The organism is Cupriavidus sp. GW821-FHT07C08 (genome assembly GCF_059419025.1).
Window position 1 is genome coordinate 56,851 of the sequence record NZ_JBWKQZ010000012.1, and the last position, 111,549, is coordinate 168,399.

General features: G+C 66.3%; 105 protein-coding genes, 1 tRNA gene and 1 pseudogene (1 of these 107 only partly in view). 48 read left to right on the top strand and 59 right to left on the bottom strand.

The window, feature by feature from the left end; translation table 11 throughout:
* The 7 genes from AC07UK_RS16865 to AC07UK_RS16895 all read left to right on the top strand — a co-directional run.
* Positions 1 to 21, top strand: the 3' end of a protein-coding gene (locus tag AC07UK_RS16865) for a xanthine dehydrogenase family protein molybdopterin-binding subunit (RefSeq protein ID WP_436220802.1). 2,355 nt of this gene lie to the left of the window's left edge; the window shows 21 of its 2,376 coding nt (coding positions 2,356-2,376); the start codon falls outside the window, past its left edge; the stop codon is at positions 19 to 21.
* Positions 22 to 48: 27 nt separating this feature from the next.
* A complete protein-coding gene (locus AC07UK_RS16870) occupies positions 49 to 849 on the top strand; it encodes an FAD binding domain-containing protein (protein WP_494686028.1) in 801 nt (266 codons plus the stop codon).
* A gap of 98 nt (positions 850 to 947) precedes the next feature.
* Positions 948 to 1,844 carry an AAA family ATPase gene (locus tag AC07UK_RS16875; protein WP_436220800.1) on the top strand — a complete coding sequence of 299 codons (897 nt, stop codon included), beginning with the start codon at positions 948 to 950 and terminating at the stop codon, positions 1,842 to 1,844.
* Positions 1,845 to 1,846: 2 nt separating this feature from the next.
* Complete coding sequence (locus AC07UK_RS16880; protein WP_494686029.1) at positions 1,847 to 3,103, top strand: vWA domain-containing protein; 1,257 nt, start codon at positions 1,847 to 1,849, stop codon at positions 3,101 to 3,103.
* On the top strand, positions 3,094 to 3,651 hold the full coding sequence (locus tag AC07UK_RS16885) for an SRPBCC family protein (RefSeq protein ID WP_013955523.1): 558 nt from the start codon (positions 3,094 to 3,096) through the stop codon (positions 3,649 to 3,651). Before AC07UK_RS16880 ends, AC07UK_RS16885 begins: the two co-directional genes overlap by 10 nt.
* Positions 3,624 to 4,661 (top strand): XdhC family protein, encoded by a 1,038-nt coding sequence (locus AC07UK_RS16890; protein WP_436220798.1) that lies wholly within the window; start codon positions 3,624 to 3,626, stop codon positions 4,659 to 4,661. The genes AC07UK_RS16885 and AC07UK_RS16890 overlap by 28 nt, the downstream gene beginning before the upstream one ends.
* Positions 4,662 to 4,681: 20 nt before the next feature.
* The gene (locus AC07UK_RS16895; RefSeq protein WP_013955521.1) at positions 4,682 to 5,287 is read left to right on the top strand and encodes a nucleotidyltransferase family protein; all 606 of its coding nucleotides are present in this window, start codon (positions 4,682 to 4,684) and stop codon (positions 5,285 to 5,287) included.
* Between the two features lie 13 nt (positions 5,288 to 5,300).
* Here the strand turns inward: AC07UK_RS16895 and AC07UK_RS16900 are convergent, their stop codons facing one another.
* From AC07UK_RS16900 to otsB, 4 genes are read right to left on the bottom strand one after another with little or no spacing between them, the layout of a single operon-like run.
* Positions 5,301 to 5,645: a 4a-hydroxytetrahydrobiopterin dehydratase gene (locus tag AC07UK_RS16900; protein WP_013955520.1), complete on the bottom strand. Its 345-nt coding sequence runs from the start codon at positions 5,643 to 5,645 to the stop codon at positions 5,301 to 5,303.
* Positions 5,646 to 5,680: 35 nt separating this feature from the next.
* Complete coding sequence (gene otsA, locus AC07UK_RS16905) at positions 5,681 to 7,072, bottom strand: alpha,alpha-trehalose-phosphate synthase (UDP-forming) (RefSeq protein WP_436220796.1); 1,392 nt, start codon at positions 7,070 to 7,072, stop codon at positions 5,681 to 5,683.
* A gap of 48 nt (positions 7,073 to 7,120) precedes the next feature.
* Positions 7,121 to 8,986, bottom strand: coding sequence for a glycoside hydrolase family 15 protein (locus AC07UK_RS16910; protein ID WP_436220795.1), 1,866 nt, complete (start codon positions 8,984 to 8,986; stop codon positions 7,121 to 7,123).
* Between the two features lie 13 nt (positions 8,987 to 8,999).
* Positions 9,000 to 9,800, bottom strand: a complete 801-nt coding sequence (otsB, locus tag AC07UK_RS16915) for a trehalose-phosphatase (RefSeq protein ID WP_494686030.1) — start codon at positions 9,798 to 9,800, stop codon at positions 9,000 to 9,002.
* Between the two features lie 312 nt (positions 9,801 to 10,112).
* Here otsB and ilvA point away from each other — a divergent pair, with 312 nt between their 5' ends.
* Together ilvA and queF are read left to right on the top strand one after the other, a co-directional pair.
* Entirely contained in the window at positions 10,113 to 11,651 is a 1,539-nt protein-coding gene (gene ilvA / locus AC07UK_RS16920) for a threonine ammonia-lyase, biosynthetic (RefSeq protein ID WP_436220794.1), read from the top strand.
* Positions 11,652 to 11,668: 17 nt separating this feature from the next.
* Positions 11,669 to 12,502, top strand: a complete 834-nt coding sequence (queF, locus tag AC07UK_RS16925; protein ID WP_013955514.1) for an NADPH-dependent 7-cyano-7-deazaguanine reductase QueF — start codon at positions 11,669 to 11,671, stop codon at positions 12,500 to 12,502.
* 15 nt (positions 12,503 to 12,517) lie between these two features.
* Here queF and AC07UK_RS16930 read toward each other — a convergent pair whose 3' ends face one another.
* A complete protein-coding gene (locus AC07UK_RS16930) occupies positions 12,518 to 13,894 on the bottom strand; it encodes a carbohydrate porin (RefSeq protein WP_494686031.1) in 1,377 nt (458 codons plus the stop codon).
* A 192-nt stretch (positions 13,895 to 14,086) separates the two neighbouring features.
* Here AC07UK_RS16930 and AC07UK_RS16935 point away from each other — a divergent pair, with 192 nt between their 5' ends.
* Genes AC07UK_RS16935 through AC07UK_RS16955 form a run of 5 tightly spaced genes read left to right on the top strand, consistent with a single transcriptional unit; the run spans position 14,087 to position 19,395 of the window.
* Entirely contained in the window at positions 14,087 to 14,791 is a 705-nt protein-coding gene (locus AC07UK_RS16935) for a TetR/AcrR family transcriptional regulator (RefSeq protein ID WP_494686032.1), read from the top strand.
* Positions 14,788 to 15,768: an HlyD family secretion protein gene (locus AC07UK_RS16940; protein ID WP_436220791.1), complete on the top strand. Its 981-nt coding sequence runs from the start codon at positions 14,788 to 14,790 to the stop codon at positions 15,766 to 15,768. Before AC07UK_RS16935 ends, AC07UK_RS16940 begins: the two co-directional genes overlap by 4 nt.
* The gene (locus AC07UK_RS16945) at positions 15,765 to 16,733 is read left to right on the top strand and encodes an ABC transporter ATP-binding protein (protein ID WP_494686033.1); all 969 of its coding nucleotides are present in this window, start codon (positions 15,765 to 15,767) and stop codon (positions 16,731 to 16,733) included. The genes AC07UK_RS16940 and AC07UK_RS16945 overlap by 4 nt, the downstream gene beginning before the upstream one ends.
* Entirely contained in the window at positions 16,730 to 17,893 is a 1,164-nt protein-coding gene (locus AC07UK_RS16950) for an ABC transporter permease (protein ID WP_436220789.1), read from the top strand. Before AC07UK_RS16945 ends, AC07UK_RS16950 begins: the two co-directional genes overlap by 4 nt.
* A gap of 11 nt (positions 17,894 to 17,904) precedes the next feature.
* Complete coding sequence (locus tag AC07UK_RS16955) at positions 17,905 to 19,395, top strand: efflux transporter outer membrane subunit (RefSeq protein WP_436220788.1); 1,491 nt, start codon at positions 17,905 to 17,907, stop codon at positions 19,393 to 19,395.
* Between the two features lie 13 nt (positions 19,396 to 19,408).
* Here AC07UK_RS16955 and AC07UK_RS16960 read toward each other — a convergent pair whose 3' ends face one another.
* The 6 genes from AC07UK_RS16960 to AC07UK_RS16985 are packed head-to-tail and all read right to left on the bottom strand — an operon-like array spanning position 19,409 to position 25,969.
* On the bottom strand, positions 19,409 to 22,651 hold the full coding sequence (locus AC07UK_RS16960; RefSeq protein WP_436220787.1) for a pilus assembly protein: 3,243 nt from the start codon (positions 22,649 to 22,651) through the stop codon (positions 19,409 to 19,411).
* Between the two features lie 49 nt (positions 22,652 to 22,700).
* Positions 22,701 to 23,267 (bottom strand): pilus assembly PilX family protein, encoded by a 567-nt coding sequence (locus AC07UK_RS16965; RefSeq protein ID WP_436220786.1) that lies wholly within the window; start codon positions 23,265 to 23,267, stop codon positions 22,701 to 22,703.
* A 23-nt stretch (positions 23,268 to 23,290) separates the two neighbouring features.
* Complete coding sequence (locus AC07UK_RS16970) at positions 23,291 to 24,334, bottom strand: PilW family protein (protein WP_436220785.1); 1,044 nt, start codon at positions 24,332 to 24,334, stop codon at positions 23,291 to 23,293.
* Positions 24,331 to 24,954 (bottom strand): type IV pilus modification protein PilV, encoded by a 624-nt coding sequence (pilV, locus tag AC07UK_RS16975; RefSeq protein WP_436220784.1) that lies wholly within the window; start codon positions 24,952 to 24,954, stop codon positions 24,331 to 24,333. Before pilV ends, AC07UK_RS16970 begins: the two co-directional genes overlap by 4 nt.
* Positions 24,951 to 25,445 carry a GspH/FimT family pseudopilin gene (locus AC07UK_RS16980; protein WP_436220783.1) on the bottom strand — a complete coding sequence of 165 codons (495 nt, stop codon included), beginning with the start codon at positions 25,443 to 25,445 and terminating at the stop codon, positions 24,951 to 24,953. The genes pilV and AC07UK_RS16980 overlap by 4 nt, the downstream gene beginning before the upstream one ends.
* Before the next feature lie 2 nt (positions 25,446 to 25,447).
* Positions 25,448 to 25,969, bottom strand: coding sequence for a type IV pilin protein (locus AC07UK_RS16985; protein ID WP_436220782.1), 522 nt, complete (start codon positions 25,967 to 25,969; stop codon positions 25,448 to 25,450).
* A gap of 291 nt (positions 25,970 to 26,260) precedes the next feature.
* Here AC07UK_RS16985 and AC07UK_RS16990 point away from each other — a divergent pair, with 291 nt between their 5' ends.
* Positions 26,261 to 27,169, top strand: a complete 909-nt coding sequence (locus AC07UK_RS16990) for a MurR/RpiR family transcriptional regulator (protein WP_436220781.1) — start codon at positions 26,261 to 26,263, stop codon at positions 27,167 to 27,169.
* A 24-nt stretch (positions 27,170 to 27,193) separates the two neighbouring features.
* Here AC07UK_RS16990 and AC07UK_RS16995 read toward each other — a convergent pair whose 3' ends face one another.
* From AC07UK_RS16995 to AC07UK_RS17015, 5 genes and pseudogenes are all read right to left on the bottom strand, one after another.
* Positions 27,194 to 28,132, bottom strand: a complete 939-nt coding sequence (locus AC07UK_RS16995; protein WP_436220780.1) for a glutamate/aspartate ABC transporter substrate-binding protein — start codon at positions 28,130 to 28,132, stop codon at positions 27,194 to 27,196.
* A gap of 312 nt (positions 28,133 to 28,444) precedes the next feature.
* Complete coding sequence (locus AC07UK_RS17000) at positions 28,445 to 28,795, bottom strand: hypothetical protein (RefSeq protein WP_114131546.1); 351 nt, start codon at positions 28,793 to 28,795, stop codon at positions 28,445 to 28,447.
* A gap of 48 nt (positions 28,796 to 28,843) precedes the next feature.
* Positions 28,844 to 29,101: pseudogene (locus tag AC07UK_RS17005) on the bottom strand (DUF308 domain-containing protein); the annotation flags it as partial.
* A 19-nt stretch (positions 29,102 to 29,120) separates the two neighbouring features.
* Positions 29,121 to 29,621, bottom strand: coding sequence for a two pore domain potassium channel family protein (locus tag AC07UK_RS17010; protein ID WP_436220778.1), 501 nt, complete (start codon positions 29,619 to 29,621; stop codon positions 29,121 to 29,123).
* Between the two features lie 180 nt (positions 29,622 to 29,801).
* A complete protein-coding gene (locus tag AC07UK_RS17015) occupies positions 29,802 to 30,986 on the bottom strand; it encodes a collagen-like protein (protein WP_494686034.1) in 1,185 nt (394 codons plus the stop codon).
* Positions 30,987 to 31,391: 405 nt separating this feature from the next.
* Here AC07UK_RS17015 and AC07UK_RS17020 point away from each other — a divergent pair, with 405 nt between their 5' ends.
* Positions 31,392 to 31,616 (top strand): PA2433 domain-containing protein, encoded by a 225-nt coding sequence (locus AC07UK_RS17020; RefSeq protein ID WP_492378184.1) that lies wholly within the window; start codon positions 31,392 to 31,394, stop codon positions 31,614 to 31,616.
* 85 nt (positions 31,617 to 31,701) lie between these two features.
* On the opposite strand, the gene AC07UK_RS17025 is transcribed toward AC07UK_RS17020, so the two are convergent.
* The gene (locus AC07UK_RS17025; protein WP_436220776.1) at positions 31,702 to 32,043 is read right to left on the bottom strand and encodes an RcnB family protein; all 342 of its coding nucleotides are present in this window, start codon (positions 32,041 to 32,043) and stop codon (positions 31,702 to 31,704) included.
* Between the two features lie 399 nt (positions 32,044 to 32,442).
* Between AC07UK_RS17025 and AC07UK_RS17030 the strand changes: the two genes are divergently transcribed.
* Complete coding sequence (locus tag AC07UK_RS17030; protein WP_436220775.1) at positions 32,443 to 33,681, top strand: GGDEF domain-containing protein; 1,239 nt, start codon at positions 32,443 to 32,445, stop codon at positions 33,679 to 33,681.
* Here AC07UK_RS17030 and AC07UK_RS17035 read toward each other — a convergent pair.
* The 15 genes from AC07UK_RS17035 to AC07UK_RS17105 all read right to left on the bottom strand — a co-directional run bounded on the left by AC07UK_RS17035 (position 33,633) and on the right by AC07UK_RS17105 (position 52,963).
* Entirely contained in the window at positions 33,633 to 34,568 is a 936-nt protein-coding gene (locus AC07UK_RS17035; RefSeq protein ID WP_494686035.1) for a BMP family ABC transporter substrate-binding protein, read from the bottom strand. The genes AC07UK_RS17030 and AC07UK_RS17035 overlap by 49 nt on opposite strands.
* A complete protein-coding gene (locus AC07UK_RS17040) occupies positions 34,565 to 35,551 on the bottom strand; it encodes a Bug family tripartite tricarboxylate transporter substrate binding protein (protein WP_494686036.1) in 987 nt (328 codons plus the stop codon). The genes AC07UK_RS17035 and AC07UK_RS17040 overlap by 4 nt, the downstream gene beginning before the upstream one ends.
* Before the next feature lie 15 nt (positions 35,552 to 35,566).
* The gene (locus tag AC07UK_RS17045) at positions 35,567 to 36,610 is read right to left on the bottom strand and encodes a porin (protein WP_494686037.1); all 1,044 of its coding nucleotides are present in this window, start codon (positions 36,608 to 36,610) and stop codon (positions 35,567 to 35,569) included.
* Between the two features lie 489 nt (positions 36,611 to 37,099).
* Entirely contained in the window at positions 37,100 to 37,522 is a 423-nt protein-coding gene (locus AC07UK_RS17050; protein WP_226797586.1) for a hypothetical protein, read from the bottom strand.
* A complete protein-coding gene (locus AC07UK_RS17055) occupies positions 37,512 to 39,479 on the bottom strand; it encodes an integrase (RefSeq protein ID WP_114131539.1) in 1,968 nt (655 codons plus the stop codon). The genes AC07UK_RS17050 and AC07UK_RS17055 overlap by 11 nt, the downstream gene beginning before the upstream one ends.
* Before the next feature lie 4 nt (positions 39,480 to 39,483).
* Entirely contained in the window at positions 39,484 to 41,124 is a 1,641-nt protein-coding gene (locus AC07UK_RS17060) for a tyrosine-type recombinase/integrase (protein WP_114131538.1), read from the bottom strand.
* On the bottom strand, positions 41,111 to 42,319 hold the full coding sequence (locus tag AC07UK_RS17065; RefSeq protein ID WP_114131537.1) for a tyrosine-type recombinase/integrase: 1,209 nt from the start codon (positions 42,317 to 42,319) through the stop codon (positions 41,111 to 41,113). Before AC07UK_RS17065 ends, AC07UK_RS17060 begins: the two co-directional genes overlap by 14 nt.
* Before the next feature lie 594 nt (positions 42,320 to 42,913).
* Positions 42,914 to 45,181: an ATP-dependent DNA helicase gene (locus AC07UK_RS17070; RefSeq protein ID WP_494686038.1), complete on the bottom strand. Its 2,268-nt coding sequence runs from the start codon at positions 45,179 to 45,181 to the stop codon at positions 42,914 to 42,916.
* Complete coding sequence (locus AC07UK_RS17075) at positions 45,178 to 45,615, bottom strand: VPA1267 family protein (RefSeq protein ID WP_494686039.1); 438 nt, start codon at positions 45,613 to 45,615, stop codon at positions 45,178 to 45,180. The genes AC07UK_RS17070 and AC07UK_RS17075 overlap by 4 nt, the downstream gene beginning before the upstream one ends.
* Positions 45,615 to 46,049: a hypothetical protein gene (locus tag AC07UK_RS17080; RefSeq protein ID WP_494686040.1), complete on the bottom strand. Its 435-nt coding sequence runs from the start codon at positions 46,047 to 46,049 to the stop codon at positions 45,615 to 45,617. The genes AC07UK_RS17075 and AC07UK_RS17080 overlap by 1 nt, the downstream gene beginning before the upstream one ends.
* Positions 46,046 to 48,058, bottom strand: coding sequence for an integrase (locus AC07UK_RS17085; RefSeq protein WP_494686041.1), 2,013 nt, complete (start codon positions 48,056 to 48,058; stop codon positions 46,046 to 46,048). The genes AC07UK_RS17080 and AC07UK_RS17085 overlap by 4 nt, the downstream gene beginning before the upstream one ends.
* Complete coding sequence (locus AC07UK_RS17090; protein WP_494686042.1) at positions 48,055 to 49,605, bottom strand: site-specific integrase; 1,551 nt, start codon at positions 49,603 to 49,605, stop codon at positions 48,055 to 48,057. Before AC07UK_RS17090 ends, AC07UK_RS17085 begins: the two co-directional genes overlap by 4 nt.
* Entirely contained in the window at positions 49,577 to 50,842 is a 1,266-nt protein-coding gene (locus AC07UK_RS17095; RefSeq protein WP_494686043.1) for a tyrosine-type recombinase/integrase, read from the bottom strand. Before AC07UK_RS17095 ends, AC07UK_RS17090 begins: the two co-directional genes overlap by 29 nt.
* 132 nt (positions 50,843 to 50,974) lie before the next feature.
* Complete coding sequence (locus AC07UK_RS17100) at positions 50,975 to 51,529, bottom strand: single-stranded DNA-binding protein (protein ID WP_035822664.1); 555 nt, start codon at positions 51,527 to 51,529, stop codon at positions 50,975 to 50,977.
* A gap of 183 nt (positions 51,530 to 51,712) precedes the next feature.
* The gene (locus AC07UK_RS17105; protein ID WP_436220772.1) at positions 51,713 to 52,963 is read right to left on the bottom strand and encodes an MFS transporter; all 1,251 of its coding nucleotides are present in this window, start codon (positions 52,961 to 52,963) and stop codon (positions 51,713 to 51,715) included.
* A gap of 366 nt (positions 52,964 to 53,329) precedes the next feature.
* Between AC07UK_RS17105 and uvrA the strand changes: the two genes are divergently transcribed.
* Positions 53,330 to 56,194, top strand: coding sequence for an excinuclease ABC subunit UvrA (uvrA, locus tag AC07UK_RS17110; protein WP_436220771.1), 2,865 nt, complete (start codon positions 53,330 to 53,332; stop codon positions 56,192 to 56,194).
* A 120-nt stretch (positions 56,195 to 56,314) separates the two neighbouring features.
* Entirely contained in the window at positions 56,315 to 56,800 is a 486-nt protein-coding gene (locus AC07UK_RS17115; protein ID WP_436220770.1) for an adenosine-specific kinase, read from the top strand.
* Between the two features lie 7 nt (positions 56,801 to 56,807).
* Here AC07UK_RS17115 and AC07UK_RS17120 read toward each other — a convergent pair whose 3' ends face one another.
* From AC07UK_RS17120 to AC07UK_RS17130, 3 genes are all read right to left on the bottom strand, one after another.
* Positions 56,808 to 58,487 (bottom strand): Na/Pi cotransporter family protein, encoded by a 1,680-nt coding sequence (locus tag AC07UK_RS17120; RefSeq protein ID WP_436220769.1) that lies wholly within the window; start codon positions 58,485 to 58,487, stop codon positions 56,808 to 56,810.
* Between the two features lie 177 nt (positions 58,488 to 58,664).
* Positions 58,665 to 59,276 carry a LysE family translocator gene (locus tag AC07UK_RS17125; RefSeq protein WP_013955480.1) on the bottom strand — a complete coding sequence of 204 codons (612 nt, stop codon included), beginning with the start codon at positions 59,274 to 59,276 and terminating at the stop codon, positions 58,665 to 58,667.
* Positions 59,277 to 59,319: 43 nt separating this feature from the next.
* Positions 59,320 to 59,892, bottom strand: coding sequence for an adenine phosphoribosyltransferase (locus tag AC07UK_RS17130; RefSeq protein ID WP_013955479.1), 573 nt, complete (start codon positions 59,890 to 59,892; stop codon positions 59,320 to 59,322).
* 216 nt (positions 59,893 to 60,108) lie between these two features.
* Here AC07UK_RS17130 and AC07UK_RS17135 point away from each other — a divergent pair, with 216 nt between their 5' ends.
* Positions 60,109 to 60,687: a DJ-1/PfpI family protein gene (locus tag AC07UK_RS17135; RefSeq protein ID WP_436220768.1), complete on the top strand. Its 579-nt coding sequence runs from the start codon at positions 60,109 to 60,111 to the stop codon at positions 60,685 to 60,687.
* Between the two features lie 101 nt (positions 60,688 to 60,788).
* Positions 60,789 to 61,163, top strand: coding sequence for a ribbon-helix-helix domain-containing protein (locus AC07UK_RS17140; protein WP_035822648.1), 375 nt, complete (start codon positions 60,789 to 60,791; stop codon positions 61,161 to 61,163).
* 18 nt (positions 61,164 to 61,181) lie between these two features.
* Here the strand turns inward: AC07UK_RS17140 and AC07UK_RS17145 are convergent, their stop codons facing one another.
* Positions 61,182 to 63,161, bottom strand: coding sequence for a monovalent cation:proton antiporter family protein (locus AC07UK_RS17145; protein ID WP_436220767.1), 1,980 nt, complete (start codon positions 63,159 to 63,161; stop codon positions 61,182 to 61,184).
* A gap of 141 nt (positions 63,162 to 63,302) precedes the next feature.
* On the opposite strand from AC07UK_RS17145, the gene AC07UK_RS17150 reads away from it, so the two are divergent.
* The 11 genes from AC07UK_RS17150 to AC07UK_RS17200 all read left to right on the top strand — a co-directional run bounded on the left by AC07UK_RS17150 (position 63,303) and on the right by AC07UK_RS17200 (position 72,820).
* Complete coding sequence (locus tag AC07UK_RS17150; protein WP_035822810.1) at positions 63,303 to 64,286, top strand: KpsF/GutQ family sugar-phosphate isomerase; 984 nt, start codon at positions 63,303 to 63,305, stop codon at positions 64,284 to 64,286.
* A 43-nt stretch (positions 64,287 to 64,329) separates the two neighbouring features.
* A complete protein-coding gene (lptC, locus tag AC07UK_RS17155) occupies positions 64,330 to 64,959 on the top strand; it encodes an LPS export ABC transporter periplasmic protein LptC (RefSeq protein WP_436220766.1) in 630 nt (209 codons plus the stop codon).
* 68 nt (positions 64,960 to 65,027) lie between these two features.
* Positions 65,028 to 65,678, top strand: coding sequence for a lipopolysaccharide transport periplasmic protein LptA (gene lptA / locus AC07UK_RS17160; RefSeq protein ID WP_494686044.1), 651 nt, complete (start codon positions 65,028 to 65,030; stop codon positions 65,676 to 65,678).
* A 57-nt stretch (positions 65,679 to 65,735) separates the two neighbouring features.
* On the top strand, positions 65,736 to 66,536 hold the full coding sequence (gene lptB / locus AC07UK_RS17165) for an LPS export ABC transporter ATP-binding protein (protein ID WP_013955473.1): 801 nt from the start codon (positions 65,736 to 65,738) through the stop codon (positions 66,534 to 66,536).
* 132 nt (positions 66,537 to 66,668) lie between these two features.
* On the top strand, positions 66,669 to 68,150 hold the full coding sequence (locus AC07UK_RS17170) for an RNA polymerase factor sigma-54 (RefSeq protein WP_494686045.1): 1,482 nt from the start codon (positions 66,669 to 66,671) through the stop codon (positions 68,148 to 68,150).
* A 48-nt stretch (positions 68,151 to 68,198) separates the two neighbouring features.
* Complete coding sequence (hpf, locus tag AC07UK_RS17175) at positions 68,199 to 68,549, top strand: ribosome hibernation-promoting factor, HPF/YfiA family (protein WP_010814386.1); 351 nt, start codon at positions 68,199 to 68,201, stop codon at positions 68,547 to 68,549.
* A gap of 455 nt (positions 68,550 to 69,004) precedes the next feature.
* The gene (ptsN, locus tag AC07UK_RS17180) at positions 69,005 to 69,460 is read left to right on the top strand and encodes a PTS IIA-like nitrogen regulatory protein PtsN (RefSeq protein WP_010814385.1); all 456 of its coding nucleotides are present in this window, start codon (positions 69,005 to 69,007) and stop codon (positions 69,458 to 69,460) included.
* Positions 69,461 to 69,540: 80 nt separating this feature from the next.
* Complete coding sequence (gene hprK, locus AC07UK_RS17185; protein ID WP_010814384.1) at positions 69,541 to 70,512, top strand: HPr(Ser) kinase/phosphatase; 972 nt, start codon at positions 69,541 to 69,543, stop codon at positions 70,510 to 70,512.
* 162 nt (positions 70,513 to 70,674) lie between these two features.
* Positions 70,675 to 71,067, top strand: a complete 393-nt coding sequence (locus AC07UK_RS17190; RefSeq protein ID WP_436220763.1) for a PsiF family protein — start codon at positions 70,675 to 70,677, stop codon at positions 71,065 to 71,067.
* A 117-nt stretch (positions 71,068 to 71,184) separates the two neighbouring features.
* Entirely contained in the window at positions 71,185 to 72,069 is an 885-nt protein-coding gene (gene rapZ / locus AC07UK_RS17195) for an RNase adapter RapZ (RefSeq protein WP_436220762.1), read from the top strand.
* A 91-nt stretch (positions 72,070 to 72,160) separates the two neighbouring features.
* Positions 72,161 to 72,820 carry an LON peptidase substrate-binding domain-containing protein gene (locus AC07UK_RS17200; protein ID WP_114132157.1) on the top strand — a complete coding sequence of 220 codons (660 nt, stop codon included), beginning with the start codon at positions 72,161 to 72,163 and terminating at the stop codon, positions 72,818 to 72,820.
* A gap of 28 nt (positions 72,821 to 72,848) precedes the next feature.
* On the opposite strand, the gene mutY is transcribed toward AC07UK_RS17200, so the two are convergent.
* The 3 genes from mutY to mutM form a co-directional block, all read right to left on the bottom strand.
* Positions 72,849 to 74,027 carry an A/G-specific adenine glycosylase gene (gene mutY, locus AC07UK_RS17205; RefSeq protein WP_436220761.1) on the bottom strand — a complete coding sequence of 393 codons (1,179 nt, stop codon included), beginning with the start codon at positions 74,025 to 74,027 and terminating at the stop codon, positions 72,849 to 72,851.
* Between the two features lie 93 nt (positions 74,028 to 74,120).
* Complete coding sequence (locus AC07UK_RS17210) at positions 74,121 to 76,073, bottom strand: dynamin family protein (RefSeq protein ID WP_494686046.1); 1,953 nt, start codon at positions 76,071 to 76,073, stop codon at positions 74,121 to 74,123.
* Between the two features lie 282 nt (positions 76,074 to 76,355).
* Positions 76,356 to 77,234: a bifunctional DNA-formamidopyrimidine glycosylase/DNA-(apurinic or apyrimidinic site) lyase gene (mutM, locus tag AC07UK_RS17215; RefSeq protein ID WP_114132160.1), complete on the bottom strand. Its 879-nt coding sequence runs from the start codon at positions 77,232 to 77,234 to the stop codon at positions 76,356 to 76,358.
* Between the two features lie 153 nt (positions 77,235 to 77,387).
* Here mutM and AC07UK_RS17220 point away from each other — a divergent pair, with 153 nt between their 5' ends.
* The 8 genes from AC07UK_RS17220 to AC07UK_RS17255 all read left to right on the top strand — a co-directional run bounded on the left by AC07UK_RS17220 (position 77,388) and on the right by AC07UK_RS17255 (position 85,657).
* Complete coding sequence (locus AC07UK_RS17220; protein WP_494686047.1) at positions 77,388 to 79,346, top strand: tetratricopeptide repeat protein; 1,959 nt, start codon at positions 77,388 to 77,390, stop codon at positions 79,344 to 79,346.
* A gap of 93 nt (positions 79,347 to 79,439) precedes the next feature.
* Positions 79,440 to 80,033, top strand: a complete 594-nt coding sequence (lolB, locus tag AC07UK_RS17225) for a lipoprotein insertase outer membrane protein LolB (RefSeq protein ID WP_013955465.1) — start codon at positions 79,440 to 79,442, stop codon at positions 80,031 to 80,033.
* 8 nt (positions 80,034 to 80,041) lie between these two features.
* Positions 80,042 to 80,920 (top strand): 4-(cytidine 5'-diphospho)-2-C-methyl-D-erythritol kinase, encoded by an 879-nt coding sequence (gene ispE, locus AC07UK_RS17230; RefSeq protein ID WP_494686057.1) that lies wholly within the window; start codon positions 80,042 to 80,044, stop codon positions 80,918 to 80,920.
* Between the two features lie 59 nt (positions 80,921 to 80,979).
* Positions 80,980 to 81,056: transfer RNA gene (locus AC07UK_RS17235), tRNA-Gln, on the top strand.
* Between the two features lie 94 nt (positions 81,057 to 81,150).
* Positions 81,151 to 82,104, top strand: coding sequence for a ribose-phosphate pyrophosphokinase (locus AC07UK_RS17240; RefSeq protein WP_010814374.1), 954 nt, complete (start codon positions 81,151 to 81,153; stop codon positions 82,102 to 82,104).
* Positions 82,105 to 82,236: 132 nt separating this feature from the next.
* On the top strand, positions 82,237 to 82,854 hold the full coding sequence (locus AC07UK_RS17245; protein WP_436220757.1) for a 50S ribosomal protein L25/general stress protein Ctc: 618 nt from the start codon (positions 82,237 to 82,239) through the stop codon (positions 82,852 to 82,854).
* Positions 82,855 to 83,005: 151 nt separating this feature from the next.
* Positions 83,006 to 83,602 carry an aminoacyl-tRNA hydrolase gene (gene pth, locus AC07UK_RS17250; protein ID WP_494686048.1) on the top strand — a complete coding sequence of 199 codons (597 nt, stop codon included), beginning with the start codon at positions 83,006 to 83,008 and terminating at the stop codon, positions 83,600 to 83,602.
* Between the two features lie 195 nt (positions 83,603 to 83,797).
* Positions 83,798 to 85,657: a PhoX family protein gene (locus AC07UK_RS17255; RefSeq protein ID WP_494686049.1), complete on the top strand. Its 1,860-nt coding sequence runs from the start codon at positions 83,798 to 83,800 to the stop codon at positions 85,655 to 85,657.
* 101 nt (positions 85,658 to 85,758) lie between these two features.
* On the opposite strand, the gene AC07UK_RS17260 is transcribed toward AC07UK_RS17255, so the two are convergent.
* The 5 genes from AC07UK_RS17260 to AC07UK_RS17280 all read right to left on the bottom strand — a co-directional run bounded on the left by AC07UK_RS17260 (position 85,759) and on the right by AC07UK_RS17280 (position 90,540).
* The gene (locus tag AC07UK_RS17260; protein WP_010814370.1) at positions 85,759 to 86,019 is read right to left on the bottom strand and encodes a YfhL family 4Fe-4S dicluster ferredoxin; all 261 of its coding nucleotides are present in this window, start codon (positions 86,017 to 86,019) and stop codon (positions 85,759 to 85,761) included.
* A 68-nt stretch (positions 86,020 to 86,087) separates the two neighbouring features.
* Positions 86,088 to 86,573: a pantetheine-phosphate adenylyltransferase gene (coaD, locus tag AC07UK_RS17265; RefSeq protein ID WP_010814369.1), complete on the bottom strand. Its 486-nt coding sequence runs from the start codon at positions 86,571 to 86,573 to the stop codon at positions 86,088 to 86,090.
* Positions 86,574 to 86,813: 240 nt separating this feature from the next.
* A complete protein-coding gene (rsmD, locus tag AC07UK_RS17270) occupies positions 86,814 to 87,518 on the bottom strand; it encodes a 16S rRNA (guanine(966)-N(2))-methyltransferase RsmD (RefSeq protein WP_436220755.1) in 705 nt (234 codons plus the stop codon).
* An 82-nt stretch (positions 87,519 to 87,600) separates the two neighbouring features.
* Positions 87,601 to 88,983, bottom strand: coding sequence for a M16 family metallopeptidase (locus tag AC07UK_RS17275; RefSeq protein WP_436220754.1), 1,383 nt, complete (start codon positions 88,981 to 88,983; stop codon positions 87,601 to 87,603).
* A 9-nt stretch (positions 88,984 to 88,992) separates the two neighbouring features.
* Complete coding sequence (locus tag AC07UK_RS17280; protein WP_013955458.1) at positions 88,993 to 90,540, bottom strand: M16 family metallopeptidase; 1,548 nt, start codon at positions 90,538 to 90,540, stop codon at positions 88,993 to 88,995.
* A 217-nt stretch (positions 90,541 to 90,757) separates the two neighbouring features.
* Between AC07UK_RS17280 and ftsY the strand changes: the two genes are divergently transcribed.
* A complete protein-coding gene (ftsY, locus tag AC07UK_RS17285; RefSeq protein WP_494686050.1) occupies positions 90,758 to 91,918 on the top strand; it encodes a signal recognition particle-docking protein FtsY in 1,161 nt (386 codons plus the stop codon).
* Positions 91,919 to 91,990: 72 nt separating this feature from the next.
* On the opposite strand, the gene maiA is transcribed toward ftsY, so the two are convergent.
* Positions 91,991 to 92,638 carry a maleylacetoacetate isomerase gene (maiA, locus tag AC07UK_RS17290; protein ID WP_436220752.1) on the bottom strand — a complete coding sequence of 216 codons (648 nt, stop codon included), beginning with the start codon at positions 92,636 to 92,638 and terminating at the stop codon, positions 91,991 to 91,993.
* 4 nt (positions 92,639 to 92,642) lie between these two features.
* Complete coding sequence (locus AC07UK_RS17295; protein ID WP_013955455.1) at positions 92,643 to 93,344, bottom strand: fumarylacetoacetate hydrolase family protein; 702 nt, start codon at positions 93,342 to 93,344, stop codon at positions 92,643 to 92,645.
* A 256-nt stretch (positions 93,345 to 93,600) separates the two neighbouring features.
* On the opposite strand from AC07UK_RS17295, the gene AC07UK_RS17300 reads away from it, so the two are divergent.
* From AC07UK_RS17300 to ybiB, 5 genes are all read left to right on the top strand, one after another.
* Entirely contained in the window at positions 93,601 to 94,248 is a 648-nt protein-coding gene (locus tag AC07UK_RS17300) for an ANTAR domain-containing response regulator (RefSeq protein ID WP_494686051.1), read from the top strand.
* A gap of 365 nt (positions 94,249 to 94,613) precedes the next feature.
* Positions 94,614 to 95,924 carry a CmpA/NrtA family ABC transporter substrate-binding protein gene (locus AC07UK_RS17305; protein WP_436220750.1) on the top strand — a complete coding sequence of 437 codons (1,311 nt, stop codon included), beginning with the start codon at positions 94,614 to 94,616 and terminating at the stop codon, positions 95,922 to 95,924.
* A 61-nt stretch (positions 95,925 to 95,985) separates the two neighbouring features.
* The gene (gene ntrB, locus AC07UK_RS17310; RefSeq protein WP_494686052.1) at positions 95,986 to 96,891 is read left to right on the top strand and encodes a nitrate ABC transporter permease; all 906 of its coding nucleotides are present in this window, start codon (positions 95,986 to 95,988) and stop codon (positions 96,889 to 96,891) included.
* Positions 96,892 to 96,909: 18 nt separating this feature from the next.
* Positions 96,910 to 97,713: an ABC transporter ATP-binding protein gene (locus AC07UK_RS17315; RefSeq protein ID WP_436220748.1), complete on the top strand. Its 804-nt coding sequence runs from the start codon at positions 96,910 to 96,912 to the stop codon at positions 97,711 to 97,713.
* Positions 97,714 to 97,808: 95 nt separating this feature from the next.
* Positions 97,809 to 98,801, top strand: coding sequence for a DNA-binding protein YbiB (ybiB, locus tag AC07UK_RS17320; RefSeq protein WP_436220747.1), 993 nt, complete (start codon positions 97,809 to 97,811; stop codon positions 98,799 to 98,801).
* A 19-nt stretch (positions 98,802 to 98,820) separates the two neighbouring features.
* Here ybiB and AC07UK_RS17325 read toward each other — a convergent pair whose 3' ends face one another.
* Positions 98,821 to 99,696: a pirin family protein gene (locus AC07UK_RS17325; RefSeq protein WP_436220746.1), complete on the bottom strand. Its 876-nt coding sequence runs from the start codon at positions 99,694 to 99,696 to the stop codon at positions 98,821 to 98,823.
* A gap of 339 nt (positions 99,697 to 100,035) precedes the next feature.
* On the opposite strand from AC07UK_RS17325, the gene rpoH reads away from it, so the two are divergent.
* Positions 100,036 to 100,962 carry an RNA polymerase sigma factor RpoH gene (gene rpoH, locus AC07UK_RS17330; RefSeq protein ID WP_436220745.1) on the top strand — a complete coding sequence of 309 codons (927 nt, stop codon included), beginning with the start codon at positions 100,036 to 100,038 and terminating at the stop codon, positions 100,960 to 100,962.
* Positions 100,963 to 101,070: 108 nt separating this feature from the next.
* Here the strand turns inward: rpoH and AC07UK_RS17335 are convergent, their stop codons facing one another.
* From AC07UK_RS17335 to AC07UK_RS17355, 5 genes are all read right to left on the bottom strand, one after another.
* Positions 101,071 to 101,691, bottom strand: coding sequence for an SCO family protein (locus tag AC07UK_RS17335; protein ID WP_436220744.1), 621 nt, complete (start codon positions 101,689 to 101,691; stop codon positions 101,071 to 101,073).
* Between the two features lie 127 nt (positions 101,692 to 101,818).
* On the bottom strand, positions 101,819 to 102,763 hold the full coding sequence (gene cyoE, locus AC07UK_RS17340) for a heme o synthase (protein ID WP_037025354.1): 945 nt from the start codon (positions 102,761 to 102,763) through the stop codon (positions 101,819 to 101,821).
* Complete coding sequence (locus AC07UK_RS17345) at positions 102,760 to 103,872, bottom strand: COX15/CtaA family protein (protein WP_013955445.1); 1,113 nt, start codon at positions 103,870 to 103,872, stop codon at positions 102,760 to 102,762. Before AC07UK_RS17345 ends, cyoE begins: the two co-directional genes overlap by 4 nt.
* Before the next feature lie 9 nt (positions 103,873 to 103,881).
* Positions 103,882 to 104,532 (bottom strand): SCO family protein, encoded by a 651-nt coding sequence (locus AC07UK_RS17350; protein ID WP_436220742.1) that lies wholly within the window; start codon positions 104,530 to 104,532, stop codon positions 103,882 to 103,884.
* A 53-nt stretch (positions 104,533 to 104,585) separates the two neighbouring features.
* Positions 104,586 to 105,353 carry an SURF1 family protein gene (locus AC07UK_RS17355; RefSeq protein ID WP_436220741.1) on the bottom strand — a complete coding sequence of 256 codons (768 nt, stop codon included), beginning with the start codon at positions 105,351 to 105,353 and terminating at the stop codon, positions 104,586 to 104,588.
* A 75-nt stretch (positions 105,354 to 105,428) separates the two neighbouring features.
* On the opposite strand from AC07UK_RS17355, the gene AC07UK_RS17360 reads away from it, so the two are divergent.
* Positions 105,429 to 105,638 carry a twin transmembrane helix small protein gene (locus AC07UK_RS17360; RefSeq protein WP_013955442.1) on the top strand — a complete coding sequence of 70 codons (210 nt, stop codon included), beginning with the start codon at positions 105,429 to 105,431 and terminating at the stop codon, positions 105,636 to 105,638.
* A 129-nt stretch (positions 105,639 to 105,767) separates the two neighbouring features.
* Here AC07UK_RS17360 and AC07UK_RS17365 read toward each other — a convergent pair whose 3' ends face one another.
* The 7 genes from AC07UK_RS17365 to AC07UK_RS17395 form a co-directional block, all read right to left on the bottom strand.
* Positions 105,768 to 106,628: a cytochrome c oxidase subunit 3 gene (locus AC07UK_RS17365; protein WP_013955441.1), complete on the bottom strand. Its 861-nt coding sequence runs from the start codon at positions 106,626 to 106,628 to the stop codon at positions 105,768 to 105,770.
* A gap of 144 nt (positions 106,629 to 106,772) precedes the next feature.
* Complete coding sequence (locus AC07UK_RS17370) at positions 106,773 to 106,997, bottom strand: DUF2970 domain-containing protein (protein ID WP_013955440.1); 225 nt, start codon at positions 106,995 to 106,997, stop codon at positions 106,773 to 106,775.
* A gap of 39 nt (positions 106,998 to 107,036) precedes the next feature.
* On the bottom strand, positions 107,037 to 107,648 hold the full coding sequence (locus AC07UK_RS17375; protein ID WP_013955439.1) for a cytochrome c oxidase assembly protein: 612 nt from the start codon (positions 107,646 to 107,648) through the stop codon (positions 107,037 to 107,039).
* A gap of 17 nt (positions 107,649 to 107,665) precedes the next feature.
* Positions 107,666 to 107,797, bottom strand: coding sequence for a cytochrome oxidase small assembly protein (locus AC07UK_RS17380; protein WP_010814819.1), 132 nt, complete (start codon positions 107,795 to 107,797; stop codon positions 107,666 to 107,668).
* A gap of 74 nt (positions 107,798 to 107,871) precedes the next feature.
* The gene (ctaD, locus tag AC07UK_RS17385; RefSeq protein ID WP_010814820.1) at positions 107,872 to 109,479 is read right to left on the bottom strand and encodes a cytochrome c oxidase subunit I; all 1,608 of its coding nucleotides are present in this window, start codon (positions 109,477 to 109,479) and stop codon (positions 107,872 to 107,874) included.
* A 38-nt stretch (positions 109,480 to 109,517) separates the two neighbouring features.
* Positions 109,518 to 110,780 (bottom strand): cytochrome c oxidase subunit II, encoded by a 1,263-nt coding sequence (gene coxB, locus AC07UK_RS17390; RefSeq protein WP_153953194.1) that lies wholly within the window; start codon positions 110,778 to 110,780, stop codon positions 109,518 to 109,520.
* A 58-nt stretch (positions 110,781 to 110,838) separates the two neighbouring features.
* Positions 110,839 to 111,348, bottom strand: coding sequence for a DUF2244 domain-containing protein (locus AC07UK_RS17395; protein WP_013955437.1), 510 nt, complete (start codon positions 111,346 to 111,348; stop codon positions 110,839 to 110,841).
* Between the last annotated feature and the right edge of the window lie 201 nt (positions 111,349 to 111,549).

Consider the following 111,549-nt stretch of genomic DNA (forward strand, 5'->3'; position numbering starts at 1 on the left):
ATCCAGGCCGCCCGGCCGTGACCCACGCACACCGCAAAGGAAACCGACATGTACGCATTCAATTTTGAACGCGCCGCGGATGCCAAGGCGGCCGTGGCCACGCTCAAGGCCGATCCCGACGCCAAGTTCCTCGGCGGCGGCCAGAGCCTGCTGGCCGCGATGAAACTGCGGCTGGCCGCACCCTCCGTGCTGGTGGACGTGGCGCGCATTCCCGGCATGGCCGACATCCGCGTCGAAGGCAATGAAATCGTGGTCGGCGCCGCCGCGCGCCATGCCGATGTGGCCGAGCATGCCGAGGTGCGCCAGCGCATCCCGGCGCTGGCGGCACTGGCCGGCGGCATCGGCGACCGCCAGGTGCGCGCCATGGGCACCATCGGCGGCGCGCTCGCCAATGACGATCCCGCTGCCGACTACCCCGCGGCTGTGCTGGGGCTGGGAGCGACCGTGGTCACCGACCGCCGCACCATCGCCGCCGACGACTTCTTCAAGGGCCTCTATGAAACCGCGCTGGAACCGGACGAGCTGATCACCGCGGTGCGCTTCCCGATCCCGGAGCAGGCTGCCTACGCCAAGTTCCGCAACCCGGCCTCGCGCTTCGCGCTGGTGGGCGTGATGGTGGCGCGCACCGGCAATACGGTGCGCGTGGCGGTGACAGGCGCGGCCGACAGCGTGTTCCGCTGCCAGCCGCTGGAGCAGGCGCTGTCGGCCAGCTTCAGCGCGCAGGCGGCGCGTGGGGTGAAGGTCGATGCGTCGACGCTGAACGCCGACCTGCATGCGTCGGCGGAATACCGGGCGCATCTGATCCCGGTGCTGGCGGCGCGGGCGGTGGAGGCGGCGGCGAAGGGATAGCGCTTCCCCGCTGCCGCATGTTGTCGCCCCTCTCCTGCACGGCAGGAGAGGGGCGCAAACCGCCGGCGTATTTTCCGCATCGGCACACAAGATTGCTCATGCTTCCCACCTCCATCGACGACACCATCGCCCAGCTGGAACGCCAGCAATACTTCGCCGACCGCGAGACCGCCACGGTGCTCTATCTCGCCATGCGCATGCAGCGGCCGCTGTTCCTGGAAGGCGAGCCCGGCGTCGGAAAGACCGCCATGGCGCATGCGATGGCGGGCGTGCTCGGCACGCGGCTGCTGCGGCTGCAATGCTATGAAGGGCTGGACGCCGCCAGCGCGCTGTACGAATGGGACTACCCGCGCCAAATCATGGCGCTGCGCCTGGCCGAGGCACGCGGCGAACGTCCAGAGGCGCAGTCGCTGTACCACGACGACTATCTGCTCAAGCGCCCGCTGCTGGAATCACTGCTGCCCGACCCTGCCGCACCGGACGTCCCGCGCGTGCTGCTGATCGACGAGATCGACCGCGCCGACGAGCCCTTCGAAGCCTTCCTGCTGGAGGTGCTGTCCGAATTCCAGGTGTCGATCCCCGAGATCGGCGTGATCCGCGCCGAGCGTCCGCCGCTGATCGTGATCACCTCCAACCGCACCCGCGAAGTCCACGATGCCCTCAAGCGCCGCTGCCTGTACCAGTGGATGGGCTACCCGGAGCGCGACCGCGAACTGCAGATCGTGGCCGCGCGCGCCCCCGAGGCCGCCGCGGCACTGCAGGCCCAGGCCATCGACTTTATCCACCGGCTGCGCGGCATCGACCTGTTCAAGGCACCGGGCATCGCCGAGGCCATCGACTGGTGCCGCGCGCTGTCCGCGCTGGGCGCGACCGAGCTCGATCCGCAGTCCGTGCGCGACACGCTGGGCGTGCTGCTCAAGTACCAGGACGACCTGGCGCGCGTGGATGGCCCCACCGTGGCCGAGCTGCTGGCGGGTGCCACGCCGGGAGGCTGACCGTGGCCACGCTGCACGCCGCTGTACGGCCTGCCGCACTGGCCCTGCCGGTGCTGGCGCGCAACGTCACGCACTTCATGCGGCTGTTGCGCGACGGCGGCTTCGCGCTGTCGCCGGCCCATGCGGTCGATGCGCTGCAGGCGCTGCGCCATGTCGATATCGGCCAGCGCGACGAGGTGCGCGCCGCGCTGGCGGCGCTGGTGCTGTCCGGCCCCGACCAGCGCCCGCTGTTCGATGCCGCCTTCGACCTGTTCTGGCGCGATCCCGACTGGGAAGGCAAGCTGCGCGCACTGCTGCTGCCGCGCGTCGACAGCGGCGCGCCGCCGCCGAAGCGCAGCAACCGGCTGGCCGATGCCCTGGCCGCGCGCCAGCCCGAAACGCAGTCACGCCTGGCACAAACCGAAGCCGAGCGCATCCACGTGCCGCTGACCTTCTCCGACCAGGAACGCCTGGCGCAGCGCGACTTCGAGACCCTGACCGCGCAGGAATGGCGCGCGCTGCAGCACCTGGTGCGCACGCGCCGCGCCCACCTGGCCTTGCAGCGCACCCGCCGCCTGCGCGCCGCCACCTGCGGCACCCATGCCGACCTGCGCGCCAGCGCGCGCCTGGCGGTGCGCCAGCATGGCGAGTGGCTGCGCTGGAAATTCCGCAAGCACGCCGAGCGCAAGCCGCCGGTGGTGCTGCTGCTCGACATCTCCGGCTCGATGAGCCAGTACTCGCGCGCGGTGCTGTACTTCTGCCATGCGCTGATGCAGTCGCGCGAGCGGCTGTCGGTGTTCCTGTTCGGCACGCGGCTGACCAACATCACGCGCTCGCTGCGCGAACGCGACCCGGACGAGGCCGTCGCGCTGATCACCGGCCAGGTGCGCGACTGGGCCGGCGGCACCCGCATCGGCGCGGCGCTGGCCACCTTCAACCGCCACTGGGCGCGACGCACGCTGTCCGGGCGCGCTACCGTGCTGCTGGTCACCGACGGCCTGGACCACGAGCACATCGACCTGCTCGGCGAAGAAATGGCACGGCTGCGCCGCTTTGCGCACCGCATCGTCTGGCTCAACCCGCTGCTGCGCTACCCCGGCTTCACCCCGCAGGCGCGTGGCGTGCAAGCCATCCTGCCGCATGTGGACGCACTGCGCCCGGCCCATAACCTGGACAGCCTGCTGGCGCTCGAGACGCTGCTGTCCGACCATGGCGGCCCGCCCCGGGCCGCCACCCCTGCCCTCGCCAGGCACAACAAGGAAGCCCCGCCATGGAAATGAACCAGAGCCAGCGCCTGCCGGTCCCGCAGCAGGTGGCATGGGAAGCGCTCAATGACACCGAGCTGCTCAAGCAATGCATCCCGGGATGTGAGAGTATCGAGCCCGACGGCGACAACGCCTACCAGCTGGCCCTGACGGCCGCGGTGGGCCCGGTCAAGGCGCGCTTCAAGGGCCGCATGGCGCTGGAAGACATCCAGGCCCCCGACAGCTACACCATCCGTTTCGATGGCCAGGGCGGCGCGGCGGGCTTCGGCAAGGGCAGCGCCCAGGTCCGGCTGGAACCAGACGGTGACGAGACCGTGCTGACCTACACCGTCAACGCCCACGTGGGGGGCAAGATCGCACAGATCGGCTCGCGGCTGGTGGACGCCGCGGCACGCAAGATGGCAGATACCTTCTTTGCGCGCTTCACCGAGGCCGTCACCCCTGACGCCACCGACGACACGCCAGCGGCCGAGGGCGCCCCCGCCGCAGCCGCCGGCGACAATGAACCAACAGAGGAACCGAAGCGGAAACGATCATGGACAGCGTGGATCTCGAAGTCCTGAAGAACAGCGTGCAGTGGCAGCAGCAAGGCCATCGCGTGCTGCTGGTCACGGTAGTGCGGACCTGGGGCTCGTCGCCCCGGCCCGAAGGCGCGATGCTGGCCGTGCGCGACGACGGCCTGGTGGTGGGCTCGGTCTCGGGCGGCTGCATCGAGGATGACATCATCGACCGCGTGCGCCGGCAAGGCATCACCGCCGACCACCCGGAAGCGATCAAGTACGGCATCAGCGCCGAGGAAGCCCACCGCTTCGGGCTGCCATGCGGCGGCACCATCGAGCTGGTCACCGAACCGCTGACCCCGGGCAGCGGCATCGCCGAGCTGCTCGACGCCGTGGAGAACGGCCGCCTGGTCGCGCGCACGCTCGACATGGCCACCGGCACCGCCACGCTGGGCCCGGCCAACGCCACCGACGGCCTGGTGTTCGACGGCAAGACCCTGCTGACCATCCACGGCCCGCGCTACCGCATGCTGGTGATCGGCGCCGGGCAGCTGTCCAAGTACCTGTGCCAGATCGCCGTGGGCCTGGGCTTCCAGGTCACCGTGTGCGACCCGCGCGAGGAATACACCGAGACCTGGGACATCCCCGGCGTCACCATGGTGCGCACCATGCCGGACGACACCGTCACCGACATGAAGCTGGATGAGCGCTGCGCCGTGATCGCGCTCACGCACGACCCCAAGCTGGACGACCTGGCGCTGATGGAAGCGCTCCGCACCAAGGCCTTCTATGTGGGCGCGCTGGGTTCGCGCCGCAACAACCAGGCGCGCCGCGAACGCCTCAAGGAATTCGACCTGACCGAGCTGCAGCTGGCGCGGCTGCATGGCCCCGTGGGCATCTACATCGGCAGCCGCACGCCGCCCGAGATCGCCATCTCGATCCTGGCCGAGGTGATCGCGGCGAGGAACCACGTATCGCTGCCCGACATCCTGCAGGTGGAAGGCGCCAAGGCCGCGCGCGAGATGGCTGCCAGCACCGGCAGCAGCTGCGACGTCGCGCCTGACCCCACCTGACGACTTCGCGAGTGCCCGCCATGACTGCCGCCCCCAACGCTCCCCTGCTCCGCACCGACCTGCCCACCGGCATCCTGCTGGCCGCAGGCTTCGGCCGCCGCTTCGACGCCGCCGGCAAACGCAACAAGCTGCTGGAGGTGCTGCCCGGCGGCCGCTCCGTGGCCTGGCGCAGCGCCCGCACGCTGGCCGCGGCGCTGCCGGAATCGATCGCCGTCATTCGCCCCGGCAACCCGGCACTGGCGGAGGAACTGCGCCGCGGCGGCTGCCGCGTGGTGGAGTCGGCCGACGCCGAAGCCGGCATGGGCGCAGCCCTGCGTGCCGCCGTGGCCGCCACGCCCGAAGCGCGCGGCTGGGTGGTGGCGCTGGCGGACATGCCCTGGCTGCCGATGGAACTGATCCGGGCGGTGGCGTTGACGATCACCACGCCGGATACCATCGCCGCGCCTTGGCGCAACGGGCAACGCGGGCATCCGGTGGGTTTTGGCGCAGCCTGGCGTGAGGAATTGCTGAAGCTGGACGGAGATGAGGGCGCGCGGGCGTTGCTGAAAGACAAACCGGTAACGCGGATCCTGACCGAGGATGAAGGAGCGTTTCGCGATATTGATACGCCCGGGGATTTGAAGTAACGCCCCACCAACCTCAGCCGATCCCCTCCGCCAACTCGCTCGTCTTCACCGCCATGATGAAATCATTCCGGTGCAACCCCTTGATCTTCTTGGTCCGCCACGACACCGTGGCATGCCCCCAGCCAAAGCTGATCTCCGGATGATGCCCCTGCGCCTCGGCCAGCTGCCCGACGCCGTTCACGAACGCCAGCGCCTGCGCGAAATTGCCGAAGGTGAAACGCCGTTCGAGCCGCGTCGCGCTATCGACCAGCTCCCACCCCGGCGCCTGCTGCAATAAATCCTCGGCCTCAGCCGGCGTCAACGGCGGCACGCCGCCACGGCAAGGCGTGCACGATTGCGCTGCCAGGTCTTCGCTCATGGTCATGCTCCCCGACCGGAAGAACAGCCCGCGCCTCAGGCCCCTTCGGTCTCAGTCAGTGCGCGCAGGAACTCGCTGCTCCACCAGTGCACATCCTGCGCGCGGATGCGCTCCAGCAGTTTCTGGTGCCGCTGCTGGCGCTCGGCCAGCGGCATGTGCAGCGCCTGCTGGATCGCCTGCGCGGTGGCGCGGGTGTCGTACGGATTGACCAGCAGCGCCTCGCGCAGCTGCTCGGCGGCGCCGGCAAAGCGCGACAGCACCAGCACCCCCGGGTCCTCCGGGTCCTGCGCGGCGATGAACTCCTTGGCCACCAGGTTCATGCCGTCGCGCAGCGGCGTCACCAGCGCCACGCGGCTGGCGCGGCACAGGCCGGGCAGCCGCTTGCGCGCGGTGGTGCGGTGGATATAGCGCACCGGCATCCAGTCCAGCTCACCGAACTCGCCGTTGATGGAGCCGCTTAGCTGCTCCATCTCGCGGCGCAGGTCGACGTAGGCATCCACCGACTCGCGCGAGGGCGCGGCGATCTGCACCAGCGTCGCGCTCGAGCGGTTCTCGGGATACTCGGCCAGCAGCCGGTAGAACGCCTTGAGCCGCTGCGGCAGGCCCTTGGAATAGTCGAGCCGGTCGATGCCCAGCAGCAGCCGGCGGCGCGCGTACTGCGCGCACATCATCTCGTAGGTTTCCTGCGCATCCGCGCCGCGGCCCAGCTCCATGAACTCGTCGACGTCGATGCCGATCGGGAAGGCCTGCGCCCGCACCGTGCGGTGGAAGGCGCGGTAGCGGTGCTCGCCCATCGGCTCGGCCTGCGCTTCGGCCTGCACGTAACGCGAGAAGTGCTCGACATCCGCATGGCTCTGGAAGCCGAGCAGGTCGTAGGCAAACAGTGCGCGCATCAGCCACTCGTGCTGCGGGATGGCGGCCAGGATCAGCGGCGGCGGCAGCGGTACATGCAGGAAGAAGCCGATCTTCTGCCCGCAGCCAATCGCGCGCAACTCTGACGCCAGCGGGATCAGGTGGTAGTCATGGATCCAGATGATGTCGTCGGGCTCCAGCAGCGGCGCCAGCTTGCGCGCGAACAGCTGGTTCACGCGCCGGTATCCGTTCAGGAAGTTGGAGTCGAAATCCGCCAGGTCCAGCCGGTAGTGGAATACCGGCCACAGCACGCCGTTGCTGTAGCCCAGGTAATAGGCGTCGTGGTCCTCGCGGCTCAGGTCGACGGTGGCCAGCGTCACGTTGCCGGCCTGCTGCAGGTGCAGGTCGCCTTCACCGGGCGTGCCGCCCTGGGCGGTTTCCAGCGCCTTGCCGCTCCAGCCGAACCACATGCCGCCGGTCTGGCGCAGGGCTTCGGATAGCGCCACGGCGAGGCCGCCCGCCGCCACGTTGCGGGGATCGGCGACCCGGTTGGATACCGCTACAAGTCTTGGCATATGTTGTTCTTGGAGTCCTCTGTTCTGGTTGCCGTGCGCGCAGGCAGTTCAGATCACCGTGTCCCACGGCGCCGACAGCCGCATCGCGCCATTGATCAGCCCGACCATCGAATACGTCTGCGGGAAATTGCCCCACATCTCGCCGGTCACCGGATGGGTATCCTCGGACAGCAGCCCCAGCGGATTGCGCGAGGCCAGCATCGATTCGAAGATCTCGCGCGCTTCTTCGCGCCGGCCGATGCGCGCGAGGGCATCGATGCGCCAGAACGTGCAGATGTTGAACGCGGTCTCGGGCTTGCCGAAATCGTCGGGCGCCTCGTAGCGGCGCATATAGGGGCCGTCGCACAGCGATGCCTCCAGCGCCTTGACGGTGGCGATGAAGCGCGGATCGCGCGGCTCGATGAAATTGACTTCGGCCATCAGCAGCACGCTGGCATCCAGCTCGCGCCCGCCGAAGCTCTCGGCGAAGGCCTGGCGCTCCTCGCTCCAGGATTCGGCCAGGATGCGCTCCTTCATGCGCTCGGCATGGTCGTGCCAGTAGGCGGCACGCGCCTGTAGCTGCAGCTTGTCGGCAATCTTGGCGAGGCGGTCGCAGGCGGCCCAGCTCATCAGCGCCGATGAGGTATGCACGCGCGCCCGCGTGCGCAGCTCCCACATGCCGGCGTCGGGGGTGCCGAACACCTTCACCGCCTGTTCGCCCACCTCTTCCAGCCGGCGGAATTCAGCGGGGCCGCCGCGGTGCAGCAGGCGGTGGTCATGGAAGGCCTGGGCCGCGCCCAGCACCACGTTGCCGTAGACGTCATGCTGGAAGTGCTCCTGCGCCTGGTTGCCCACGCGCACCGGGCCCATGCCGCGGTAGCCGGGCAGATGGTCGAGCATGCTTTCAGGCAGCTCGCGCTCCAGGCCGATGCCGTACAACGGCTGGATATGCCCGTCCTGCGACTGCATCACCACGTTGGACAGCCAGCGCAGGTAGTCCTCCATGGTGCCGACCTCGGACAGGCTGTTGAGCGCGCGCACCACGAAGAAGGCGTCGCGCAGCCAGCAGAAGCGGTAGTCCCAGTTGCGGCCGCTCCCCGGCGCCTCGGGGATGCTGGTGGTCATCGCCGCGACGATGGCGCCGGTCTCTTCGAACAGCGACATCTTCAGCGTGATGGCCGCGCGGATCACCGCGTCCTGCCATTCGCGCGGCACCGCCAGGCGGCGGCTCCACAGGCGCCAGTAGGCGGTGGTCTCCTGCTCGAAGTCGCGCGCGGTTTCTTCCACGCCGTGCGCGAGGGTCTCGTCGGGGCCGAGGATGAAGTTGTACCCGCGCGTGACCAGGAACGGCGTATGCGACAGCACATAGGCCATCGGCGCGTCGGTGGTCATGCGCAGGGTCATGTCGTCGCCGATATAGCGCACATGGCTGCTGCCGCGCGTCATCTGCGGCGCCTTGCGGCCCCATTCGAAGCGCGGCGCCACCACCACGCGCACGCGCGGCGCGCCGCGTACCGGGCGCAGGCGCCGGACCAGCGTGGTCGGGCGGAAATAGCGCCCCAGCCGGAAGAAGCGCGGCGCAAAGTCGGTGATCTCCAGGCAGTTGCCGTGGATGTCCGTCAGCCGCGTGCGCAGCACCGCGGTATTGGGCTCGTACCATTGCCGCGACGACTGGAAGTCCTCGATTTCGATCGAGAAATGGCCGGCGTTCTCGCTCGGATCGAGCAGGGCGTTGAATACCGGGTCGCCGTCAAAGCGCGGCAGGCACGACCAGACAATGCGCGCGCGGCAGTCCACCAGCGCAGAGATGGCGCAGTTGCCGATCATGCCAAGCGACAACGACGGATTGGCAAAGCGGCTGCCGCCGTCCACGGTCTTGTGCACGCCTTCGGTCGGCGGCTGGCCCGGTTCGCTCGGGCTGCTCGGATTGGTCACAGCGATACCTCCCTCAGGATGTCGTTGTGCGCCGGGCCGGGCCTGGCTCGGCCTCATTCGGCACGGCGCGCGGCTGGCCGCCGGCGCCTTCCAGCGCGCGGGCCGAGCGGTGCAGCCAGCTGCGCAGCGCGGCCGGCCCGGACACGCTGACGCTGGCCACGGTCTCGCGCTGGCCCACCAGCACGCCCAGCCCGCCAAGCTTGCGCACGGCGGCAAAACCCGGTTCGTCGGTCAGGTCGTCGCCGGCAAAGAGCGGCACGCGCTCGGCGAAGGGCGCAGATTTCATGAATGCGGCAATGGCGTCGCCCTTGTCGACGCCGGCCGGCTTGATCTCGACCACCATCTTGCCGGGCAGCGCCTCCAGTCCGACAGCATGGCGCAGCACTTCGGTGACCGCGGCATCGACCACGCCGGCCAGTTCGGGCGCCTGGCGGTAGTGGATGGCGACGGCAACGGACTTGCGCTCCAGCCGCAGGGCGGGATAGGCGCGCACCAGCGCTTCCAGGTGGGGGATCAGCGGTTCCAGGCCGGGGGCGGAAGTCCTGGATACCATGCCGCCGTCGGTGCGGAATTCAGCACCGTGCACGCCCGCGGCCGGCAACCGCAGGGGCTGCAGGAAGTGGTCGAGTTCAGAGATCGGCCGCCCGGAGATGACAGCCAGCGCGCCGTTCAGACGCTCGAATAGCGTGTGCAGCGTGCCGACCAGTTCGGGTTCGACCTGCACCAGTTCCGGGCGCGGGGCCAGATCGGCCAGGGTGCCGTCGAAGTCGAGAAACAGCGCGGTATTGGGTTCGATTAGCGGTAGCTGTGGCATCGCGTTACACCGTAACACGTCGTTTTGACCGGCGTCCACCGGGCGCCGTCCTACATGGCGCGCACGCAACCTGGCCTCGACGCAAGTCCAGGGCCAAGCGTCTGCGGCCCCGCTGCGCCCTGGCTCGCCCCGCCCACACAAGTGCATCGTCATTCACACGAAGAGCACCCTCCACCCGGCCCGGGCCGCATGCCGCGGGCGGCGGGAGCGTCGCCCGGGCCGGGTGGATGTCGCCGCCATCCTTTATCATTGACGGTTTCCGCCAGAATTTCCGCCTTTTTTTGCGCCGCCCCCACGGCCCGCCCTGAGACCATGACCCGCATGTCCGCCGCCCGACCCGACTACCTGAAGAAGATCCTGACCGCCAAGGTCTACGACGTGGCGCAGGAGACCGAACTGACCTACGCGCATCAATTGTCGGCGCGCACCGGCAATGCGGTCTGGTTCAAGCGCGAGGACACCCAGCCTGTCTTCTCCTTCAAGCTGCGCGGCGCATACAACAAGATGGCCTCGCTGACGCCGGAAGAGCTCAGGCGCGGCGTGATCGCCGCCTCGGCCGGCAACCACGCGCAGGGCGTGGCGCTGTCCGCGGCGCGCCTGCAGTGCAAGGCCATCATCGCCATGCCGGTGACCACGCCGCAGGTGAAGATCGACGCCGTGCGCGAACGCGGCGGCCAGTGGGTGGAAATCGTGCTGCACGGCGAGTCCTACAGCGACGCCTACAACCATGCCGCGGAGCTGGAGAAAAAGCACAAGCTGACCTTCATCCACCCTTTCGACGATCCCGAGGTCATCGCCGGCCAGGGCACCATCGCCATGGAGATCCTGCGCCAGCACCCGGGCCCGATCCATGCCGTGTTCGTCGCCATCGGCGGCGGCGGACTGATCTCTGGCATCGCCTCGTACATCAAGGCGGTGCGCCCGGAGATCAAGGTGATCGGCGTGCAGACGGTGGACTCTGACGCGATGAAGCGCTCGGTCGACGCCGGCAAGCGCGTCGAGCTGAAGGAAGTGGGGCTGTTCTCGGACGGCACCGCGGTCAAGCTGGTCGGCAAGGAGACCTTCCGCATCACGCGCGAGCTGGTCGACGACATCATCCTGGTGGATACCGACGCCATCTGCGCGGGCCTGAAGGACGTGTTCCAGGACACCCGCAGCATCCTGGAGCCGGCCGGCGCGCTGGCCGTGGCGGGCCTGAAGGCCTATGCCGAGCGCGAGAAGCTCAAGGGCCAGCACCTGGTGGCGATCGCCTGCGGCGCCAACATGAACTTCGACCGCCTGCGCTTTGTCGCCGAGCGCGCCGAGGTGGGCGAGGCGCGCGAAGCCGTGTTCGCCGTGACCATCCCGGAAGAACGCGGCAGCTTCAGGCGCTTCTGCGAGCTGGTCGGCACGCGCAGCGTGACCGAGTTCAACTACCGCATCGCCGATACCAGCATGGCGCATATCTTCGTCGGCGTGCAGATCGCCAGCCGCGCCGAGAACGACAAGATCGCCGCCAGCTTCCGCAAGCACGGCTTCGACACGCTGGACCTGTCCAACAACGAACTGGCCAAGCAGCATATCCGCTACATGGTGGGCGGGCGCTCGGCGCTGGCGCATGACGAGCTGCTGTTCCGCTTCGAGTTCCCGGAGCGGCCGGGCGCGCTGATGCGGTTCCTGTCCAGCATGAGCCCGAACTGGAATATCAGCCTGTTCCACTACCGCAACCAGGGCGCGGATACCTCCAACATCCTGGTCGGCATCCAGGTGCCGAAGAACGAGAAGCGCGCCTTCCGCGCCTTCCTTTCAACGCTGGGTTACGTACACTGGGACGAGACCGACAACCCGGTGTACAAGCTGTTCCTGTCCTGACACCTGCTGAGCGCCCCATGAGCCTCCCTGAACACTCGCCGCTGGGCAAGCCCTCGGCCTACAAGACCGAATACGACGCCTCGCTGCTGTTCCCGATCCCGCGCCAGCCCAAGCGCACCGAGATCGGCCTGCCCGAAGGCAAGCCGGTGCCGTTCTTCGGCGTCGATATCTGGAACGCGTACGAGCTGTCGTGGCTGAACCTGAAGGGCAAGCCGCAGGTGGCGCTGGCCAGCTTCATCATCCCGTCGGACACGCCCAATATCATCGAGTCCAAGTCGTTCAAGCTGTACCTGAACTCGTTCAACCAGACCAAAATTGCTTCACCCGAGGCGCTGCAGCAGCTGCTGCACCACGACCTGTCCGAAGCCACCGGCGGCACCGTGCAGGTGCGGCTGGTGACTGAAGCGGACCTGGGCAAGCAGAAGATGGGTGAGCTCGACGGCCTGCTGCTGGACCGGCTCGATATCGAGGTGGACCGCTATGAGCCCGCGCCCGAGCTGCTCAGCGCGGACCAGGAAGAAACCCCGGTGGAAGAAACGCTGGTGTCGCACCTGCTCAAGTCCAACTGCCTGGTCACCGGCCAGCCGGACTGGGGCAGCGTGCAGATCCGCTACGTGGGTGCGCCGATCAACCAGGAAGGGCTGCTCAAGTACCTGATCTCGTTCCGCAACCACAACGAGTTCCACGAACAATGCGTGGAGCGGATCTTCATGGACGTGATGCGCGAGTGCAAGCCGGTCAAGCTGGCGGTGTATGCGCGCTACACGCGCCGCGGCGGGCTCGATATCAATCCGTTCCGCACCAACTTCAATACAGCGTGGCCGGATAACAAGCGCAACGCGCGGCAGTAAGGCGTGCGGGGAGGATCAGAACTCCCCGTGAAACCGCACCCCGTAGAATTTCACCGGCCCGCGGTCGCGGTTGTACCCAGGGTTGCGCACGTACTGGAAGTCCGGGCTGATACTCAGGTACTTCACCAGCTGGAAGCTGTAGTAGATCTCCAGGATCTGCTCGGGCCCGTAGCGCAGCGCACCGTCGCCCAGGAACGCGCCCTGCCCGCCCGCGGCCAGGTAGTTGCGGTGGTTCGGGCCCAGCATGTTGATCGCCACCGCCACGCCCAGCGCATCGCGCGCCCGTCCCCACGCATCGCCCTTCAGCACGCCGCCCGCCGACACCTGGCGGCCGATCTCCGTGAAGGCGTAGGTCTCGGTCTTGTCGTCGGACAGGCTGGCGCGCGCGAACATCCCCAGTGAATCGGTGACCTGCTGCACCAGTGTCACGCCCACGCCGCTCTTGGCGTGCTCGCGCCGCACGTCGGCGACGTCCGGTGTGGTGTTATTGGCCATGCCGAAGCCGATGGCATCGCTGAACGCGCCCATGCGCGCCTTGTTGCGGAACCACAGCAGCCGGGCGGTGCCGGGCCGGCCGGCCAGCTGGTAGCGCTTCTCCACTTCGATGATGTCGCCGTAGTGCTCGAACATGCGGGTGTCGAGCCGCAGCCCGTTGGATTCCAGCGGCTGCAGGAAGCGCCCGATGCGCGCCGACCAGCCGTCCCCGATGTACTCCAGCGACAGACCCCAGTTATAGCCGCGCGCATCGGCCGGATAGTCGAACGCGCCATGCGTCAAGAACGACCAGTTCATGAACTGCGTGCGCGGGTCCGAGCCGAACTCGTTCTGGTCGAAGACATCCAGTACGCCGAAGTTGCCCGCCGTCAGCACCACGCGCTGCTGGTCGACGGTGCGCGCGAACTGGTTGAAATCCGCTTCCAGCGCTTCGCTGCCGCCGCCCAGGCCCCAGGTCTGCCGCACGAAGGCGCGCGCCCGGTAGAACACCGGGTTGGTGCTCGATACCTTGGCCAACTCGCCGTTGGACAAGCCGCCCATGCCGTGCAATTCGGAGAACGGCACGCCTTGCGTGGCTTCCGGGTTGAAGTGGAATTCCGCGCCGCGCCACAGCTTCACGCCCAGGTCCAGCGTGGCGCTGAACGAATAGCTCTTGGCCCGTTCGCTGCCAAGGCTGTTGGGGCCGGAATATGCGGCGTTAAAGGCTGGCTTGCGCTGCCAGATGTACGTGCTCTGGCCGTGGAACGCAAACGGGCTTTCAGCCGCGGCGGCCGCCTGTTCCGGCTCCGCCTGCTGCGCCAGCGCAGGCAGGCATGCGCAGCAGGCCAGCGCGGCCAGCGCACGGCGGAAACGGAACGGGCCGCGCCTTGGCGCGGCAGAAAGTGGCGAGAACAGCATCGGAAATAGGTGGATTAAGGATGTGCCGGCAACGGCGCGCTTCGGCGCCCGCAGCATAGCCAAGCCCACATGACATGTCCACCGCGCGTGTCGCGCCGGCTCGCGTGCCCTGGCGCCGACGTTGTAACCGGGCTTGAATTAATTAACTCAAAAATTAATATTGAAGCAACCCGTTCCGCATCGCGTCGTCACATGCCGCGCCAACCCGCCCAGCCCAAACCTTCAGCGCGCCGCAGCCCCGGGCGCCCTGGTCGCCCTGAGGCCGGCCAGCCCGGCCAGCGCGAACGCATCCTTGATGCGGCCACCGACCTGTTCTCGCGCCAGGGCGTGGCCGGCACCGCGGTCAAGGCGATTGCCACCCAGGCCGGCGTGACGCCAGCGCTGGTCCATTACTACTTCAGCGACCGCGAATTGCTGCTGGACGCCGTGGTCGAGGAAAAGCTGCAGCCGCTGGTGGCCAGCGTTTTCGCTGCCGCCGGGGATGCCGAGCCGATGGCCATGCTGATCGGCATTGCCGGCCAGCTGATCCGCACCGCGGCCGCCACGCCCTGGTTTCCCGGGCTGTGGATCCGTGAAGTCGCCAGCGCCGACGGCGCCCTGCGCGAGCGCGTGCTGGACCGCTTCGCGCTGCAGCGCACCGGTGCACTGAGCGCGCCGCTGGCGGCCGCGATCGCGCGCGGGCAGCTCAATAGCGGCCTGGAGCCGGCACTGGTGATGCCGTCGCTGATCGGCCTGACGCTGCTGCCGCTGGCCACCACCCATATCTGGCGCCGGCTGCCCGGCGGCGAAGCGGTCGATACCGACACGCTGGTGCGCCACGTATCCGCGCTGCTGACGCACGGGCTGGCACCGGCGCCCGATGCCGGCAAGTCCAGGCTTTCTCCGGAGGCATCATGAACCCCGCCCACCCCACCCGCCCGCAACTGCCGACAGCGGTGCTTGCCACGCTGGCGGCGGTGCTGCTGGTCGCCGCTTGCACCCGTGAGCGCGCCGACACCTGGCAAGGCTATGTCGAAGGCGAATTCGTCAGCGTGGCCTCGCCCTTCGCCGGGCGCCTCGACACGCTGTCGGTGCAGCGCGGCCAGCAGGTCGGCCAGGGCGCCGCGCTGTTTGCCCTCGAATCCGACGACGAGCGCGCCGCGCGCCAGCAGGCCGAAGACCAGTTGCGCGCGGCCGAGGCCCAGCTGCAAGACATGAAGACCGGCAAGCGCCCGGTCGAAGTCGAGGTCAGCCGTGCCCAGCTGGCGCAGGCACAGGCCCAGGCGCAGCGCAGTGCCGCGGCCTTGCGGCGCGACCAGCGCCAGTATGAGATCGGCGGCATCGCGCAGGCGCAGCTGGACGAATCGCGCGCGCAAGCCAACAGCGACGCCGCACGTGTGCGCGAACTGCAGCGCGATATCGACGTGGCCCGGCTGCCGGGCCGGGATGCGCAGCAAGCCGCGCAGGCCGCGCAGGTGGCCGCCGCGCGCGCGGCGCTGGCGCAGGCCGAGTGGAAGCTGTCGCGCAAGACCGTGGCCACGACCCAGGCGGGGCTGGTCTACGACACGCCCTACCGCCTCGGCGAGTGGGTGCCGGCGGGCAGCCCCGTGGTGCGCATGCTGCCACCGGGCAACGTCAAGGTGCGCTTCTATGTGCCGGAGACGGTGGTGGGCGCGCTGCGCAACGGCCAGGCGGTGCAGGTGCGCTGCGACGGCTGCGCCGCGCCGGTGGCCGCCACCATCAGCTACGTCGCCAACGAGGCCGAATTCACGCCGCCGGTGATCTACAGCAACGAGACGCGGCGCAAGCTGGTATTCCTGGTCGAAGCGCGCCCGGCGGCGGCCGACGCGCCCAAGCTCCGGCCGGGCCAGCCCGTCGAAGTGGTACGGCAATGAACACGAAAACCAACGGCGGCGCGGCCGGGCTCGCCATCGACGTGCGCGGCCTGAACAAGCACTTCGGCGACAAGCACGTGGTCAACGACCTGAGCATGCAGGTCGCGCGCGGAGAGATCTTCGGCTTCCTCGGCCCCAACGGCAGCGGCAAGACCACCTCGATCCGCATGATGTGCGGGCTGCTGACGCCCGATTCCGGCACGGGCACCTGCCTGGGCTACGACATCCGGAGCGAGTCCGACGAGATCAAGCGCCGCGTCGGCTATATGACGCAGAAGTTCTCTTACTGGGACGACCTGTCGATCCGCGAGAACCTGGACTTTGTCGCGCGCGTCTACGGCATGCCGAACCGGCGCGAAGCGGTCGACCGCGCGCTGGAACACCTGGGCCTGGCCACGCGCTCGGCGCAGCTGGCCGGCGCCCTGTCGGGCGGCTGGAAGCAGCGGCTGGCGCTGGCGGCCTGCCTGCTGCACGAGCCCGAGCTGCTGCTGCTCGACGAACCCACCGCGGGCGTGGACCCCAAGGCCCGGCGCGACTTCTGGGAGCAGCTGCACCAGCTGGCCGCGCGCGGCATCTCGGTGCTGGTCAGCACGCACTACATGGACGAGGCCGAGCGCTGCCACAAGCTGGCCTACATCGCCTACGGCAAGCTGCTGGCGCAGGGCACCGCCGATGAAGTGGTGGCCAGCCAGAATCTGTCGACCTGGAGCGTGGAAGGCGACGACCTCGCCGCGCTGTCGGAGCAACTGCAGGGTGCGCCGGGCGTGGAGCAGACCGTGGCCTTCGGCACCGCACTGCACGTGACCGGGCGCGATGCGCAGGCGCTGGCCGATACGCTCGCGCGGCTGGCCGGACCGGGCCGGCGCGTCGAGCAAACCCAGACCAGCCTGGAAGACGTGTTCATCCACATGATGAGCGGGGCCGAAGACAATATGGCGGCCCGCAAGGCCAGGGAGGCGTCATGACAGCCGCCGCCCGCACGCCGGCCGCGCAACAGCGCTTCTCGCTGCAGCGCTGGTGGAGCATCGTGCTCAAGGAGTTCCTGCAGCTGCGGCGCGACCGCGTCACCTTCGCCATGATCATCGGGCTGCCGATCATGCAGCTGCTGCTGTTCGGCTTTGCCATCAACACCGATCCGCGCCACCTGCCGACCGCCGTGATTGCCGCCGACCAGAGCGAATTCACGCGCTCCTTCATCGCCAGCATGGAGCAATCGACCTACTTCAAGCTGGTCGGCACGCTGCCCGACGAGCAGGCCGGGCGCGAGGCGCTGATGAAAGGCGAGGTGCAGTTCGTGCTGACCATCCCGCCCGACTTCACGCGCCGGCTGCTGCGCGGCGAACGGCCCGCCCTGCTGGTCGAGGCCGATGCCACCGATCCCTCCGCCACCGGCCAGGCCATCGCCGCGCTGCCGCAGCTGCCCTACCGCGTGGCCGCGCATGACCTGAAGGGACCACTGGCGCCGCTTGCCGGCGGCAAGCCGCCCTTCGACGTGCAGGTGCAGCGGCTCTACAACCCGGAAGGCATCACGCAGTACAACATCGTTCCCGGCCTGATGGGCGTGATCCTGACGATGACCATGGTGATGATGACCGGCCTGGCCATGACGCGCGAACGCGAGCGCGGCACCATGGAGAATCTGCTGGCCACGCCGGTGCGGCCGCTCGAGGTGATGACCGGCAAGATCGTGCCCTATATCTTCATCGGCCTGATCCAGTCCACCATCGTGCTGCTGGCCGCGCGCTGGATCTTCAGCGTGCCCTTCGTCGGCTCGGTGCTGGCGGTGTACCTGGCGGCGCTGCTGTTTATCGCGGCCAACCTGACGGTGGGCATCACGCTGTCGTCGCTGGCGCAGAACCAGTTGCAGGCGATGCAGCTGACGTTCTTCTACTTCCTGCCCAACATCCTGCTGTCCGGCTTCATGTTCCCGTTCGCGGGCATGCCGGGCTGGGCGCAGGCCATCGGCAACATCCTGCCGATGACGTATTTCCACCGCATGGTGCGCGGCATCCTGCTCAAGGGCAACGGCTGGGTCGAGCTATGGCCCAATGTGTGGCCGATGGCGCTGTTCATCGTGGTGGTGATGGCGATCGCGGTGCGCTTCTACCGCCGCACGCTGGATTGAAGGGGTTGGCCATGCAACGACTCACGCCTCTGTTTGCCGCCGCGGCACTGTTGTGCGGCTGCGCCGTCGGTCCCGACTTCCGCGCGCCCGCGCCGCCCGATGACGCCGGCTACGTGCCGGGACCGCAGCCGGTGGCAACCGTCGCGGCCGACGCCGCGGACGCAGGCGGGCAATCCCACGCGCAAACCCTGGCCGCCGGCGCCGATGTGCCCGCGCAGTGGTGGGCGCTGTTCCGCAGCCCAGCGCTGGACGCCACCATCCGCGGCGCGCTGGATGCCAGCCCCACGCTCGCGCAGGCGCGCGCCCGGCTGCGCGAGGCGCAGGAGAACCTGGCCGCGCGCACCGGCGCCACGCGCTGGCCCGCCGTCGACGCAAAGCTGAACACCACGCGCCAGCAGGTCGATTTCCAGTCCCTGGGCATCACCGCGATTCCCAGCCCCGGCCCGTTCACGCTGTACGGCGCCACGGTGCAGGTGTCGTACGTGCTCGACCTGTTCGGCGGCCAGCGGCGCGAACTGGAGGGACTGCAGGCAGCGGTGGACTACCAGCGCTATGAACTGGAAGCCGCGCGCCTGGCGCTGGCCGCCAACGTGGCCACCGCGGCCATCCGCGAAGCCGGCCTGCGCGCGCAACTGGCCGATACGGCCGCCGTCGCTGCGGCCCAGCAGCGGCAGCTTGGCATCACCGAAGAACGCCTGCGCGCGGGCGGCGTCGCCCGTGTCGACGTGCAGCGCCAGCGCGCCGAACTCGCGCAAACCCAAGCCCTGGTGCCGGCCCTGCAACGCCAGCTCGATGCCACGCGGCACCAGCTCGCGGTATACACGGGCCAGACCCCGGCCTCGGCCACGCTGCCCGAATTCCGCCTCGACGAACTGCAGCTGCCCGATACGCTGCCGGTCAGCCTGCCGGCCACGCTGGCACGCCGCCGGCCGGACATCCGCGCGGCCGAGGCCCTGCTGCACCAGGCCTCGGCCAATATCGGCGTGGCCACCGCCAATCTCTATCCGCAGATCACGCTGAGCGCCAGCGGCGGCACGCAGGCCACCGCGGCGCGCGACCTGTTCAGCAGCCTGAACGTATGGAGCCTGGCTGCAGGGCTGGTGCAGCCTGTATTCCGCGGCGGCGAGCTGCAGGCGCGCAAACGCGCGGCGGAAGCGGCTTATGAGCAGTCGCTGGCCGCGTATCGGCAAGCCGTGCTGCAGGGCCTGCAGAACGTGGCCGACTCACTGCGCGCACTCGAAGCCGATGCCGCCGCGCTGCGCGAACGCGCCGACAGCGCGCGGCAGGCGCGCGATACGCTGGCAGTGGTGTCGGAGCAGTACCGGCTCGGCGGCGTCAGCCAGCTGGCGGTGCTGGATGCCGAACGGCAATCACGGCAGGCGTCGCTGGAACTGGCACAGGCGCGCGCCGATCGGCTGGCGGATTCGGCGGCGCTGCTGCAGGCGTTGGGGGGTGGGTGGTGGGAGGAGGAAGGCGGCGCTGTGGCGGCAGCGCCGCGGTGACGGCGGCGGCCGGCTACTTCTTGTCGCTCTGGGTGTACCAGTAGGTGCGCTTGCGCTTGCCGATCCCCGGCGGCGAGATCTTCTGCGCACCGAGCGACGAGGTATTGTCGCCACCGCCCGGCCCGTTCTGGTTGCCGCCGCCGATCAGCACTGGCACGTTGCTGGTGTTGCCCTGGGCATCGCTCACCGCCACCACGCCGAACACCGGCGACGGCGGCAGGCCGCCATTGTTGAACTGGACATAGCGGTTGTCGTTAAGACCCTTGCCCGTCAGGAACGACACCGCGTAGCCCCTCGCGATGCCCAGGTCCGGATAGCAGGCCCCGGCTTTGGGCACGCTGGGGGTATTGGTGCCGAAGTAGGTGTAGCCGGCCACAGTCAGCGGCGCGTTAACCACCTTCTCGCCGGTACCCAGCGTCAGGTAGAAGCCCTTGCCGGTACCCGAGTCGGCATACACCGTGGCGGTGGCGTTGAACAGGCTGCTCTCGGTCAGCGGCGTCCATGTCGCCGGCAGCCCACCTGTGAGCGCGGTGTCCTTCAGCATGTAGAAGCGGTTGGTGACGTTATAGGCCAGGCCCGCCGCGTTGCTGGTGGTGTATAGCGGATGCTCGCGGTCGCCGCTGCCGATCATCACCGCGTCATAGGCGCCGGTGGTGATGACATCTGGTGGGTACATGAACTTGCGCGCATCGTTGCTGGTCTGCGCGCCGCCCAGCGCGGCGAACTTGCCCAGCGTCCAGGCCGCCGGGCCGGTGCCGGCAGCGGTCTCGAAATCCAGCCGCCAGACATTGCCGCCCATGTCGCCGACATAGCCCTTGTCGATCAGACCGTCGCCGTTGCGGTCCACCACCGCGACGTCTGACGGGATGGCGCGGTTCAGGCCAGCGGGTACCGAGCAGACGGTGGCGCCGAGGCCGGTGCAATCGGCCAGCCACGCCCGCACCACAGTGCCCGTGAGCGCATCGAACACGATCACGCCGCGCCCCTGCCCCGTCGCGCCCCCGCCCTGCGACGGCTCGGCGTCTTCGGCTGCGTCGTAGCCGGCGCCCATCACCACCAGGGGGTTGGTGTAGCCCTTGACCCGGATCACGCGCGGCTGCGACCAGGTCTGGCCAAGTTCGGCGATCTGGTTGCTGTCGGACTTCCACAGGAACTCGGGCGCCGCCGGGTTGGTCACGTCCAGCGCATAGACCAGCCTGCCGCCGCGCCGCGCGGTCAGGTAGATCACCACGCGCGGATTGGCCGGATCGCGCAGGTCCTGGAACACCGTGGTGGTGCCGTCGAAGAAATAGTCGCGCGGTTTGGCGCCTGAGCCGGTCGGCGAGCCGCTCAGCTGCACCTCTGGCGTGTTGGTGTAGAGGCGGCCGAGCTTGCCATAGAACTCCGGCGGCACGAAGCCCCACAGCTCACCGCCGGGGCGCACGCCGTTGATGCCGGTGGTCTGGTTGCCGTTGACCGCATGGAAGACGCCGTCATTGGCACCGTAGAAGACCACCACGCCGGTGGTGCCGCCATAGTTGATCACCACCGGGCGCGAGTGCAGCACGTCGCCGTGCACCGAGCCGCGCACCGTGACGCTACCGCCGGGGCCCTTCTGCTGCTCCGCGCCGGCCACGGTGCTCTCGCCCAGCGCCTGCACGTCGCGGCCGCGCACCCAGTTGATCAGGTTCTTCACGTCGGCAGCGCTGCTGTTCAGCGCCGTCTGCCCGGTGGTGTTGGTCAGCCAGCTGTTGGCGGTATCGAACGACGCCAGGGCCTTGGCGGTGCACGCGCCCGACGGGCAGGTGTAGAGCTTGCGCGCGGCCTGGTCGGTGACGATCTGCGCGCGCAGCATTTCGCCGGCGCCGCCCTTCTCGACGATCTCGCCGTCGCCGCCGGTGACGCCAGCGGCGCCGTCCGCAGAGTCCAGCGCCCCGGCCGCGCCCGAGGGGCTATTGACCCAGAAGCCGTTGGCGGGCCAGCCGGTGACGGCACTGCCGGAATAGCTGCTGCCGCTGAACGCCAGCGGCGGCTCCGCGGTCCAGAAGCTCTTGGCGTTGGGCGAGATAAAGCCCGTGCCGGCATTGCTGATCGCGCTCTGCTGGTTGGGCCCGCTCGGATTCGCATCCAGCACCACGATCTGCTTGCTGCTGTCGTAGCCAAGCTTGTATTGCTTCAGGTTGCCCATCCAGCGCGGCGCCGCGGTGGCGTCAGGACGGAACATGCCGATGTAGATCTGGTTCAGGTACGAGCCCTGCCCGTTCACGCTGACCGGCAGGCTCACCGACGAGAACACGTTGTTGACGGCCTGCATCTCGTTGAAGATCTGCAGCAGCGCATCGACCAGCGCCTGCACGTCGCCCAGCTTCACCACGTAGCGCTTGCCGCCGCCATTGTCGGCCATGCTGCGGGTCGACTCGACATAGTCCGGGTTGTTGTCGTCGGTGACGGCGATGGTGTAGGTGATGATGTTCTGGTTGTTCTCGACATTGCCGTTCACGTCCGTCTGGTACATGAACCGCGCCCATTCATCACCCCAGTTACTCTCGTACTTGTTGGCGGCCGGATTCAGCTTGAGCGTGGTCAGCTGCGTCGCGTTGGCCCCGGCCGCCACCAGAGCGTCCTTGGCATCCGTGCCGGTGTCCTGCGGCTTGCCGTTGTTGACCGCATTGGCGATGTAAATGACGAAATTCTTCTGGCACGGGTTGGTGATCGGCGACGTGTACTGCGTGCCCGACAAGCCCTTCTTGCCCGCGAAGAATGCCCACGCCTCCTGCATGCCGCCGCCCACCTGCGAGTTGTTCGAGTTGTCGCGCTGGCGGTCGATGCTCTTGATGTACTGAAGGAACGCGTTACCGTTGGTGGCATCCATGGTCGGCAGCGTATAGGGCGCCGCCGACGGATAGCGGAAGATCCCGCCAGCGTTGGTGCTGGTGCCGAACATCATCAACCCCATGTTGATGTTGCCGGCGAGCTGCGGATTGGTCACGAGCGTGTTGACCGCCCGGTACAGCGCGCACTGGATCGCGCCGACATCGGTGCCGGCATTGTTGGCGCTGACCACATCGGGAATGTCGCAGCCCTTGATCGTGGTGCTGGCGTTCCAGGTGGACGCGTTGTCCAGCAGCAGCAGCACGTTGGGCTTGGTGCCGGCGTTGGTCTGCAGACCGGTGAACAGGTCGATGTCCTCGGCGCGCGCGCCGTTCACGCCCGCAAAGGTAAGCAGGGCGATTGCGAAAGCCGCAAGGCGGCGCTGCCGGCAGGCGTTGGTCGTCATGCTGGTTCCCGTCCGATCGATGGTGAAGAGGTCGTAGTGTCCTGCGCGGTCACGGACAGGCCGAACCGGTCGGCATGCGCACCGCCACGCCCTGGTGCACGGTGGCAACGGTGCCGGTATTGGCGGCATCGTTGACAGTGGCCGCCACATCCCATTGCGTGGCATTGCACAGCGAATTGCCGCCGCTATTGCCTGCAGTCACGATCCCCGTGTTCTGCACGCCGCTGCCGATCAGGCAAGACACGTCGTCGGCATCGCTCAGGTCGAGCTCAACGTTCTTCATTGGCTTGCTTGTCAAGCACTCTGGCTGCGCCACCTGTGCCACGTAGTCCGCCTTGCCATCGCCGCTGACGTCCACCGGCACCGCAACCGCGGCCGGCGCCTTGGTAAAATCGTTGCTGATCACCTGCTCGATCGCCTGTTGCGCCACGTCGCGCGCCTCGGCGGTGTGCTGCTGGTTGGCGGCCACCTTCACGTTGACCAGCCCGGAATTGACCATGGCCATGGCGATCAGCAGGAACAGGACCATAAACACCAGCGTCACCACCAGCGTGACCCCGTCCTGCCCGCGGCGCAGTGGCCGGCCCTGCGGTTGGCGACCCGATTGCTTGATCATTGCTTGCTCTTTGCGGGGTGAGGTCATTGCTCGCGCAGTCCGGCCACGTTGACCAGCCGCACCACCTGGGCGTACACATGGCGCTTGAAACCGTCGTTGAACGGACCGCTGGCGACGGCGCGGCCCACGTCGTAGGTGCGGTTGTCGGACTGGCCGCCCGAGGGCTTCAGCGTGCGCGCCAGCAGGTTCACGCGCACGGTGGTGACGTTGCGCCAGTTGGCGAGCGCGTTGGTCCAGTCATAGCCCGGCACGGTGGCGCAGGCGGCGGCGTTGTTGGCGCCGGGGTCGGCCACGTAGCAGTCGGCCGAGCCGTTGCTGTCCAGGTCCACGCCGTACTGCAGGTGCATGTCCTGCACGCCCTGCGCGACCGAGCGCGACTGGAACGCGCCGCCCACCAGCTCGGCCATCTTCAGCGTGGGGATGCCGTCGCCGCCGTTGCTGCAGCGGTCGCAGCCCGCCAGGTAGAACACGCGCACCACGGCCTGTCGCAGCGCGGCCGGCTGGGCGGGATCGCAGGCCTTGGTGCGCAGGCCGAAGGCCGCCGCGGCACTGGCGTCGAAGACGAAGGAGTTGGTATCCTGCGGGCAGGCCGAGACCTGCAGATAAGGCACGCCCGGCGTGGGTGCGGCCACCGGCGTGGTCGATACGCGCCGCACCACCAGCACCTCGGAGGTGGCCGCCAGGTCAGGCAGGCATGCCGCCGCCACCCCGGGGCCGTAGCCCGTCAGCGCCAGCGGCACGGTCAAGCCCGCCGCGGAGAAGCCCAGCGCGGCCGGGTCTGCCGCGCACAGCGCTGGCTCGGCCACGGTAGCGCCGCGCGCGATGCTGCCGGCGCCGAAGAACCCCGCCAGCTCCACTTCCCGCCGGATCTGGTCCAACGCGTAGCGCCCGTTCTCCACCTGCTCGGCCGACTTGACAAACTCTGTACGCGACAGGCTGTTGGCGTAGTACAGGCTCGCCAGCGCGGTCAGCAGCACCAGGCCGATGGTCATGCCGATCATCAGCTCGATCAGCGAAATGCCGCGCTGGCGGCGCAGGCGGCGCGCGGACAGGCGCAGGGGGCTCATGACACGGTTCCGAGGGTGCCGACGCGGATCTGCGTGCTGACCGCGCGGCGATAGGCATCGTTGCCGTACTGGTCCTTGCCGCAGCCCAGCGCGGGCGCGCCGGTGGTGGCCAGGCCCTGCCAGGCCACGGTGATGCGGTAGATATTGTTGACGGCGTCCACGGTCTCGATGCAGCCGCGCGCGCCGATCATGGCGCCGACGGCCTGGGCGGGATCAGCGGCGCTGGCCCCCGGGCGCTTCTCGGCACTACCCAGCAGCGCCGTGTTCCAGGCCTGCAGGTCCGCATCGGCGGTAGCCTTCTGCGCGGCGGTGCCCTGCGTGCACGCCGCCGGCGGCGCCGCCGCGCTGCCCAGCTGCATGCCGGCCGGGCCGTTGGCATAGCACGATGCCACCTGGCGGTTGGCGTTGAGGCGCGCAACCATGTCCTGCAGCAGCGCCAGCGCCTGCACGCGCTGGTAGGACTCCATCTCGGTCTGCCCCGAGCGCGCCACCAGTCCGGCGGTGCCAAGCAGCGCGACCAGCAGGATCACCACCGCCACCAGCACCTCGATCAGCAAGAAGCCGCCCTGCGTGCGGCGGCCAGGCATGCGCGGCCGCAGCCGCGGAATTCTGTGCTTCATGAGCAGGCTCCCGTGGCGGAGGCGACGCGACCAGTCTCGCTGACCTGCACGCAGACGCGCGACGCCGCTGCCGTATCGCCGTTGGGCGCCACTTCGAAAGTCATGGCCGCGCCCGTGAGCCGGCCGTCGTTGCCAAGTGCAAGGGCACCGGCAGCACTGGGCGTGATGGTCAGGCCGCCGTAGGGCCCGAAGCTGCGCACCGTCTCGGCGCCTGCGGTGACCGCCCAGCCGGCGGTCCAGGCGGCACCGGTGGCCGCCAGCGTGACCGTGGCATTGCGCTTGACCGCCTCGCTGCGCGCCAGCAGCAGCGCCGAGGTCAGGTCAAGCGAGGCGCCGCGCACGCGCTGGTTGGCGATCAGTGAAGAGAACGACGGTGCCGCCGCGACCGCCAGGATCGCCAGCACCGACAGGGCGCACAGCAGTTCGATCAGGGTGAAGCCGCGGCGGGTGGGCCGGCCGGGCGAAGACGGCGGGAACGTGGCGCGCCGCATGGTCAGTTCCAGCAGTCGGTGCCTGAACCAGACGCGGATTTCGCGCCGGCACTGGTCAGCGTCAGCGAGCCGCAGTCGGCGTCGCCGGCAACCTGGCTGCCCTTGGGCGTGGCCACGATGCTGTAGCCGGGCGGCAGCGCCGCGTTCGGCGTCACGGCGACGTCGTAGCGCGTTGCCTGCGCGGCCGGTACCGACATGCCCAGCGCGCCCAGATTGGCGGCGTAGGCGCGGTTGTCGACCAGGTAGCGCTCCTGGGCGCCCGAGACCTCCAGCATGAAGGACTCGATCGCGGCCCGGTGCGAGCGCACGACGTGACGGCTGTAATTTGGAATGGCGACGGCGGCAAGAATGGCAATAATCGCCACGGTGATCATCACCTCGATCAGCGTGAAGCCATGCGCTGCCCTGGCGCCGCGCAGGCGCCAGCCCCGGCATGAATTGCCGGTTGCCCCAACTTCCCCAATGACCCGAAACGACGGGTTGACCCTCCCGCCGTGTCGCACTGCCGGGCTTCTATGTCCCATGCTCGCGCTCCGATACCAATTATGTTCCGGTTGACCGAATTCCGGAGGTTATGGCGCGGAGTGTAAGTCACGATCCGCCAAGTGGGTAAGGAAAATATGATGCCGGCTGGCTGGCGTTGTAGCGAACAGACAGTGGCGTTACGGGATCTGCACAGGGCATACAGCCAAGGCATGCGGCAGACGTTATCCGGCAGTGAGGGGGAACCCTGACCCGCCCTGGTTCGACTGGCCCGATGCGCGCCCGGGTGCACCTGTGCAACAATCGTTACAAACACCGAATCCGGAATGCCCATGCCGCCCGACAGCCCTACCCCATCGCCGCAAGCGCCGCCGCAGGACCTGGACGCCCTGCTGGCGCTGCTGCGCAGCAACTTCCCCACGCTCAGCACGCAGTTCCAGGGCGGAGCGCGCTACCTGCTCGACCATCCGCAGGACGTGGCGGTGCTGTCGATGCGCAAGATCGCGGCCAGTGCCGGGGTGCAGCCTGCCACCCTGGTGCGGCTGTCGCAGCATCTCGGCTTCGAGGGCTGGCAGGGGCTGCGTGAGTTGTTCGTCGATGCGCTGCGCGGCGGCAGCCAGCCGTACGCGCGCCGCGCGCGCAAGGTGGTGCGTGAAAGCAGCGCCAGCCGCATGCTGGGCGAGATGCTGGACGCGCAGCACCACAACCTCGACATGATCGCCGCCAACAATGAGAAGACGCTGCAGCAAGCGGCAGAACTGCTGTCGCATGCGGCGTGTGTGCATGTGGCGGGTTTCCGCTCGTGCTTCCCGATCGCGTTCACCTTCCACTATGTCTACCGGCTGTTCCGCAGCACCGTGCACCTGATCCGCGCCGATGCCGGCACGCTGGAGATGGAGCTGCGCGGCCTGGCGCCCAAGGATGCGGTGCTGGTGGTCAGCTTTGCCCCCTACTCGCAGGAAAGCATCCGGGTCGCCGCGGCCGCGCGCGAGTGCGGCTGCAAGGTGATCGCGCTGACCGACAGCACGGTCGCGCCGATCGCGCTGGCGGCAGACTGCACGCTGCTGTTCTCGGTGGAAAGCCCGTCGTTCTTCCCGTCCGTCACCGCCGGCGTGGCCGTGGTCGAGGCCCTGGTCGAGCAGCTGCTTGCACGCAAGGGCAAGGGCGCAATCCGCGCGCTGGAGCAGGCCGAGGGCGAGCTGCACCGCACCGGCGCCTACGTGGCGGCCGGACGCGGCTGAGCCGGCCCGCCGCGCTTAGAATCCTTAATCGAAGGCCTCGTCGTTGGGGTTGGCGTAGGCCTTCTTCAGCGGTTCGCTCATCGGCAGCTCGAAGTTCACGTGCTTGGGCGGCACCGGTGCGGCAAACCATCTGGCGTAGAGCTTGTTGATCTCGCCGCTGCGGATCAGCCCCGTGATGGCGCCGTCGACCACCTGCTTGAAGCCAGGGTCGTCCTTGCGCATCATGAACGCGTAGGCCTCGAATGACTGCGGCGTGCCCACCACCGCCCACTCCGCGGGATTGGGCGCGAGCGTGCGCGCGCCGGACAACAGCACGTCGTCCATCATGAATGCCGCCACCCGCCCGGACTGCAGGATCAGGAATGACTCGCCATAGTCCTTGGCGCTCTGGACGGTGATATTGGCCTGCTTCTCGTCGTTGAGCCGGCGCAAGATGCGCTCGGAGGTGGTGCCGGCGTTGGTCACCACCGCCTTGCCCGACAGGTCGCCGAAGTCGCGCACCGGGCTGCCCTTCTTCACCAGCAAGCGCGTACCTGCAACAAAGAAGGTGGTCGAGAACGCCACCTGCTGCTGGCGCGACTTCAGGTTGGTGGTGACGCCGCATTCCAGGTCCACGGTGCCGTTCTGCACCAGCGAGATCCGGTTCTGCGAGGTCACCGGCACCATGCGCACCTGCAGGCCGGGCGCGCCGGTCTCGCGTTTCACCGCATCGACGACGCGATCGCAGATGTCCTGCGAGAAGCCGATCACCTTCTGGTTGGCGTCGTAGTACGAAAACGGGATCGACGAGGTGCGGTGGCCGATGGCGATCGTGCCCGACGACTTGACCTTGCTGAGCGTCGGGCTGGCCGCCACGTCGGCAGCACCCGCCGTGCCCGCGAATAACGCCAGTACGGCGGCGGCAAGTGGCTCCGCCAGGGGACGCCGCGAACTGCGCGGACAGGTGACTTGTGCTGCTTTCATACCAAGCTCTCCTTGGGTAGCGTTCACGCGATGCGCCTTTGCATCGGAATGCTAGGCAAAGAGCAACAAGTGTTCCATCATGGATAACCATGAAACATATGTATTTTTCCCTGGCGTGGTGAAACAGACGCGTCCGGCGGCAGGCCGTTGCGTAGCGATGGGGCAGCCATGCGCCGCGCAGGTGCATGACGAACGATCTGTGTTGGGAAAGGACGGGCCGGAACGGCCTGGGGAAGGGAAAGGCGGAAAAGGCAGCGGGCGGCTGTGGTGCCGCCCGCGGTGTATTGCCGGCCGCAGCCGATCGCGCGCGGCTTACTGCGTGCACTTCTCCCGGTACGCCTGCTGCAGCGACTTCTTCGGCCGGTCACGCTCCAGTTCCGGGATCATGCGGCCCTGGGCGGTCTCGATGGCTGGCTGGGTGGCGCGGTATTCGCGCTTGGGCGCTTCGGCAATCTGCGCGGCCAGGGCGCGGCATTCGTCCGACTGGATGCTGCCCGGCGTTGCCGCCGGGTCGGGACGGTAGGGCGTGGTGCCCTGCTGCACCGCTTCGTTGATGGCCGCGGCGGCGGCACTGTCCCCGTCCGGCCTCTGCGCATGCGCGCTGCAGGCCATCGCCAGGGCGGCGATGGCGGCAATGCGGATCAGGGTTCGCTGGCTCGGCATGATGACTTCTCTCCTGTGGCTGGATGAATTTATGCAAAGGCTGCCAGCTTAATCGTTCGCGACCTGCCTGACACTACCGGCATTTTCAGCATTTGCGGCGTCGATGCCACCTGCGACGGCTCCGCTGCTCCCCTTGCCTGCCCGGGTGCGCGCGGCCTCGCGCCAGTCCTGGCGCTGGCGCCGCATCTGCCCCAGCGCCACCCGGGTCATGCTGGCGCAGCCGGACGGCCGCGAATCGGCCAGCATGCTGAGCGCGCGTGCGTAGTCCAGCGTCAGGCCGGGCGTCCAGGCCATGGTCTTGGCGCGCACATGAGCGATGAATCCGCTAGGGCGCGCGACGCTCGCCTCCTTCGTCGCGCTCAAGCTCCCAGTCGCGGCGCATCATCACATAGGTGAACGAGGTGGACCAGCCGATCAGGATCAGGCCGACCAGCGGCTCGATGCTGGCGATCAGGCGGCTGGCGCCCACCGGGACGATATCGCCCAGGCTCTGCGTGGTGAAGGTTTCCAGCGCAAAGTAGGCGTAGACCAGCGCGCCTGGCTGCGTGTGGACGCGGGACACGCCGGCACTGCCCATCGCGGTCAGCCCGCCCAGGCCCAGCACGTGGTCGGCGAACCAGAAGCCCAGCGCAAACACCAGTGCTTCCAGGCAATGGACCACGATGATGCAGACGATCAGCACGCCGATGTTCATGCGCCCGCTCCAGCGCCGGGGGTGTATCGCCGACAGCAGCCGCAGCGCCTCGTAGTGAATGCCGACCACGGTCACGGTCAGCACGGCGGCGCACAGCAGGGCCAGCGAATAGTGTTCGGCGGAGGTTTCCATGCGCAGCGGCAGGCCTGGTCGGTGTCCGGAAGGATCGGGAACAGCGCGGGAAAAAAAGGCGCCCTCCAAAATAGCACTGGAAGGCGTTCAGGAAAACCAGGGAGCGGAATGCGGCTGGCGCGCGGCCGTGCTCGTAGCCCTGGCAGAGGGTTGGTGGCGGCCGGGTGGCCGCCGCATGGATCAGCTGCTGCTCTTGCAGGAGAGGTTGACGTACAGCGCGCCGCCCCATTTGAAGTTGCGGTTGCCACTGACCTGCACCTGGACAATGTCGTTAGCCGCCACCGTCGTCGTGGCCGGCGCCGAGCAGGTCCGCACGGAGGCGCCGAGCGAGCAGGCGGACGCGTCGGTGATGGCAAGCGGGGCGATCGTTTCCAGCGCCGCGCCGCTGGCGACACGGTATGCCGTCAGGGTGTAGTTGACTTCGTCATCGGGCACGTTGCCCGCCAGGCTCGCGTTCAGGGTCAGGCCGCCGCTGCAGCCCACCGGCATCACCGCGCCGAAATTCGGATCGATACTTTGGCGGTCCAGCCCGGTGCCGGTCATGACATAGGTGCCATTGCCATCCGGCGAGTTGTACACAGCGAAGTTGGCCGTGTAGATCGTCGCTCCGGCACCTGTTTCTCCTTGCTGGCCCTGGGGGCCGGTGGCGCCAGTCTCGCCGGTATCGCCCTTTTCACCCTTTTCGCCCTGCGGACCTTGCGCCCCGGCCGCGCCGTCGGACCCGGCCGGACCCGCCGGCCCGACCGGACCGGTCAGGCCGACCACGGAGACCCCGGCCGGCCAGCCTTCTGCCGTCTTCGGGCCGAACAGCGTGTTGGTGGTCGTATTGAGGTAGAAGCTGCCTTCGCTACCATCGGCAGCGGTGGGATCTGCCGCGCCGTGCAGCAGCACGGCGCCGGGCGCGCCGGCTACGCCCTGCGGGCCGACCAGCGACACGCCGGCAGGCCAGGCCCCGCCAGCCTTGGGTCCGTAGAGCGTCGAAGTCGTGGCATTGAGGTAGAAGTCGCCGTCCGTGCCAGCGTCCGCCGTGGGCGCATTGGTGCCGGACAGGATGGTCTTGCCGTTCGCGCCGGCCGGGCCGGCCACACTGGCGGATGGCGCGGCGCTGGCCGGCGCGGAATCTCCGCCACCGCCACCGCAACCGGCGAGCAGGATGGCGAGGCAGGCGAGCGGGATCGCCGCAAGTTTCAGGTCAATGTGTTGCACGATGGAAGCCCCCCGGTTTCTCATTAACGGCATGCCCGGATCCGTGCCGGGTGAGCCCAATCTAGAGATCGCGGCGATTCCGATAAATCGTGCATTCGCACGGGCTGTTTCATTAATGAAGCGCGTTTCCGGAGCATCGGAAAACTGCTCCCGCTTCAATAGCGCCAACGCCCGTTTAAAATTCAGGTGACTCGGGATAATGATTATGAAAATACCCGGATTGCCGCGCCTGGCGGTAACGCGGAGGCTGCCCGGCCCAATTCAGAGCAGGCGGATTCAAGCATCACGCGACCGCATCCGTGCGTGTCGGTGCGACCAGAAAATACCGGCAATATCTCGCCCAAATGGTTGAGTTCCGGATGAGACGGCGTGACTCCGGGTTGTTCAAAAGCGAAACGAATAATCGCCATTTACCCCTTCGTGGGGGGATATGCGCAGCACCGGCAAAACCAGCCGATTCATGCCGCACCTGGCCAGGTGCGGGAAGGCGCGGCGATGGACTATGCTGGAAATCCCAACAGCGTCTTCGTGGAGGCCATCGTGCGCAAATCTGTCCTTGTCCTTATGGCACTGCTGCTGGCCGGCGCCCCCGGCCTGGCGCTGGCCCATAACTGCCCCAATGAGATGAAGGCCATCGACGCCAAACTGTCGACCAGGCCGGCGCTGTCGCCAGAGGATTCCGCCAAGGTCGCCAAGCTGCGCGCCGACGGCGAGGCCTATCACAAGGCCGGCAAGCATGACGAAGCGATGAAATCACTGCTCGAAGCGAAGAAGATCCTGGGTATCTGATACCCATCGATAAAAAAGAGCCGCCACGCCCCCCGGCGTGGCGGCTTTGTTCTTTTTCCCGCGGCCGTCGCCGCAGCAGGCCGGGTCAGGAACCCGATCCGACCTGCTGGACCACGCCGTTGGGCGCCACCAGGTAATATTCCGCGCCAATCCCGACCCAGCGCGTGCCCTTGCGCGGCGCGGGCAGGTTGTATTGCTTGTAGTCGTCGATCACATACTGGCGGTCCCTGAACTCGGTGGGCAGCCGGTCACCCTTCTTCCACTGCTGCACCTGCATATAGGGCGAGTTCTGCGCCGCCGGCTCAGAGGCGGCCATGGGATCCGTCATCGGCTTGGGCTTGGACTTGGCGCCCTGCGCCATCGCAAACGGCGCCGCCAGCACGCTTGCCACCAGCAACAGCGCCGGCATCGCTTTCTTGGTCTTCATCGTGATCTCCTTGCGTACGGGAAAACCGAACTGCCGGAGGATCCGGACAGCATCTACCAGATTAGTCACAAATACGGACAACTGCGGCATCCGCCATCCATGGCGACGATTCTCGATGTGACCGATGATGCATTCTGCTTGGCAGATTGTTCACAATTGTTTGCGGGTTGGCGCCCATTGGGGGGGAGCCGCTGACGTCACCCAAGACTAGAATGGGTCCTGACAGAAACAATTTGTTACGGGCGGCCGCTACTCAGTCTGTCAGCGGGCCGTGGCCCCGCGGCCTCGCCGCTGCGGGCGCGCACCGCCCGCTATGTTCCCTGGCTCACGCCCTGTTCACGGCGCTTCGCACGCGGGCACCCGTCCCTGCCAGAGAACCATAAAAACAGGGGACTCTCCGTGTTGCACGATGCTGGTCAATTCCTGGCCCTGGTCAATCCCGCCATTGCCATCCTGCTTTCGCTCTGCTTCCTGCTGGCCTGGAACCATGAGCGCACGCGGCACTATCTGCTGCAGCTCGGTGCCTGCTATTTGCTGTACGCGCTTGCCATCGCCCTGCAGATCGTCTGGGTGCCGCGCATCGGCGGCGGCAACGCCACGGTCACCGGTGCGCTCTACCTGGGCAGTGCCGTGCTGATGCTGCGTGGCATGCTGGCGCGCATCGGCGCGCGCGTCGATACCTGCGCGCTGGTGTCGCTGCCGCTGGCCCTGTTTGCGGCGCTTGCCTGGTTTGATTTTGTGCAGCCCCAGCTGGTCGCCCGCATTTACATCCTGAATATCGGCATCGCGCTGATCCTGCTGCTGGGGATCGCGCCGCTTGCCCGCCTGCGCACGGGCAGCACCGCGGACCGGGTGCTGTTCTGGGTCTTCTTGTTGTTTGCCCTCCATTTCCTGCCGCGCACGGTGCTGACCATTGCTCCGGCCACCGGACAGGACGCTGCCGCCTTCACCCGCTCGGCCTACTGGCTGTGGCTGCAGGTCACGCTGGCATTGCTGCTGCTCACGCTGGCGCTGGCGCTGCTGGCGGCGACCACGCTGGACGTGATCGACGGCCTGCGGCATGAACGCGACACCGATCCGCTGACGCAGCTGCACACGCGCCGCAGCCTGGAGGCGCTGGCCGCGCGGGAAATCCCGCCACCTCAGGGCAAGCCGCTGAGTGTGCTGCTGTGCGACCTCGACTTCTTCAAGTTCATCAACGACAACTACGGCCACAGCGCCGGCGACGCGGTGCTGGCGCAAACCGGCCGGATCATCGCCGCCGGCGTCCGTCGGCGCGATATCGCCGCGCGCCTGGGCGGCGAGGAGTTCGTCGTGCTGTTGCCCGATACCCCGCCCGATGCCGCCTTGCATCTGGCCGAACGGTTGCGCCAGACGCTGGAGAGCTCGGAAATGGACGTGCTGCCGGGCATGCACACCGTGACCGCCAGCTTCGGCGTGGCCACGCTGCGGCCCGGCGAAGACCTGGAAGCACTACTGATGCGCGTGGACAACGTGCTGTACGCGGCCAAGAACAAGGGCAGGAATTGCGTGGAGTGGGAGCGGGAGGCCGGCTTGCCGGTGCTGCCGTGCCTCCCGTCCGGCGGCGGCTATGCAACCGCAGGCGCATCGCCCACAGCAAACTCCGGCCCGTCATAGCCCTCCGCCACCGCCACGCCGCCATCGAGCAAGCGCTGGCTCCAGTGGTCGATCGCCGCGCGCGCGGCAGTGCTGACATCGCGGCCCAGGACGAGCCGGACGGCCGCCGGCGCTTCCAGCCCGAAGCTGTGGATGGTTCCCCATGCGATCCGGTCGCGCTTGAAATCCCCGATCGCCTGCTCGACGCACAGGCCGCTGTCTGCCACCGCGGACGCCAGGAAGACATCGGGATGCCTGCGGGTCCAGTCGAGCACGTTGCCGATCTGGCGGATGCTCGCGGCACGGCAGGCGGCGATGGCGCCGTCACGGCCACCGTCGATCATCGCAAAGACGATATCGGCACCGGCGCGGGCCTGCGCGGCAACCGCGCCACCGGCCAACGCCGGATCGTGCTGGTTGCCACAGAAGGTCGTGAGTGCCGGCAGGCCAGGCACCACACTGCGCACGCCATGGAGAAACGCGGCGCGCCCCTTCAGCCCGGGACGCACCTTCTCGCCCGACAAATGGGCAACCACGCCGGTGCGCGAATCCGTCGCCGCCAGCACGCCTGCAAGGAAGGCGGACTGTTCCTGCAGCACCTCATAGCTCGCGGTATTGGCGCACAGCACGCTGCCCTGTGTGACCACGAAGCGCCGGGCGGGACGGCGAGCCGCTGCAACAGAAACGGGATAGTCCCCCTGTCCGCCATGCGCAACGATCAGGTCCGGGCCGGTCTCGCACAGCGCCAGCAGCGCTTCGGCGCGCACCTGCGGATCCGGATCGGCAATCCACGTCACCGCCACGTCGTGGCCGGCATTGCGTGCGCGCATGGCGCCGGCATACCCGGCTTCGTTGAAGCTGCCGCGTCCTTCGGGTCCGAACAGGACTACCTGGATGCGCGCGCTCATGACAGCGTCGCCCCGGTTGCCGCGACCACAGGACCCCAGGCCTGCGCCTGCTGGCGTACGTAGGCGGCGAACTCATCGGGCCGGCGCTCGGCCAGCACAAAGCCCTGGGCTTCCAGGCGGCCGCGCAGGCCCGGTTGTTGCAGGATGACCTGCAGTTGTTGATGCAAGCGTTGCACGATGTCCTCGGGCAGGTTGGCCGGCGCGGAGACGCCGACGAAGTTTTCGGCCACCAGGCCGGGATAGCCGGCTTGCGCCACGGTGGGCAGCTGGGGCGCCTGCGGCACGCGTTGTGCCGAGGTCACCGCCAGCAGGCGCAAGGCGCCGGACTGCAGCAACGGCAGGTTCTGCGGCAGGGCATCCACCGCAAACGGGATCTGTCCGCCGAGCAGGTCGGCGCGCATCGGGCCCGCGCCCTTGTATGGCACGTGCGTCAGCCGCAACCCTGCCTGCTGGCCAAACAGCTCGCCGACGATATGCGCCACCGACACCGCGCCGCCACTGCCGAACGGCACCGGGTCGCGCTGCGCGCGGATCCACGCCGCCAGCTCCGCCAGGTTGCGCGCCGGCACCGACGGATGCACGGCAAAGATCGTCGGCACCGCGCCGATGTAATGCACGTGCGTGAAGCTGCGTACCGGGTCGTAGGCGGGCCGCCTGAGCAGGAACGGCGAGATGCTCAGCGCCGCCGAGTTCGACATCAGCAGCGTGTAGCCGTCATTGGGTGCCGCGGCGACCGCTGCCGCGCCAATTGTCGATCCCGCCCCCGGGCGGTTGTCGGTCACGAACGGCTGTCCCAGCTTTTCCTGCAGCACCGGTGCCAGCAGCCGCGCCACGATGTCGCTGGACCCGCCCGGCGGGAAGGTCACCACCAGCCGCACCGGATGGCGCGGCCATGCCGCGGCGCCGCTGTCCGCGCGCGCCCGCATCCCCGGCAATGCCGGCACGGCCAGCGCCGCGGCAAGGAACTGTCTTCTCGAAATCACGACGGCGCTCCGGCTTTACAAGCGATGGCGCAGGCCGACGCCGCCGCCGAACTTGTTGCCACGCACGCCCATGAAGGCGGGCAGCGCATAGCTGCCGCTGATGCGGTTGAAATCGGCTTCCGCGTAGACGCTGGTGCGTCTGGACAAGCTGTACTCAGCCACGCTCGTCAGCATCAGCCGGTGGCCGCTGGCGGCGGTCTGCCGGTCATAGCCGACCCCCAGCGACAGCGCCAGCGCGGGCGTTGCCTGCACCGTGGCGCCGCCGGTCAGCACATGGTTGCGGGTCGGGCTCAGGTGGTAGCGGTTGTCCAGGTAGCCGAGCGCCAGCTTGACGCGCCCCAGCTGGCTGCTGCCGCCGATGCCCCAGATCGTGCGCTTCTCTTCGGTCGCCAGGGCATTGGTGCTCTGGAACAAGGCACCCACGTCGATCCGTGCCGTGGTCCAGGCCAGCGCCAGCCCCCGGCTGCTGCTGGCCGCCGCATCGCCCGGCACTTCGCCGAAGGTGTAGTGCGCCGCTGCCGAGAACGCGCCCCACTTGCCCGCGTACTTCGCCATGTTGTCTTGCCGCGGACCGGTATAGCCGTTGAGGATGGCCACCGCATCGAGATTGGGATGGCCATAGGGCTGGAAGCGGAAGCTCCCGTCATAGGCCGTGGTGAACTGGCGGCCGAACGTGAGCCTCCCCCACGCCTGGTGCTCGATCCCCAGGTAAGACTGCCGGCCGAACAGCCGGCCCGTACCCTGCGTGCCAACCTGTCTGTAGTTCGACGCCGCGGTGCCTTGCAGCGAAGTGCCCGTAGCCAGGTCGAAGCCGCTTTCCAGATTGAACAGCGCCGACCATCCCGCACCCAGCGCCTCATTGCCGCGCACGCCCCAGCGCGAGCCGCTGAAATAGCCCTCGCTCAGTTCAGCCAGGCGCTGATCCCCGCGGTTGTTGTCCGAGTATCGGACCATGGTGTCGATCAGGCCGTAGACCGATATGGAAGTCGATACTGATTGCGCCTGCGCCTGCTGCGCAACGCCGCAGCTCGCCCCCGCCAGCACGCCCGCAAGCGCCATGGCGTGACTGCGCCTTGTGTTCCCCACCTTCACGCACCACCCTCCGTTTTGCATACAAATTAAGAATGCAAAATATAGGGTGTGGCCGCACATCCGCATACGAATGTGTGCGCATGAGGAAATGCGGTTTGCGCGCAGAATGCGGGCGCAAAAAAGCCCGCGTAGCGGGCTTTCGGGGTGATGCTAAAGCGAGGTGTAAGTCAGAACGGTTCTATTGCGGAACGGCGTAAACATTCGCCGGTAACGCTGTCCACGAGCCACAGTCAGGTCTTCGTGGTCGATGAAGCGTCAAGATTGTCGGGCAGAGCTTGCCGCCGGGGTCGATGCGCTATGCGCTTGGGTATGGATAGTGTGCCGCAGCTTTGGGGACGCGTGCGCATCGAATACTCACTGTTTTCATATCTCTTTCGAGATCAAGCTGCCCGATGCTTTGGCTCGGTAGGCGCCGGATGGCGCCACGAACCCTCTTCATCACCATCTCAATTTTTTCTACCCCTTTCGGTTCAAGGGGTCGAGCGGAACATCCAGATCTTCGATGCTTAAGCCTCGCTGGAGGCAATGGAAGGCAATGCGCTGCCACCGCTGTAACCACTGCGTCTCGAGCTCTTCGTACCAGCAGATCCTTGCCCGCAGGCTCGCAACCGTTCGATCCAGGTAGGCGAGTTCATCGCTGTGCGTCCGGGACCGCGATGGGCGGGCGCCATCGGCCAGAGCGCGCTTCGCTTCTCGATAGGCATGCACGATTTCCGGATGGCGACTCAGCGCCTGCCGCGTATATCCGGAGTACGCTTCAATACGCTCCCAGGTCAGCGTGGTGCCAAGCTCCCGGTTCTGCCAGCGCTCAAGCTCAGCGATGATTCCCGCTTTCTTGCGCTCACTAATCTTCGCGTTCGCGCGGATGCTAGTCGGCATTTCGATGCTCCTGCTTCAGGTATCGCACAAGGTCGGCTTCATGGAAGCCCTGCGTCGCCAGCTGCTTCATCAGCTGCTGGTATCTGGTCATCAAGTGCCGATACCAATCGGCCTGCGTCAGGGATTGCGACCGGGCGCGAACCTTCACTGCATGAAGGCTGAGATACGCAACTGCAGCCTGCCTTTTTAGCTCTTGCGCTTTCGCCTCATCCGCCTGGATCCAGACGTAGTCGTTGCAGTTCGCCGTGCATTGGAGATGACGCTCGCACGGCGACATCTGGAAGTCGTGGATACATAGCCCTGGCCCAACGTCGTGAACTGCCTGGATGCGTGCAGTAAGGAAGGTGCGCGCGACTTCACGAGGCAGCGCCTTTGCGATCTCACCAATCTGCCCGCCAACCCGGCCATCAAGCACATCTTGCACGACCTGCGCAGCCCGTTGAGCAGAGGTGAGGTGCTGGTAACTCTTGGTGTCCGCGGCGTGATGGCGGCCAAACCATTTGGTTTGCACAAGGTCCGGGGCCCCACCTTCATCTAGCAGATGATTCAGGAAGTGGCGGAACCCGTGGGATCGAGCCCGCAATGCCAGACCATCCTCTCCGCGGAATTCATAGCGGTCGAATACGGATCGGGAACCGGCTCGTCCAGTCAAGAAGTCGTGAACATTCTGATCGGTCACGGGCCTGGCCGCATACGTCAGCGTGGTGTGCGTCCCTCGGTGTATCTGGTTTGCATAGACCACGCACAACGACTCGTGGAGCTCGAGCCCTTTGCCTGCGGGCCCAGGTATCAACGGCCCGAACCAGTGGTCTTTCGCGATGCCTTTGCACAGCGCATCTCGGCCAATGAGAAGTCCCCGATTCACGATCTCGAAGGGAATCTCGCGCGACTTCAGGAACTGAGCAATGTTCCGGCTTTTCAGCCCCAGCACGGCCCGTATGTCGTGGCCATTTAGCATCTCAGGTATGGATTTCCCCCGCAGAAGCAAACCATGGCGATTGGCCAGAAGTGCTACCCGGCGCGCCCCGGCTGTGACCTCTCGCAGTTCCGCAACCGCGGCCTCCACCAGCTCCACTGTCTCTGAGAGCAACGGCTTAAGATGCCACAGCACCGCCACGTCGTCGGCACGCCCCTTCAACCTGGCATAGCGCAGGTTCCTACTTCCATCCCTAGAGATGGTGATCGGCTTGACCGGTAGCGTGAGCATCTCCCCGATCCGAAGGCCAGTACAAACCATGATCGTGGCAATCAGAATCAGTATCCGATCAGCACGGGTTGAGTCATCGGCAGATTCCCCTTTCGGAATCGTCTGATAGAGCTTCCCGAGGGCACGGATGGCTTCCTCACTCGGGAGCCGGTCCGAGACCTCAGTGGGCCGATCGCCGATCCTGTCCGGTGTCAGCGACTGGGGCCGCGACTTCCGTCGGCATCGCCAATCCAGCCTTACCCGGCAGAGTCGGTGCCGATCCAAGGCATCGGCCAACTCTTCCATATGACCAATAACCTTGTATGCCGACGTCTCCCGCTCACGGCGGAACACCATGGCCGCTGCCCGGTCCAGATCGTCCTTTCGCAATTCACCGACGTCATGCCCCGCTTTTCGCGTGGCCTCGAACACGTAACGCGCAGCGCGAATGAACACGCTATGACTGCCTGCCGACTGCCCTCGCTTCTGGTGACGCACGCAAACGAGCGCCTTGATCACGTCGGAGAAGGGGGCGGGTATAGGATCTCCCACACCCCAGCCTCTACGCCTGTGTTGGGTGAACGGAAGACGCAGCGCGCGTGCTTTGTACCCGCGGGTGCGATGTTGATAGGCGACTGAGACGTCCCAGACCGCGGCATCCCATTCGACGTCGCCGAAGGGCGAGGACGCCTTTGCCGCAGCGATTAGTCTTTCGCGGCTCTCAAGCCAGTTCTCTCCTGCGCGATCGCCAATGCGGCCAACGGCCGCCATGGTCTTACGTCTGCTTGCCGTTCCGCTTTCCATAGCCAGCAACGAGTTGCACAACTTCCGCCACGGCGTAGATCACGTCATCCATCTGGACCGATAGGCGCATGCCGAGCCGGCTGCGACGGGCCTCTCGCCCACGAATCAACTCGACCAGTACGGCCTGATGGTCTGCCTCCACATAGGGCTGGAACTTTGGGCACAGGTAGCAGGAGAACGGAGGATCCAGCGAGCAACTCCGTGGCTGCCCACATGCCCCAATTTCCACCGGTGGCACCGCGTTCATGTCGCCCACGAAGCGGATCTTCTTGTCCGGGCTCACCTTTCCGGTTTCCGCCTGGCTTGTTCCAATGGGCGTCCCCTTGAACAGCTTCATGAGGGGGCCAAGCCGTATCGCAGCCGCTTGATCCAGGATGCGTGTCAGCCGCCTCCCCTTCAATGCGTAGTAGACACGCACATGCTGCGTATCAGAGTGATCAAGCATCGTGGCGAGAACCGTCTTGGAGACGCCAAGCTCCACCATCGTCGTCGCAAACGTGTACCTCAACCGGCGCGAACTAAGGCGAAGCTCAGCTGCTGTCCTAGGAGAGACGATGGCCATCCGGGTTGCAAACTTCCGTATGAGCCACAAGAACTCCTTGACCGTCATGTGGTACGCGTACTCGTCCACACCTGTCCCTGCTCTCCAGGCATCGGCGTCGGCTCGCATAAAGAGCGGCCGCGGGTATCCACCACAGTCAATCCCTTGATTCATGGCAAGGAGATCCTGCAGCATGACGAGAAGTTCATCACTCACCCGCTCTTCAACAAACTGCTGACGGACCCTCTGCCCCCGCTTCTTGATTCTGGGAATGGACAGCACCCATTGTGGCGGCACATTGAAGCCGGCAAGCCGATTCGACAGATCCGTCTCTCTCAAGAGACAGAAGTTCGACGGATTGCGACCGTAGGCCAAGCTTAGCGCTACAGCAGCGCGCTGCATCACGTGTGACCGCGCCGGCGAACGATCTTCTGCCAATGCACGCCGCAGAACTGTCACCTCTGTATCCCATAGCGGACCGCACTCTTCGTCTTCCAGCTCCACGGCCAGGCGTGAGTACCGCGCCGCAACCGGCGTGTCGTCCAGATCCAGTGCGAACTCCTCATCGAAGCCTAGGCACTCCAGCATTTCCGCCGACCAGAGATACCAGCTTCGCAGCAAGTAAAAGCCATCCATCGCCTTACGGGCACGTAGAACTTGAATCGACTTCATCAGGTGCCGACGCAGCGCATCCTGCAGATCGTCAGCGTGCTCAATGGACGACAGCAATTCCCAATGTTGCCGCAGCGCGCCATCCCCAGTGTCCGCGTCACAAGTTCTACCTCGCAGCGCGCCAACGACTGTCTTCAGAGCGTTTACAACGCTCGTCCCAGATTGCTGGGTCAGCAGCATTGCTGCCCACCTTCGCACGGCGTAGCCCACGATGACATTGCCATCAGAATGCTTCGCCCAATCGAATGTCGCATGCGCGGTCGGTACATTGAACTTCCATCGCGCGCTAGTCATGTCCATGCGACGGCCGTCTCGATCAATGACATGGTTTGGCAACAGCGCGAGCCGGTGTCTGCTCAGCAATGTCTCAATCGCACAATTGATCTCACCATTGGTCATTGCCAGTCTCCGCGGTCTGACACGCAAAGAGCAAAGACTGATAGCCAAGGCTGAGCTCGCATGACTCCCTGCGGATGGCCTCCGCCACGTAGGGTCTGAGCGAATCCGACGACCGCCAACCGAAGAAGTACATCATGTGTTTCTCGATTCTGTCCTCGTCCAGACCGTTTCGCAGACCTTGTGCCCGGAAGCTGGTGGCACACGTGCTGCGCAGAGAGTGGGGATGCAGATCGCGGAATTCCGGATCCATCGCCCCGACCTGGCCCAGTACGCCGTTGACGCGTGCCAGACTCATGGGCTTTCCATCTCGGCTCAGGAACAGGAAGGGCGTTTTGTCCGCGCCTGCAATTTCGCGGCGGGTCTGGCAGATGTAGGCATTGAGAAGCCGGGCAAGGGAGGCGTCACAAGGTAGCTGTCGCGAATCTGTCTTGACCTGGGGCTCGCTGCGCCTGGGGTCTCTTGCGTCATCTGGAGATCGCTCGATTCGTACCTCTGGAATCCTGCGCGACAGCAAGCAATCTCCCACTCTCAGCTTGAGTAACTCCCCTCGCCGCAGCCCCAGCAGCAGCAACATCAGCACGATGAGGTAGTTGCGCTCCTGATAGGGCCGCTTCCATGGATTCTTATCACTGCCGGGGCGACACACCATCAAGAGCCGAGTGACTTCTTCCTCGGACAGCGGCCTCGCGTGCTGTGGCGACGCGACGCGAGCGCGCCCTGCGTGGGCAAACGCGCGCTCGATTATCTTCAGCCTGTCCCTGATGTCGCGCAACTCCGCGCTCCCGGGTGACCAACGCGCCATGGCGCATTCAAGATGCCAGCTAATGAATCGGGCGACGACCTGCAATCGCTGCGCAACCGTGCTGGGCGAAACCACCAGCTTGTGCACCTTCGGGTGTCCCTGGAAGCTACGCCGCAGCCACGGGTAAAGCTGACTCACGATCTCGTCTGGAGAGAGGCCTTCACCGGTGTTCAGGCGCTCCTGCAGCGAGAATGGTTGTTTCGCCGCCCACGACCATAGGAAGCCCAGGATATGCAGCGACTTGGCCAGGCTGTTGGCCGCCAGCCGAGGGCGAAGGCGCTGGATCGCGTAGGCGTTGATCCAGCCAATGGGCTGCCTGCTCGCATCGAGCAGGATTGGCAATCGCTCTCCGTCTGGGTGGCGAACGATCACCACATGGAATCGGGCGTGCATGGGCTGTCTCCCGGCCAGCGCGTCCGAACCACCGTAGGCAATGTTTACGACTTTTCTGTGTCACGTACGGCTATTTCTGGTGACTTCAAAGCTTCACCCGCTTCGGGGCCGAATCAATGCCAGCAGCTTCGGGACCACGAGCCTGATGAATCAGGATCGCGCACGGTCTCGAACGCCAACTCGAAAGTTGACGGTCACGCTTCCTGACAAAGATTTATTCGCTGTGCGCAACATACCCCGGTATCTTTACACTGCCCCACCGCCCCATAAGGTACTGATAGAAAAGAAAAAACCCCGCACGAAGGCGGGGTCTTCTTTACAGATTTTCCTTACACAATCTCAGAACGGTTATGCCCACTAAAAACTGTGGGTAGACCGCTCGATGTGAGTGAGTAAAAGGCTTTGCAGGACATTGGACCTGCGGTTTTGTTGGTACAACGATGTGTGGGCGCCTCAAATCAGCGCTGAAGGGCTCGCGACACACCATTTGTGGGTAGCCAATTGCAGCCTCGAGTTGGCTTGCAAGGAGCGACCAAGCACCCCTGTTATCAACGGTCGTCAGCCGCATACCACCGCCGCCTAATGATAGCCGCCCTAAGCTTGCATGGGGGCTAAGGCGCCCCCATACCCCGCAACCCTTTGCCCATCAGCGACAAGGAAATGCCGGAGAGCAAGATCCAAAGCTACCTTGCGGCTTCTGGCTTTGGGCGGAGCCAGGACTGCGCTGCGAGCCGCCTCTACGTCCCCTACCAAGATGACCTGGGTCTGAGCGCGCGTGATGGCTGTGTAAAGCAACGTGCGATCCAACAGCCGAGACTTGGTAATAGGAATGATGACGCGCTGCCATTGAGATCCTTGTGCCTTGTGGATCGTTATGGCAAAGCCCAGCTCAATGTCTTCCAGCATGTCCGCAGTAAGCGGGCGTCGAACGCCGTCGTCCCAGTCGATCCAAGCCAAGATAGAGGCCGAATCTTCTGTCTCACCTGACTGCGCCACCAACTCCACGATCCGGCCGAGTGATCCGTTTTGTAGGCCTTTGTCCCAGAGGTTACGCGTGCAAAGCACGGCGTCGCCGACATTTAGCCCGCAATGCTCGGTCTGCTCGAATTCAGCGTTCCAACGTGTAATCGCCGGTTGGTGGCCGGTGAACCGCTGTTGGCACAGCCGATTGAGAGCCCGAGTTCCCGCATGCCCGTTGCGCAAAGGGGCCAGCACTTGGGTGTTGGCGGTGTCCAATGCGTACAACTCCACGATCAAATCAGCGATCGACGCCTCCTCACAAGGGATGAAGGCAACCGCACCAGTATCGTCGGTGGACATGGGACGCCATTGTCCGGCGCGAACAGCTTCTGCCACCGCAGCAATTTCACCCCCATAGCGCTTCACCGTCTTCAATTCGACCATGGGACTCGAAGGCAACTGCATGACGCAATGCAGGACGAGTCCGGGCCCTACCGGCATAAGTTGGTGAGGATCGCCGACCAACACCAGACGCACATGGCTCGGCAGAGCCTGGCAAATGTTGCTCATTGAGACGATATCGACCATGCTCGATTCGTCGATGACGAGGACCGTTGGGCCTTCGAAGGTCGCAACATTTATGGCCTTCAGGAAGCTCGCGATGGTGGCCCCAGGTCGAGCCGTTGCCTCTTGCATGCGTTTGGCGGCTCGGCCGGCAAGGGCGACCTGTAGGATTCTGACACCTGCTTTGTCGTAGAGCCGGTACAGCGATCTTAGGACCGTGGTCTTCCCCACACCGGCGCCGCCTGTAATGCATACGAACGGAAGCTTCGCCGCCAAATGAATTGCGCTCCGCTGTTCGACGTTGAGCTCAATAGCGTCCTCCAACTCGCCCGCCGCAATGAGCCGGTCAACGCTAAACGGTGACATCAACTGTTGGTCACTGACGATCAGCCGTTCCTGTATGGTCTTGGCAACCTGCCGTTCCATCACAAGCGCGCCGAAAGGCTGGAGACCGTGCTCTGTGCGTACAACGCTGCCGTTGGCGATACCTTCGGTGACGGCCAAGGCAAGCAAGTCTGTCCATCGCATTCCCTTCGGAGCCTGCCCTAACAATGGCCCCACCTGACGCACCAACTCCGTCTCGAGCAGCACTGTGTGACCCTTCGCGAAGGTACGATAGCAGGCCTCCTCCACGGCCCCGCGAAGCCGTCTGGGATCTTCCGCCCTCACGCCGAAACGATTCATCGCCAGACGGTCGACTTCCAACCATCCAGCCGCAAATGAAAGCAGACGATAGGGGTCCTCTTCAATGCGTTGCTGCGCCTCATCGCCAAAGAACCGTAGTATCTTTCTGCCGATTCGAACGTCAAAGCCCTGTGCTTGCAGCCACTGCAGAGTGCGAGACTTCCCCTCGACGGTCCAAGCTTCGACCAAGCGTTTGGCCGCGACATCTGTCAGCACATCGTCAAACGCCTTGGCTTCGCCGGCGTCCAACAGGTCATACAGTTCCTCACCGAACCGCTCCCACAATCGACGGGCCTTGACAGACCCAATGCCATCAAAAGCTGGACTCTCGGCAATGTAGGTAACGATATGTTCGCCCGATGGTCGGGCCAGACAAGCGCTATCCGCTTCAATCTGCTGTTCGAGCAACTCGAAGCCGTCGACGACAGACCTTCTTTCCGTGACAGGCCCCGTCACTGTCCACCATTGGCCCCGCTCTACCTGTGCGTCGCCAAGCGTCGACGCCGTTGCCTTGACTACGACATAGGTGCAGGCACTCAGAACAGAACCTGAGGCGTTTACAGGTACGCCAGTGAAGATCGCGCCCCCGAAGCCTCGGGGGTTCTGCGATCGGACCGCAGTCACGCGCAAGGTCACATCATTAGCCACGGTCACCGGGGAAGCCTCCCGGTCTCGGCCAAGGCTTCCTGTAGCACTGTGTAGCGGGCAAGCAATCGCTTGAGCTCGGCATTCTCCGCTCTCAGGCTTGCGTTTTCCTGTTCCAGGCGAGAGAGACGCTCAGCGTCCCTAGCGGAGCGGGCGGAATCACCAGCTCGGGATGGAGGCGATGACGCAACGACGTCGTCTCCACCCGCAAGTCGTGGTAGAACTCCTCGCTCACGGAGGTCTGACTCTAGCTTTTTGAGCGCCTCTCGAATCCGTGGATTCTGCGCAAGCGCCGACTTAGCGAAACCGCACTCCGCCGCGATCTCGGTCCGGGACAGAACGCCACGGACCACCATATCCCGGAAGTCAGCCTCTGTTTTTGACGCAGCCCATGTTGTGAACCGCTGGACGTTCTCCTCAGCGATTTGCTGCCCGCTCGCCATCAATTCTCTCCCTTCGAGCGGTCCCGCTTCGGCTTCGGAAGCGGTGCATTAAGCATGTCCATTGTCACACCTTTGCGTTCGGCGTTCAGCGCCCATGTCACAAACTGCTCGGTCAGGAGCTGGTTCTCCGCTTCGAGCCGCTTTGCCTTCGCCTTGTAGCGCTCTGCTTGTGCCAGCGCGGCACGAAGCCGTTCGTCTCGAGGCACACCACGCGCTCGCGGCAACGTACCGCGCAATGCGTCCTTCTTGAGCGAGAAAGCGTTGGCAATCTCCGGGTATTCGGCGAACGTGAACCGGGAGTATCGGGAACCCGTGGATTCCTTCACTGCATCCAGCAAGAGATCCCACGTGAGTTTGCCTGTCCATGCGTCCAAAGTATCAAGAACTACGGCAATACGCTCAGCGGTTAGGTTCTGCGCCCGGTCCTTTTTCATGCAATAGCCTTTTGCCGTGTAGTCTGAACAAACCTGACGGGACGAACATTGTCGTCTGTGATTAGCGAGGCACTACTCACATCCAGACGAATTCGCGTACCAATGGGCACCGCTGGATCTTCCAGAATCGACAGTAGAGAATTGGCCCGATCCAGCGTAAGTTGCTGGTGTGCGACCCACGCATCAGCGCCATACTCTTCGTCGCTTAGGGCTTCCCGGGCAACCCTCAATAGGTCCTCAGTCTCGCTCTTAAGGGCGCGGAGATTTTCTTCCTTGTGCGCTTCGCCTTTTATGCACTCTTGCTCTTCGCAGTTGAGGCAGTCGCGGTGCACATGGCATGGCTCGCTCGCGAAGTCGTGCTCACACCAGCCGTATTCCGTCGTATGTGCGGCAGTCAGCCCTAGGCTTTTGAACTCGCTGCGTGTGACCAGTCTCCGCCCCGCGCCGAACACCGGTTCCAGTTCTGATGTGAATCCGTCCTTCAAGGCCTGACTGATAGGTGCCTGCACCTCATCCGAGGTCATATGATCGTAAGCACGGTTCTGCTGCACATCTTTTCGACCAGAGAAGATGGCAATTTCGGTACTGCTCAAGCCACCGGTCTGCGCAAGCATGTTCAAGTAGTGACGCAGGCTATGGCTTTTGAGCTCAATGGGAGAGCCGTCGTCCTCGGTGTAGCTGAACCGTTCAAAAATTGACCGCCGCCCCTCACGAGCCCCGAACTGATTCGTAATAACGTTGTAATCCACGCAACTGAACATGCACAGGTACGTCGCCCTCACCGAATGCATCTCGTTTGTTCGCATCAAGGCCATGGACTCACTGCACAGTAGGCCTAAGTCACCGGGCATGTAGGGAAAGGTTTCGGGCAGCATGGCAATGACAGCCCGCTCGACGTCCTCGAAGAGATAGCCAACTCGGCGTCTGTCGAGCGACTGCTTGGCCAGCTTGGCTGTCGCTGTTGCCCATGTGTTGGCTGGCGCACTAGCCGTTTCATCGCCCCACAGGATGAGACCGATTTCCTCCAGCGTGAGGACCCTCTTGTCGCGGAGATGAACGGCCCCCTCGTGCAGGTACAGCTTCGTAGGGTTCTCCGAGTACCAGGCCGCCAACTTCTGGGCTGGCGTTGTAACCTGGGTGATGTTTGCTACCGCCTTACGTGCGATTGATACCATTTCCGTGGGGAGCCACTTCGTGGTGTTCTCCGCCCCCTTTGACCCCGACCACCGTAGTCCCAGCTTCCCACGGTATTCACCTTCGCCCTCGACAAGGCAGTTGCGCCGAAGGCGAATCACCTCATTGATGCGCTCAGGTGCGCAAAGCATCAGTCCCGTCACGCTCGAGACCAAGACATCGGAAGGTTCGATGGCATCATGAAAGATCGCTCCAAGCGCACGGAGAGTGGCGGCGGAAGGCAGTTTCTCCTGGCGCGCGGTCAATGCCTCCTTTGATATGCGCGATCCTCCTTCTTTTGGCTTTTTGACACCATGCGCCCATCGTTGGCGAAGACGAATGAACCCTTTCGACCGCATGAACTCGGCGATGTATTCAAGCTGACCTGCGGTCCGGTAGGCTACAGAGGGCGATACCTGCCGCTTGGCAAGTTCAACCGCGCTGTCCAGCACCATTTCATCGACAGCCGTCGGGCGCGAACCTTTGGTTGACTCGCGCAATGCAGCTTCCAGGCATCGAAGCGCGGCGATGCGCTGAGCTTGGGATTCAACCGGACGCTTATCATGAAGATAGACAAGGGCCGCTTTCGCAAAGTCCAGGAATGGCAGTGGCAAGGCCGGCTCGGGCTTATTTTCGCGGGCAGCCTCCAAGGTGCTGAAAACAGCGCGGTTCACCTTGTTCTGCCCCTTCAGATAGCCGATATCCCAGACGTTCTTTTCGAACTGAGCCTTGGCGTTCAGCACGTCAGAGCCCTTACAAAGGGCCACGAATGCCTCAAGGTTGGCCAAGGGCTCCAGCTCGGCCCGAGGTGTGAAGCTGAGGACTGGGGCGCTCACGTTGCAGCCTCCGAATTTTGTTCCGTCCGCTGTTGCAAAATCTGGTCGCAAAGTGCGATCACTTCCTTGACCGCTCGGATAGGCTCATCGTTCACCGCAGCCATCCTTTCGTCGGCTGCCCACCGCTCCCGGTCGGCCTCCAAGCGTACAAGCACCTTCTCGTGCGGACCGTCAAGCCAGGGCTCGAACCGGAAGCACGCGTAGCAGGCAACCGGCTTGTTGAAGGCACAGTTTTTTCCTTTGCCAGCGCAGCTACCAACCGGGTCTTTGGACACCCTGAAATCAATGATTCGGCTTCCGGGCGCACCTTGATGCGTGGAGTGCTGCTCGTCGAGTACGACCTTGCCCTTAAATGCCTGGGCGAGCGGTGCCAGCAACTCTCCCATAGTCTTGTCAATATTCTCAACAATCCTCGGCGAGGCTGCGACGTACACTTCGACCTGCTGCAGGTCTACATGCCCCATACGATTTGCGATGACCACTTTGCTCGCACCTTCCTCCGCCAGCCGAGTACCAAAGGTGTATCGAAATCTCTTCGGCGTCAGTGGCGTCGGCGCGAAGTCGAGCCGGGAAGTTGGCGGCGCGATATCCTTCAAGAGAGCCTTGAAACACCTCGAAAGGTTGGGGGGAGTGCAGTGCCCGTAGAACATGTCGCTGCTGCCACGAAGCTGTTTGCGTGGACCTTTTGGCATGACCAAGTCTTCGGGGAAAAAGGCCGAATTATCATCGTAGCCCTCGGCCAGCAAGCCATCCTTGTATTCGATTATGAGCTGCGCCGTTTGCCGGCTGATATCGAAAGAGAGGAAGCTAACTCGCGCATTTTTCTGGCCCGTTTTGGCCTGCGGAAGGTTGAGCACCAACGTACTACTGTCAAAGTCACAGAGCTTCAGCGAGGCGAATTGAGAAATGCGCCCCCCGCACGCCAAGAGCAACCTGGTAAGCAAAAGCGTCCACAACGGTAAGTCTCCGCGCCCATAGGCAGCGTTCACCGCGGAGTGCAGTGCGGTGTATTCCTCCTCGCTCAGAGGGCCTTCGACCGGATTGCGCGTCCTGACCGCGTCGCCTTTCTTGTTTCCTGGCTTCTTTCGCTCCAACAAGTAGTTAGCGCATTCCGGCTCGACACCGGACAAACCAAGTTCAACCCACTTCTGTAGTAGGCCATTGAGCGTCCCGAGGCGTCCAATTTCGTGAGTGCCCAAATTGGCTGCATAGTTGGCAATGTGCTGGACCCCAATCGCGCGATCCGGGCACGTTGGCATCGCTTCCACGAAATGGACGAATGCGCTGTGGAGGTTAATAACATGCGAAGACGAATGGCCTTTTACGAACGGAAGAAGAGCGTTCTTTAGGGACGGAACGAACACTTCGAAGCCATCGCTGTACCGACCAAAGTCGACTCGTGCATTGAACGGGCCGTCAGCCCACTCCCAGAGGTCTCCCCTCGGGTCGAAACTGCTTCCGCTTCGCGTGAATACGCGCTCGGGCAATGGAACTACAACAGCAGTGGACGAGCGAAGTTCAGCGGTCTGTGTCATCTTTTTGTTCAAGTTGTTCTTGGAGTTTCAGAGACAGCTCTCGCCCTTTTCGGCTAGTGTGACGGCGGGTATAGGTGGCAGCAGACTTCGAGTTATCGGCCCACCCTTGTTGTTCGTTCCGGGCCTTCTCTTCGACAGTCTCTGTTAGCCCCATCAATTCAGCCTGCTCGGAGAAGCGTTCGTTCCAGGTGTGACGCATCACATGACTGGTCAGACTGACGGGCAGGCCTGGGCAAGCCTGGCGCAGCTCCACGAACAACTTGTCGATGCTTTTCGAAGATAATGGGAAACCCTCATCCCCGACGATAAGCTGCGGATACTTGCGTGCAGCCTTGATCTTCCTTCTCTCGTTTTGGATGTAGCTCCAAACGGCCCGCATAATTGCCGGCCGCAGTTCTAGCTCTCTGTCGTTGGTCTTGGTGTTTGGCTGATCGCGACGGGGATCTTCTTTCGCATCCGCTCGGCGAATGATGCGCAGCTTGGGCAAGCGTTGGTCGAGATCACGAATCTGTATGCCGAGCAGTTCGCTGCGACGCATGCCAGTCGCAAGCAAGAGCACAACAATCAGCCAGTTCCTCCGACGGACGAAGTCATCCGTCCACGGGTTGTCCGGAGAATCGGGATGAATCACTTTGAGGAGCCGGTCCTGGTCCTCCTTTGAAAGCCCCTCTCTGGCACCAAGCTTCGCTCGCTTGGGAACTCGGGGCACCTGAGCACGAAACGCTTTGAGCGCGTCGGCACTTTCGCGCACGAGCTTTTCTCGCAAGGCCGTAGCCAGCGCTGCGCTCACATAAGTGACCAGGAACTCCAGATAGTCGGCCATGTACCGGAGTCGGGAGGCCTGGGTCGCTACATCGACCGCCTTACGCTCTTCGACAGCCGCTTTGCGGCGCATTCGGATTCGCTTGATGTCAACGACGGTCGCGCCGCGCCGCTCGTCCGCGTCTTCATCCGAGAGGTCGTCCGCCCAATACTGAGCAGCATCGGCCAATCGGTTGAGCTCGGGGATCGTCAAGAATTGCCCCTCCCGCAACCGCTGTAGCAAATCGATGCCCGCCGCGGTCAGCTCGCGATACAGCAACGCCAAGACACCGCAGACGCCATGAATCGTATTGGCAGCTCGGCCGCGTTTGCGGTATCCCGCGAGGTACAGGGTTACTTCGTGGACAGGCAGAGCGCCTGGCCTGCTAAGAACAGAGTGGCGCTCTCCGTTCCGGAACATGACCCGCTTCGCAACGAATCTCGTCATTTACCCACCGTTTTGATCAAGTAGTAGTTGAGGCGTACCTCCACTAGACCACAAAATAATGTGTGGGTAAAGAAAAAGCCCGCAGACTCGGTGCCTGCGGGCTTTTATCAACAAAAAACAACAAAGTAGGGTCTAGAACGGAATATCGTCGTCCATATCCTCGAAACCATTCGAGGCCGGCTGCTGCGGCCGGCGTGCCGCGCCACCGCTCTGGCCGCCACCCTGGGCACCGCCCTGGCCGCCGCGGGCGCCACCGCCGTAGCCGCCGCCCGACGCTTCGCGGCTGTAGCCACCGCCGCCCCCTGCGCCGCCACCGTAGCCGCCTTCGTCACCGCCACCGCCGCCGCCACCCTGGCGCGAACCCAGCATCTGCATCTGGTCGGCAACGATTTCAGTGGAGTACTTGTCCTGGCCCGACTGGTCCTGCCACTTGCGGGTGCGGATGCGGCCTTCAATGTAGACCGACGATCCCTTGCGCAGGTACTGGCCGGCGATTTCGGCGATCTTGCCGAAGAACGAGACGCGGTGCCATTCGGTGGCCTCCTTCATCTCGCCGCTCTGCTTGTCCTTGTAGCGATCGGTGGTCGCCAGGCGGATATTGGTCACGGCGTCGCCGCTGGGCAGGTAGCGGGTTTCCGGGTCTGCGCCGAGGTTGCCGACGAGAATGACTTTGTTGACCGATGCCATGTGAATGTTCTCCAAAAGCCACGCGCTGTGTTGAAAAGCGTGGCAATACGATGACGGTAAAGCGGATGTAGTGTGACGCGATACTGCGGTGACGTAAACGAACATCGCGCCCCCGGCCAGACGTCGGGTGGCGCGATCATGCTAGGCCTTTTCCAGGCCGGATTCTTTACGATTTGATGCGGATCAGGCCGGCGTTGCCGGTGCAGCTTCCTGCCCGCGCGCCGGCGGCGCCTTCATGCTCCAGGCGATTATAAGCCAGAGCAACAGCACCACCGCGCAACCGACGAACACGGCGCTGCGCCCCTCGTGCTTGAGCAGCCAGCCACCGGCCGCGCCGCCCAGGAACAGGCCCAGCGCCTGCGTGGTGTTGTAGACGCCCAGCGCCGCCCCGCGCGCGGCCGCGGCGTAGCGCGACACCAGCGATGGCTGCATCGCCTCCAGCACGTTGAACGCGACGAAGAAGAGCAGCAGGACGCCGACGATGGCCCACAGCCCGTGCACCGCGGCAAACAGCAGCTGCACCGCGGTCATCAGCGCGACCGCGCCCAGCAGCACCGGGCGCACGCGGCCGTAGCGCTCGGCCGCCATCATCGGGCCCAGCATCAGCACGAAGGACACCAGCACCACCGGCAGGTAGACCTTCCAGTGCTGGTCCAGCGGCATGCCGGCATCGGCCAGCATGGCGGGCACCACCATGAACATGGCCACCTGGGACGCGTGCAGCGCCAGCACGCCGACGTTCAGGCGCGCCAGGTCGGGGTTGAGCAGCACCTTGCGGAACGGCAGGCGCACCGGATGCGGCGGCGGCGGGGTCGGCACCAGGAACAGCGTCACGCCGATGGCCACCACCCCCAGCACCGACATCAGTCCGAAGATGCCGGACATGCCGATGCTGTGCAGCAGCGGCGAGGCGATCACCAGCGACAGCGCGAAGGTCAGGCCGATGCTGCCGCCCACCATTGCCATCGCCTTGGTGCGATGGCGCTCGCGCGTCAGGTCGGCGATGCAGGCGGTGATGGCCGCGGAGATCGCGCCCATGCCCTGCAGCGCGCGGCCGGCGATGATGCCGCTGAGCGTGTCGGAGAAGGCGGCCACCAGCCCGCCGGCGATGAACAGCAGCAGCCCGGCCACCATCACCGGCTTGCGCCCGATGCGGTCGGACAACCAGCCCAGCGGGATGTGCAGGAATGCCTGCATCAGGCCATAGATGCCCATGGCCAGGCCCACGCGCTGGGCGTCGTGCCCGTCGGGCAGGCTGTGCGCGTATTCGGCAAAGACGGGCAGGATCAGGAACAGGCCCAGCATGCGCAGCGCGAAGATGCTGGCCAGCGACACGGCGGCGCGCAGCTCGGCGCGGGTCATGCGTTCGCGGGCGGGGGCCTGGGATGCGTCAGCGGTACCCGCACCCGGGGAAGAAGACTGGATCGACGGCATTGCGATCGTGGGATCGTGGAATCTGTCAGGCTGGCTGCCGGTGCATCGCAACGGCAGTTTCGATCGGGATCGCGGGGGGAAGTTGCCGCCCGGAACCCGGGGCCGGCGGCGGCTTCGCCGGGCGCCTGCATGGCGCGGGCCACCCCGGAAACCGAAGTTGGGTATATTAACAGGTTTGCTCCTTCGCGCTTCCCGGGTCACCTGGCCATGCCAGTTGGCCCCCGGGCGTGTGCCCGGGCGCGCATTCCGGCCGTCGCCAGCGGTCGGAAGTGCCAAATACGGTACTTGTTTCTGGGTTTTGCGATTCCTTCAGACAGTCTTGCCAACCCCGGCAGGGCGGCCTGTCTGGCGACGACTTTTCGGCATATGGAAGAAATCAAGATCCGTGGGGCGCGTACCCACAACCTGAAGAACATCAATCTCGACCTGCCGCGCAACCGGCTGATCGTGATCACCGGCCTGTCGGGCTCGGGCAAGTCCTCGCTCGCCTTCGACACGCTCTATGCCGAGGGCCAGCGCCGCTACGTGGAATCGCTGTCCGCCTATGCCCGCCAGTTCCTGCAGCTGATGGAAAAGCCGGACGTGGACCTGATCGAAGGCCTGTCGCCGGCGATCTCGATCGAGCAGAAGGCCACCAGCCACAACCCGCGCTCCACGGTCGGCACCGTCACCGAGATCCACGACTACCTGCGCCTGCTGTACGCCCGCGCCGGCACGCCCTACTGCCCCGACCACAACCTGCCGCTGCAGGCGCAGAGCGTGTCGCAGATGGTGGACGCCGCGCTGGCACTGCCGGAAGACACCAAGCTGATGATCCTGGCGCCGGTGGTGGCCGACCGCAAGGGCGAGCACTCGGACCTGTTCGACAGCATGCAGGCGCAGGGCTTCGTGCGCTTTCGCATCCGCTCGGGCGGCGGCACCGCGCATGAGGCCGAGGCCAAGGTCTATGAGGTCGATGCGCTGCCGAAACTGAAGAAGACCGAGAAGCACACCATTGAAGTGGTGGTGGACCGCGTCAAGGTGCGCGCCGACATCAAGCAGCGCCTGGCCGAGTCGTTCGAGACCGCGTTGCGCCTGGCCGATGGCCGCGCGCTTGCGCTGGAACTCGACAGCGGCAAGGAGCATATGTTCAGCTCCAAGTTTGCCTGCCCGATCTGCTCGTATTCGCTGCAGGAGCTGGAGCCGCGGCTGTTCTCGTTCAACAACCCGATGGGCGCCTGCCCGAGCTGCGACGGGCTGGGCCAGATCACCTTCTTCGACCCCAAGCGCGTGGTGGCCTTCCCCAACCTGTCGCTGGCCTCGGGCGCGATCAAGGGCTGGGACCGCCGCAACCAGTTCTATTTCCAGATGCTGCAAGGCCTGGCGGCGTACTACGACTTCGACACCGAGACGCCGTTCGAGGAGCTGCCGGAAAACGTGCAGCAGTCGGTGCTGCACGGCTCGGGCGAGCAGGAGATCCCGTTCACCTATATCAACGAGCGCGGCCGCACCACCGTGCGCGAGCATGTGTTCGAAGGGATCATCCCCAACCTGGAGCGCCGCTACCGCGAGACCGATTCGGTTGCCGTGCGCGAGGAACTGGCCAAGTACCAGAACAACCAGCCCTGCCCCGCCTGCCACGGCACCCGCCTGCGCACCGAGGCGCGCCACGTCAAGCTGGGCGAGGGCGAGCAGGCACGCGCGATCTTCGAGATCAACGGCTGGCCGCTGCGCGACGCGCTGACCTACTTCCTGACGCTGGACATGCACGGCGCCAAGCGCGAGATCGGCGACAAGATCATCAAGGAGATCTCGGCGCGGCTGAACTTCCTGAACAACGTCGGGCTGGACTACCTGTCGCTGGAGCGCAGCGCCGATACGCTGTCGGGCGGCGAGGCCCAGCGCATCCGGCTGGCGTCGCAGATCGGCTCGGGCCTGACCGGCGTGATGTATGTGCTGGACGAACCCTCGATTGGCCTGCACCAGCGCGACAACGACCGCCTGATCGGCACGCTCAAGCACCTGCGCGACATCGGCAACTCGGTGCTGGTGGTCGAGCATGACGAGGACATGATCCGCGCCTGCGACTACGTGGTCGACATCGGCCCGGGCGCCGGCGTGCACGGCGGCATGATCGTGGCCGAGGGCACGCCGCGGCAGATCGAGGAGTCGCCGGCATCGCTGACCGGGCAGTACCTGTCCGGCCAGCGCCGCATCGAGGTGCCGAAGGAACGCGCCGCGCCCGACGATGAGCGCCTGCTGCGCATCGTCAACGCCACCGGCAACAACCTGCGCAACGTCACCGCCGAGGTGCCGGTGGGCCTGCTGACCTGCATCACCGGCGTGTCCGGCTCGGGCAAGTCGACGCTGATCAACGACACGCTCTACCACGCGGTGGCGCGCCACCTGTACGGTTCAACGCCGGAGCCGGCGCCGCACGACCGCATCGAGGGACTGGAGCATTTCGACAAGGTCATCAACGTCGACCAGAGCCCGATCGGCCGCACGCCGCGTTCGAACCCGGCCACCTATACGGGCCTGTTCACGCCGATCCGCGAACTGTTCGCCGGCGTGCCGTCGGCCAAGGAGCGCGGCTACGATCCGGGCCGCTTCTCGTTCAATGTCAAGGGCGGGCGCTGCGAGTCCTGCCAGGGCGACGGCGTGCTCAAGGTCGAGATGCACTTCCTGCCCGACGTCTATGTGCCGTGCGACGTCTGCCACGGCAAGCGCTACAACCGCGAGACGCTGGAAGTCCTGTACAAGGGCAAGAACATCTCCGAGGTGCTGGACCTGACCGTCGAACAGGCGCACGAGTTCTTCAGCGCCGTGCCGGTGGTGCGGCGCAAGCTGCAGACGCTGCTGGACGTGGGCCTGGGCTATATCCGCCTGGGCCAGTCGGCGACCACGCTGTCGGGCGGCGAGGCGCAGCGCGTCAAGCTGTCGCTGGAACTGTCCAAGCGCGATACGGGGCGCACGCTCTATATCCTGGACGAGCCCACCACCGGGCTGCACTTCCACGACATCGAACTGCTGCTCAAGGTCATCCACAAGCTGCGCGACCAGGGCAATACCGTGGTCATCATCGAGCACAACCTCGATGTCATCAAGACCGCGGACTGGCTGATCGACATGGGGCCGGAAGGCGGCGCCGGTGGCGGCCAGGTGATCGCGCGCGGCACGCCGGAGGATGTCGCCAGGAGCAAGGCCAGCTTTACCGGCAAGTACCTGGCGCCGCTGCTCAAGCGCGCATAAGGGCGCATAAGCGCGTGCAGGCGGGTGCAGGCCGGCGGCGCCGCGCGGCTTGCATTCGCCACCCCGCGCCCTACCATGAACCCGATGGCGGCAAGCCCTGCGGCCATTCGGGAGCCTGCCATGGAACTGTCGGTCGTACCGGTCACCAAGCCGGAAGCCACCAACTTCATCTTCGGCCATTCGCACTTCATCAAGACCGTGGAAGACCTGCACGAGGCGCTGGTCGGCACGGTGCCCGGCATCCTCTTCGGACTGGCGTTCTGCGAGGCCTCGGGCAAGCGCCTGGTGCGCTGGTCGGGCACAGATGAAGACCTGATCGACCTGGCCTGCGAGAACGCCCGCGCCATCGGCGCCGGGCATACCTTCCTGATCTTCCTCGGCGACGGGTTCTTTCCGGTCAACGTGCTGACCGCGGTGCGGGCGGTGCCGGAGGTCTGCCGCATCTTCTGCGCGACGGCCAACCCGACCGAGGTGATCATTGCCCAGACCGATGCCGGGCGCGGCGTGGTGGGGGTGATCGATGGCGCCTCGCCGCTGGGGATCGAGACCGATGCCGATGTGGCCGAGCGCAAGGCGCTGTTGCGCAAGTTTGGCTACAAGCTCTAGCGAAGGCTTAGTGCTGCGCCGCCTGCACCCTCGGCACCGCCGGCACATCGTCTTCCTTCATCCGGCTGCGATTGAGCACGCCGGCCTGCTCCAGCACCGGATAAGCCGTCGCACAGAACAGCGAATTCAGGCGCTTCAGTTCGCTGATCACATCCAGATGCAATGAGCTGGTCTCGATGCTCTCGGCGGTCTGCACCGCCACGCGCTGCAGGTGGGTGCGCGCGTACTTGCGCTCCAGCTCGCGAAAGTTCGCTTTCTCGGCCATCAGCGCCTGCGCGCTCTTGAGGTCGCCGTTGAGAAACACCGACAGGCCCAGCCGCAGGTTGGCGACCAGGCGCGCGTGCATCTCTGCGATCTCCTGCATGCCCGCCTCGGAGAACATCAGGTTGTGGGCGATCTTCTTGTCCTTGGTATCGAGCAGGATGCGCTCGATGATGTCGCCCGCGTGTTCCAGGTTGATGGTGAGCGAGATGATCTCGGTCCAGCGCTGGCCGTCGCGCTCGTCCAGCGCCTCCAGGCTGATGCGGGTCAGGTAGAGCTTGATCGCGGTGTAGAGGTCGTCCACCTCGTTATCGATGCGGCAGGTGGCGTCTGCCAGCTTGGCGTCGTTGGTGCGCAGCACGCGCAGCATGTTGTCCAGCATCTGCTCGACGCGGTCGCCGATGCGCAGCACTTCGCGCGCGGCGTTGGCCAGCGCCAGCGTGGGCGTGGTCAGCGCGGCGGCATCGAGGTGGCGCGGCGTGACCTGGCTGTCGCCGGTGTTGCGCCCGGGCAGCACCTTCTCGCACAGGCGCGCCAGCGGCGCGGTGGCGCCCAGCAGCAGCACCGCCAGCGCGACGTTGAACAGCAGGTGGAAATTGACGATCAGCCGTTGCGGGTCATGGTCCAGCAGCGCCAGCAGCTCTTCGGCCTGGCCTAGCAGCGGCAGCGCCACCAGGCAGCCCAGCAGGCGCGACAGCAGGTTGCCCAGCGTCACGCGCTTGCCCGGCTGGTTGTTGCCCGAGGTGGTCAGCAGCGCCGAGATGCCCGAGCCCAGGTTGGCCCCCAGCACCAGCGCCAGCGCCACGTGGATCGACACCACGCCGGCCGAGGCCAGCGCGCCGCAGAACAGCACCACGGCCAGGCTGGAATAGCACAGGATGGTCAGGAAGGCGCCGACCAGCATGTCCAGCCCCGAGTCGCCGGTCAGCGAGGCGAACAGCACCTTGACGCCGGCGGCCTGCACCACGGGACGGGTGGCGATGGAGATCAATTCCAGCGCCAGCGTGATCAGCCCCAGGCCGATCAGCACGCGGCCGACGTGGCCGGGCTTGCTGCCCTTCCAGGTCAGGTGGCAGATCACACCGACAAAGATCAGCAGCGGCGACAGCCAGGACAGGTCCAGCGAGAACACCTGCACCATCAGCGCGGTGCCGACGTTGGCACCGAGCATGATGGCCAGCGCCGGGGCCACGGCGATCAGGCCCTGGCCGACGAAGGAGCTGACGATGACCGCGGTGGCGTTGCTGCTCTGGACCAGGCCGGTGACGCCGAGCCCGGCGAGGAAGGCGGTGAAGCGGTTGGAGACGCTGGTCGACAGGACATGGCGCAGGTTAGCGCCGTAGACGCGCAGGATGCCGACCTTGACGATGTTGGTGCCCCAGACGAGCAGGGCAACGCCTGATAGCAGGTGAAGGAGTACGCCCATGGTGCGCCTTTGTGTGACCAGTGCCGACAAAACCCTGGAGGCTCGGCCCGGTCATCGTGTAGTTGTCAATGGGGCATTATGCGCCCGCCACCCGACAGCGGCAACGGCACGGGTGCGGCGTGCGGGCAACGGGCAACACCGGCGGCACAGTGCCCGGGTGTGCGCCAGCGGCGGCGCTCAGGGCAGCGCGACCTTGATCCCCAGCCCGACGAAGATCGCCCCGGCGGCGCGGTCCAGCCAGCGGCCGGTGGCCGGGCGGCGGCGCAGCCAGGCGCCGAGCCAGCCGGCGCACAGCCCGAACAGCGAGAACACCACCGCCGTCTGCAGCATGAAGACCACGCCAAGCAGCAGGAACTGCAGCCCCGGGTGCGTGGCATCGGCGCGCACGAACTGCGGCAGGAACACCAGGAAGAACAGCGTCACCTTGGGATTCATGATGTTGCCAAGCACGCTCTGGCGGAACACTCGCCCCAGCGGCACCGCATCGACATCACCGCCCTGCGCCAGCCCGCCCTTTGCGCGCAGCGCCTGGATGCCGATCCAGATCAGGTAGGCCGCGCCCGCGTACTTGATCAGCTGGAACGCCAGCGGCGACGAGCGCAGCACCGCGGCCAGCCCCACCGCCGCGATCACGGTGTGGAACAGGCACCCGACCGAAAAGCCCAGTGCCGCCACCAGCCCGGCGCGCCGGCCCTGCGCCATGCCGCGCGCCAGCACCTGCAGGTTGTCGGGCCCCGGGGCCACAGTCACGGCAATCGAAGTCAGCAGGAACAGCAGCAGGTCAGGCATGGGGTCTCCTTGCGTGGAAATCTTGCGGGCCGGTCAGCGTGGCTCAGTGACCTTCAAACTTGCACACGGTAAACAGCGGCAGCCCGCCGTCCTGCAGCAGCTTCGAGCCGCCCAGCTCGGGCAGGTCGACGATGGCGGCGCCCTCCACCACCGTCGCGCCCAGGCGCTCCAGCAGCTTGCGCCCGGCCATCATGGTGCCGCCGGTGGCGATCAGGTCGTCGACCAGCAGCACGCGGTCGCCGGCCTTGCAGGCGTCGGCATGGATCTCGACGGTGGCGCTGCCGTATTCCAGCTCGTACTCCTCGGCCACGGTCTGGAACGGCAGCTTGCCCTTCTTGCGGATCGGCACGAAGCCCAGGTTCAGCTCATACGCGACGATCGCTCCCAGGATAAAGCCGCGCGCGTCGATGCCCGCCACCAGGTCGAGCTGCGCATCCATGTAGCGGTGCACGAAGACATCGATCAGCACGCGCAGCGTCTTGGGGTTCTGCAGCAGCGGGGTGATGTCGCGGAACATCACGCCCGGCATGGGCCAGTCCGGCACGGTGCGGATGCGCTCGCGCAGGTAGCCGGTGACGTCGCCGAGCTCGGGGGACTGGATGATGGAATCTGCCATAGGGGTCTGGAAACGGTAGGCGCGCAGCGTGGCGCGCCAGTCAAAAATGGGTCGCAGTGGGTCGCGGCAGGGGTTGCCGCCGGCGCGGTAACCAGTTACCACCCGCGCCACCGGGGCGGCCAGCACAATGGCCCTGCCGGCCCGGTTGGCTAGCCAAGGGGCCGGGCTGCCGAGTCCGGCACCCGCCGGACACCCGTAACCATACAGGAGACCGCGATGGCAAAAAAGATTCTGATGCTGGTGGGCGACTACGCCGAAGACTACGAAACCATGGTGCCGTTCCAGGCACTGCAGATGGTCGGCCACACCGTCCACGCCGCCTGCCCGGACAAGCAGGCGGGCGACGCCTGCGCCACCGCCATCCATGACTTCGAGGGCGACCAGACCTACACCGAGAAGCGCGGCCACAACTTCACCCTCAACGCGACCTTTGCCGAGATCGACCCCGCCAGTTACGACGCACTGGTCATCCCCGGCGGCCGCGCCCCGGAATACCTGCGCCTGAACGCGCGCGTGCTGGAGATCGTGCGCCACTTCGCCCAGGCGGACAAGCCGATCGCCGCGGTCTGCCACGGCGCCCAGCTGCTGGCCGCGGCAGGCGTGCTCGAAGGCAAGACCTGCTCCGCCTACCCGGCCTGCGCGCCCGAGGTGAAGCTGGCTGGCGGCATCTATGCCGATATTCCCGTCGACCAGGCCCATACCGACGGCAACCTCGTCACCGCCCCGGCCTGGCCCGCGCATCCGGCCTGGCTGGCGCAGTTCCTTGCCGTGCTGGGCACGCGGATCGTACATTAGAGCTTTCCGCACGCGGCGCCCCCACGCGTGAAGGCACGGCCCGCCCCCTGCGGCGAGCCGTGCACATGACCGCCGGCCGCGCCGCCCGCACGGGAGCAACCATGTGTGAAATCTTTATCCGCGCCAATCCGGCGTCGTACCAAAGCCAGTCGCGCTCGCTGCGCCTGCATGGCGTGGCCACCAGCATCCGGCTGGAGAGCCTGTTCTGGGAAGTGCTGGAAGAACTGGCGCGGCGCGACGACATGACCGTCAACCAGCTGATCACGCGCCTGCACGATGAACTGACCGAACATCGCGGCAGCGAGGCGGTGGCGGGCAATTTCTCGTCCTTCCTGCGTGTGTGCTGCCTGCGCTACCTGATGCTGCAGGGCGAGGGCCGCATCCCGGCCGATACCAGCGTGCCGATCCGCTCGCTGGACGCACGCGCCGTGCTCGACAACCTGCCGGAATCCTGGGTCGAGGCGCGTCCGCACTGACGCATCCGGCGGCCCGGCTCAGCCGTTCAGGATGCGCGTCTCTGCCGCTTCCAGCGCCTCGGGTGGGCCGCGCAGCACCACGATATCGCCCGGTTCCAGCACGGTCTCGGGCTCCGGGTCGAAGGCGCGGATGCCGCGCCGGCGCACCGCGGTCACTTCCACGCCGATGCGCTCCAGCCCCAGCACGCCAAGGCGCCGCCCCACCGCCGTGGATTGCGGCCCGAGCGACACGGAGTGCAGCCGCACCGAATCGCGCTCGACCATGTCCTCCTCATCGTCGCGGCCGTGGAAGTAGCCGCGCAGCAGGCTGTAGCGCGCGTCGCGCGCCTCCTGCACACCGCGCAGCACATGCCGCATCGGCACGCCAAGCAGCACCAGCGCGTGCGAAGCCAGCATCAGGCTGCCCTCGATGATCTCGGGCACCACCTCGGTGGCGCCGGCCTTCTGCAGCGTGTCGAGCTCTGAGTCATCCACCGTGCGCACGATCACCGGCAGCGCCGGCGCCAGTTCCTGCACGTGGTGCAGCACCTTGAGCGCCGACGGCGTGTTGGCATAGGTGACGATCAGGGCGGCAGCGCGGTGGATGCCGGCGGCGATCAGCGCCTCGCGCCGGCCCGCGTCGCCGTAGACCACGGTATCGCCGGCCGCGGCGGCCTCGCGCACGCGGTCGGGGTCCAGGTCCAGCGCCACGTAGTTGATGCCCTCGCGCTCCAGCATGTGCGCCAGGTTCTGCCCGCTGCGGCCGAAGCCGCAGATGATGGCGTGCTTCTCGGTCTGCAGGCTCTGCGCGGCGATGCGGGTCATGTTCAGCGACTGCATCAGCCATTCGTTGGCGGCAAAGCGCAGCACGATGGCGTCGCTGTACTGGATCAGGAATGGCGCGGCCAGCATCGACAGCAGCATCGACGCCAGGATCACCTGGATCAGCACCGGGTCGACCAGGTTCAGGCCGTCGATCTGGTTCAGCAGCACGAAACCGAATTCGCCGGCCTGCGCCAGCCCCAGCCCGGTGCGGATGGCCACCCCCTGGCGCGAGCCGAAGACCCGCGCCAGCACCGCGATCAGCACCAGCTTGAACAGCACCGGCACTACCAGCAGCGCCAGCACCAGCCACACGTGGTCCAGCACCACGCGGATATTGAGCAGCATGCCGATGGTGACGAAGAACAGCCCCAGCAGCACGTCGCGGAACGGCTTGATGTCCTCTTCCACCTGGTGGCGGTAGGGCGTCTCGGAGATCAGCATGCCCGCCATGAAGGCGCCCAGCGCCATCGACAGGCCCAGCCGCTCGGTCAGCGCCGCCATGCCCAGCGTCACCAGCAGCAGGTTCAGCATGAACAGTTCCTGCGAACGGCGCGCCGCCACCACGTGGAACCAGCGGCTCATCAGGCGCTGGCCAAGGAAGAAGATGGCGCCCAGGGCCACCACGATCTTGACCGTGGCCAGGCCCAGCGCCACCATCAGGTCGCCCGGATCGCGCGACAGCGCCGGGATCACGATCAGCAGCGGCACCACCGCCAGATCCTGGAACAGCAGGATGCTGATGATATTGCGGCCCTGCTCGCTTTCCAGCTCCATGCGCTCGGACAGCATCTTGGAGACGATCGCGGTGGAAGACATCGCCAGCGCCCCGCCCAGCGCCACCGACGCCTGCCAGGACAGCGGGAACAGCCAGTTGAAAGCCCAGCTGGCCGGCACCACCGCCAGCATCGACAGCACCACCTGCGAGCCGCCCAGGCCGAACACCAGCCGCTTCATCGAGCGCAGCTTGGTCAGGTTGAACTCCAGCCCGATCGAGAACATCAGGAAGACCACGCCGAATTCGGCCAGGTACTTGGTCTGCGCGGTGTCGCTGGCCAGCCCCAGCGCATGCGGGCCGATCAGGATGCCGACGGCCAGGTAGCCCAGCATCGGCGGCAGCTGCAGCATGCGGAATGCGACCACGCCGAAGACGGCGGCGGCCAGCAGCACCAGGGTCAGTTCCAGCGGAGAATGCATCAGGGGGTCTGGGTGACCGGCCAGGCGCGCGTCCGACCCGGCACGGGCACCCTGCCGGCAAAATACGGCGAGCACGGCAAGCACGACGTGCGCCATGGGTCGGGCCAGGCGCCATCGCATTCGTTGGTATACTTCGTCGCCATGATAGCTAATTTCGATGCGGATCGAGCACTCAGGCTCGCCCGCGACACTCTCCAGACCGAAGCCGATGCGGTTTCCGCACTTTCCGGACGCCTGAACGGCGACTTTGCCCGTGCCGTGCTGCTGATCCTGCAATGCACCGGGCGCGTGGTTGTCTCAGGCATCGGCAAGTCCGGCCATATCGGACGCAAGGTCGCGGCCACGCTGGCCTCTACCGGCACGCCGGCGTTCTTTGTGCACCCGGCCGAGGCCAGCCACGGCGACCTGGGCATGGTCACGCGCGACGACGTGCTGATCGCCTTCTCCAATTCTGGCGAGACCGGCGAGCTGCTGTCGATCATCCCGATCGTCAAGCGCATTGGCGCGCGGCTGATCTCGGTCACCGGCAACCCCGACTCCAACCTGGCCAAGCTGGCCGACGTCCACCTGGACGCGGCGGTCGAGAAAGAAGCCTGCCCGCTGAACCTGGCGCCGACGGCCAGCACCACCGCGGCGCTGGCGCTCGGCGATGCGCTGGCGGTGGCGGTGCTCGATGCGCGCGGCTTTGGTGAGGAAGACTTCGCCCGCTCGCACCCCGGCGGCGCGCTCGGGCGCAAGCTGCTGACCCATGTGCGCGACGTGATGCGCACCGGCAACGCCGTGCCCGAGGTGCGCGAGAACACGCCGCTGGCCCAGGCGCTGATGGAAATCACCCGCAAGGGCATGGCCATGACCGCCGTGGTGGACCCGGACGGACACGCCATCGGCGTCTTCACCGACGGCGACCTGCGCCGCCTGCTGGAAACCCCGCGCGACTGGAAGACCGTGCCCATCGGCGAGGTCATGCACCGCAACCCGCACGTGGTCAACGAGAACCAGCTCGCCGTCGAAGCGGTGCAGGTGATGGAAGCCAACCGCATCAACCAGCTGCTGGTGGTGGACGACGACGGCCGCCTGACCGGCGCGCTGCATATCCACGACCTGACCCGCGCCAAGGTCATCTGAGCGGGCGCGGGCCCGGCACAACCGGCACAACGCCAAGGACACCATGCAGGCACTCCTCGCCTCCCTCAGCGGCATCGTCATGCGGCTGCTGCCGCTGCTGCTGATGGCCTTCGTGGCGGGCAGCACGTTCTGGCTGGTCCAGATCAACTCCCCCAAGGAAGACCTGGCCGCGCAAAGCACCAAGAAGCATGAGCCTGATTACTTCATGGACCGCTTCTCGGCCACCGAGCTGGCGCAGGACGGCAGCACCAAGATCCGCTTCACCGGCGAGCGCATGGTCCATTTCGAGGACGACCAGACCTACGAAGTGACCCGGCCCGCCATGCGCGCGTACGAGCCGGACCGCCCGCCGGTCACCGCCCGCGCCGATATGGGCCGCATGAACGCCGAGGGCTCGGTGATCGACCTGTACGGCAACGGCTTTGTCATGCGCCAGCAGGGCGTGGACGTGTCCAAGGACCCGCAGCTGACCGCCGCATCCAGTTATTTCCAGCTGCTGGTCAATGACGACATCGTCAAGACCGACAAGCCGGTCAAGCTGACGCGCGGCCCGTCGGTGATGACCGCCAACGGCCTGATCTTCAACAACGTCACGCGCGAAGTACAATTGCTCGGCAATGTACGCGGCACCATCATCACCGGGCCGACCCCGGGCCGCGCGCCGGGGTCCTGAGCCCCGGCCCGGGGGCCGCGCCAACCCGCACCAACGTACCCAGACGCCCTCAAGCAACCCCTGCCAACATGACTGCTTCCCTGACGACATCGTCCCGTCAACGCACCGCCCCGGCCCTGCTCGCCCTGGCCCTGGCCTTCGGCCTGCTGGCCCAGCCCGCCCTGGCCGAGCGCGCGGACCGCGACAAGCCGATGGTGCTGGAGGCGGACAACGCCAGCTACGACGACGTCAAGCAGATCTATACGCTGACCGGCAACGTGGTGCTGACCAAGGGCACCATGATCCTGAAGTCCGACGCTGCCGAACTGCGCACCGACCCCGAGGGCTACCAGTTCGCGGTGGCCACCGCCAAGCCGGGCAAGCAGGCCTACATCCGGCAGAAGCGCGAAGGCGTCGACGAATACATCGACGGCTGGGGCGACCGCATCGAGTACGACGGCAAGCAGGAGTACTCCAAGCTGATCGGCAATGCCCGCATGGCGCGCCTGCAGGGCGCCAAGCAGGTCGACGAGATCCGCGGCGCGGTGCTGACCTACGACAGCCGCAAGGAGTTCTACACGGCCGCCGGCGGCGGCAGTGGCGACGCCGCCGCCGCCAATCCGTCCGGCCGCGTGCGCGCGGTGCTGTCGCCGCGCCAGGACCAGAAGACCGGCGCCACGGGCAACATCGGCTCGCCGCTGGACCTGAAGCCGGCGCCCGCGCCTGCCAACAAACCCTGACGCCTGGCGCCGGCTTGCCTGCCCGCGCCAGAAACGCCTGAACGCCAGACTGTGCCAATGACCGATACCGCAACCATCGCCGACAAGCCTTCCGTCGAAGCCTCCACCGTCCTTCCCGGCGGCAGCACGCTGGTCGTGCGCCACCTGAAGAAGCGCTATGGCTCGCGCACGGTGGTCAAGGACGTCTCGCTCGACGTGAAGAGCGGCGAGGTGGTCGGCCTGCTCGGGCCTAACGGCGCGGGCAAGACCACCTCGTTCTACATGATCGTGGGCCTGGTGGCGCTGGACGAAGGCGATATCGTGCTCGACGGCGACCACATCAGCGGCCTGCCGATCCACGAGCGCGCGCGCATGGGGCTGTCGTACCTGCCGCAGGAAGCCTCGGTGTTCCGCAAGCTCAACGTCGAAGAGAACATCCGCGCGGTACTGGAGCTTCAGGTGAGCAACGGCAAGCCACTGCCCAAGACCGAGATTGAGCGCCGCCTGGATTCGCTGCTCGACGACCTGCAGATCGCGCACCTGCGCAACAACCCGGCGCTGTCGCTGTCGGGCGGCGAGCGCCGCCGCGTGGAAATCGCGCGCGCGCTGGCGTCGTCACCGCGCTTCATCCTGCTGGACGAGCCCTTCGCCGGCGTGGACCCGATCGCCGTGGGCGAGATCCAGCGCATCGTCAGCTTCCTCAAGGCACGCAATATCGGCGTGCTGATCACCGACCACAACGTGCGCGAGACGCTCGGCATCTGCGACCACGCCTACATCATCAGCGAAGGCACGGTGCTGGCCGCGGGCCAGCCCGAAGAAATCATCGCCAATGACGCAGTGCGGCGCGTCTACCTGGGCGAGAACTTCCGCATGTGATTTAGCGGCCTGCCCGGGGCGGCAGGCCTCTTCGCGCGCGCGTGGGCCCTCCCACAGCCAGCGGCGATCGGACCGCAAAAGCGATAGCAATTTCCGTTCCAACAACGGAAAGATGCGCATAGAATAGCTCGCATGAAACCGTCGCTACAGCTCCGTCTTTCCCAGCATCTGGCCCTGACCCCGCAACTGCAGCAGTCGATCCGGCTGCTGCAGCTCTCCACGCTGGAACTGCAGCAAGAGGTCGAACAGGCGCTGACGGAAAACCCGCTGCTCGAGCGCGAGAACGACTGGATCGAAAGCCCGCTGCGCGTGGCGGCCGATGGCTCGGTCAACCTGCAGAGCGCACCGGCGCCCGCCCCGGCAGAGCCCCAGGGCAATGGCGAGGCCCGCGCCGACGGCGCGGGTGACGATGACAGCTATGGCGACAGCGGCAACGGCGACGACTATGGCAGCGGCGACTGGAGCCTGGACGACTTTGCCCGCCGCCCTCAGGGCGACGAGGACGAAAAAACGCCGATGCAGCTGCGCGAAGCCGAGCCCACGCTGCGCGAGTACCTGATGGAACAGCTCACGCCGCTGAAGATCTCGGCGCGCGACAAGGGCCTGGCCATCTTCCTGATCGAATCGCTCGACGACGATGGCTACCTGAGCGCGTCGCTTGAAGAGATCTGCACGGAGTTGCCGGAAGAACTCGAATTCGAGATCGACGAAGTCCACGCCATCCTCACGCTGCTGCAGAGCTTCGACCCGCCCGGCGTGGGCGCGCGCAACGCCGCCGAATGCCTGGCCCTGCAGTTGCGGCGCCTGACGCACCCGCAGCGCGAACTGGCGCTGAACATCGTTACCAACCACCTGGAGTTGCTCGCAGTACGCGACTACACGCGGCTGAAGAAAGCGCTGCAGGTCGATGAAGTGGCACTGAAGTCCGCACACGAACTGATCCGCTCGCTGGCGCCCTACCCTGGCCATGCATACAGCCGTCCGGAAGCCGACTTCGTGGTGCCGGACGTGTTCGTGCGCAAGGGTGGCGGCGGCTGGATCGCGCAACTCAATCCGGATGTGATGCCGAGGCTGCGCATCAACGATATGTATGCGCAAATCCTGCGTGGCGCGAAGGGTGAGTCCGGCACGGCCGGGCTGCAGCAGAAGCTGCAGGAGGCGCGCTGGCTGATCAAGAACATCCAGCAAAGGTTCGACACAATCCTGCGTGTCTCGCAGGCCATTGTCGAGCGTCAAAAGAACTTTTTCAGTCACGGCGAAATCGCCATGCGCCCCTTGGTTTTGCGGGAGATTGCCGATACACTGGGTTTACACGAGTCAACCATCTCCCGGGTGACGACCAATAAATATATGGCAACGCCGATGGGTACTTTCGAACTGAAGTACTTCTTCGGCAGCCACGTGTCCACCGAAACCGGTGGCGCGGCTTCATCAACGGCCATCCGCGCCTTGATCAAGCAACTGATAGGAGCCGAAGACCCTAGGAATCCCCTTTCCGACAGTCGCATTGCCGAACTGCTGGGTGAGCAAGGCTTTGTTGTTGCGCGCCGCACTGTTGCCAAGTATCGCGAAGCCCTGAAGATCCCCGCAGTCAATCTCCGCAAGTCTTTGTAGCCGAGCCCACCGCCTGCCTGGTGAGGCTCTTTCAGAAGGAGAAGCGCTATGAACTTCAAGATCAGTGGACACCACCTGGACATCACGCCCCCTCTGCGTGAGTACGTGGAAACGAAGCTGGAGCGAATCGTCAGGCATTTCGATCAGGTCATTGGCGTTAGCGTGCTGCTCTCTGTCGACAACCACAAGGAAAAGGACCGGCGTCAGTACGCGGAAATCAATCTACATCTCAAGGGCAAGGACATCTTTGTCGAGGCGCATCACGAAGACCTATATGCAGCGATCGACGCACTCGTCGACAAGCTGGACCGTCAGGTGATCCGCTACAAGGATCGCGTGCAAGGCCACGACCGCGAAGCGGTCAAGTACCAGATGGCCGCAGCGCAAATGCAGCAATGACCGTGCCCGGCAGCCCCGCAGCGGGCTGCTGAATCAGGATTGAACAGGCAAGCCGCGCCACGAAGCGCGGCTTTTTTGCGCCCTCGCGTTCCGGGTTGCCGCCGGCATGCCGCGCCCGCACTGGCGGTGCGGCCCGGCTGTGGCGCCGGAGCCAACGCTTTTCACCCGAATGGGCAAGAGTGTTCGCAAGCGCTGCGCCAAGGTGTATGCTGCGCCATACAAAGAGAGGGAATCCTGGCCGCGCCCCGCATCGGTGCGCCGGCTCCCGGCCCGGAGGCACGATTGCATCACCATGTATCGTTCTGCACCGGCTTGCCCCGCTGCGCTGCACAATACAGGGGTAGTCGCTGCTCTATAATGGGCCGGACGCCTCCGGCCAGGCCAACGGCAGCCCGGAGCCAGCCCACTGCCCGGCGGAACGATCTGCCCGCTAACTGAAATCCTGCGCATCGCCCATGAATCGTTTGGCCAAATTGCTGCCACCCGGCAACATCACCCTGGACGTCAGCGTCACCAGCAAGAAGCGTGTGTTCGAGCAGGCCGGGCTCCTCTTCGAGAACAACCATGGTGTGGCGCGCGCCATCGTGACGGACAACCTGTTCGCGCGCGAGTCGCTGGGGTCCACCGGCCTGGGCGCAGGCGTGGCGATCCCGCACGGCCGCATCAAGGGCCTGAAGCAGCCGCTGGCCGCCTTCATGCGCCTGGCCGAGCCGATTCCGTTCGAATCGCCGGATGGCAAGCCGGTATCGCTGCTGATCTTCCTGCTGGTGCCCGAACAGGCTACGCAGCAGCATCTGGAAATCCTGTCAGAAATCGCGCAACTGCTTTCCGACCGCGACATGCGCGAAGGACTGGCCACGCTGCCGACGCCCGATGCCGTCCATCAGCTGCTGATCGCATGGCATCCCTGATCCCCTGATCCCCCAGGCGGGCCGGCACCAGACCGGGCAGGCGCCAGGCGCTTCGCAAACCGCCCCACCAGTCATACCGCATGGAACTCACCGGCGTCACCTCCCAGTCCATCTTCGACGACAACGCAGCCGACATCAAACTCTCTTGGGTGGCCGGCCTGGAAGGCGCGGACCGCGCCTTCGACGTGGAGTTCGCCCGCGAAGCCACCTCCGCCGCCGACCTGGTGGGCCACCTGAACCTGATCCACCCCAACCGCATCCAGGTGCTCGGCAAACCCGAGATCACTTATTACCAGCGGCTGGACGATGAGACCCGCAAGCGCCAGATGGGCGAGCTGATCCTGCTGGAGCCGCCCTTCCTGGTGATCGCCGACGGCATGGAGCCGCCGCCCGACCTGGAACTGCGCTGCACGCGCTCGTCCACGCCGCTGTTCACCACGCCGGTGTCGTCGGCCGCGGTGATCGACCACCTGCGCCTGTATCTGTCGCGCATTTCCGCGCCGCGCGTGACCATGCACGGGGTCTTCCTCGACATCCTGGGCATGGGCGTGCTGATCATGGGCGAATCTGGCCTGGGCAAGAGCGAACTGGGCCTGGAATTGATCTCGCGCGGCCACGGGCTGGTGGCCGACGATGCCGTGGACTTCGTGCGCCTGGGGCCGGATTTCATCGAAGGCCGCTGCCCGCCGCTGCTGCAGAACCTGCTTGAAGTGCGCGGCCTGGGCCTGCTCGACATCAAGACCATCTTCGGTGAGACCGCGGTGCGCCGGAAGATGAAGATCAAACTGGTGGTGCAGTTGGTGCGCCGCAACGACGGCGAGTTCGAGCGGCTGCCGCTCGATTCGCAATACCTGGACGTGCTGGGCCTGCCGATCCACATGGTCAAGATCCAGGTGGCGGCCGGGCGCAACTTGGCCGTGCTGGTCGAGGCCGCGGTGCGCAATACCATCCTGCGCCTGCGCGGCATCGATACGCTGCGCGACTTCATGGACCGGCAGCGCGCCGCGATGCAGGCCGATGCGGTTTCGCGCGGCCAGGGCCGCCTGCTCTGAGCCCCAGCGTTTTCATTTGCTTACAACGGCGTTGACGCAGGGCGTCAACGTTCTTCAGGCATGCTCCGTTTTGTGCTGTAATGGGCATCGCGCCCGTTACGGAAGCTGCAACGCCGGCAATGGCGCGCGGCCATGAAGTTTTCCACACCCAGGAGAGCAAGCATGAAGAAACTGATCGCGATGTGCGCGCTGGTCACCCCGATGATCGCCGCCAGCGCTTTTGCACAGACCACCGCCACGCCGGCAACTCCCGCGACGCCAGCCAAGCCGGCGGCCACCGCACCGGCAACGCCGGCCATGCCTGCCACGCCCGCCACCCCGGCTACCCCGGACAAGCCCGCAGCCAACGCCCAGCAGGACAAGATGAAGGCCTGCAATACGCAAGCCGCCGGCAAGAAGGGCGACGAACGCAAGGCGTTCATGAAGGAATGCCTGTCCAAGGGCGCGTCCAAGACCCAGCAGGAGAAAATGGCCTCCTGCAGCAAGTCGGGCAAGGGCAAGAAGGGCGACGAATACAAGACCTACATGAAGGAATGCCTGTCCAAGGCAGCCTGAGCCGCAACCAGCGCCGCAAGCTGACGACAAAAGCATGGCGAACCGCGAGGTTCGCCATGCTTGCTTTGCGCGTGGTGTCATGACGCCTTCATCACGTGATGCTATGCTTCAGTTGCTATGCGCATCATCCTCATCACCGGCATATCCGGTTCCGGCAAGTCCGTCGCACTGAACGTGCTCGAAGACGCAGGCTACTACTGCGTGGACAACCTGCCGGCTCAGTTCATCCCGGAACTGACCCGCTACCTCGACAGCCAGGGCTATACGCACCTGGGCGTCGCCACTGACATCCGCAGCCGCGAGTCGCTCGACCAGTTGCCCGACACCGTGCGCGCGCTGGCCGCGGAGCACCAGGTCGAAGTGGTGTTCCTGACCGCCAGCACCGACGCACTGGTGCAGCGCTACTCCGAGACGCGCCGCCGCCACCCGCTGTCGGGGCGTACCGACGGCATGCCGGGCCCGGGCGGTGAACCGGGCTTCAACGACACCGCGCTGATGGAAGCGATCGAGATGGAGCGCGCGCTGCTGAGCCCGCTGGCCGAGGCCGCGCACCGCATCGACACCAGCAATGTGCGCACCAATACGCTGCGCAGCTGGATCAAGGAGCTGATCCGCGACGACAGCCAGCGGCTGACGCTGCTGTTCGAGTCGTTCGGCTTCAAGCATGGCGTGCCCAGCGATGCGGACATGGTGTTCGACGTGCGCTCGCTGCCCAACCCCTATTACGACCTGGCCTTGCGCCCGCTGACGGGGCGCGACACGCCGGTGATCGACTTCCTGCAGGCCCAGCCAATGGTGCTGGCAATGGCCGAGGATATCCGCGCCTATGTGGAAAAGTGGCTGCCAAGTTTCATTGCCGACAACCGCAGCTACCTGACCGTGGCGATCGGCTGCACCGGCGGCCAGCATCGCTCGGTCTATATTGCGGAAAGGCTTGCCAACTACTTCCGGGCGCATGGTAATGTGCTGGTGAGACACCGAGAGCTCGCACCGGCGGGCTGACGCAGGCGGGACTGCCCACTGGCATCACTGGCATCTGCGCGCCGCGTTGGCCGGCTGGCCCATTGCTGCGCGATACCCAAGCTGGCACTGCATGTCCTCGACCGACCTCTACCGTCCCACGGGATCAGAAGATCCGCCACGGACGCTCGACAACCTGCCGCTGTTCCCGTTGCACACCGTGCTGTTTCCCGGTGGACGGCTGCCATTGCGCGTGTTCGAGGCGCGCTATGTCGACATGGTGCGCAACTGCCTGCGCGACAACACGCCCTTTGGCGTTTGCCTGATCGAAAGCGGCGAGGAAGTGGCCCGGCCGGACCAGCCTACCGTGCCCGAGCTGGTCGGCTGCCTGGCGGAAATCGTCGACTGCAACATGGAGCAGCTGGGCGTGCTGCTGATCCGCGCGCGCGGCCGCGAGCGCTTCCATATCGTCAGCCATGACACCCGCGACGACGGCCTGCTGGTCGCCCGCGCCGAGGTGCTGCCCCCCGACATCATCGACTGCAAGCTGGAGCTGCTGGGCGAATGCCTGGATGCGCTGCGGCGCATTGTCACGCGGCTGCACGCCGAGCACCCTGACCGGCTGCCGTTCGACGAGCCCTACCTGTGGGACGACCCGAGCTGGGTCGCCAACCGGCTGTGCGAGTTGCTGCCGGTGCCGCTCAAGGCAAAGCAGATGCTGATGGCGCTACCCGATGCCGGCATGCGCATCGAGATCGTGCATCGCTACATGCGCCAGAACCACATGCTCTAGGCGCGGATCCCCGAGACTCCGCCAGGCTTCAGAACAGCCCGCCGCGCGCCTGGTCCTCCAGCAGCCTGCGCACCGGCGCGGGCGTCCCCACCGCATCGAGATCGTCAAGCGAGATCCAGCGCTGCGCGGCTTCTGCGGCGCTGTCCTGCGCCATCAGGCTTGCGCCGTCCGCACTCACATCGACCCGGATGGCACGGATCAGCAGGCGGAAGTGCGTGAACACATGGGTCAGCTCGCCGGTCAGCGCGGCGCGTGCGGGCTTGCCGAAGGCGCTGGCATAGTCGAGCGCGGCCGCCTCGGCGGCTTCGGCGTCGAAGGGCACGCTGTCGACCGGCATCTCAGGCAGGCTCCACAGCCCGCCCCAGATGCCGCTGCCGGGGCGCAGGCGCAGCAGCACTTCGCGCTGGCGCCGCACCAGCAGCATCACCGTGCTGCGCTCGGGGATGGCCGCGCGCGGCTTGGGCGTGGGCAGCACGCCGGTGAGCCCGTCGCGGCGCGCCACGCAGCCGGCCGACAGCGGGCACGCGCCGGCATCGGCCAGGCAGGCCGGCTTGCCGCGCGAGCACACCGTGGCGCCCAGGTCCATCAGCCCTTGCGTATAGGCGATCATGTCCTCGGCCTGGCGCGGGCCTGCCGCCGGCAAGGCCAGCTCGGCCAGCTGCCACATGCGCGTTTCCACCATGCGCTCGCCCGGATGGCCGTGGATGCCGAAGCAGCGCGCGAACACGCGCTTGACGTTGCCGTCCAGGATCGGCGAGCGCACGCCGGCGCTGAACGCGGCGATCGCCGCGGCGGTGGAGCGGCCGATGCCGGGCAACGTGGCCAGCACCGCGGGATCGGTCGGGAAACGGCCACCGTGCTCGCTCACCACCTGCATGGCGCAACGGTGCAGGTTGCGCGCGCGCGAGTAGTAGCCCAGCCCCGCCCATAGCGCCATGACCTGGTCGGCAGGCGCCGCCGCCAGTGCCTGCACCGTGGGCAGCTGCGAGACAAAGCGCTGGAAGTAGTCGATCACCGCGCTCACCTGGGTCTGCTGCAGCATGATCTCCGACAGCCAGATGCGGTACGGGTCGCGCGTGTTCTGCCACGGCAGGTCGTGCCGGCCATGCTGGCGCTGCCAGTCAACCACGCGGGCGCCGAAGTCGGGCGGCACGCGGATATCGTCGGGGATGGCGGGAACGGCGCGGGGGACTGGTTTGCGGGGCATCTGGGTAAAACGTTCTGAAGCGCGGGGGCGCGCGGCGCACCAAAGAAAAAGGCGCCGCTAATTGCGGCGCCACATGATATACCGGCTTCAGGATCAGGCCACCGCAAGGCTCGCGCTGTCGGCGGAGGCCGTCGGCCGCAGCAGCCGCTGCGCGTAGCCCTCGATACGGCCGCTGCGCTCGTCCAGGCCGTTGAGCACTTCCTCGAGCTCGGCGATGCGGCTTTCCAGCGTGTCGGTGGCCTCGTGGATGCGCTCGATCGAATCGACACGGCGGCGCAGCTGCTTCTGGTGCTCGCGCACCTGCGCTTCCAGCGGCGTCATCACCGACTTGAGCCAGACCTCGATATCGCGATTCAGGTCGCGGAAGTTCTCCAGCACGCGGCTGGCCATGGTGCTGAAGGCGCTCTGCACCAGCTGCGGGCGCGAGCGCGTCAGCATGCTGACCGTGCCGAAGTGCGCATGCACCAGGCGCAGCGTTTCCTCAAGCTCGGCCACGTAGCGCTCGGCAGTGAACTGCATCGGCGCGGGCAGCGTGAAGCCGTGCTCGGCGTTGAAGCGCCGGTACATGCTTTCGATCAACTGGTGCAGCTGGCCGATCTTGTTGTCGGCATCGGTCACCAGCCTGGTCAGCTGCGCGAACAGCGCGTCCATGTCTTCGCGCAGGCCGCGCGAGAAGAAGCGCTCTTTCATCTGCTCGCGCGCGGTGCGCATGGTGAGGCGCACGTCGCGCAGCTGCAGGCTCTTGATGATGTCGGCGCTGTGGCGGCCGAAGACCAGGCGCAGTGCCTGGAACTTGCTGATGCTCTGCTCGAACTCTTCCTTCTCGCCCTGCACGCGCATCAGCATGTGCTTGACCATCGCATGGTTCTTGCCGCGCAGGCCGCGCAGCTCGAACAGCTGTTCGACGATATCGCGGCGGCGGCTCTGCAGCAGCTGCTGCGCGGCGCGCGCCATGTCCTGCACCAGCCGGTGCGCCTGGTCCGAGACGATCTCGCGCCGGCGCGGGATCAGCTGGTCGGACAGCACGTGCTCGAACTCGGGCAGGCCGCTGCGCGCCAGCAGCTCGTCGTCGTGCGTGACCTTGGCCACCAGGCCCTTCTGCGCCGACACCGGATAGACGCGCGACTGCTCGATACCCAGCACCTGCCCGGTGGTGGACACCTGCCGCGCAATCTCCTGCGCGATCTCGCCCGGCTCGCGCAGCGGATCCCACAGCCCGTCGATCTTGTTGAGCACCGCCAGGCAGCCGCGCCGGTGGCCGGCGCCGACATGGCTGCGCCACAGCTCCAGGTCGCTCTTGGTGACACCCGCATCGGCGGCCAGCACGAACACCACCACATGGGCGTCGGGGATCAGCCGCAGCGTCAGCTCGGGCTCGGTGCCGATCGCATTCAGGCCCGGCGTGTCAAGGATCACCAGGCCCTGGCGCAGCAGCGGATGCGGGAAATTGATGACGGCGTGGCGCCAGCGCGAGATCTCGACCATGCCCTCGGCATCGACCGCGTAGGCGGCATCGGGATCGTTCTCGTGGTACAGGCCCAGCGCCTCGGCCTGCGCGGGCGGCACGCGCACGGTCTGCACCACGTGCTGGAACGCAGCCAGCATGCCCTCGGGCGAAGACGGATCCAGCGGCACCGAATGCCAGTGCGAAGCCGAGGTGCCGGCCTCCAGGAAGTCAGCGGTGGAGGCCTCCTGCAGGCGTGTCTCGATCGGCAGCAGCCGGATGCTCGGCGGCTCGGCCTCGTCATAGCGCAGCTCGGTCGGGCACATCGTGGTGCGCCCCGCCGACGACGGCAGGATGCGGCGCCCGTAGTCGGCAAAGAAGATGGCGTTGATCAGCTCGCTCTTGCCGCGCGAGAACTCGGCAATGAACGCGACCTTGAGGCGGTCGCTGCGCAGCACGCTCTGGATGCGCTGCACGCGGTCATCGGCCTGGGCGTCGTACAGGTCGTGCTGCTGCAGCCAGGACTGGAATTCGGCCAGTGACTGGAGGACCCCGGTTCTCCAGGCGCCGTATTGTTCGAATTGATGGGCGAGCGTTGTCATGGAGCTGTTCGGCTGACTTGGTTTTACCTCGGGGCACGCCGCTTTCGCGCTGCGCCCGTGTTCGCGCAATGCCGGCCCGACCACTGTCTACCCTGCAAGCGGTCGGGCCATTTTGTAACTTTTTATGACTGCACACACGATACAGGTTTCCACAGCGGTTTTGTGGAATTCACGTCCCTCGGTCATGGCTTGCACAAGGAGTGTTGCGCCGACCCATCGACAATGGCCGGCGGCGCGCATTGTGCGCCACACGGCGCCTGCCCGGGCGGCTGCCGCCAAGGCTCAGTGCTGACAGTTCGGGCAGTAGAAGGTGGAACGCTGGCCCTGCACGATCTGGCGCACCGGCGTGGCGCAGACGCGGCACGGCTGGCCGGCGCGGTCGTAGACCAGGCAATCAAGCTGGAAATAGCCGCTGGCGCCGTCGCTGCCGACAAAGTCGCGCAGCGTGCTGCCCCCGCGCTCGATCGCCTGCGCCAGGGTCTCGCGCACCGCCTGCGCCAGGCGGTCGCAGCGCGCGCGGCTCAGGCGCCCGGCCGGGGTGGTCGGGCGGATGCCGGCGCGGAACAGGCTCTCGGACGCATAGATATTGCCGACGCCCACCACGATGCCGCCGGCCAGCAGCACGGTCTTGATGGCGGCGCTGCGCCCGCGCGTGTGGCGGTGCAGCCAGGCGCCGTCGAAGGCAGGATCGAAGGGCTCGATGCCGAGCGTGCGCAGCAGCGGATGCGACGGCAGTTCGGCCTCGGGCAGCGTGCTCCACAGGATGGCGCCGAAGCGGCGCGGATCGCGGAAGCGCAGCACGATGGTGCCCGGTTGGGTGCCCAGCGCGGCGCCGGGCCCAGGGGCCAGCAACAGGTCCAGGTGGTCGTGCGCGCCAGGCGGCGGCGCGTCGGGCAGCACCCGCAGCGTGCCGGTCATGCCCAGGTGGACCAGCAGCCAGCCGGCCGGCTCGCCCGCCGCCTCGCTCACGCATTCCAGCAGCAGGTATTTGCCGCGGCGCTCGATCCGGCGCACCACGCGCTGGGCCAGCCGCATTTCCAGTTCCGGATCGACCGGCCAGCGCAGGCCTCGGTGGCGCACCGTGACCGCGGCGATGCGCCGCCCCACCACATGCGGCAGCAAGCCGCGCCGGGTCACTTCGACCTCGGGCAATTCTGGCATCGAACCTCTCCGTTGGTTACCGCTCAAAACTCCTGCGGCGCCTGTGGGCACCGGCCTGCGGCGCCAAGCAGCGCATTGTAGCGGCAGGCTACAATGGCCTTATCAATGCGTTTTCTCCCATCCTTCGCCAGCGCGCGCCGGAGCAATCACTACATGTCGGACCTCATGCCGGACCTGATGCCGGACTCCACGTTGCAAGCCACCGCGGGCGGCCTCCCGATCGCTTTTCCAGGCGCCGTTCCCCGCACAGCGCGCACGGCTGGCGCCCTGGCCCGGTTTTTCCAGGCGCCGCGCCGCCATGCGCGTGCGCTGGCCGCCTCGGCATTGCTGGCCCTGGCCGCCGGCGCCAGCCATGCCGCGCCGCCCGCGGGCGCCATGCCATTGCCATCGGCACTGCAGCTGGCCGCGGCCGAAAGCGAGCGCCCCGCCGCCGCCAGCAAGCCGGCACGCAGCGCGCTGCCGTCGCTGGAGCTGACCGACGACATCGTCTATATGGTGCTGGCCGCGGAGATTTCCATGCAGCGCGGCCTGGTCGGCCCGGCCTACCGGACCTACATGGAACTGGCCCGGCAGACCCGCGACCCGCGCTTCGCGCAGCGCGCCACCGAGATCGCCTTCAATGCGCGCATCCCGCAGCAGGCGCTGGACTCCGCGCGCCTGTGGAAGGAGATTTCGCCGACTTCACCCGCCGCAAATCAGGTGCTGTCGACGCTGCTGGTGCTCAACGGCCGCTGGGACGATGCCCGGCCCCTGCTGCAGCAACAGCTGGCGGCGGTGCCGGCCACCCATCGCGGCGAGGCCATCCTGCAGCTGCAGCAGCAGCTGTCGCGCACCAGCGATCCGGCCGGCGCGGCCACACTGCTGCAGGACCTGACCAAGAATGACACCAAGCTGCCTGAAACGCAGCTGGCCCTGGCGCGCGCCAGGGAAGTCGCCGGCGACGAGCCGGGCGCGCTCGTCGCGCTCGACCAGGCGCTGCGGCTGCGCCCGGACTATGAAGCGGCCGCGCTGATGGCGGCCGAGCTGCGCGCCGAGAAGCAGCCCGACGAAGCCGTCGTGATCCTGAAGCGCTTCCTGGACAAGTCGCCCGATTCGGTCAACGGCCATATCACGCTGGCGCGGCTGTACCTGCTGCGCAATGACATGCAGTCGGCCCGGCAGGAGTTCGAGACCCTGCGCAAGGTAGCTCCGGGCGACCCGCGCGTGCCGCTGGCATTGGGCCTGACCAGCCTGCAGGCCAAGAACTACGGCGAGGCCGAGCAGTACCTGAAGGAATACCTGCAGCTGGTCGAGAAACAGCCCACCGCCAACCCCGACATTGCCTACCAGTACCTGGCGCAGATCGCCGAGGAGCGCAAGGACTACGCCGGTGCAATCCAGTGGCTGGACCGCATCGAGGACATCCGGCTGGCGCCCGCGGCCACCGCCAAGCGCGCGCAGCTGCTGGCGCGCATGGGCAAGCTCGACGACGCCCAGGCGCTCTTCGGCGAGATGCTCACCGACGCCGAGGACATCCCCGATCCCGGCCAGCGCACGCAGCGCGTGACCGCCATCCGCCAGGCCGAGGTGGCCACGCTGATGGAAAGCAAGGCCTATGACCGCGCCCGCAAGCTGCTCAACGACCGCGTCACGGCCGAGCCCGACAACGCCGACTGGATCTACGAGCTGGCCATGCTCGACGAGCGCCAGAAGCGCTACGACAGCATGGAAAAGGGCCTGCGCAAGGTGATCGCGCTGCAGCCCCAGCAGAAGCAGGGCTACAACGCGCTGGGCTACTCGCTGGCCGACCGCAACGAGCGCCTGCCCGAGGCGCTCAAGCTGCTGGAGCGCGCCTCCGAACTGGGGCCGGACGATCCGTACATCATGGACAGCCTGGCCTGGGTCAAATTCCGCATGGGCGACCTGCGCCCGGCGGCTGACCTGCTGCGCAACGCCTATTCCAAGGCGCCCGAGGCCGAGATCGGCGCGCACCTGGGCGAGGTGCTGTGGCAGCTCGGCGAGCACGACGAAGCGCGCAAGACCTGGACCGAGGCCGTCCGGGTCGATCCCGAGAACGAGACCCTGGTCGACACGTTGCGCCGCTACAAGGTCAACGTGCAACTTTCCAAGTAACCCCGCCCGCCGCGGCCCGCAGCCCGGGTCCGCGGCGCCGGATTCCCGTCAGCCGGCGGCCGCCGCCGCGCCGCCGTTCTCACGACCAAGCCCATGAACCGATCCCGACGCCTGGCGCTCCTCTGCCTTGGCGCCCCGCTGCTGCTGCAGGCGTGTGCCAGCGTGGCACCGTCGCGCAGCTTTGATGGCGACCAGGCCGCCGCCAGCCAGCAATACACCGGCCGCTTCTCCGCCAACTACGTGCGCTATGGGCGCGACGAAGGCGTGCAGGGAAGCTTCCGCTGGGAAGAGCAGGGCCGCAACGTGCGGCTGGACCTGGTGTCCCCGCTTGGCCAGACCCTGGCCGTGGTGACCGCCACGCCGTCCGGCGCCACGCTCGACCTGCCCAACCAGCCGCCACGCAACGCGCCCGAGGTCGACACCCTAATGGAAGAAGCGCTTGGCTTTGCGCTGCCGGTGTCCGGCATGCGCGACTGGCTGCACGGCCGCGCCACCAAGGGCGCGCCCGCGCGCACCACGCGCGACGAGCAGGGCCGGCTGGCAACGCTGGCGCAGAACGGCTGGACCGTGCGCTACGTCGCCTGGCAGGAAGCGGCCGCCCAGGTGCCGCGCCGCATCGACCTGGCGCGCGACGCCGGCAGCAATCCGCTGTCGGTGCGCCTCGTGATCGATCCCCAGACGCCGTGAACCACGCCATGCACCGCAGCCAACCCCTGCCCCCGCCCGAACTGCGCGACTGCCCCGCGCCGGCCAAGCTCAACCTGTTCCTGCACGTGACCGGCCGCCGCGCCGACGGCTACCACACGCTGCAGACTGTGTTCCAGCTGGTCGACTGGTGCGACACGCTGCATTTCCGCAGGCGCGACGACGGCGTGGTCGCGCGCGTCACCGACGTGCCCGGCGTGCCGGCCGAGACCGACCTGGTGGTGCGCGCCGCGCGCGCGTTACAGGCGGCCACCGGTACCACGTTCGGGGCCGACATAGCCATCGACAAGGTGCTGCCGATGGGCGGCGGCATCGGTGGCGGCTCGTCCGATGCCGCCACCACGCTGCTGGCGCTGAATCACCTGTGGGGACTGGGCCTTGCGCGCGCCGAACTGATGCGCATCGGCCTGGCGCTGGGCGCCGACGTGCCGGTGTTCGTGTTGGGCCAGAACGCCTTTGCACAGGGCATCGGCGAGGACCTGACGCCAGTCGAGCTGCCCGACAGCTGGTTCGTAGTCATCCACCCGAAACAGCATGTCCCCACCGCTGAAATTTTTTCGGACGAGTGCTTGACAAGGGATACGCCGCTCTCCATAATTGCGGTCTTCGCTGCTCGCACAAACAAATTCGATTTCGGTCGCAACGATCTGGAACCGATAGCAACAGCGAAGTTCGGCGAAGTCGCCCGAGCCCTAGCATGGCTGAAGCAACACAATCAGCATGCCAGGATGACCGGTTCCGGAGCCTGCGTGTTTGCGCGTTTTCCCGACGCAGCAACAGCACAGCAGGTTTTGGAAAGGTTGCCCCCTGAATGGGATGGCAGGTGTGTGCGCAGTCTGGCACGTCATCCGCTCGCAGCGCTCGCGTAGCAAGTTTTCGTTCGGCGCGGTACGGTAGTCTGGTACCACGAAGAACGGCCCGGTTGTGTAGGGGAGTCGCCAAGTTGGTCAAGGCACCGGATTTTGATTCCGGCATTCGAAGGTTCGAATCCTTCTTCCCCTGCCATTACATTCCTATAGTGTCCTTACGGACCCTCTGTATCAGTCACCGGCCTTGCCGGTGACACCAAGCTCCCCCAGCAGCAAGACAGGTGCCCCGAATGAGCAGCGAAGGCTTGATGGTATTTACCGGCAACGCCAACCCCAAACTCGCGGAGGCTGTCGTACAGCACCTCGGCATTCCTCTGGGCAAGGCGTTGGTTGGCCGTTTCTCCGACGGCGAAGTTCAAGTTGATATCCAGGAAAACGTTCGCGGCAAGCACGTCATCGTGCTGCAGTCCACCTGCGCGCCGACCAACGACAACCTGATGGAACTGATGGTGATGGTCGACGCGCTCAAGCGCGCCTCGGCACGCAGCATCACCGCCGCCATGCCCTACTTCGGCTATGCCCGCCAGGACCGCCGCCCGCGTTCGGCGCGTGTCGCGATCTCGGCCAAGGTCGTGGCCAACATGCTGGAAGTCGCCGGTGTCGAGCGCGTGCTGACGATGGACCTGCATGCTGACCAGATCCAGGGCTTCTTCGATATTCCCGTCGACAACATCTACGCTTCGCCGGTACTGCTGGGCGACCTGCGCGAGAAGAACTACGGCGACCTGCTGGTGGTGTCGCCGGACGTCGGCGGCGTGGTCCGTGCCCGCGCACTGGCCAAGGAACTGAACTGCGACCTGGCGATCATCGACAAGCGTCGTCCCAAGGCCAATGTGGCCGAGGTGATGAACATCATCGGTGAAGTCGACGGCCGCAACTGCGTCATCATGGATGACATGATCGACACCGGCGGCACGCTGTGCAAGGCCGCCCAGGTGCTGAAGGAGCGCGGCGCGCTGAAGGTCTTCGCCTACTGCACGCACCCGGTGCTGTCGGGTGGCGCGGCCGCCCGCATCGCGGACTCGGCGCTGGACGAAGTGGTGGTGTGCGACACCATCCCGCTGTCCGAAGAAGCGGCCAAATGCACCAAGATCCGCCAGCTCTCGACTGCCCCGCTGCTGGCCGAGACCTTCACCCGCATCGTCAAGGGCGACTCGATCATGTCGCTGTTTGCGGGTTCCTGATAGAATTTTAAGCTTTACTGCGTTGATCGCCGTTTTTCGGCGATCAACGTGACCTGATCGGCGCATCATTTTCTGTTTGCGCCGCAACGAGGCTGTCTGGTCGCGGACAGCCTTCTTACATTTGGAGTCATCATGAAAGTTGTCGCTTTCGAGCGTAGCGTACAGGGAACGGGTGCGAGCCGCCGCCTGCGCAATTCGGGCAAGACCCCCGGCATCATCTACGGCGGCGCCGCCGAACCGAAGATGATCGAACTGGATCACAACGCGCTGTGGCACGCCCTGAAGAAGGAAGCGTTCCACTCGTCGATCCTGGAACTGGAAGTCGCTGGCAAGTCGGAACAGGCCCTGCTGCGCGCATTCCAGATGCACCCGTTCAAGCCGCTGGTGCTGCACGTCGATTTCCAGCGCGTGTCGGCCAACGACAAGATCCACGTCAAGGTGCCCCTGCACTTCATGAACCAGGAAACCGCTCCTGGCGTGAAGCTGGGCCACGGCATCGTCAACCACATCGTGAACGACCTGGAAGTGTCGTGCCTGCCGGCCGACCTGCCCGAGTTCATCGAAGTGGACCTGGCCGCCGTCGAGCTGAACCAGACCGTCCACCTGTCGGACATCAAGCTGCCGAAGGGCGTGACCGTGATCACCCACGGTGACGACAACCCGGCCGTCGCCAGCATCTCGCAACCGGCTGGTGCCGTGTCGGAAGCTGCCGAAGGCGGCGAAGCCGCTGGCGAAACGCCGGCTGCCTAAGCTGCAGCAGCGGTTGCGGCCTGCCGGCCGCGCCACGAAGAAACCGCCGCTTCTTGCGGCGGTTTTTTTTCGCCCGGCAGCCGTCTGCCGGTTTTTCGGTATCCTTGGCGCTTGTGGCGCAGCCTTGCGCGCCAACGACCCAGTCAAACGCATGATCAAGCTCATCGTCGGCCTCGGCAATCCCGGTACGGAGTACGAGGCCACCCGACACAACGCCGGCTTCTGGCTGGTGGACCAGCTGGCCCGCATGGGCGGCGCCACGATGCGCGTGGAGGGCCGCTTCCACGGCCTGGCCGCGCGTGCGCGGCTGTGGGACCAGGACATCTGGCTGCTCAAGCCGTCGACCTTCATGAACCGCTCCGGGCTGGCCGTGGTGTCGCTCGCGCGCTTCTACAAAGTCCTCCCCGACGAGATCGTGGTCGCGCACGACGAGATGGACCTGCCGGCGGGTGCGGCCAAGCTCAAGCGCGGCGGCGGCGCGGGCGGCCACAACGGGCTCAAGGACATCTCGGCCCACCTGTCCACGCAGGACTACTGGCGCCTGCGCCTGGGCGTGGGCCATCCGCGCAACGCGCCCGGCGGCGCCGGCGCGGGCCGCGAGGACGTGGTCAACTTTGTGCTCAAGCCGCCGCGGCGCGAGGAGCAGGAAGCCATCGATGCCGCCATCGACCGCTGCATCGACCCGCTCGGCCTGCTGGCGCGCGGCGATGCCGAACGCGCCATGGCGCAGCTGCATACCACGCGCTGACAAATACGCACATCCCTGCGACAACAGCATGAAAACGGGCCGCATCTGCGGCCCGTCGTCGTTTGGCAGCTCAAGACTGCTTTTGCAGACAATGTGTCATCAAAGTGCCATGGGCGGCACATACATTCCGTGGTTTCCAATCGCATCGGTATCGCATGGTGGCCGATGCGCATGACAACCCACAGGAGGAAGCCCATGTCGTACCTGACCGATGAAGCACGAGCCGCCAGCCGCGCTGCCAAGCCCGACGTTGACGTGCCCGGCCAGATGCTCGAAGACATCGTAGCCGCCAACCCGGCCCGCCGCCGTGTACTGCGCGGCGGCCTGGGCCTGTCGCTGGCCTCGGCGTTCGGCAGCGGCCTGCTGGCCGCCTGTGGCGGCGATGACGATCCCGCGCCGGCGCCAGCCCCCACACCAGCACCAGCACCCGCTCCGGCCCCCGCGCCCGCCGCGGCCGCCCCGAGCTACGACGTCACCTTCGAGCCGATCGCCAAGTCGACCACGGATACCGTGGTCGTGCCCAATGGCTACAGCGTCGACGTGCTGTTCTCTGCCGGCGACCCGGTCGAAGCCGGCGCCACCGGCTATGCAGGCGCCTTCCAGTCCTCGGCCGAAACCGAGCGCCAGGCCGGCGGCAACCACGACGGCATGCACTACTTCGCACTGCCGGGCGTCGATCCGCAGAAGGGCGGCCTGCTCGCGATCAACCATGAGCTGCCGGACTACAACATCCTGCTCCCGACCGCCTACAACGCCGCCACCGCAAGCGCGGAGCAAAAGCGCATCGCCCTGTCGGCGGTGGGCATCTCGGTGATCGAAGTCGAACTGGCCGCCAGCGGCAAGTGGCAGGTCAAGCGCGACTCGATCTACAACAAGCGTTACACCGGCAACACGCTGTACCGCGTGGGCGGCCCGGCCGCCTCGGTGGTGGGCTCGACCGTGGTCGGGATGCTCAACAACTGCTCGAGCGGCTACACGCCGTGGGGCACCTACCTGACCTGCGAAGAAAGCACGGACAACTACATCGACCCGACCCAGGCCGACAACGGCTACGGCTGGGTGGTCGAGATCGACCCGTACGGCACGCTGGGCGCGCCGGCCAAGCGCACGGCGATGGGCCGCTTCGACCATGAGAACGTCGCCTTCCTGACCGACGCCAGCAACAACGTCGCCTTCTATATGGGCGATGACGGCACGCCGGGCTGCATCTACAAATTCATCCCGAGCAAGGCCTTCGATCCGAACAACCGCGCCGCCAATGCCAACCTGCTGGACAGCGGCACGCTCTACGTGGCCAGGTTCAATGCCGACGGCAGCGGCCAGTGGATCGAGCTGACGCAGGGCAAGAACGGCCTGACCGTCGGCGCATCGGACCCGGGCAACTGGACCCAGTCGGCGGTCTCGCCGGCGCCGAGCACGGTCGACTTTGCCAGCCAGGCCGACGTGCTGATCAACACCAAGTCGGCCGCGCGCGTGGCCGGCGGCACGCTGATGGACCGCCCCGAGTGGATCACGGCCGCACCGGACAAGACGCTCTACTGCACGCTGACCAACAACAGCGGCCGCCAGCAGACCGACGCCGCCAACCCGCGCAAGAACAACCTGCACGGCCATATCGTCAAGTGGAACGAAGCCGGCAATTCGCCGCTGGCCACGACCTTCACGTGGAGCATCCTGCTGCAGGCAGGCGACCCGTCGCTGGCCACCGACAACCTGAAGGGCAATATCAACGGCGACACCTTCTCCAGCCCGGACGGCCTGCGCGTCGACCCCAAGGGCCGCCTGTGGGTGCAGACCGATTCCAGCACCAGCGCCACCTATACCGGTACGTTCGGCAACAACAGCATGTACTACATCTCGCCGACGGGTCAGTCCCGGCGCTTCCTGGCGGGCCCGACCGGCTGCGAGATCACCGGCATTGCCTACACGCCGGACCTGACCACCTGCTTCATTAATATCCAGCATCCCACCGGCAAGTGGCCGGACGCGGCCAAGCCGCCGCGCTCGTCCACCATCGTGGTGCGCCGTAGCGACGGCAAGCCGATGGGTGCGTGACCGCGCAGTGTTGTAGGTAGTACCAGCAGTAACTGGGGAAAAGTTAAACCCCCGTCACCTTGCGGTGCCGGGGGCTTTTTTTGCCTGGCTGAAGCTGCGGGTCAGGCCGCGTGCTTGGCGGCCGTCAGCAGCCGGTAGCGCTGCATCAGGACCTCATGCGTTTCGACGCGGTTCGGATCCTTGGGGATACAGGCGACCGGGCAGACTTGCTGGCATTGCGGCTCGTCGAAGTGCCCGACACACTCGGTGCACTTGTTGGGGTCGATTTCATAGATCTCGGGCCCCATCGAAATGGCTTCGTTCGGGCACTCGGGTTCACAAACGTCGCAGTTGATGCAGTCGTCAGTGATCATCAGCGCCATGGTGTTTCCTTCCTGCGGACACGCCCGCGCCCGACTGGCCGCGACTCGACGTATCTGAGTCTACTATTTTATTCCGGTTTGCCGATTTTCTCTTGCAGCCAGCGTTCCACCGACGGGAACACGAACTTGCTGACGTCGCCGCCCAGCACCGCGATCTCGCGCACGAAGGTGCCGGAGATGAACTGGTACTGGTCCGACGGCGTCAGGAACATGGTTTCCACGTCGGGCAGCAGGTAGCGGTTCATGCCTGCCATCTGGAATTCGTACTCGAAGTCGGACACCGCGCGCAGGCCGCGCACGATCACGCGCGCATTGTTGTTGCGCACAAAGTCCTTGAGCAGGCCGGAAAAGCCTTCGACGCGCACATTGGGATAATGCCCGAGCACTTCACGGGCAATGCCGATGCGCTCTTCGAGCGAAAAGAACGGGCGCTTGTTGGGGCTGTGCGCCACGCCCACCACCAGTTCGTCGAAGATGTTCGACGCACGGCGGACCAGATCCTCGTGTCCCCGGGTCATTGGATCGAACGTGCCGGGATAGACCGCGATGACCATACTTCCTCCTTGATCTGCCCGCTGCCGGCCGTGGGCCGCCTCTTGCGCCGGCCGGACCGGCGTGGGTGCTGCGTCGCGAGCGTTGTGACAGCGGCGTAGTGTAACCCCAAATGCGCCACTTGGAAGTCGCCCGGCGCACCGTTTTGCCGCAGCGCAGCTAAGAACCCGTTTCCCATTGAGGAAGGGGCCCTTCCTCAACGTGGAACAGGCATACCCGGACAATTGCCCCAGGCTGGTGCATCAGGCCGCGCCGTTGCCCGGCACGCGATGCTGCAGCAGGTGGAAATGCACCGCGCCGGCGCGCGCGTGGCGCACGATTTCAAGCGATGCCGGCACCGGCGCGTCGGCGCCGGTCAGCGCATGGTCGGTCTCGACATAGACTGCGCCGCCGGGCCGCGACAGCCGCGCCGCATGCTCCAGCGCCGGCCCGATCCAGTCCTCGGCGAAGGGCGGATCCAGGAAGACCACGTCGAAGCTGGCATCGGGCAGCTGCGCGGCAATGGCAAAGGCATCGCCCTGCATCACGCGCACCTGGGCCGCATCGAGCCGGTACTGGTTGTCGCGCAGTTGCTTGGCCACGCGCGCATTGGACTCGACCAGCATGACCGCGGCGGCACCGCGCGAGGCGGCCTCGAAGCCGAGCGCGCCGGAGCCGGCGAACAGGTCCAGGCATTCCAGCCCGGACAGGTCCTGGCCGAGCCAGTTGAAGAGCGTCTCGCGCACGCGGTCGGGCGTGGGGCGCAGGCCCTGAGCGTCGGGAACGGGCAGCAAGGTGCGCTTCCAGCGGCCGCCGATGATGCGGACCTGGGACGGTTCCTGGCGTGGTGCCTGGCGCGGTGCCTGGCGTGGCGCCGCGGAAACGGGGGAACGCCCGCCGCTGGCAGCGGCAGGAGAGGCGGGTCGCCCGCCGGTGGCGGGCGTCGGCAATCGGGAACGCGAATTCATCCCGTGATTGTAGAGCCTTCGGGCCGGTTCGCCGCACGCGCCGGAGCCCCGGCGCGCATGACGGGCCCAAGCGGTGCCGGCATCACTGCCTGGCGGCGGTCGCAGGCGCTGCGACCGGGCCGCCGACGATCACCGTCGCCATATTGTCCGGGCGCACATGGCGCTGGAAAGCGGCCCTGACTTGCTCGCGCGTGACCTTGCCGATCTGGGCGGTCCAGGTGTCCAGGTAATCCAGCGGCAGCCCGTACCAGCCGATATTGGCGACGTTGGTCAGCAGCTTGCGGTTGTTGTCGATGCGCAGCGGGAAACCGTTGATGAGGTTGTCCTTGGCCGCGCGCAGCTCTTTCTCGGTCGGGCCCTCGGCGACAAAGCGCGCCAGCACCTGGCGCACCAGCGCCAGCGCTTCGTCGGTCTGCGCCTTCTTGGTCTGCAGGCTGATGCCGAACGGACCCGGCTGCTTGGACGGCGCGAAGTAGCTGTCCACGCCGTAGGTCAGGCCGCGCTTCTCGCGCACCTCGTCAGTCAGGCGCGAGCTGAAGCCGCCGCCGCCCAGCACGTAGTTGCCCACCAGCAGCGCGAAGTAATCGGGGTCGCCGCGGGCAATGGCCGGCTGGCCGATGGCCACGCTGGACTGCTGTGCCGGATGCGGCATGCGCTGCTCGCTAGGGGCGATGTTCAGGCGCACCTGCGGCATGGCCGGCGCCGCGCTGCCGGGCGGCAGCCCGCGCGTGAGTTGCTCGGCAATGGCTTCGGCCTGCTTGCGGTCGACCGCGCCGATCAGCGTCACCACCGCGCGCTGCGCGCCGTAGTTGTCGCGCCAGAACCTGACGATGTCGTCGCGCGTGATCGACGCCACGCTGTCCGGGGTCGCGGCCACGCCGTAGGGGTGGTCGGGATACATGGCCTTGGCCAGCGCCTTGTCGGCGATCACGCCGGGCTTGGCGTCGGCTTCGCGGATGGCCGTGATCAGGCGCTGCTTCTCGCGTCCGACCACGGCGTCCGGGTAGGTCGGCGCCTTGATCAGCTGCGCGGCCAGCGCGACTGACTGGTCCAGCTCCGGCTGCGCGGTCAGCGTGCGCAGCCCGATGCCGCCGCGGTCGCCGCCGGCAGCGCCGCCAAAGGCGGCACCGGTATCGGCAAAGCCATCGGCGATCTTCGCTTCATCGCGCGCCGGCTGGCCCTCCAGCGCCGCGGCGCCCTTGTCCAGCAGCGCGGCGGTCAGCGTGGCCAGCCCGGCCTTGCCCGGCGGGTCATAGCGGCTGCCGGCGTCGAAGTCGATATTGACGTCGAGCATCGGGATCGATGGGCTGTGCACGAAGAACACCTTGGCGCCGGTGGACGCGGTCCAGTGCTCGATCGGGATCGCGGCCTGCGCCAGTTGCGCGGCCAGCAGGACGACGGCGCCCAATGTGGCGCCGGCCAGTTTGCGCAGCGCACGCTGCGGGGTGGTGACGTACTGAGTCATCGCCTTTCCTCAGTGGCGCAGGCCCGACGGGGCCTGGGGCTTGGGCTTGTTCGGATCGATCGGCTGCGGCACCAGCGTGGCCACGGTCAGGTTGTCGTCGTTGAAATACTTCGCGGCGACGGCCTGCACCTGCGCCGGCGTGACGGCCTTGATCTTGTCGAGCATGCGGTCGATCTGGCGCCATGAGATATCCGAGATCTCGGACACGCCGATTTCCATGCCCTGCCCGAACACCGAATCACGCTTGTAGATCTGGCCGGCCACCACCTGCGCCTTGACGCGCTTGAGCTCTTCCGGCGACACGCCTTCCTTGGCGATGCGCTGGACCTCGGCGCGCAGCGCGCGCTCGATCTCGTCGGTGTTGTGGCCTGTGGCCGGCGTGCCGTCGAGCACGAACAGCGACTCGCCGCGGTTGATGCTGTCGTAGCCGACGTTGACGTCGTCGGCCAGGCGCTGCTCGCGCACCAGTTCACGCGTCAGGCGTGCGTTGTCGTAGCCGTTGAGCACAGCCGACAGCACCTCCAGCGCGTAGGGGTCGACGTCCTTCTCGATATCGCGCAGGCGCGGCACCTTGTAGGCCATCACCATGTACTGGTTCTCGGCCGGCGCCTTGACCCAGATGCGCTTGATGCCCTTTTGCGCCGGCTCTTCCTGGTCCTTGCGCAGCGGCAGCGTGCGCGGCTTGACCTTGCCGTAGTAGCGCTCGGCCAGGGCGCGCACTTCCTCGGCCTTGACGTCGCCGGTGACAATCACCATCGCATTGTTGGGCACGTACCAGTGGCGGTACCACTCCTTGACGTCGTCCACGCGCATATTGACCAGGTCGTCCATCCAGCCGATCACCGGGTGGCGGTACGCGGCGGCGGTGTAGACCGTGGCCAGCAGCTGCTCATAGACGGTGCCGCGCGCGGAGTCGTCGGTGCGCAGGCGGCGTTCTTCCATCACCACCTTCATCTCGCGTTCGAACTCGTCCTTGGTGATGATGAGGTTGGCCATGCGGTCGGCCTCCAGCTCCATCATCCTCGGCAGGTACTGCTTGCCGATCTGCTGGTAGTACATGGTGAAGTCGCGGTTGGTCATGGCGTTCTCACGCCCGCCCAGCGCAGCGACCTGCTTTGAGAACTCGCCCACGCCGACCTTGGGCGTGCCCTTGAACATCATGTGCTCGAGCATGTGCGCCACGCCGGTGGTGCCGCTGACCTCGTCGATACCGCCCACGCGGTACCAGATCTGGTGCGCCACCGTGGGGGCGCGGTGGTCTTCCTTGACGATCAGCCGCAGCCCGTTGGACAGGCGGTATTCAGTCGTGCCCTGCGCGGTCGCGCCGGCCAGGGCGGTCTGCGTGCCGGGCCTCGGCGAGGGCACGGCTTCCTGCGCCCCCGCCGGCATCGACCAGGGCAGCAAGGCCAGCAGCAGCGTGGGAATGACACGCCGCGCAAGACGCGCGGCGCGGGCAGGAAGCGGATTGGAAGGTTGTGAGAGGCGTTGGATGCGCGTTTGGACGCAGGCTTTGGTGCCTTGTGCGCCCGCAGCGGTCAGGACAGCGCAATGGTTCATGCGACCCCGTCTGCTAGAATTTTGCCGATCGACTCACGTGCGCAAGACTGCGCGCATGAATCTGCCATGTAGCGAACTATACGCAATCGCCGGCCGGGACCACAACGGTTTCTCCCCAGCCATCGCGACACCTGCGTAACCCATTGATTTATAACCGGTTGCCTGCTGGCATTGGCTGCCGCCAGGGTATCGCCCCCGGTATTGACTCCATTCCCCAATGTTTAGTTTCTGGAAGAAGCGCAAGGCCGAGCCCGCGCCCGTCGAGGCGCCAGCCCCGGCCCCCGCTCCGGTCGAGGTCCCCGCCCCTGTGCCGGCACCGGCCCCCACGCCTGCGCCAGTCCCTGCGCCCGCACCGGCACCGGTCCCCGCGCAAGTTCCACCCCCTGCCCCAGCGCCCGTGGCGGCCCCGATCCCCGTGCCGGCGCCCGCACCGGCCGAAGCGCTCGAGCTGGTCCCGCCGCCCGCCCAGACCGCTGAAGCGAAGCAGGGCTGGATGCAGCGGCTGCGCACCGGCCTGTCCAAGACCAGCCGCAACATCGGCACGCTGTTCGTCGGCGTCAAGGTCGACGAGGCCCTGTTCGAGGAACTGGAAACCGCGCTGCTGATGGCCGATGCCGGCGTCGAAGCCACCGAGTACCTGCTGGGCGAGCTGCGCAAGCGCGTCAAGGCCGAGCGCATCGAGACCGCTGAAGGCGTCAAGGCGGCACTGCGCGAGCTGCTGACCCAGCTGCTGCGCCCGCTGGAAAAGACCATGGCGCTGGGCCGCGAGCAGCCAATGGTGATGATGATCGCGGGCGTCAACGGCGCCGGCAAGACCACCAGCATCGGCAAGCTGTGCAAGCACTTCCAGCGCTATGACCAGAAGGTGCTGCTGGCCGCCGGCGACACCTTCCGTGCCGCCGCGCGCGAGCAGCTGACGATCTGGGGCGAGCGCAACAACGTCACCGTGGTGGCGCAGGAAAGCGGCGACCCGGCGGCTGTGATCTTCGACGCCGTCAATGCGGCCAAGGCGCGCGGCATCGACATCGTCATGGCCGACACCGCCGGCCGCCTGCCGACGCAGCTGCACCTGATGGAAGAGCTCAAGAAGGTCAAGCGCGTGATCAGCAAGGCCATGCCGAGCGCGCCGCACGAGGTGCTGCTGGTGATCGACGCCAATACCGGCCAGAACGCCCTGCAGCAAACCCGCGCCTTCGACGACGCACTGGGCCTGACCGGGCTGATCGTGACCAAGCTCGACGGCACCGCCAAGGGCGGCATCCTGGCGGCGATCGCACGCCAGCGCCCGGTGCCGGTCTACTTCATCGGCGTCGGCGAGAAGGTGGAAGACCTGCAGCCGTTCAAGGCGGAAGAGTTCGCCGACGCGCTGCTGGGGTAAGGCCCGGCAACCCGCGCCAAGCAAAACGCCCCGGCAGTGCCGGGGCGTTTTGCCTTGCAGGCCTGCGAACGCTTATTCCGCGTCGGGCTGCGACTTCGGCTCCGCCTTCTGGAAGGCAGGCAGCTCCATGCAGGTTTCATAGATCCTGGCGATCGCCGGGTAGCGGGCCAGATCGATATTGAAGCGCTGCGCGTTGAATACCTGCGGCACCAGGCAGATATCAGCCAGCGTGGGCGTATCGCCAAAACAGAAGCGCCCGGCCTTGCCGCCGCGCTCCAGGTTGGTCTGCAGCGATGCAAAGCCCAGCTCGATCCAGTGGTGGTACCACGCGTCCTTGACCTCGTCGGTCACGCCCACGGTGTGCTTCAGGTACTTCAGCACGCGCAGGTTGTTCAGCGGGTGGATCTCGCACGCGATCTCCTGGGCCAGTCCGCGCACATAGGCGCGGTCCAGCGCCGTGCCGGGCAGCAGCTTCGGCTCGGGGTGGATCTCGTCCAGGTACTCGACGATGGCCAGCGATTGCTGCAGCACGTGCTCGCCGTCGACGAACGCCGGCACCAGGCCGTCAGGGTTCACGGCGCGGAATTCCGGCTTGAGCTGCTGGCCGCCTTCCTTGAGCAGGTGCACCGGCACATAGTCATAGGACAGCCCCTTGAGTTCCAGCGCAATGCGCACGCGGAACGAGGCCGAGCTGCGGAAATAGCTGTAAAGCTTGAGCATCGGATCAGACTACCTTGATGGTGAGGTCGCCCACGCCGCCGACGTGGCACTGCATGACATCGCCCTTGACCACGGGGCCCACGCCTTCGGGCGTGCCGCTGAAGATCAGGTCGCCCGGCTGCAGCTCGAACAGCTTCGACAGGTACGACACCATCTCCGGCACCGACCAGATCAGGTCGGACAGGTCGCCGCGCTGCTTTTCCACGCCGTTGACCGCCAGCGTCACCGCGCCCTTCTCCGGATGGCCGATGGCCGACACCGGCACGATCGGGCCGATCGGCGCGGATTGGTCGAAGGCCTTGCCGGTCTCCCAGGGGCGGCCGGTTTTCTTCGATTCGTTCTGCAGGTCGCGGCGGGTCATGTCCAGGCCCACGGCGTAGCCGAACACGTGGCCGGCTGCCTGGTCGACCGGGATGTCGCGGCCGCCCTTGCCGATCGCCACCACCAGCTCCACTTCATAGTGGCAGTTGCTGGTGCCCGGCGGGTACGGGAAGGCGCCTTCGGTGCCGTCGGCGACATAGCTGACCGCGTCGGACGGCTTGCAGAAGAAGAACGGCGGCTCGCGGTCGGGGTCCGAGCCCATTTCACGGGCGTGGGCAGCATAGTTGCGGCCGACGCAGTACACGCGCCGGACCGGGAAGCTAGCGTTGCTGCCGCGCACCGGCACGCCAACGGGCGCGGGCGGGGCGAACACGAATTCGGTCATGCATCTCTCCAGATTTGTTCTGATCGGTGCTGCGGCGCGCAGGATGCGGGGTTGCGGGATGCAGCCACTCGCGGCGTCGCCAGCAGACGCGCCCGGCGCAGCAGGGCAACAGGATACACCGCGAGAGTTGCCTCTGCGTACGACCGCATACAATGAATCCAGGCATCCTCGCAGCGCCACCGCACCGGACTGGCGCAGGTGACCGGATACTTGCCCGGCGCGAATCTTGCATGGCGCACTGCAACAGAGCCTAGCCATGACACGACGCCACCCGCCCCCATCGTCCACCCCCGCCGCACCTGGCCCGCCCACTGCCGGTGGCCGGGTGTTGCGGATCCTGCTCGTGCGCGACCCGCATGATGCCGACCCGCTGAACGTCGAGACCATCCGCGGCGGGCTGGTGAGCGCGGGCTTTACCGAGATCCAGATCGTCGATGCCGACCTGCGCCTGCCGGATGTGATCACGGCCACCCAGCCCGACATGCTGATCATCGCGTCGGAATCCGCCGCGCGCGACACCATCGAACATGTCTGCGTCTCGACCCAGCATGCGCCGCGCCCGATCGTGCTGTTCACCGACAACGACGACAGCCAGCGCATCAAGGCAGCGCTGACGGCGGGGATCACCGCCTATATCGTCGACGGCCTGCGCGCCGAGCGCGTCAAGACCGTGCTCGACGTGGCCTACGCGCGCTTTGAACTGGACCAGCAGCTGCGCGCCGAGCTCGATGCCACCCGGCTCAAGCTGGCCGAGCGCAAGGTGGTCGAGCGCGCCAAGGGGCTGCTGATGCAGGCGCGCGGCCTCAGCGAGGACGAGGCCTACAAGCGCCTGCGCAGCATGGCGATGGAGCGCGGCCTGAAGCTGGTGGACGCGGCCCAGCGCGTGATCGACGTGATGGGCTGAGCCGCTCGCGCCTGCCAGCCGTGGTGCGCTGCCGCACACGACTGGTGCAATGCACGCTCCTGGCGCTGCCGCGCGGCGCCACCTCCCTCCCCTGCTCCCCCGAATGCGGCGGCGGCGACCGCGCGCGCACCGCATCCGACCATTTCCTCCCGATCCGTCACAAATCCGCCCTCGAATGCTGCACTGCACAGGCTGGCATACGCCTTGCGTTATGCAGGTATCGGCCAACGGCGGCCGACCAACAATTTCGGCGGACACGGCCAACGCGGGCTGCGTCACGCCACGGACAACGGCGTCCCTGCGCCGCACCGGTCTTCTGGCGAAGCCGGTCGCGGCAGGGACGCCTTTTTTCTTGGAGCCATGCAATGCCCTCTCGCCTCAGGATTGCCAAGCCGCTGCACGCAGCCGTCCACGTTTCCGACGCGGCTGCCGACGCCGTCCCGGCCAGCAGCGGCCGCCGCCGCGTGCTGGCCACCATCGCCGGCGCCAGCGTGATGACGCTGGTCGATCCGCTGGTGCGCGCCGGTGCATGGGCTGCGGGCTCGGACGCGCCGGAGAAGACCGACGTGCGCATCGGCTTTATCCCGCTGACCGACTGCGCCTCGGTGGTGATGGCCGCCACCCTCGGGCTGGACAAGAAGTACGGCATCAAGATCACGCCGACCAAGGAAGCCTCGTGGGCCGGCGTGCGCGACAAGCTGGTCAACGGCGAGCTGGACGCGGCGCACGTGCTGTACGGCCTGATCTACGGCGTGCAGCTGGGCATCGGCGGCCCGAAAAAGGACATGGCCGTGCTGATGAACCTGAACCACAACGGCCAGGCCATCACGCTGTCGTCCAAGCTCGCCGAGAAAGGCGTGAAGGACGGCGCCAGCCTGAAGGCGCTGATGATGAAGGAGAAGCGCGACTACACCTTCGCCCAGACCTTCCCCACCGGCACGCATGCGATGTGGCTGTACTACTGGCTGGCGGCCAACGGCATCAACCCGATGCAGGACGCCAAGGCGATCACGGTGCCCCCGCCGCAGATGGTGGCCAATATGCGCGTGGGCAATATGGACGGCTTCTGCGTGGGCGAGCCCTGGGGCGCGCGCGCCATCGCCGACAAGATCGGCTTCACCGCCGAGACCACGCAGGCCATCTGGAAGAGCCACCCCGAGAAGACCCTGGGCACCACCGCCGAATTCGTGCAGAAATACCCCAACACCGCGCGCGCGATGGTGGCCGCGGTGCTGGAGGCATCAAAGTTCATCGATGCGTCGGCCTCCAACCGCCGCAAGACCGCCGAGACCATTGCCGCCAAGTCCTACGTCAACACCGACATGGACATCATCCTGGACCGCATGCTGGGCCGCTACAACAACGGCCTGGGCAAGACCTGGGACGACCCTGACGCGATGAAGTTCTACTCGGACGGCAGCGCCAACTACCCGTACCTGTCCGACGGCATGTGGTTCCTGACGCAGCACAAGCGCTGGGGCCTGCTGAAGGAGCATCCGGACTACCTCGCGGTGGCGAAACAGGTGAACCGCATTGACGTCTACAAGCAGGCCGCCAGCGCGGCGCAGGTGCCGCTGCCCAAGAGCGATTTCCGCAGCGCCAAGCTGATCGATGGCGTGGTCTGGGATGCCAAGGACCCGAAGGCCTACGCCGATGGCTTCAAGATCAAGGCCTGACGAAATTCGGGCCGCCATTTCCCCACTGATCCGCAGTGCCCCTGACGAAAAGGAGCCAGACGTGAATGCCATCGCCCATACCGCGCCCAAAGGCGCAACCGTAGCCTCTGCGGCCGATCCCGACACCAAGGAACGGGCCCGCCGGCGCGAGCAGGAACTCGCCGCGCAGGAACGGCGCACGCAGCGCCGCGAGGCAGTCGGCGCGCTGGTGCTCAAAATCGTGCCGCCGGTACTGGGCTTCGCCCTGTTCGTGCTGGCCTGGCACGGCATCGCCACGATGATCCCGGCCATCCCCACGCCGCAGGCCACATGGAACGCCGCGGTGCCGCTGTTTGCCGACCCGTTCTACCGCAACGGGCCCAATGACCAGGGCATCGGCTGGAACGTGCTGGCATCGCTGGCGCGCGTCGCGGCGGGCTTCGGCCTGGCCGCGCTGGTCGGCATCCCGGCCGGCTTCCTGATCGGGCGCTTTGCCTTCCTGAACGCGATGACCGCGCCGGTGATCAGCCTGCTGCGCCCGGTCTCGCCGCTGGCGTGGCTGCCGATCGGCCTGCTGCTGTTCAAGGCCGCCAACCCGGCCGCGATCTGGGCGATCTTCATCTGCTCGATCTGGCCGATGGTGATCAACACCGCGGTGGGCGTCACGCGCGTGCCGCAGGACTACCTGAACGTGGCGCGCGTGCTGGACCTGTCGGAATGGAAGGTGTTCACGCGGGTGCTGTTCCCCGCGGTGCTGCCCTACATGCTGACCGGCGTGCGGCTGTCGATCGGCACCGCGTGGCTGGTGATCGTCGCGGCCGAGATGCTGACCGGCGGCACCGGCATCGGCTTCTGGCTGTGGGACGAATGGAACAACCTGAAGGTCGAGCACATCGTGATCGCGATCTTCGTGATCGGCATCATCGGGCTGCTGCTCGAGCACGCGCTGCTGGCGCTGGCCCGGCGCTTCAGCTACGGCACCAACTGATACGCGGGGAGAATCGCCATGGACAAGTTCGTCAGCATCGAAAACGTCGGCCAGACCTTCAAGACCCGCAAGGGCCCGTTCGTCGCCCTGCGCGATATCAACCTGCAGATCGCCGAGGGCGAGTTCATCACGCTGATCGGCCATTCCGGCTGCGGCAAGTCCACGCTGCTGAACCTGGTCGCGGGACTGGCCACGCCCACCACCGGCGCGCTGATCTGCGCCGGGCGCGAGATCGCCGGGCCGGGGCCGGAGCGCGCGGTGGTGTTCCAGAACCATTCGCTGCTGCCGTGGCTGACGTGCTTCGAGAATGTCTACCTCGGCGTGGAGCGCGTCTTCGCCGCCAGCGAGAGCAAGCCGCAGCTCAAGGCGCGCACGCACGACACGCTGGCGCTGGTGGGCCTGACGCACGCCGAGAACAAGTACCCGCATGAAATCTCCGGCGGCATGAAGCAGCGTGTGGGCATTGCCCGCGCGCTGGCGATGGCGCCCAAGGTGCTGCTGATGGACGAGCCCTTCGGCGCGCTCGATGCGCTCACGCGCGCGCACCTGCAGGACGAGCTGATCAAGATCGTGGCGCGCACCCGCAGCACCGTGGTGATGGTGACCCACGATGTCGACGAGGCCGTGCTGCTGGCCGACCGCATCGTGATGATGACCAATGGCCCGGCCGCCACCATCGGCGAGATCCTGAAGGTGGACCTGCCGCGCCCGCGCGACCGCGTCGCGCTGGCCGACGACAAGGCCTACCACGCCTGCCGCACCGCGGTGCTGGACTTTCTCTACCGCAAGCAGCGCAACCCGGCGCTGCAGGAAGCCGCGTAGTGTCCTCAGGAGGCGATGCGCGGTGACCGGCGGCGGTGGGCGCGGCGGCCTGGCTCCGCTATCATGAACCCAGAACAGACTACCCCCACGCCGCCATGACCACGCCAGCCACGCCCTTCCCTGCTGCCCGCTATATCAAGGAGATCGGCCGCGGCGTCAACGGCGCGCGCGCGCTGCCCCGCGAAGACGCGCAGGCCCTGTTCGACGCCATGCTGGCCGGGCGCGTCTCGGACCTGGAGCTTGGCGCCATCCTGATGGCCTACCGCATCAAGGGCGAGGCCCCGCACGAGCTGGCGGGCATGCTGGAAGCCGCCCATGCGCACTGCCAGCCACTGCCGGCGCCGCCTGACCGGCAGGTGGTGGTGATCCCCAGCTACAACGGCGCGCGCAAGCAACCCAACCTGGTGCCGCTGCTGGCGCTGCTGCTGGCGCGCGAAGATGTCCCCGTGCTGGTGCACGGCACGCGCCTGTTCAATGGCCGCGTGACCAGCATGACGCTGTTCGAGGCCCTGGGCGTGCCCTTGTGCGCGACGACCGACGAGGCCTCGGCACGGCTGCGCGAGGGCAGCGACCTCGGGCCGCTGGCGGTGCTGCCGGTGGATGTGCTGTCGCCCGGGCTGTCGCAGCTGCTGGAGCGGCGCACCGTGATCGGCCTGCGCAATTCGGCGCATACGGTGGCCAAGATGCTGCAGCCGGTGGGCGAGCATTCGCCCGCGGAAGGGTTGCGCCTGTACAGCTACACCCACCCCGAATACCGCGAGACGCTGACTGACTACTTCTCGCATGAGCCCGCCAACGTGCTGCTGGCACGCGGCACCGAGGGCGAAGTGGTGGCCGATGCGCGCCGCACCAGCCGCATCGACTGGCTGCATGAGGGGCACCAGCAGACGCTGGTCGATCCGGCCGTGGGTTCACTGGCCGAAGTGCCTGAACTGCCGCCCGGCAGCGACGCCGGCCAGACCGTGGCCTGGATCCGGCGCGTGCTGGACGGCGCGGCGCCGGTGCCGGCACCGCTCGCGATCCAGGTCGATGCCATCCGCGAATGCCTGCGGCAAGGCACTCGCGTGACCTGGGCCAGCCCGGTCTGAGCCAGCCCCGGGATCGCTGTCAGGCCTTGCGCGGGGGCAGCGGGATGCGCTCGGTCTCGCCCGGCACGTGCGGGAACTGATCGTCCTCCCAGCGCTGGGCGGCAGCCTCGATCGCCACCTTGCTGCTGGCAACGAAATTCCAGTAGATAAAGCGGTGCCCGTCGGTCGGGTCGCCGCCCAGCAGCATCACGCGCGACGGCGCCGTGGCCGTCAGCGTCGCGGGCTGGCCCGGGGTGAGCACCACCATGTGCTCGGCCGGCAGCGGCTCGCCGTCGAGCGCCACCGCGCCATCCACCGGATAGATGCCCCGCTCGGCATGTTCGACCGGGATCTCCACGCTCGCGCCCGCATCCAGCTCGATCGCCACATACAGGGTGCGGCTGAAGACCTTGACCGGAGAGACCTGGCCAAAGGCATCGCCCGCAATCACCACCATGCGCACGCCCGGCCGCTCGATCTGTGGCAGCGTGGCGGCGGGATGGTGGAAGAACGACGGCTCGGCACCCTCATGCTCCTGCGGCAGTGCCACCCAGGTCTGGATGCCGTGCAGCCGGGCCCCGGCGGGGCGCACATGCTCGGGCGAGCGTTCCGAGTGCACGATGCCGCGCCCGGCGGTCATCCAGTTGACGTCGCCCGGACGGATCGCCTGGTCGCTGCCCAGGCTGTCGCGGTGGATGATCTCGCCTTCGAACAGGTAGGTGACCGTGGCCAGCCCGATATGGGGATGCGGACGCACATCAGCGCCGGCGCCCGGCGGCAGCTGCACCGGCCCCATATGGTCGAAGAAGATAAACGGCCCGACGGTCTGGGTAGCGGCGGCGGGCAACAGCCGGCGCACGGTAAAATCGCCCAGGTCGCGCACATGCGGCTTGAGCAAGTGTTCGATAGCAGACATAACTCCTCCGGTGGAATGAGAGAGGCTCGCAGGATGCCAGCGCGCCGCAGTTGGGTCGAGTGTAGCCGCTGCTGCAACAAATCATTGCAGCAGCGGGCAGAACCCCCGTGCCCCGCGCCGCTCTAACATCCTGTGCGCCGAACCGTGGGTATCGTTTCCGCCGCTCGAAGCGGTAAGTAGCTATGCTATCCGCAAGACCAATCGAGTGGAACTATCACGGCCATCGGGACTCCAATTAGCACTCACCCGGCCTGAGTGCTAATATGTGTTGCAGTGCCGCCGACCCAAGAGGCGCGGCACACCGGCAACCGAACCGCCGGATGCGAAAGGAGCCATTGAGTGAACGCAGTCTTGTCTGCCGACCAAACCCTGATTAACCGCCTGCCGACGGCACCCCGGAGCACGGGCAGCTTTGCGCTGACCTTCCCGGCCACCGTTGGCAACCTCGACAGCTATATCCAGGCTGTCCACCGGATTCCGCTGTTGACCGCGGAGGAAGAGCAGCGCCTGGCGCGCGAGCTCCGCGACCACGATTCCGTTGATGCTGCCCGCCAGATGGTGATGTCCCACCTGCGCCTGGTGGTGTCGATCGCCCGCCAGTACCTGGGCTATGGCCTGCCGCATGCCGACCTGATCCAGGAAGGCAATATCGGCCTGATGAAGGCCGTGAAGCGCTTCGACCCCGAACAAGGCGTGCGCCTGGTGTCGTATGCGATGCACTGGATCAAGGCCGAGATCCACGAATACGTGCTGAAGAACTGGCGCATGGTCAAGGTGGCCACCACCAAGGCCCAGCGCAAGCTGTTCTTCAACCTGCGCAGCCACAAGCAGGGCGCGCACACGTTCACGCCGGAGCAGGTCGAGGCCGTCGCGCGCGAGCTGAACGTCAAGCCCGAAGAAGTGATGGAGATGGAAACCCGCCTGTCGGGCGGCGACCTGGCGCTGGAAGGCCAGATCGACGACGGCGAAGAGGAATTCGCCCCCATCGCCTACCTGGCGGACAACCACAACGAGCCCACCCGCGTGCTGGAAGCCAAGCGCCACGACCGCATGCAGGTCGAGGGCCTGGAAGAGGCGCTGGCCAAGCTGGACGAACGCAGCCGCCGCATCATCGAGGCGCGCTGGCTGCACGTCGAGGATGACGGCTCGGGCGGCGCCACGCTGCATGAGCTGGCTGACGAGTTCGGCGTCTCGGCCGAGCGCATCCGCCAGATCGAGGCCGCGGCCATGAAGAAGATGAAGGGGGCGCTGCAGGCGTTCGCCTGATCCGCTCCCTCCACCATGCAAAAGGCCGGTCCACACTGGACCGGCCTTTTTGTTGCCCGCGAGAGGAAGAGTGCGACGTTATGCCGCACCCCTTCCCTCCATTTCACGTCACGACAGCAGCTGTTTCAGGTCGTGCGCTATCGGATCCGGACCCTGGCCATGGCGGATGAACAGCCGCAGCTTGCCCTCCGGGTCGAATACATAGCTGCCCGCGGAGTGGTCCACCGTGTAGTTGTTCGGGGAGCTGCCCGGCACCTTGGCGTAGAACACCTTGAAGTCCTTGGTCACCTTCTGCAGTGCGGCCTCGTCGGCCGGGCGCAGCCCCAGGAAGCGCGCATCGAAGGCCGGCACGTACTGGGCCAGCAGCGCCTGCGTGTCGCGTTCCGGGTCGACCGTGACGAACAGCACCTGCACGCGGTCGGCGTCCGGGCCCAGTTTCTCCATCACTGCCTTCAGTTCGGCCATCGTTGTCGGGCACACGTCCGGGCAGTGGGTGTAGCCGAAGAACATCACCACCGCCTTGCCCTTGAAGTCGGCGATGGTGCGCACCTTGCCGTGATGGTCGGTCAGCGAGAAGTCCTTGCCGAAGTCCGCCGCGCCGGTGATGTCGACATTGCGGAACGAGGCCTTCTGCTGCCCGCAGGCAGCCACGGCCAGCGCAAGCGCGGCCAGCAGGGAAAAGCGGCGGAAGGCGGCGAACAGGCCGGAGGCGGGGCTTAGGCGGGGCATGCGGCGGAAACCGGTCAGGGGTGGGGGGAACAGCGGCACCGGAGGGCGGCGACATCACGCAGTATCGCCGATCGTGCCGCCACGCTGCGCCGGCCGCGACAAGATGCCGCAGCCGGTGGGCCACAGGTCAGACCTGCGGCACGAACTTGAAGTAGTGGTCGACCAGCAGCGCGGCGAACAGCAGCGACAGGTACAGGATCGAGAAGCGGAAGGTGCGCTGCGCCAGCTCGTCTGAATAATTGCGGTACATCTTCCAGGCGTAGGCCAGGAAACCTGCGCCCAGCGCCAGCGCGGCCGCCAGGTAGATATAGCCGCTCATGCCGTAGACAAAGGGCAGCAGCGTCGCGGCGATCATGATCAGCGTGTACAGCAGGATATGCAGCAGCGTGTAGCGCTCGCCGTGCGTGACCGGCAGCATCGGCAGGCCGGACTTGGCGTAGTCGGCGCGGCGGTACAGCGCCAGGGCCCAGAAGTGCGGCGGGGTCCAGGTGAAGATGATCAGCACCAGGAACCAGGCTTCGGCCGGCACCTCGCCCGCCACCGCGGCCCAGCCCAGCGCCGGCGGCATTGCCCCGGACAGCCCGCCGATCACGATGTTCTGCGGCGTGGCCGGCTTGAGCAGGATGGTGTAGACCACCGCGTAGCCGAGGAAGGTGGCAAAGGTCAGCCACATCGTCAGGTCGTTGGCGTAGACGTGCAGCAGCCACATGCCGGCGCCGCCCAGGACGGCGGAGAACACCAGGGTCTGCGGCGTGGTGATCTCGCCGGTGGCCGACGGGCGCCACGCGGTGCGGCGCATCAGCGCGTCGATCTTCTGCTCGACCAGGCAATTGATGGCAAAGGCCGCACCGGCCAGCAGCCAGATGCCGGCGGCGCCGCCGATCAGCACGCGCCACGGCACCATGCCGGGCGTGGCCAGGAACATGCCGATGATGGCGCAGAACACGGCCAGCTGCGTCACGCGCGGCTTGGTCAGGGCGGCATATTGTCGGGCCAGGTGCCGTATCCGGCTCAACTTGCCCAGCGAATGGGGGTGGGTAGCGGTAACCACGGAAGGGGTCTTGTCTTTCATGTGGCGCGGGCGGCGTTCGGCACGGCAGCGGGGGCGCCGGCGGCCCGCATGGTGAGCCCTGCGAGCCCTGTATTGTAGTGGAGGCGGACAAGCAGCAGCAGGAGCAGCGCCGCGCCGCCGTTGTGCGCAACCGCGGCCACCAGCGGCCAGTCGAACACGATATTGGACATCCCGGTGGCCAGCTGCAGCACCAGCGTACCCAGCAGCCAGCCGGCCGCGCGCGCGAGCCCTTCAAGCCGGCGCGCGCGCAGGCCAAGCCACGCCAGGTAGCCCAGCACGACAAAGGCAAAGCCGCGGTGGACCCAGTGGATCGCCACCAGCGCCGCGTGCGGGATGTAGTCGCCGTCGGCGGTCATGCCCAGCTGGCGCCACAGCGTGAAGCCGTGGCGGAAATCCATCTCGGGCACCAGCTGGCCGTTGCACAGTGGGAAGTCGGTGCAGGCCAGCACCGCGTAGTTGGTGCTGACCCAGCCGCCCAGGAAGATCTGGATCACCAGCAGCAGCAGGCCGATGCGCACCGGCCAGCGCAGGCGCGCGGCCTGCGCCGCGACCGGGTGCGGCGGATCGTTGCGCGAGCCCAGCTGGATCAGCACGGCCAGCAGGGCCATGCCCAGCATCAGGTGCGTGACCACGATGACGGGCTGCAGCTTCAGGGTCACGGTGAAGGCGCCGAACGCGCCCTGCACGCACACCAGCAGCAGCACCCCGGTGGCGAACCATGGCGACTGCTTCAGCTCGCGCCGCTTGACCCACGCCAGCACCATCAGCGTGATGATCAGCACCCCGACCGCCATTGCGAAGTAGCGGTGGATCATCTCGATCCACGCCTTGGCCAGCGTCACCGGGCCGCTGGGCAGCGCGGTCTCGGCCGCGCGGATCGGCTCCATCGCGGCGTGCGGGTTGGAGTGCCCATAGCAGCCGGGCCAGTCCGGACAGCCCAGGCCGGAGTCGGTCAGGCGCGTGAAGCTGCCGAACATGATCAGGTCCAGCGTCAGAAACGCCGTGATCCAGGCGAGCTTGCGGTACTTGTTGCGGTCCCCTTTCACCAGCACGTAGGACAGCGGGAACAGCGCGATCAGGATGCCGATGATGGCCAGTTGCAGCAGCATGCCGTCCCCTTAGCCGATGCGCGAGACCTTGAGCAGCTTCTTCAGGTCGCCGCTCATCTTCTTGGGGTCCGGGTCCTGCGGGAAACGCATCATCAGGTTGCCCAGCGGGTCGACCAGGAACAGGGTGTCCTCGGCGCGCTTGCCGGATTCGGCCGGCAGCCACTGCTGGGCAGCCTGGCGGTCGATGCGCAGGAAGCGCACACCGGCGTAGGGCTCGTTGTAGGCGGCGGTCAGGCGCTCGTCGATCTTGCCGTCGTCGGTCACCAGCCACACCGGCACGATCCGTTCGCGGTCCTGGCCCTGCCCGGCGCGGATCTGGCGGATGGTGAAGAGCTTCTTCGCGCAGGCCTCGTCGCAGGCGGACGGATCGGCGGTCACCAGCAGCCATTTGCCGCGGAACTGCTCCAGCGGCACGGCACGGCCCTGCTCGTCGGTGACGCGCACCGGCGGCATCGGCCGCTGCGGGTCGACCAGCGCGCCGTAGTTGGTGGCGCCGCCGCGCGGCTTGATCACGTAGTAGGTGAAGTAAGAGGCAATCACCGGCGACGCGCACACCAGCAACAGCATCAGCATCTGCAGGCGGCCGCGGCGCGTGCGCGCATCGATGCGGGTATCCGGCGGCGAGGCCGCGGCGGCCGGGGCGGAGTCTTGCTGTGCCATGGAGTACGTCTGTCCTTTGTCTTCGGCGAGCGCATGCGCCCGGTTCATTCGAGTTACGGTGCCGCCACCCGGCGCGCGCGGCGCCAGCCCAGCACGGCCACCAGCACCGCCGTCAGCGCGGCCAGCCCGAACCACTGGAAGGCATAGCCGTAGTGCCGGTCCGCGCCCAGGTCGGCCGGGGCCCAGTCGCGCGCCAGGCCATCGCCGGTGTCGCTGCGCTGCTCCAGCACCAGCGGGTGCAGTGCCAGGCCGGTTTCGGCCGCATAGGCAGCGATGTCCAGGTTCTGGCGGATCTTGCTGCCGGCGGCGTCCTGGCCCAGGCTATAGACCCGCGGCACGGCCGCCAGTGCCGTGCCTTCGATCGTTACCTCGCCCTCGGGCGTGGGGAACGGCGCAATCCGGGTGCGGTCCTGGGCATCGCGCGGCAGCCAGCCGCGCAGCACCAGCACCGCCTGCATGGCGCCGGCGGCACCTGCTGGCGCCGGCGAGGCGGCTGAAATCCGCAGCGGCGTCAGCACCAGGAAGCCGGCGCGGCTATCCCCGGGGCTGCTGCCATTGCCGTGGGGGCGATTATCCAGCAATACGGTGCGGGCCGTGTCAAAGCGCCCGGTCACGCGGACCGTGCGGTCGGTCACAACTTGTGGCAGCGGGACCGTGCCCAGCAACACCGGCGGCTGCGCCGACAGCGCCTGCAGCCGCGCCGCGCGCGCCTCTTTGTCGTGCGCGCGGTTGAGCTGCCAGTTGCCCAGCGCGCAGGTCACGGCGATCACCACCAGCGCGGCGGCCAGCGGCAGCGGGCTGAACCAGCGGCGCACTGTCATCGCCAGGCGGGACCACAACGCGGGCCGGTGCGATAATGGATTTTTTCGCCGCTCTTTGCCCCGACCTGCCCCGCCATGCGCATTGTCATCATCGTTGCCTTCATCCTGATCATCGCCAGCCTGGCCTCCGCCCTGTTCTTCATGATGCGTGACCGCGGCACGACGCCCAACATGATGCGCTCGCTGATGCTGCGCGTCGGGTTCTCGGTGGCGCTGTTCCTGTTCATCCTGTTCTCGAACTGGATGGGCTGGATCCACAGCACGGGCATCCGCATGGCGCCCTGAACGCCAGGACGCGGGCAGCAGGCCCGCAAAAGACAAACGCCGCAGGCTGGACAACCTCCTGCGGCGTTTCTCTTTTGCGTTGGCGCCGGCGGCCCCCGAGGGGCGCGCCGGCGGGTACGGCAGCCGGATTTACAGCCAGTACACCACGACGTAGAGGAACAGCCACACCACGTCAACAAAGTGCCAGTACCAGGCAGCGCCTTCGAATGCAAAGTGGTGATCAGGCGTGAAGTGGCCCTTCAGCACACGGATCAGCACCACGGTCAGCATGATCGCGCCCATGGTCACGTGGAAGCCGTGGAAGCCGGTCAGCAGGAAGAAGGTGGAGCCGTAGATGCCCGAGGACAGCTTCAGGTTCAGTTCCGAGTAGGCGTGCATGTACTCGTACACCTGGAAGCACATGAAGACCGCGCCCAGCAGGATGGTCAGCGACAGGCCCTGGATCAGCTGGCTGCGCTTGCCGGCCAGCAGCGCGTGGTGCGCCCAGGTCAGCGTCAGGCCGGACATCAGCAGCAGCGCGGTGTTGATGGTCGGGATCGGCCACGGACCCATGGTCTGGAAGCTTTCCACCACGCCGGCCGGGCCGGTGTTGGGCCACACCGCGGCAAAGTCGGGCCACAGGATCTTGTTGTTCAGGTCGCCCAGCCACGGCATGGCGATGGTGCGGGCATAGAACAGCGCGCCGAAGAAAGCCGCGAAGAACATCACCTCCGAGAAGATGAACCAGCCCATCGACCAGCGGAACGACAGGTCGATGTTCTTGCCGTACATGCCGCCTTCGGACTCGCTGATGGCGTCGCCAAACCAGCTCTTGAGCACGAACAGGAACCACAGCAGGCCGAAGCCGCACAGGTACGGCGCCCAGGGCTGCCCGTTTACCCAACCGGCGGCTCCCGCGCCCGTCATCAGCAGGCCGAAGCTTGCCGTGATCGGGTGGCGCGACGGGCCCGGTACGAAGTAGTACGGAGCGTTTGCGCGATTCGCACTCATTCTTTTATCTCCAGCTCAGAGTCTTTGATTCAGTATTCGTGATCCGCGCTTTGGCACTGCGGGCCGCCCCCTCCTCTGGGCCGGCCCCGCCGCCGCGGTTGCTTTGTTCTGCGACTGCTTTTGTTGTCTACCCTTCCTGCCCTGCTATCCCGCTGCCTGTCCCACCACGATGCGCACGATGACCACCAGCACCGCGATGAAGATGGCCGCCGCGATCACGCCTGCGATCACCACATGCACCGGGTTCAGCCGGGCCATGTCGCGCTCGTGCTCGGCGCCTTTGCGCAGGCCGATGAACGACCACAGCACCGCGCGCATGGTCTGCGCGAATGACATCTTGCGCTTGACCGCGTCCTTCATCTCATCCATCGCCCGTTCTCCTCAGCCCCGGCATGCACCGCAGCCGCCTCAGATGCCCTTGCCGGCCGGTGCCGGCTGCGGCGCCACCTGGCCCTCGGGCGCCTGCGCCACCGGCGCACCCACCTCGAAGAAGGTGTACGACAGCGTAATATTCTTCACATCCTTGGGCAGCGCGGGATCGATCACGAACACCACCGGCATCTCGCGCGCCTCTTTCGCCTTGAGCGTCTGCTGCTTGAAGCAGAAGCACTCCAGCTTCATGAAATACTGGGTCGCCTGCTTGGGCGCGTAGCTCGGGATGGCCTGCGCCGAGATATCGCGCGGCTGCCCGTTGGCCACCTCGTAGACGATCGTCGCCATCTCGCCCGGGTGCACTTCCATGCTGTTCTTCACCGGCCGGAAGGCGAAGGGCCCGCGCGCGTTGGAGTCGAACTCCACCGTGATGGTGCGGCTCTTGTCGACCTGCGTGTTCTTCACCGCGCCGTGCAGCTCGCGCGTGGTGATCACGTTGATGCCGGTGATCTCGCAGATCTTCTTGTACAGCGGCACCAGCGCATAGCCGAAGCCGAACATCACGGCCACGATCACGACCAGGCGCAGCATCATGCCGCGGTTGAACCGCTTGTCCGCTTCCCTGCCAGCCTGCTGGTCGTTGCTCATCTCGCTACCCTGCCGCCTCAGCCAAGAAACATCATCTTGGCGAAGAACCCCAGAAAGAAAACCACCACGATCGACAGCAGGATCAGGCCAAGGCGGCGGTTGGCGGCCTTCTGGTCCGGGCGTGATGGGCTTTTGTCTGGAGACTGCATAGCTGCTTCTGTTGCCTGCCGGCGCGGGAGGCGGACGCTGCCGCCTCCCGCTGCCTGATTACGCTGGCCGCGCCTTAGCGGACCTGCGGGGGAACTTCAAAGGTGTGGAACGGCGCCGGCGACGGCACGGTCCACTCCAGGCCCTCGGCGCCATCCCAGGGCTTGTCGGCGGCCTTCTCGCCACCGCGGTACGACGGCAGCACCACGAAGAAGAAGAAGTACACCTGCATCAGGCCGAAGCCCAGCGCACCGATCGACGCGATCGCGTTGAAATCCGCGAACTGGGTCGGATAGTCGGCATAGCGACGCGGCATGCCGGCCAGACCCAGGAAGTGCATCGGGAAGAAGGTGACGTTGAAGAAGATGATCGAGCCCCAGAAGTGGATCTGGCCGCGGGTTTCGTTGTACATGAAACCGCTCCACTTCGGCCCCCAGTAGTAGAAGCCCGCAAACAGCGCGAACAGCGAGCCGGCCACCAGCACATAGTGGAAGTGCGCCACGATGAAGTAGGTGTCCTGCAGCTGGATGTCGATCGGGGCCACGGCCGGCATCAGGCCGGTGAAGCCACCGATGGTGAACACGAAGATGAAGCCGATCGAGAACAGCATCGGTGTCTCGAAGGTCATCGAGCCGCGCCACATGGTGGCGATCCAGTTGAAGATCTTCACGGCGGTGGGCACCGCGATCAGCATGGTCGCGTACATGAAGAACAGCTGGCCGGTCACCGGCATGCCGGTCGTGAACATGTGGTGGGCCCACACGATGAACGACAGGATGGCGATCGAGGCGGTGGCGTACACCATCGAGCTGTAGCCGAACAGGCGCTTGCGGGCAAACGCCGGCACCACCTGCGAGACGATCCCGAACGCCGGCAGGATCATGATGTAGACCTCGGGGTGGCCGAAGAACCAGAAGATGTGCTGGTACATCACCGGGTCACCACCGCCGGCGGCCGAAAAGAAGCTCGTGCCGAAGTGGCGGTCGGTCAGCACCATGGTGATGGCGCCAGCCAGCACGGGCATCACGGCGATCAGCAGGTAGGCCGTGATCAGCCAGGTCCAGCAGAACATCGGCATCTTCATCAGCGTCATGCCCGGGGCGCGCATGTTGAGGATGGTCACGATGATGTTGATCGAGCCCATGATCGACGACGCACCCATGATGTGCATCGCGAAGATGGCCATGTCCATGCCCGGGCCCATCTGCACCGACAGCGGCGCGTACAGGGTCCAGCCGGCGGCGGTGGCGCCGCCCGGGACCAGGAACGAGCCGGCCAGCAGCAGCGCGGCCGGCGGCATCAGCCAGAAGCTGAAGTTGTTCATGCGCGCGAACGCCATGTCGGACGCGCCGATCTGCAGCGGGATCATCCAGTTGGCGAAGCCGACGAAGGCCGGCATGATCGCGCCGAACACCATCACCAGGCCGTGCATGGTGGTGAACTGGTTGAACAGCTCGGGGCGGAAGAACTGCAGGCCCGGCTCGAACAGCTCCAGGCGGATCAGCAGTGCCAGCAAGCCGCCCGACAGCAGCATGATGAACGAGAACAGCAGGTACAGCGTACCGATGTCCTTGTGGTTGGTCGCGAACAGCCAGCGGCGCCAGCCATGCGGGTGGTCGTGCGCGTGGTCGTCATGCGCGTGATCGTGCGGATGGGCGAGCGCGTCCGGGGTAGCAGTACTCATCGCAAATGCTCCTCTAATCCTGTTCTGTCTTCAGCGGGTCAGCCCGCGACGCGGTTGCCCGCGAGGCTGGCCTGCTTGTCAGCCTTGTCGGCCGGCTTGGCTTCGGCCTTCGGCGCTTCGCCGCCGGCCGCGCCGCCGCCCTCGGGGAACTTGCCCGCGCGGGCACCCACGAAGTCGCTCGGCTGGATCACTTCACCCGTCTTGTTGCTCCAGGCGTTGCGCGTATAGGTCATGACCATGGCCAGCTCGGTATCCGAGAGCTGCTTCCACGACGGCATGCCGCCCTTGCCTTCGAGCAGGATGTGCATCTGGCCGGCCTTGGGGCCGTTCACCACCTTGGAGCCGTCCAGCGCCGGGAAGGCGCCGCCGCCCTTGCCGTTGGGCTGGTGGCAGACCGCGCAGTTGGCTGCGTAGATCTTCTCGCCGCGCACCTTGGCCTCGTCCAGCGTCCAGGTCTTGTTGGGATCGTCGGCCTTGGCCGCCAGCTCCTTCTTCTTGCCGTCGACCCACTTGGTGTAGTCGGCGTCCGAAACCACGCGCACCACGATCGGCATGAAGGCGTGTTCCTTGCCGCACAGCTCGGCGCACTGGCCGCGGTACACGCCGATCTTCTCGGCCTTGAACCAGGTGTCGCGCACAAAGCCGGGGATCGCATCCTGCTTGACGCCGAAGGCCGGGATCATCCAGGCGTGGATCACGTCGTTGGCAGTGGTGACGATGCGGATCTTCTTGTTGACCGGCACGACCAGCTCGTTGTCCACCTCCATCAGGTAGGTGTTCGACTTGGGCTGCTCGTTGTTGATCTGCTCGCGCGGGGTGGTCAGGGTCGACACGAAGGAGATGCCTTCGCCTTCGCCCTTCAGGTAGTCATAGCCCCACTTCCACTGGTAGCCGGTGGCCTTGATGGTGACGTCGGAGTTGGTGGTGTCCTTCATCGCCACCACGGTCTTGGTCGCCGGCAGGGCCATCGCGATCACGATGATGAACGGGACGATGGTCCAGATCACTTCGACCGTGATGCTCTCGTGGAAGGCAGCAGGCTTCGCACCCTTGGACTTGCGGTGCTTGAACACGGAATAGAACATCACGCTGAATACCGCGATGAAGATCACCGTGCACATGATCAGCATCATCCAGTTCAGCCAGTGAATCTGTTCGGCGATCTTGGTAACCGGCTCGGTCAGGTTGAGCTGGCGCACGGCGGGGCCGCCCGGCATGTCGCTGACCGCGGACGCCGCCTGGCTGGCAAGCAGGGACGCGCCGGCCAGACAAACTGCGGATGCCTTCTTCCACATTTTCATTTGTTATCTACCCAATTTACAGATTCAAATCTGTCCCCGCCACCGCCACCGCCGCCTCTCAGAGGCGGCGCAAGGCCGCTGCGAGCTCCTGCGCGAACTTGCGTCGCCGGTACGGGTCCACGTAACACCCCACCTGTACCTCACGCCCGCCCGAGCGCAACGTCACCAGCGCGCGGAACGATTCACCCAGTTCGACCCGCACCCAGCGCGGGTTGAATTCCCGGCGCGTCACCTTTGTGCCGCTGGCTGTCTCCACGACCAGCATGCCGTCGGTAATGCTGACGCGCTCATAGTCTGTCGCATGGCGCGCATACACCAGCAGCGCGATCCCCAGCCCGATCAGCTCGATGCTGGCAAACGGCAGCACGAGCCAGGACCCTTGCCACGCGAAAAACAACGCGATGGCAAGCGAAACCGTGAGGATCGAGAGGTAAAACCAGCCGACCTGGCGTGGAGACAGCGAGCAATTCCGCTTCATCAGCCAGTCGTGGGGCGCGGGGAGAGGTCCGTCGAGATTTCCGCCGGAGTCACCACCTGCCGTCTGGAGTGCGATACCCAAGTCTTGCATCGCCAACCACTCTGCATCGGATGCACACCCGGGACGATGGCGCCCGGGCCGCACAGTGCAAGTGCAAAACCAGGACGTTCTTGTGCCAGGGGACCACTGCGACAAACTGGCGCATTATAGGGCGCTTCCTATACACGGACAAGGGCGCGCCTTGACCGGACGGCTTGCGCGCCGCTTGATTCTGTGCATAGGGAAGAGCCC

Excerpts from the sequence above, each read along its gene's own strand:
- AC07UK_RS16870 (WP_494686028.1), top strand. The coding sequence starts at position 49 with ATGTACGCATTCAATTTTGAACGCGCCGCGGATGCCAAGGCGGCCGTG.
- AC07UK_RS16875 (WP_436220800.1), top strand. The coding sequence starts at position 948 with ATGCTTCCCACCTCCATCGACGACACCATCGCCCAGCTGGAACGCCAG.
- AC07UK_RS16885 (WP_013955523.1), top strand. The coding sequence starts at position 3,094 with ATGGAAATGAACCAGAGCCAGCGCCTGCCGGTCCCGCAGCAGGTGGCA.
- AC07UK_RS16890 (WP_436220798.1), top strand. The coding sequence starts at position 3,624 with ATGGACAGCGTGGATCTCGAAGTCCTGAAGAACAGCGTGCAGTGGCAG.
- AC07UK_RS16895 (WP_013955521.1), top strand. The coding sequence starts at position 4,682 with ATGACTGCCGCCCCCAACGCTCCCCTGCTCCGCACCGACCTGCCCACC.
- AC07UK_RS16900 (WP_013955520.1), bottom strand. The coding sequence starts at position 5,645 with ATGAGCGAAGACCTGGCAGCGCAATCGTGCACGCCTTGCCGTGGCGGC.
- otsA (WP_436220796.1), bottom strand. The coding sequence starts at position 7,072 with ATGCCAAGACTTGTAGCGGTATCCAACCGGGTCGCCGATCCCCGCAAC.
- otsB (WP_494686030.1), bottom strand. The coding sequence starts at position 9,800 with ATGCCACAGCTACCGCTAATCGAACCCAATACCGCGCTGTTTCTCGAC.
- ilvA (WP_436220794.1), top strand. The coding sequence starts at position 10,113 with ATGACCCGCATGTCCGCCGCCCGACCCGACTACCTGAAGAAGATCCTG.
- queF (WP_013955514.1), top strand. The coding sequence starts at position 11,669 with ATGAGCCTCCCTGAACACTCGCCGCTGGGCAAGCCCTCGGCCTACAAG.
- AC07UK_RS16930 (WP_494686031.1), bottom strand. The coding sequence starts at position 13,894 with ATGCTGTTCTCGCCACTTTCTGCCGCGCCAAGGCGCGGCCCGTTCCGT.
- AC07UK_RS16935 (WP_494686032.1), top strand. The coding sequence starts at position 14,087 with ATGCCGCGCCAACCCGCCCAGCCCAAACCTTCAGCGCGCCGCAGCCCC.
- AC07UK_RS16940 (WP_436220791.1), top strand. The coding sequence starts at position 14,788 with ATGAACCCCGCCCACCCCACCCGCCCGCAACTGCCGACAGCGGTGCTT.
- AC07UK_RS16945 (WP_494686033.1), top strand. The coding sequence starts at position 15,765 with ATGAACACGAAAACCAACGGCGGCGCGGCCGGGCTCGCCATCGACGTG.
- AC07UK_RS16950 (WP_436220789.1), top strand. The coding sequence starts at position 16,730 with ATGACAGCCGCCGCCCGCACGCCGGCCGCGCAACAGCGCTTCTCGCTG.
- AC07UK_RS16955 (WP_436220788.1), top strand. The coding sequence starts at position 17,905 with ATGCAACGACTCACGCCTCTGTTTGCCGCCGCGGCACTGTTGTGCGGC.
- AC07UK_RS16960 (WP_436220787.1), bottom strand. The coding sequence starts at position 22,651 with ATGACGACCAACGCCTGCCGGCAGCGCCGCCTTGCGGCTTTCGCAATC.
- AC07UK_RS16965 (WP_436220786.1), bottom strand. The coding sequence starts at position 23,267 with ATGATCAAGCAATCGGGTCGCCAACCGCAGGGCCGGCCACTGCGCCGC.
- AC07UK_RS16970 (WP_436220785.1), bottom strand. The coding sequence starts at position 24,334 with ATGAGCCCCCTGCGCCTGTCCGCGCGCCGCCTGCGCCGCCAGCGCGGC.
- pilV (WP_436220784.1), bottom strand. The coding sequence starts at position 24,954 with ATGAAGCACAGAATTCCGCGGCTGCGGCCGCGCATGCCTGGCCGCCGC.
- AC07UK_RS16980 (WP_436220783.1), bottom strand. The coding sequence starts at position 25,445 with ATGCGGCGCGCCACGTTCCCGCCGTCTTCGCCCGGCCGGCCCACCCGC.
- AC07UK_RS16985 (WP_436220782.1), bottom strand. The coding sequence starts at position 25,969 with ATGGGACATAGAAGCCCGGCAGTGCGACACGGCGGGAGGGTCAACCCG.
- AC07UK_RS16990 (WP_436220781.1), top strand. The coding sequence starts at position 26,261 with ATGCCGCCCGACAGCCCTACCCCATCGCCGCAAGCGCCGCCGCAGGAC.
- AC07UK_RS16995 (WP_436220780.1), bottom strand. The coding sequence starts at position 28,132 with ATGAAAGCAGCACAAGTCACCTGTCCGCGCAGTTCGCGGCGTCCCCTG.
- AC07UK_RS17000 (WP_114131546.1), bottom strand. The coding sequence starts at position 28,795 with ATGCCGAGCCAGCGAACCCTGATCCGCATTGCCGCCATCGCCGCCCTG.
- AC07UK_RS17010 (WP_436220778.1), bottom strand. The coding sequence starts at position 29,621 with ATGGAAACCTCCGCCGAACACTATTCGCTGGCCCTGCTGTGCGCCGCC.
- AC07UK_RS17020 (WP_492378184.1), top strand. The coding sequence starts at position 31,392 with ATGGCACTGCTGCTGGCCGGCGCCCCCGGCCTGGCGCTGGCCCATAAC.
- AC07UK_RS17025 (WP_436220776.1), bottom strand. The coding sequence starts at position 32,043 with ATGAAGACCAAGAAAGCGATGCCGGCGCTGTTGCTGGTGGCAAGCGTG.
- AC07UK_RS17035 (WP_494686035.1), bottom strand. The coding sequence starts at position 34,568 with ATGAGCGCGCGCATCCAGGTAGTCCTGTTCGGACCCGAAGGACGCGGC.
- AC07UK_RS17045 (WP_494686037.1), bottom strand. The coding sequence starts at position 36,610 with ATGGCGCTTGCGGGCGTGCTGGCGGGGGCGAGCTGCGGCGTTGCGCAG.
- AC07UK_RS17050 (WP_226797586.1), bottom strand. The coding sequence starts at position 37,522 with ATGCCGACTAGCATCCGCGCGAACGCGAAGATTAGTGAGCGCAAGAAA.
- AC07UK_RS17055 (WP_114131539.1), bottom strand. The coding sequence starts at position 39,479 with ATGGCGGCCGTTGGCCGCATTGGCGATCGCGCAGGAGAGAACTGGCTT.
- AC07UK_RS17060 (WP_114131538.1), bottom strand. The coding sequence starts at position 41,124 with ATGACCAATGGTGAGATCAATTGTGCGATTGAGACATTGCTGAGCAGA.
- AC07UK_RS17065 (WP_114131537.1), bottom strand. The coding sequence starts at position 42,319 with ATGCACGCCCGATTCCATGTGGTGATCGTTCGCCACCCAGACGGAGAG.
- AC07UK_RS17075 (WP_494686039.1), bottom strand. The coding sequence starts at position 45,615 with ATGGCGAGCGGGCAGCAAATCGCTGAGGAGAACGTCCAGCGGTTCACA.
- AC07UK_RS17080 (WP_494686040.1), bottom strand. The coding sequence starts at position 46,049 with ATGAAAAAGGACCGGGCGCAGAACCTAACCGCTGAGCGTATTGCCGTA.
- AC07UK_RS17095 (WP_494686043.1), bottom strand. The coding sequence starts at position 50,842 with ATGACGAGATTCGTTGCGAAGCGGGTCATGTTCCGGAACGGAGAGCGC.
- AC07UK_RS17100 (WP_035822664.1), bottom strand. The coding sequence starts at position 51,529 with ATGGCATCGGTCAACAAAGTCATTCTCGTCGGCAACCTCGGCGCAGAC.
- AC07UK_RS17105 (WP_436220772.1), bottom strand. The coding sequence starts at position 52,963 with ATGCCGTCGATCCAGTCTTCTTCCCCGGGTGCGGGTACCGCTGACGCA.
- uvrA (WP_436220771.1), top strand. The coding sequence starts at position 53,330 with ATGGAAGAAATCAAGATCCGTGGGGCGCGTACCCACAACCTGAAGAAC.
- AC07UK_RS17115 (WP_436220770.1), top strand. The coding sequence starts at position 56,315 with ATGGAACTGTCGGTCGTACCGGTCACCAAGCCGGAAGCCACCAACTTC.
- AC07UK_RS17120 (WP_436220769.1), bottom strand. The coding sequence starts at position 58,487 with ATGGGCGTACTCCTTCACCTGCTATCAGGCGTTGCCCTGCTCGTCTGG.
- AC07UK_RS17125 (WP_013955480.1), bottom strand. The coding sequence starts at position 59,276 with ATGCCTGACCTGCTGCTGTTCCTGCTGACTTCGATTGCCGTGACTGTG.
- AC07UK_RS17130 (WP_013955479.1), bottom strand. The coding sequence starts at position 59,892 with ATGGCAGATTCCATCATCCAGTCCCCCGAGCTCGGCGACGTCACCGGC.
- AC07UK_RS17135 (WP_436220768.1), top strand. The coding sequence starts at position 60,109 with ATGGCAAAAAAGATTCTGATGCTGGTGGGCGACTACGCCGAAGACTAC.
- AC07UK_RS17140 (WP_035822648.1), top strand. The coding sequence starts at position 60,789 with ATGTGTGAAATCTTTATCCGCGCCAATCCGGCGTCGTACCAAAGCCAG.
- AC07UK_RS17145 (WP_436220767.1), bottom strand. The coding sequence starts at position 63,161 with ATGCATTCTCCGCTGGAACTGACCCTGGTGCTGCTGGCCGCCGCCGTC.
- AC07UK_RS17150 (WP_035822810.1), top strand. The coding sequence starts at position 63,303 with ATGATAGCTAATTTCGATGCGGATCGAGCACTCAGGCTCGCCCGCGAC.
- lptC (WP_436220766.1), top strand. The coding sequence starts at position 64,330 with ATGCAGGCACTCCTCGCCTCCCTCAGCGGCATCGTCATGCGGCTGCTG.
- lptA (WP_494686044.1), top strand. The coding sequence starts at position 65,028 with ATGACTGCTTCCCTGACGACATCGTCCCGTCAACGCACCGCCCCGGCC.
- lptB (WP_013955473.1), top strand. The coding sequence starts at position 65,736 with ATGACCGATACCGCAACCATCGCCGACAAGCCTTCCGTCGAAGCCTCC.
- AC07UK_RS17170 (WP_494686045.1), top strand. The coding sequence starts at position 66,669 with ATGAAACCGTCGCTACAGCTCCGTCTTTCCCAGCATCTGGCCCTGACC.
- hpf (WP_010814386.1), top strand. The coding sequence starts at position 68,199 with ATGAACTTCAAGATCAGTGGACACCACCTGGACATCACGCCCCCTCTG.
- ptsN (WP_010814385.1), top strand. The coding sequence starts at position 69,005 with ATGAATCGTTTGGCCAAATTGCTGCCACCCGGCAACATCACCCTGGAC.
- hprK (WP_010814384.1), top strand. The coding sequence starts at position 69,541 with ATGGAACTCACCGGCGTCACCTCCCAGTCCATCTTCGACGACAACGCA.
- AC07UK_RS17190 (WP_436220763.1), top strand. The coding sequence starts at position 70,675 with ATGAAGAAACTGATCGCGATGTGCGCGCTGGTCACCCCGATGATCGCC.
- rapZ (WP_436220762.1), top strand. The coding sequence starts at position 71,185 with ATGCGCATCATCCTCATCACCGGCATATCCGGTTCCGGCAAGTCCGTC.
- AC07UK_RS17200 (WP_114132157.1), top strand. The coding sequence starts at position 72,161 with ATGTCCTCGACCGACCTCTACCGTCCCACGGGATCAGAAGATCCGCCA.
- mutY (WP_436220761.1), bottom strand. The coding sequence starts at position 74,027 with ATGCCCCGCAAACCAGTCCCCCGCGCCGTTCCCGCCATCCCCGACGAT.
- AC07UK_RS17210 (WP_494686046.1), bottom strand. The coding sequence starts at position 76,073 with ATGACAACGCTCGCCCATCAATTCGAACAATACGGCGCCTGGAGAACC.
- mutM (WP_114132160.1), bottom strand. The coding sequence starts at position 77,234 with ATGCCAGAATTGCCCGAGGTCGAAGTGACCCGGCGCGGCTTGCTGCCG.
- AC07UK_RS17220 (WP_494686047.1), top strand. The coding sequence starts at position 77,388 with ATGTCGGACCTCATGCCGGACCTGATGCCGGACTCCACGTTGCAAGCC.
- lolB (WP_013955465.1), top strand. The coding sequence starts at position 79,440 with ATGAACCGATCCCGACGCCTGGCGCTCCTCTGCCTTGGCGCCCCGCTG.
- ispE (WP_494686057.1), top strand. The coding sequence starts at position 80,042 with ATGCACCGCAGCCAACCCCTGCCCCCGCCCGAACTGCGCGACTGCCCC.
- AC07UK_RS17240 (WP_010814374.1), top strand. The coding sequence starts at position 81,151 with ATGAGCAGCGAAGGCTTGATGGTATTTACCGGCAACGCCAACCCCAAA.
- AC07UK_RS17245 (WP_436220757.1), top strand. The coding sequence starts at position 82,237 with ATGAAAGTTGTCGCTTTCGAGCGTAGCGTACAGGGAACGGGTGCGAGC.
- pth (WP_494686048.1), top strand. The coding sequence starts at position 83,006 with ATGATCAAGCTCATCGTCGGCCTCGGCAATCCCGGTACGGAGTACGAG.
- AC07UK_RS17255 (WP_494686049.1), top strand. The coding sequence starts at position 83,798 with ATGTCGTACCTGACCGATGAAGCACGAGCCGCCAGCCGCGCTGCCAAG.
- AC07UK_RS17260 (WP_010814370.1), bottom strand. The coding sequence starts at position 86,019 with ATGGCGCTGATGATCACTGACGACTGCATCAACTGCGACGTTTGTGAA.
- coaD (WP_010814369.1), bottom strand. The coding sequence starts at position 86,573 with ATGGTCATCGCGGTCTATCCCGGCACGTTCGATCCAATGACCCGGGGA.
- rsmD (WP_436220755.1), bottom strand. The coding sequence starts at position 87,518 with ATGAATTCGCGTTCCCGATTGCCGACGCCCGCCACCGGCGGGCGACCC.
- AC07UK_RS17275 (WP_436220754.1), bottom strand. The coding sequence starts at position 88,983 with ATGACTCAGTACGTCACCACCCCGCAGCGTGCGCTGCGCAAACTGGCC.
- AC07UK_RS17280 (WP_013955458.1), bottom strand. The coding sequence starts at position 90,540 with ATGAACCATTGCGCTGTCCTGACCGCTGCGGGCGCACAAGGCACCAAA.
- ftsY (WP_494686050.1), top strand. The coding sequence starts at position 90,758 with ATGTTTAGTTTCTGGAAGAAGCGCAAGGCCGAGCCCGCGCCCGTCGAG.
- maiA (WP_436220752.1), bottom strand. The coding sequence starts at position 92,638 with ATGCTCAAGCTTTACAGCTATTTCCGCAGCTCGGCCTCGTTCCGCGTG.
- AC07UK_RS17295 (WP_013955455.1), bottom strand. The coding sequence starts at position 93,344 with ATGACCGAATTCGTGTTCGCCCCGCCCGCGCCCGTTGGCGTGCCGGTG.
- AC07UK_RS17300 (WP_494686051.1), top strand. The coding sequence starts at position 93,601 with ATGACACGACGCCACCCGCCCCCATCGTCCACCCCCGCCGCACCTGGC.
- AC07UK_RS17305 (WP_436220750.1), top strand. The coding sequence starts at position 94,614 with ATGCCCTCTCGCCTCAGGATTGCCAAGCCGCTGCACGCAGCCGTCCAC.
- AC07UK_RS17315 (WP_436220748.1), top strand. The coding sequence starts at position 96,910 with ATGGACAAGTTCGTCAGCATCGAAAACGTCGGCCAGACCTTCAAGACC.
- ybiB (WP_436220747.1), top strand. The coding sequence starts at position 97,809 with ATGACCACGCCAGCCACGCCCTTCCCTGCTGCCCGCTATATCAAGGAG.
- AC07UK_RS17325 (WP_436220746.1), bottom strand. The coding sequence starts at position 99,696 with ATGTCTGCTATCGAACACTTGCTCAAGCCGCATGTGCGCGACCTGGGC.
- AC07UK_RS17335 (WP_436220744.1), bottom strand. The coding sequence starts at position 101,691 with ATGCCCCGCCTAAGCCCCGCCTCCGGCCTGTTCGCCGCCTTCCGCCGC.
- cyoE (WP_037025354.1), bottom strand. The coding sequence starts at position 102,763 with ATGAAAGACAAGACCCCTTCCGTGGTTACCGCTACCCACCCCCATTCG.
- AC07UK_RS17345 (WP_013955445.1), bottom strand. The coding sequence starts at position 103,872 with ATGCTGCTGCAACTGGCCATCATCGGCATCCTGATCGCGCTGTTCCCG.
- AC07UK_RS17350 (WP_436220742.1), bottom strand. The coding sequence starts at position 104,532 with ATGGCACAGCAAGACTCCGCCCCGGCCGCCGCGGCCTCGCCGCCGGAT.
- AC07UK_RS17355 (WP_436220741.1), bottom strand. The coding sequence starts at position 105,353 with ATGACAGTGCGCCGCTGGTTCAGCCCGCTGCCGCTGGCCGCCGCGCTG.
- AC07UK_RS17360 (WP_013955442.1), top strand. The coding sequence starts at position 105,429 with ATGCGCATTGTCATCATCGTTGCCTTCATCCTGATCATCGCCAGCCTG.
- AC07UK_RS17365 (WP_013955441.1), bottom strand. The coding sequence starts at position 106,628 with ATGAGTGCGAATCGCGCAAACGCTCCGTACTACTTCGTACCGGGCCCG.
- AC07UK_RS17370 (WP_013955440.1), bottom strand. The coding sequence starts at position 106,997 with ATGGATGAGATGAAGGACGCGGTCAAGCGCAAGATGTCATTCGCGCAG.
- AC07UK_RS17375 (WP_013955439.1), bottom strand. The coding sequence starts at position 107,648 with ATGAGCAACGACCAGCAGGCTGGCAGGGAAGCGGACAAGCGGTTCAAC.
- AC07UK_RS17380 (WP_010814819.1), bottom strand. The coding sequence starts at position 107,797 with ATGCAGTCTCCAGACAAAAGCCCATCACGCCCGGACCAGAAGGCCGCC.
- ctaD (WP_010814820.1), bottom strand. The coding sequence starts at position 109,479 with ATGAGTACTGCTACCCCGGACGCGCTCGCCCATCCGCACGATCACGCG.
- coxB (WP_153953194.1), bottom strand. The coding sequence starts at position 110,780 with ATGAAAATGTGGAAGAAGGCATCCGCAGTTTGTCTGGCCGGCGCGTCC.
- AC07UK_RS17395 (WP_013955437.1), bottom strand. The coding sequence starts at position 111,348 with ATGCAAGACTTGGGTATCGCACTCCAGACGGCAGGTGGTGACTCCGGC.